The organism is Bradyrhizobium sp. in8p8 (assembly GCF_000426845.1).
Classification (GTDB): domain Bacteria; phylum Pseudomonadota; class Alphaproteobacteria; order Rhizobiales; family Xanthobacteraceae; genus Bradyrhizobium; species Bradyrhizobium japonicum_C.
In genome coordinates, this window is the sequence record NZ_AUGD01000019.1 from 1 (window position 1) to 94,549 (window position 94,549).

Below are 94,549 nucleotides of genomic sequence, written 5' to 3' on the forward strand. Positions count from 1 at the left end.
TAATGAGATGGACGGTCCCCGCCCTGATAAGCTGCGAAAGGGCACCCCAAGAAGGAGGACAAGCTATGGTGACAATCGGGCTTGATATCTCGAAGAGCTGGTTTCAAATCCACTGGATTACGGCGGATGGAGAAATTATCCGCAAGAAGCTCGCCCGCGGGAAGGTTCTCGATTTCTTTTCACGGCTTCCAAGTTGTCTCGTTGGTCTTGAGGCTTGCGGCAGCGCTCATCATTGGGCTCGTGAACTAATAAAGCTTGGACACAAAGCACGTCTTATGCCGGCCCGCTACGTCCGAGCCTACGTGAAGACAAACAAGCATGATGCTGCTGATGCGGAGGCGTGCTGGGAAGCCGTCCAACGGCCTGGCATGCGCTTTGTCCCTGTAAAAACCGTCGAACAGCAGGGAATTTTAATGCTACATCGCACGCGAGATTTGCTTATTCGACAGCGCACAGGCGCGATAAATGCTCTGCGTGGTCATTTGGGCGAGTTGGGAATCGTGACCGGGAAGGGAAAAGCAAACGCGAGAGAGCTCATGGCACTCGTGGACGTTGACGAGCGCATCCCACAGAGCGCGCGTAGCGCTCTTTCAATCCTTGTCGATCAGATCGAAGACCTTGAGCTACACATTGAAAGCCACGAGAAAATGATCCTTGCAACTGCCAAAGACAATGAAGTCTGTCGGCGTCTCATGAAGGTGGCGGGCATCGGCCCATTTGCCGCCACCGCCCTGGCGGCGTCTGTCGATCATCCACAACAGTTCGCTTCGGCAAGGCATTTCGCCGCCTGGCTTGGATTAGTACCGAAGCAGCATTCGACCGGGGGAAGGGAGCGTTTGGGCGGTATCAGCAAGCGCGGCGACGGCTACATTCGTAAGTTGCTAATACATGGCGCCCGAGCGGCCGTTCATCGCGTCCGTATCCATCAGGTCACCAATACCTGGATAACAGAGCTGCTCGGCAGGCGTCCCTTCAATGTCGTGACGGTGGCGCTCGCTCACAAAACTGCACGGATCGCTTGGGCGATCATGGCCAATGGTGAAGAATACCGCGCGCAAGTATAAATCGAGCGTGGCTCCGTTTGCGAGGGCAAAGCAGAGTGATGGCAACCGGTCGGACCGGGGTCGGCTAAGCCCGTTGGACCTATCGAGCTTCAGAGCTCGCCAACGTAATTGGGCGCCGATCCGCGGATCTCATCAAGGCTCGTGGCATGCCATAAAGCCGGATAGATAGCTGCAAACGATCGTTAGCCAAAACAAAGCAAATGGCCTTGCAAAGCGGGGACCGTCCATAGATAGGTCCAGATCCGACCGGTCACCGTCTTAAGCTCGGCCAGTACCGGCACCGTCGTATCGTCGGCATGGATGCGTTCCGCGCTCATGGCGTGGATCCGGATAGCCTCAATAATGGGATCCAGTGCTACCACGCAGGCGCCGACCCGATCCGCCAGGGTCGAGGCGTCGATCTCGATCCCTTCGCGGGCATAGGTCTTGCTCTGTCGGTTCAACGGCTGATGCAGCAGAAACTCGTTGACCAGCACCATCGCCAGCAGGCTCGGCCCGGCAAAGCCTCGCGGGATCGGATGGGAGGGCGCCGGAGCCTCTGTGATCGCTTCGCAATCCCGGCAGGAGAACTTTTCGCGGACATGCTCGATAATCTTTCAGCGCCGCGGCTCGCATTCCAGGGTCTTCGATATCACCTCGCCGAGCTTGTGCAGTCGCTCGCTGCCGCACTTGCCGCATACGCAAGGCGCGGGTTCGACGACGCTCTCGATGGGCAGATTGTCCGGCAGCGGACGTCGCGGCGGCCGCGGATTTTGCGCGCGCTGCTGTTGGACGGCTTCCGGCGCTGCGAACTCGGCTTTGGTTTCCTGCTCCGCCTGGGTCTCTTCAATATCCTCGATGGCAAGTTCAAGCTGCTCGACCAGCAGCTTGCCGCGTTCAGAAGATTGCCCGAACTGTTCTCGCCGTGCCTTGGCCAGCATCAGCTTCAGCCGCTCGATTTCCAGCCGGCCGACGGTCACTTCGCTCTTCGCCAGCGTCAGCTGTTCACGCTGCACAATGATCATCGCATGCGCAGCGGCAAGGTCGGCGGGAAGCGGAACGGCAGGCGTCGTCAAAGACGAATCAACCATACTCGTTGCAAGAAATCCCGCTCGATTTAACGGCTAGTCGAATTACAATGTTGAACTCACAATCAACCGACGCTTTTCCGAACAGTCTCGCTCAGCGTCGAGCCGGTCACGGGCCGATGGGTGCGGATCGGGCTTCATCGCCTCGGAGACCACAATGGTGTCGAGTAGGATCATTCGAAGCGCGTCGGCTCAGCGGAGTGGGCGTCGCGGCTCTGTTCAAGTGCCTCGACATCGGCATTGGTGAGGCCGATCTTTCGGCTCATCTCCGAAAGGGCGGTGCCGAGCCGCAGCCGGCCCTCGGGACGCACGGCGGCCTCCAGAATGGCGCGCATTTCCGCTTCCGCGCTGCGATTGTGCTGCGCCGCGCGGACTTTCAGGGCGCGGTACGCCTCCTCGGAGAGGTTGCGGATGGTGACAGCGGCCATGATGGCGTCCTCCGGTGACTGACTGCGATGCTAAGAACGCATGATAGCATAAGAATGATTGCGGCGCTCACGCGCCGCAGAACCTCAGCTCCCCAGCTAAAGATAATGCGAAGTTTTTTTGATCACCCCCACACCCTAATCCAGATAGCCGATTTAACCGGAAGCCTGTGGACGCCAAGTTGCCTGCGGCATTCGCCAATCAATTCCGGAGAGAAGATAGGATAGCTGTGCAACGCTGATCGTCACAACGCCGCCCGCCAACGATGGCCACAAAAAACGGCCGCGCTCCAGCCGCTTCGTGAACAAACACGCGCCTTGGCCATCATGCCAGATGATCTTGACTAGGTCGCCGCGGCGGCCCCTAAAAACGTAGAGATCACCAGCGTGCGGATCACGCTTCAAAGCTCCTGGGCCAACCGCGCAAGGCCTGGAAAGCCGCGGCGCATATCGGTGTGACCGGTTGCAAGCCACACCCGCACATTACCCGGAATGGCAATCATCGGCGCTCAAGCACCTCGAGGACCCGCGCCAGCGCTTCTGGATCGACGTGCGCGTCCACTCGGATACGTCGCCGGTTGCCAAGGTCGATCTCGATCAATCCAATACGCGCAGCCACTACAGACCGCGCTCGGCTATCACTCGCAGGTAAAAGCTTCGGAGCTTCCCCCGCTTCCGTGGCGGCGATCTGCACCGGCGCAAAAGATGGTACGACCTGCTCGGATGTCCGCGCTTGTCGACGCCAGGTAAACACCAGGCTGGCCGCTACTCCGTTGCGACGCGCAACCGCAGTCACCTTTGCGCCCGGCGCCAATGTCTCCTCGACAATCCGTGCCTTGTCATCCTGCGACCAGCGCCGACGACGCTCCAGCCCGCCCAAAACGTCGACCCGCATCGCCTGATAACCTCAAGGCTAGACTTAAGGTCACACGCTTGACGAATTTTAGCGTGCCAGAGAAGGCGGCGGCCGCCGGATGCGTACCCTGCCCGCGAATGCATCAAGAATGCTCAGCACTAAAGTGGTCCAATCTCGCGATCGACCGCAAGCCAATCTATTGGGTACCACATGCCGTGCAAACAGCGTCGCTCAACCTCCTAGGGAGAGTTGAAGAGGCGCGCACCGCGGCGCAGCTCCTGAAGCAGGTGTTTCCGAAGATCACGCTCACTGCGCTACCCTTAGAGCCAATTCGTCCGGCGGACCTTAAAAGGCTTTTCTATCAGGCTCGTTCTCGAGCTGGCATTCGGTAGCGGTGGCAAGCAATGTCTGCCTTTGGCCCGCCGCGACCCAGCCGAATGCTCGTTGGGGTGTCGGCTGTCGCGCGTGGAGCGGAAACTAATCGCAGCTGTCTAGACCGGCGCTTTTGACCCAAAGCTGGCCTCGTTGTTTGCAGGACGTTCGGTCGCGGCTTCGCAGGAGTGGTTCGATAACAGTTAGAGCGCGGGCAGCGTGAAATCGGGGCCCGCAAGTTCTTTCTGCCTATGGCAAGCAACGAAATGTTCCGGACCGACCGCATCGAGATGGGGCTGTTGCGCGCGGCACTGATCGATAGCGAACGGACACCGGCCTGCGAAGCGGCAGCCGGGCGGGGGATTGACCGGCGACGGCGGCTCGCCGTTGACCAGATATTTCGCCTTCAGCGCATCCCGCAGCGGTCCGGGTGGCGCCGCCGCGGACACCAGCGACCATGTATAGGGATGGCGCGGCTCGGTGAAGAGCGTCGAAGCGGGTGCCTGCTCCGCAATCTTGCCGAGATACATCACCGCGATCTCGTCACAGAATTGCTGGATCACTCCGAGGTCGTGCGAGATGAAGATGTAGGTCAGCCCGCGCTCGCGCTGCAGCTTCTTCAGCAGGTTGAGGATCTGTGCCTGGATCGCCACATCGAGCGCCGACACCGCCTCATCGCAGACGATCAGCTCGGGTTCTGGCGCGAGCGCGCGCGCGATGCACAATCGCTGGCGTTGACCTCCCGAGAACTGATGCGGGAACAGGTCGGCGGCCTCCGGAGGCAGCCCGACCTCGCCGAGCAGGTGCCGTACCCGTTCGTCGCGAGCGCTACGGGCGCCGATATGGAGCAGGTCGAGCGGCTCACGGATCTGATCTCCCGCGCGGCGGCGCGGGTCGAGTGCGGAGAAGGGGTCCTGGAATACGATCTGGAGGTGCTTTCGCGCCTGCCGCAGCGGCTCGCCGGTCAGCGGCATGATGTCTTCGCCGCGAAACACGATCTGGCCGGAGGTCGCGGGCACCAGCCGCATGATCGCTTGCGCCGTGGTCGATTTGCCCGAACCGCTCTCGCCGACGATGCCGAACGTCGTGCCGCGCCTGACGCGAAAGCTGACGCCGTCGACGGCATGGACAACGGCGTGCTTGGTCCACGGCCGCTGCCTGCCGGAGCGAAAATGCACCACCAGGTCGTTGACGTCGAGCAGATAGGGATTGCCGTCGGCCAGATGGGTGATCGCGTGAAAGTTCATGCCGCAATCTCCCGGGCAAGCCAGCACGACACAGCATGTCCCGTATCGATCGCCCCGAGCGGCGGCTGCGGTTGCGACCGACACACTTCGGACGCATAGCTGCAGCGCGCCAAAAATGCGCAATCCGGGCCGCGGTTGCCAAGCCCGGGGACCATGCCCGGGATCTCGCCGAGATCGACCCAGACAGACGGCTTGGGCTGGCCGATGGCGAGATGCGGCATGCAGGCTAGCAATCCGCGGGTATACGGATGACGCGGGCGAGCCGCAATCTCCTGCGATGGGCCAGTCTCGATGCAGCGGCCAGCGTAAAGCACCGCGATGTCGTCGGCAAGCTCGGCAACTGCGCCGAGATCGTGGGTGATCAGCACGATCGCTGTCTCGGTTTCCTCCTGCAGCTTCGCCAGGAGATCGAAGATCTGGGCCTGCACGGTCACGTCGAGCGCCGTGGTCGGCTCGTCGGCAATCAGCAGTTTCGGCTTGCATGCGATCGCCATGGCGATCATCACTCGCTGGCGCATGCCGCCGGACATCTGGTGCGGATAGGTTTTGGCCCGGTGCTCCGCCGCCGGGATCTGCACGGCCTTCAGAAATTCGACTGCCTGCTCGTTGGCCTCCCTGCGACTGAGATTGCGGTGGTGATACAGCGCTTCCGCGATTTGGTCGCCAACGGTGTAGAGCGGATTAAGCGCAGTCATCGGCTCCTGGAACACCATTGAGACAGTGTCGCCGCGCAAGGCCCGCATTCGCTGGTTTCGGGCGGTCAGGACGTCCTCGCCCTCGAGCAGGATGCGTCCGGACGTCACGACAAAACCCTCGGGCAGCAACCGCATGATCGCCAGCGCCGTCATGCTCTTGCCGCAGCCGGACTCCCCGACCAGTGCGATGGTACGGCCCCTGTCGACGCTGAACGACAGGTTCTCCAGCACCGGGACCAGCTTGCCGTCGCGGTCCGTCATGCTAACGCTGAGATCTTCGACCGATAGTACGGGCGCCATCACTACCTCCGCCGTAGCCGCGGATTGACCGCATCGTTGATCCCGTCGCCGACCAGGCTTACCGCCAGCACCGCAAGGAAGATTGCTGCACCGGGGAAGGTCACGGCCCACCAGGCGTCGAGGACGTAATTGCGATTCTGGCCGATCATGAGCCCCCAGCTCATGGTGTTGGGATCGCCGAGGCCGAGGAAGCTCAAACCGCCCTCGAATAGGATGGCGACGCCGATCGCCAGCGTTGCCGAAACGATGATCGGCGGTAGCGCGTTCGGGAGCACCACCCGCATGATGAGGTGCCAATTGCCGGCGCCCGCGGCGCGCGAGGCCTTGATGAAATCGAGGTCCCGCAGCCGCATGAACTCCGCCCGGGTCAGCCTCGCGGCCGGGGTCCAGCTCACGGCGCCGATGGCGATGGTGATGGTCGTCAGCTTCGGCCCGAATAGGGTCACGAGAACCATCGCGAACAATAGCGGTGGCAGGACCTGGAAGAACTCCGAGATCTTGACCAACAGCGAATCGATCCACCCGCCAAAGAAGCCACTGAGCGCACCGACGCTGACGCCGATTATGATTGTGATGAAGGCTGCGACTGCGCCGACGGTCATCGTGGCTCGCCCGCCATGGATCAATCCGGCGAGCACGTCGCGGCCGAGATAATCAGTGCCGAGCAGCGCGTCGGGGTCCGGCGGCGCGAACGGCAGTCCCACGATCTCCAATGGGTCAGTCGGCCAAAGGATCGGCCCCAAGATCGCGACCAGGATCAGCAGCAGGAGCATGATTGCACCGGCGACGCCCGAGGGGCTGCGCAGGAATTGGCGCAGCGCAGCGCGCGCCGGCGACGCCGCTTTGGCGACCGGCTGCGCGGGTGCCGAAGTCGTGCCCGGAGCAGCAGCGTTGGCAGTGATTCCGGCGTCGGAGGGTTCGGTAGGGGCCACGATCAGGGTTTGCTCCACCGTGCTCACCGCGCCCCTCCACGAATGCGTGGGTCGATCAGCCGGTACACGATATCGGTGACGATGTTCGCTGCGATGACGATCACTGCGGAGAAGAACAATACCGCCATGAGGGTCGGATAGTCGCGACGCAGGATCGAGTCGAACACGAGCCTGCCCATGCCAGGCCAGCTATAGACCGTTTCGACCAGGACGGCGCCGGCAAACAGATTGCCGAACTGCAGGCCGACCACGGTGACGATTGGGATCAGCGCGTTGCGCAGCGCGTGCTTGAAGATCACGACGCGTTCGGGAAGCCCTTTGGCCCGTGCGGTGCGGACGTAGTCGGCGGACAGCACGTCAATCATGTTGACGCGCGCCAGCCGCGAATATTGCGCGACGAACACCAGCGCCAGCGTCGTGGCCGGCAAGATCAGGTGCGTCATGACGTCGAGCACGTAGGCGAGACCTGCCTTCGGATGCACGACGTCGGCCATGCCGCTGACCGGAAGGACCGGCCATACCCGTCCGAACAGCAACAGCAGCAACAGCCCCGTCCAGAAGATCGGCGCTGCATAACCCGCGAGGGAGAGTACGGTGACGATGTGGCTGAGCAAACCGTTGGGGCGTCGCGCGCTGACCACACCGAGCAGCGTGCCGATCACGACCGCGACCACGACGGAGGCGAACGCCAGGTACAGGGTCGCCGGAAGCCGCTGCGCGATCAGTCCCAGCACGGGTTGGTTGAAATAATAGGAGTAGCCGAAATCGCCCAGCAGCACGTTGCGCAGATAGGTGACGAGCTGCTGGAGCACGCTGTGATCGAGCCCGTATTTGGCGCGCAACGCCGCGATCACCTCCGCCGATGCCCCGCCCATCTCGCCCGCGATTACCTGCACGGGGTCGCCTGGCGCAGCATGAATCAAACAGAAATTCAGCACCAGTACCGCAAGAAGCAACATGGCGGCGTTGGCGAGTCTTCCGAACAAGTGGGTGAGCAGGGTCATCGGCGGGGTCTGTCGGCCTTGATCAATCAGGTTTTCGGCGCAGTCGCCCAATAGAGTTCGTCGAGCGGCGAGGCGACGCCCCAGATTGTGGTGGGCAGGCCGCTCAGCCCCTTGGCGAACGCATTGTAGTAGGGTGTCGCGTTGATGAAAAAGATCGGCACGTCCTCGACGACGATCTTCTGGAACTCGGAGTAAAGCGCCTTGCGCTTCTCCGGTGCGGTCTCGACTGCTGCCTTGGCGAGGATATCGTCGACCTTCGGGTTGGAATATTGCTGGGTGTTCGACCAGATGATGCCCTTGCGGATGTTCGACGACAGGTAGGTGCGGTCGACCCCGATCACGGGGTCACCCCAGTTGTAGACGGTGTCCATGGTCATGTCGAAATCGTAGTTCGACACGCGCTGCGCCCAGGTTGGGAAATCGGGCGCAGCTCTGACCTCGAGATTGAGGCCGACGCGCTTGAGTGCCGAGCGCATATACTCCGCGACGTTTCGCTGCTGTTCGTCGCCGCCGGGAATGTAGTCGATCGTCATGGTGGCGCGCACGCCGTCGGCATTGGGCTTCAGCCCGGCCTCGTCGAGCAGTTTCTTGGATTTCTCGATGTCGAACTTGTACTGCTCGACGCGGGCCTCGTAGAGCGGCGATCCCGGCGCGATCGGCCCGGTCGAAGGCGGGGCCTTGCCGCCCATCAGCTTCTTGACGATGAAGTCCCGGTTGGCGGCATAGGCGATCGCCTGTCGCACGCGGACGTCATCGAGAGGCTTCTTCTTGGTGTTGAAGGCCAGCCAGTTCAGCGCGCCGATTCCGGCGAAACCCTTTTCGGTAACGACCAGGTCCTGCACCTTCTCGAGACGCTCGATGTCGCGCACGCCGGTGATGAAGGGAGCCGCGTGAATCTCGCCGCGCTCGGTCGAGACCAGCAGCGCGTTCGGATCGGCAATCAGCCGCACCACGATCTTGTCGAGCTTCGGCCGGCCCGGAATGAAGAACTTCTCGAACTTCTCGAGCGTGTAATAGTCGCCCTGCTTGTACTCCACGAACTTGTAGGGGCCCGAGCCGATCGGCTTGAGGTTCGCCGGATGGGTCTTGATATCCTGGCCGTCTCCGTAGACGTGCCTGGGCAGGATCGGCATCAATGCCGGCGACATCGCCAGCAGAAGGGCCGGGTGCGGATGGGCGAGCTTGATCACCGCGGTCTTCGGATCAGGCGTCTCCACCTTGTCGACCGCGGCCAGCATCGTCTTGAACGGGTGGTTCTCCTTGATTATCATCACCGAGAACGCGACGTCATCGGACGTCACCGGCTTGCCGTCATGGAATACGGCGTCGTCGACCAGCTTGAGGGTGACCGACAATCCGTCCGGCGCAACTTCCCAGGACTTCGCAAGATAGGGCTGGGGCTTCCAATTCTCGTCGAACCGCAGCGGTGAGGCGAATATCTGCGTGCTCGGCATCGCCGTAGCGATGCCGGACTGCACCGCGCCGTTGAAGTGGCGTGGTACCTGGCTGCTGCCGACCACCAGCGTGCCGCCACGGCCGCCGGCGGACTGTGCCCGCGTCTCGAACGGCATTCCGATCATGGCCATTCCACCGAGCGCGCCGGTCAGGAAAGATCGCTTTGACAACATCATAGATCAAGTCTCCGCTGGATAGGGTGTGAATGAGAGAACGGGTTCGACTACGAGCGCCCGGTCCAGGATGGCATCGAGCATTGCGGCCGCTGGCAGGTCGGCCGTGCCGACGCCGACCAGAACGATGTCGGAGCCATGATCGATGTCGTCGACCGTGTCCGGTGATACCGACCAGACCTTTTCGACCATCTGGAAGATCGTTCTCCCGTCCTGGCCCGAGAGCCGGCATGACCCTTTCAGGCGCAACAGTTGCGGCGGCATATCCGCGAGCGCGTCTGCCAGCGCAGCGCGGTCGAACGCGCCGTCGCGACGATAGCACCAGCTCGAGAACTGCGCGCCATGATCGGTCCCGTCGAGCGACGGCGAGTCGACGCGGAACCCGCTCAGCGACGGTCCCGTCTCGAGTTGAGCCAGCGCCGGCATCGCGCCGCGCGCGGTCTCGACGATGCGCAACTCGGGCCGCAGGCCTTGAACAGCGGCGCGGGCCGCTGCGAGACCGTCTGCGTCGACCAGATCGATCTTGTTCAACAGCACGATATCGCATCGGTCGAACTGGCTGCGCACGGTGTCGCCGACCCGGGCATCGCCGGCGAGTTGGACGATCCGGCTGCCATCCGCGATCACGATCACCTGGTCGAGTCGCAAGGCCGGCTCGATCAGCGCGATCTCCGCGATCTTCCAGGGATCACCGACACCGCTGGCCTCGATCACGATGCGCTCATACGGCACCGGAGCGTCGAGCACGCGGCACATCGTATCGATGAAGCTGGTGCCGATGCTGCAGCAGATACAGCCGTTGGTGAGCGTCATCGTGTCCCCGTCATGGCTCGCGATCAGCGACATGTCGACGTTGACTTCACCGAAATCGTTGACCAGAACCGCGGTGCGCGCGGTTCCGGTCGCAAGCAGGTGATTGACGAACGTGGTCTTGCCTGCGCCGAGGAAGCCGCCGATCACCGTGACGGGAATTTTGGCGGAGGCAGGCGTCATGCGCGCGGTGCCTTCCTGGCCTTGCCGCCAAGCACGGTGCCCCAGATTGCGATGTCCTTCAGCCGCCGGGGATCGGCGGTCAACGGATCCTCCTCCAACACGACGAAGTCGGCATATTTGCCAGCTTCGATGCTGCCCACCAGATGGTCGAGTTTCAGCGTGTAGGCGGCCCCGATCGTGATCGCGGCGAGCGCCTGCTCGACGGTGAGCGCCTCGGTGTCCCGGCCGAGCTCGCGGCCGCCGGATGTCACCCTGTTCACCGCGCACCAGGCGGTAAACAGCGGCGCCAACGGTGTTACCGGAGCGTCGGAGTGGATCGCAAACGGCACGCCGATACGCTGCGCGGTGCCGGTCGCGTCTAGCCGCGCGGCGCGTTCGGGACCCATGGTCAATGCATAATGCGAGTCGCCCCAGTAGTAGAGGTGATTGGCGAAAAGGTTGACGCAGACGCCAAGATTTTTCATGCGCCGGAACAGAGCCGCATCCGCCATCTGGCAATGCTGCAGCGTATGGCGGTGGTCCGGCCGCGGCAGCGCAGTCTGTGCCGCCTCGACCGCGTCGAGTGCCAACTCGGTCGCCTCGTCGCCATTGGTGTGGATATGGAGCTGGATGCCGGCGCGATGATAGGCGTCGACCAGCCGTGGCAGCTCCTCGGGCGCGATGTACCACAGTCCGTTGGCGGCGCCGTTGTGATAGCCCGGCCAGCGCAGCCGCGCGGTGAAGCCCTGGATCGACCCGTCGACCACCAGCTTGACGATGCCGTAGTGAAGCTTGTCGTTGCAGTGCTCGCGCACCATGTCGAGCTTGGCGATGGCCTGCTCCGGCTTGTGCGAAGCTGAAGCCAGTGCCGGAACGAGGCGCACGCCGAAATCAGGCGCAGTCGTCGCGCTGCGATACACTTCGACGGTCTGGTCGGTCAGATCGTTGTGCAGGTCGGTGATCGTTGTAACGCCCTGCACGCATGCGGACGCCGCGTACCGATTGACGTCCGCTTCGGTGATGTCGCCGCTCTGCGGATTGTTGCCGAGCGCGCGGAATAGACGCATCCGCGCCGGGATGCCCTGCAATTCGCCGCTTGCCAGTCCGTCGGGACCGGAAACGACGCCGGAGATGTTGGTGGCGTGCAGCAGCTCGGCGCGTTCGAGTGTGTGCGTGTTGACGTTGTTGATGTGAAACGAGGCATGCACCACGATGACCGGCCGTTTGGTCGAAACGCGGTCGAGATCGTGACGGCTCAGCATCCTGCCGCTGATATGCAGCGGATCGAAGCCCCAAGCGTACAGCGCCGCCCGATCGTCCGGCAACTGCGCCTCCGCCTCCTTGAGGCGCGCGACGATGGCATCGATGTCGCCGACTCCCGTGACCAGTCGACCTTCCGGCGAGCGGCGGTCGAACGCGCCGACATAAGGCATCAGCCACATCAGGCCTTCCATGATGTGGCTGTGACCTTCGACGAATCCGGGCATGAGCACCTTGTCGGCGAAGCCGGTATCGAGCTGCGCGTCGCCGACGCACAATTCCTCCGCCGTGCCGGTCGCCACAATGCGACCCTCCCGCACTGCAACGTGCGTTGCGAACGGCCGCGACGGATTCATCGTGATGATCTTGCGGGCTGCAAAGACGACGGTGCCTGATGCCACGATCCGCGGGTCTCCTAAACCTTTAACGAGATTGCGGGTGGTAACGTGAGGCGGTCGGCAGGATCGCACTAGCGCCAGATGGTCGGCTCAAATGGAGCCAGCGCCATTCGTCCAGCGCCGGGCTAGGTGGCAGAGTTCTTGCCTATCGCTTGCAGACCCGACATGTTCAGATCCGTTTGCTTTTTAGGTGTATCTCTTGGGAAGATTGCTGCATCTCGACCAGTCCCACGATGTGCCGCACGCAAACGCGGCAAATGCTCCCGGAACTGCCTCCCGATTGGGCAGCGACGAGCTGTTCTGGCGCGCATTGTTCCGCGGCATGGACCGTAGTGGCGCATTCCTGCAATTGCAGATCCGGCAGACCATCGTGACGGCAATCGAGGACGGCCGGCTCCCGCTCGGCATGCGGATGCCCTCGAGCCGGGACCTCGCGGCGGTACTCAAGGTCGCGCGGAATACGGTGGTGATTGCCTACGAGCAACTCGTCGATCAGAACTTCCTGGTCTCGCGCCAGCGCAGCGGTTATTTCGTCGCGGGCCTGTCCAAGAAGGTCGCCTCTGCCCGACCAAAGCCGGCTGAAGCGGTGAGCCGCGACGACCAGAGCTGGTCGGCGCGCTACGCGATCCGGCCGTCGGTGCAGCGCAACATCAGCAAGCCCGCCGATTGGCAAGCCCAGCCCTATCCCTTCATTTTCGGTCAGTTCGACCCAAGTCTGTTCCCGACTAATGACTGGCGGGAAAGCGCTCGTGCCGCACTCAGCGTCCCGGAAATCAACAACTGGGCCCGCGACCTGATCGACGGCGATGATCCTGCGCTTATCGAGCAGTTGCAGCTTCAGGTGCTGCCGCGGCGCGGCATCCATGCTCGATCCGACGAAATCATGACGACGATCGGCGCGCAGCACGCGCTCTATCTGATCGCGACGCTGTTCATCAGCGGGCAGACCCGGGTCGGCATCGAGGAGCCAGGTTATCCCGACGCGCGCAACATCTTTCGGATGCTGACGCCGGACGTGACGCCGCTGCGCTCGGACGTCCATGGCCTGTTGCCGGACGAGACCTTTGCGAGCTGCGCGCTGGCCTACGTCACCGCCAGCCACCAATGCCCGACCGCCGCGGTGATGCCGCTGCAGCGGCGGCTGGAACTGCTGCAGGCCGCAAAGGCCGGCGACGTGGTGCTGGTCGAGGACGACTACGAGGGCGAACTGATGCCGGAAGCGGCGGCGCTGCCGCCACTGAAGAGCCTCGACCGCGACAACAGCGTGCTGTACGTCGGCAGCCTGTCGAAGACGCTGGCGCCCGGCCTGCGGCTGGGTTACGTCGTCGCGCCCGCGCCAGTAATCCGGGAGTTGCGCGCGCTGCGGCGACTGATGCTGCGCCACCCGCCGCTGAATAATCAGCGCGTCGCTGCCCTGTTCATCGGCCTCGGCCATTATCGCTCGCACCTTGCCCAGGTTGGCCGGGTGCTGCTCGAGCGCGCCAAGATCCTGGACCGGTTGTTGCCTGTCCACTTGCCCGACTGCACGTTCTCGCGTGGACAGGGCTCGACCAACTACTGGATCGCGTGCCCCGAAGGCACCGATACGACCCAGCTGGCGCAGGCCGCGCTCGCGCAGGGCGTGGTGATCGAGCCGGGTGCAGTTTTCTCGATGGACGAGAACGTCAGCCGGCACTGCTTCCGGCTCGGCTTCTCCTCGATCCGCACCGACCGCATCGAGGTCGGGGTCGAGAAGCTCGGCGGTGTCATCGCCGACCATCTCGGTCGCCGGCCATGAGAGCAGCGCTCACGTCAGTTCGCTGATGCCCTTCAACGCGCTGAGCAGCGCGACACCTCCGAGGCTGGCGATCGAGACGCGGCGATGCAGCTTCTCGCTGCCGCGGCGAAAGCCGAGTTCGCCGATCCAGGTACCGACGAACATCACTGGGAGCGTCAGCAACGACAGCCACACGACGTTGGCGGTCGCAAGCCCCACCATGGCAATGCTGACGAAAGCGGCGACCGAGGTGGCGAGGAAGAAGATCATGAGCGAGGCTCGCGCCGCCACTGCGCGAAACGGCCCTGACATGTAGTACACCACCGCCGGCGGCCCCGGCATCGCCGCCAGCCCGTTGAAGACGCCGGCTAGGGCGCCGAACCCGGTCGTGACCAGTCGCGACGGTACTTCGTCGAGCGCAAAGCCGCGGCCCAGAACACAAACCGCACCCGCGCTGATCAAGGCGATGACGATCCGCGCAACGGGCGCAGGCGCAACGCTGAGCGCCATCGCGCCTAACGGCGAGCCGAGTACGGCACCGACGATCAGCCAGCGCAACGACCCCCAATGGCAGTCGCGATGATTTCGCCTGAGATCATTGAGACCGCCGAGAAACTGCAGCAGCACCGCGATCGGCACCGCCGTGGCGGGCGCCGAGAACAACCCCATCAACGGTACCGCCGCCAGCGCGAAGCCGAAGCCGGTGAAGCCGCGCAGCAGCGCCGCGATCATCACGGCCGTCATGGTGGCGGCGATGCTCGACGATGACGGCAGGCTTGCGAGGAAGCTTGCCTCGGTCGCGACGATCAGCGCGTGCATGGGCGGTCCTAGCGCATGTCGATAACGACGGTCTTCTTCCTGGTGAAGTGCTCCAGCATGGCTTCGAGGGAGGCCTCCTTGCCCAGACCGGACTTTTTGAAGCCGCCATAGCTGAGATTGGGCTGGATCGTCAGGCTCTGGTTGACCTGGACGTAGCCGGCATCGAGCCGCTGCACGGCACGCAGCGCCGTGCGCAGATCGTGCGTCCACACCGTAGCGGCCAGGCCGAAATCGCTGTCGTTGGCGCGGGCGATGACGTCATCTTCGTCGTCCCACGGCTGCACGCAGACGACGGGTCCGAAGATCTCCTCGCGCATCAGCGGGCTGTCCTCACCGAGACCAGTAACGATGGTCGGTTGCAGGTAAAGCCCGTCCGCAAGGTAGCTGGCTCGCGGCAGCTCGCCGCAACGTATCACCGTGGCTCCGGCCGTGCGTTCGCCGAGCGCGAGATAGGCTTCGATCCTGGCTTTCTGCCGCTGCGAGATCACAGTGCCGATGTCGGTGGCCTCGTCGAGCGGGTCGCCGATCACGAGCCTCGCCAACGCCTCGCGCAATGCGGCGACGAAGCCGTCGAACAAGGTCGTATGGACGTAGATGCGGCTCGCCGCCGTGCAGCTCTGGCCCTGCCGGGTGAAGCGCATGCCGGCAATCGCGCCGGCGACGACGCGGGACAGATCGGCGTCGCCATAGACGATCATCGGGCTCTTGCCGCCAAGCTCGAGGCTGACCGGAATGATCTTTCCCGCCGCGGTCTGGTAGATCAGTTCGCCGACGGCCTGCGATCCGGTAAACGTCACCTTTGCCACGGCGGGATGCTCGACCAGCGCCGCTCCGCAATCGCGCCCGGTGCCGGAGATCACGTTGAGCACGCCGGCCGGAAGCAACTCGGCCATTCGCCGCGCCATCTCGATCGTGGCATAGGGCGCCTCCTCCGAGGCCTTCACCACGACGGTGTTGCCCGCGACCAGCGCCGGCGCGATCTTCAGCATCATCAGCACCAGTGGCACGTTCCACGGCAGGATCGCGGCGACCACGCCCAGCGGCTCGCGGCTGGTATAGGTCAGGATCTGCGGATCGAACGGCAGCGTCTCGCCCTTCAGCTCCGAGGCCAGCCCCGCATACATCGCGACGATGTCGATCGCGGTCGCGACCTCGCCGCGGCATTCGGTGCGGATCGCCTTTCCGGTCTCCAGTGCCAGCACGGTGGCAATGGTATCGGCGCGCTCGGCCAGGCTCCGGACCGCCTCCGCGATCAGCTTTCCGCGATGCCTTGCCGGCGTCGCGGCCCAGCGCGGAAACGCCGCCGCTGCGGCCTCGACTGCGCGCGCGACGTCGGTTGATTGGGCTGCGGGCGCGACGCCGATGACTTGACCCGTGGCCGGATCGATCACCTCGAGCGTGCCGCCGGCAGTTGCGGGCACCAACGCGCTGGCAATGAGATGGCGATTCTGGAGCTGCGAGATCGTCTCCGCAACAGCGGGAGCGATGGAGGGGTTGATGCGTGTAGCGATGTTGATCATGGGGCCACGTTGGGCATTCCCGGGCAATCGCGAAGGTCCAGCGCGAGCCCAGCGATTGGGCCAGTTCCACGGAGCCGGTTCTGGTCCGTCGATCGCGCGTCATCTGGTTCTAAGGGGCGGCCAATCCGCATGCCAGTTTGGCTGGGAAACTGCGGCAGGTTTACTCCGCAGCGCGAAGCAGACTGGAATTGACATGTCCGAGCTTGACGACGACCGGCTGAGAACCATGGAACGGGTTTTCGACGCTTTCAACCGCCACGATGGCGCCGGCGTGATGGCGGCGATGACGGAGGATGTCGTATTCGATGCTGCCGCAGGCCCCGAGATCTGCGGCCGCCGCATCGTGGGTACCGCGGACGTCCGCGAGGTGTTCGAAACCACCTTCGCGATGTTTCCGGACGTGAGCTGGGAGTGCACGCGCCATGCCGTGTTCGGAGATCGCGGCATCTCCGAATGGATTTTTCGCGCGACGACGAAGGACGGCAGCAGGATCGAGGCCGAGGGGTGTGACCTGTTCGGCTTCCGGGGCGACAAGATCTGCAGCAAGAGTGCGTTCCGCAAGGATCGGCCGCAGCAGCCGGCAAAGGCGGACGAGGCCGCCGCATCATGAACAGGCCGCTCAAGACGCCGCCGCTCGCGGCCTACGATCCGCATTACGATCCGCTGGTGAGCGACGGACCGGGCTGCAATCGTGACTATGCGCCCACCTACTGGCTCGCCACCGCCGGCGCGCCCCCGGAGGACGATGGACCGATTACGCGTGACGTGGACACCGACGTTGCGATCGTCGGCTCAGGCTTCACGGGCCTCGCATGCGCAACATTCCTGGCGCGCGAGCATGGCGTCAAGCCGCTGGTGCTCGAGGCCAACCGCGTCGCCTGGGGATGCAGCACACGCAACGGCGGCCAGGGGCAGAACGCCTCCGGCCGCCTGACCCGATCGCAATGGATCGAGCGCTGGGGTCTCGATGTCGCAAAACGCCTGCACGCCGAAATCTGCGACGGTTTCGACACGTTCGAGGACATGATTCGGCAAAGCCCGGTTGATTGCGAACCGCAGCGCGGCGGCCATCTCTACATCGCCCACCGCAAGCGGAATTTCGAAAAGATAGCAGCCGAAGCTAACGTTCTGACCGACGTGTTTGGTGAACCGACCCGCGTCATCGGCGCCGATGAGCTTCGTCGCGACTATCTCAACGAGGCCGAAGCGGTCGGCGCTGTGCTGGAACCGCGCGGAACCGGCGTGCATCCAGCAAAACTCGCCTTTGGCTATCAACAGATGGCCCGCGCCGCCGGCGCAAAGATTCATCCGGGCAGCCCGGTGACCGAAATCGAACAGCACGGGAGCGTATTTCATCTGCACACGCCGGGCGGTACGGTGAAGGCGCGTGCTGTCGGTATCGCCACCGGGGCTTACACTGCGCCCGGGCTGACGCCGTTGCTGCGCGGGCGATGCATGCCCATCCTGTCGAACTCAATCGTCACGCGGCCGTTGACCCCCGCCGAATTGGATGCCACCGGGTTCAGGACCAAACTGGTGTTGACGGATACCAGGACGTTACGTTTCTACTACCGACTGCTACCCGACAATCGCGTGCAGATCGGCAGCCGCTCGTCGATCACAGGCGCCGATGCTGACCATCCAAGACATCTGCAACTGTTGATCGATGGCCTGCATCGCAAATTTCCGGCACTGCATGGAATCGAGATCGAATATTCTTGGTGGGGCTGGGTCGACGTCAGCCACGATATGATGCCGCGGATATTCCAGTCCGAGCGCGCCAATGGGCTGGTCTATGCGCTCGGTTACGGCGGCAATGGTGTCTCCTACTCGGCGCAGGCCGGCCGCCGTATGGCGCAAATGATCGTCGGACAGCAATTCAAGGGGCAGGATCTGCCGACTTTCACCTCGCCGTTGCCGACCCACGCCTTTTCGTCATTCCGCCGGATCGGCCAACGGCTGCTATATCGCTGGTATCAACTGCGCGACGAAGCGGCTTGAGGCACGCCTGCATTGCATGTGCGGGCGACGTTCGGCTATCGCTTTGCGCTGCCTAAGAGCTGCTATTATTAGCTCGGTGCTTCACGCCCCGCGATCGAGATATGGATGCGGGCCAACGCGGTCGCTAAGCAGCTCCGAAAGCAGGTTCGTCAAAGCTGCGGCCTCCGATGCGTCCAGCCTATCCAAAACGTCCTGCTGAACGGACTTGATGAGCGGGCCGATATTCCGGAACTGCGCTGCGCCCCGCTGCGAGAGGAAAATCAGGACCCTTCGCCGGTCATGGGAATCGGGAGCGCGATAGACCTGCGCCGACTCGACCATTCTATCGATGATCTTTGTGAGCGTTGGACCATCGACAAAGAGGCGGGTTGCCAGGTCGCCCATCGCCAGCCCGTCTGCTTCGGTCAGCGACTCGAGCACGCGGTACTGGAGAAGAGACATGCTTCGGGGCTTGAGCTCCGCTTCCAGCATCTGCTCAAGCCGGCGATTCACACCTCGGATGAGTTCAGGGAGGTCCACGTCACACCCACGGCGAATTATTTGATCTTTCAATATTTGCCGTGGAATGTAAAAGCGAGCAAGCGAAAAGCAGATTTGAGCGCGAATGCCTAGTGAAGCGGCGAGTGCATCAACTGCCGCCGCAGAAATGGGCAAGTTGCTTTCCAGATCGAGTGCTTTCGCAGTGAAACGGGCCCAAGCGGCACTGGATCGCGTTGGCACGATTCGTGAGTGTTCTGTGCACGAAAGTGCGGAGGCACCACCGTTGCGTAGCGTCCGGATATGTCTGCTTATCCCGCAGAGCGGCGCTGCGGGGCTTTGGGCCCCGTCAGCCGAGGCGTGCGGACGCTTGGCCGTCGACGAGATTAACGCCATGTCCGGTGTCCTGCGGCGTCCTGTCGAGTTGCATGTCGTGAATGCCGGAGAAACCGGCCCAAGTGCGGGATGGGCCGCGCGCGATGCAATCGACATCGATGGTGTCGACGGCATAGTCGGGATGTTACCGAGCTTCGCACGCGACTTCGTGGCGCGCGCGACCGGTGGTCGCGTTCCGTTCATATATACGCCGCAGTTCGAAGGCCGCTCATCGACGCTGGATATCATGGCGACCGGTGAGACCGCCGAAGAGCTGCTCTCTCCTGCGATTCAATGGCTTTCGGAGACGAGGCGGGCGCGCCGATATTTCCTTTGTGGCAACGATTACGTATGGCCTCGCTCATCCCTTCAGATTGCACGCAAGTTGATTGCCCGCTTCGGCGGTACGGTGACGGGTGAATACTATCTGCCGGTCGGCCAGCATGACTTCGACGAGATCCTGGACCGGATCAAGGCTACGCGCTCGGACGTCGTTCTTCCGTATTTCCTGGGCTCCGACTGCATCGCATTCAATCGCGCCTTCTGTGCGGCGGGGCTGAGTTCGCGCGCGCTGCGGTTTTCCTCGGCGATCGATGAAACCGTGGCGTACGGCCTCAATGTAGATGAAACCGAGAATCTCTACGCCGCTTCGAGCTACTACGGGTCGATCCGCTCACGCAACAATGGCGCGTTTCTGGAGCGCTATCATACGGCGTTCGGCGATAATCCGCCTCCGGTGAATGCCTTTGGCGAGTCCTGCTACGAAGGCATCTACTCGCTCGCGTCATTAATCGAGGAAGCCGCCAGTCTCGATGCGCGCAAGTTGACGCGCCTGTACGGAAGGACGTTCCAACGACGCACCGCACGAGGCGATCTAGCGCAATCGGTGGTCGGCGGCCGCCATCCGATCTATCTGGCGAAGCTCGACGGGTACGATTTCTCCATCATCGCGCGGCGATAAAAGAGCTTGCCTTTTCAAATATTGTATTATTAATATTTTCCATCTCAAAGATTGATGGGGCAATGTATGACTTTCTCCCGCCGTCGCTTCCTGCAGCGCTCAGCAATTGCATCGACGACGTTGATTGCTGCACCTGCAATTTTCCGCTCCGGCGCCTTCGGCGCTGAAAACCCGATCGTCATCGGCAGCCTTCATGACCAGTCTGGTCCGATCGCAGCGTCCGGCACGCCCATGGTCTACGCCCTTCAGCTTGCGGTGGATGAGATCAACGCAGGTGGCGGATTGCTGGGGCGGCCGCTGAAGGTGATCCACTACGACACGCAGTCGAACATTCAGATGTATTCGCAATTCGCCCAGCAGCTTGCCGTGAAGGACAAGGTCGATGTTGTCCACGGCGGCATTACCTCGGCCTCGCGCGAGGCGGTGCGTCCGACCTTCGATCGCTTCAAGGTGCTGTATTTCTACAATGTGCTCTACGAGGGCGGTGTTTGCGATCGCAATACGTTCTGCACGGGAACGACGCCTGCCCAGACCGTGGAAAAGCTCGTCCCGAGCGCAATGAAGAAAGCAGGCAAGAAGGCATACATCATCGCCGCCGACTACAATTACGGTCAGATCACCGCGAAGTGGATGACGAAATACGTGAAAGACAATGGCGGCGAGGTGCTGTCGACAGACTTCTTCCCGCTCGACGTCACCAATTTCGGTACGACCATCTCGAAGATCCAGGCGGCAAAGCCCGACCTCATCCTGTCAGCCCTGGTCGGAGGGAACCATACGGCGTTCTACCGGCAGTGGACCTCGGCCGGCATGAAGGGCAAGATTCCGATCGCGTCGACCACTTTCGGTCTCGTCAACGAGCCGACCACACTCGATGCCGCCGAAAGCGATTCCATTCTCGGCGCCTACGGTTACTTCGAGGAACTTACCACGCCGGCCTCGAAGAGCTTCGTCGAGAAGATCAAGAAGGCCCATCCCGACTCGCCTTATGTCAGCGAACTGGCTGCCTGCACCTATGAGGGTGTCATGCTTTGGGCCGCCGGCGTGAAAAAGGCCGCCAGCATCGACCGCATGAAGGTGATTGCAGCGCTTGAGGACGGTATCGCCTTCGATGGCCCGAGCGGCAAGGTCACGTTGGACAAGCCGACCCATCATACCACCCGCAACGCGTTCCTGGCTGAGGTGAAGGACCGCAAATGGTCAGTGTTGGAGAGCTACTCCGACGTTAAGCCGGCCGATACTGCGAGTGTTTGCGATCTCGTCAAGAACCCGAACGACACCAAGCAGTACATCATCAATCTCTGACGTGCGCCGGGTCTCGCCATCGGCGGGGCTCGCAATATAGAGGATGAAAGACTCCGGGAATGGCGATCTATCTCATTGTCGCGCTCGACGTCCTGAATGGTATATCGTCGCTATTCCTGTTGTGCCTCGGACTGGCGATCATCTTCGGCATGATGAAGATCATCAATCTCGCCCATGGCGAGTTCATCATGCTCGGCGCCTATGCGACTGTCATATCGGCCAATGCAGGCGTGAACATCTGGATCGCGATGCTGGTCGTTGCTCCGCTCTTCGTCGGTCTCGTCGGTCTCGTCATCGAGCGGTGCCTTATTCGCTTTCTTTATGGGCGCTTGGTCGACTCGATGCTCGCGACCTGGGGGCTCAGCCTTCTCATCATCGGGATCGTCACGACGATCTACGGCAACACGCAGCAGGGTGTGCCGACTCCTCTCGGCGGCTTTTCCATCGGTTCGTATCAATCGAGCTATTACACGCTGTTCCTGGCCGGAATGGCGGTGGTGATGATGGCCGTGGTCTACAGCGTGATGAGCTATACCCGCTTTGGCCTGATCGCCCGCGCGACCATGCAGAACCCGGCAATGGCGGCCACGCTGGGCGTCAATCCGGCGCGGGTCTACATGAGCACGTTCGCAGTCGGAGCGGCAATCACGGGTCTTGCCGGAGGCCTGCTGGCTCCAGTTTCGGGCATCACGCCCGGGATGGGCGGCGCTTACGTCGCCAAGGCCTTCATGACCGTCGTCGGGGGAGGCGCCGCCATTCTGTCAGGGACGATGTCGGCGGCGAGCCTGTTCGGTGCTGTCAATCAGGTCGGCGCTTTCTTCACCACGCCGGTCTATGGCGAAGTCCTGGTGTTCACGGCGGCGATCGTGCTGATCCGCCTGCTGCCGCGGGGAATTTCCGGCCGCTTCTTTAAGGGAAATCTGTGATGACCATCCGCTTTCGCCTTGTGGCTCAGGCGGCTGCCGTCCTCATCGCGATCGTCGCGATCGTGCTGATCCCGAGCGTCATCGAGCTGTTCGCAATGATGCAGTTGACGTTGTTCGCGGCAATGGCGGTGCTGGCGCTCAGCCTCGCCTTCATCTGGGGCTTTGGCGGCATCCTGTCTTTCGGACAGACGGCATTCTTCGGCCTCGGCGGCTATGCTTACGCGATATCAGCAATCAATTTCCAGGATTCCACGCCGTCGATCCTGCTTGCCATTATCGTTCCCGCGTTGTTCGCCGCGATCCTCGGCTACTTCATCTTCTTCGGCCGCATCTCCGACGTCTATCTCGGTGTGATTACGCTCACCGTGACTCTGATCCTGTTCAACTGCGTCAACTCGACCTCGGGCGACGAGTACAGGATTGGCAAGGCATTGCTCGGCGGCTTCAATGGCATACCGGCGGTGCCGACCTTCAATGTTCCGTTCCATCCGGACCAAGTTTTGTCGCCCGAACAATCCTGGTGGGTGACGGGTGGGGCCTTGCTCGGGATATTCCTGTTGTTGCGTCTGCTGCTGTCCCTTCCGGCCGGACGCGTTATCGTCGCAGTTCGTGAGAACGAGGTTCGTGCCTCGCTGCTCGGTTACGATCCGCGAAAGGTCAAGCTGCTCACTTTCATTCTGAGCGGTGCGATCGCGGGCTTCGCCGGTGCGCTCTACGTAAATTGGGGCGCGTTCGTCGGGCCGACCATCTTCAGTCTGTCATTGTCGGCGGAGATCATCATCTGGATCACGGTGGGCGGGCTCGGCACTTTGCTAGGTCCCATTATTGGTTGCGTGCTCATCGAATACATCGTCGCCTATATTGGCTCGCAACAGGCCCTGAACTCCAACCTTGTGCTTGGCGCCGTACTGGTAGTCTTTGTGCTGCTGCTTCCCAAGGGATTGGTACCGACGGCGCGCGACCTGCTGATGCGGCTCGTACCCGCCTCCAAACCGAAGGCACAACATGCAGATGATCATGCGCCGCCGCCGGTAGCCGCCTCCCGCATGGCCGGAGCCGAATGACCATGGCGGACCTGATACCCCTGCTCCAGGCCGAGCACCTCACGATGCGTTTTGGCGGCGTGGTCGCCAATGACGACATCAATTTCACCTTGGAAGAGATGGAACTGCGCTGCCTGATCGGGCCCAATGGCGCGGGCAAGAGCACTTTCTTCAAGACGCTGACTGGACAGCTTGTACCGACGTCGGGTGCGATTGCGTTTCGCGGCCAGCCAATCGCCGGCAAGCTGTCGCACGAGATCGCCCGCATGGGAATCGGCATCAAAACCCAGGTGCCGAACGTCTTCAACGGTCTCTCGGTGCGAGAGAACATCTGGCTCGCCGTTCGGCGGAAAGCGACGCCGCGCGCCCAGGGGCCTGCCGTCGATGCCGTATTGCAGATGATCCGTTTGACGGATCAGGGCGATCGCATCGTCGCGACGCTGTCACACGGGCAACGACAATGGGTCGAAATCGGCATGGTGCTTGCGGCTGAGCCGGAATTGATCCTGCTCGATGAGCCGGCCGCCGGGATGACGGACGAGGAGACACTGCACACAGCCGCCATCATCCGTGAGATCAACCAGACCCGCGCCATCATCGTCGTCGAGCACGACATGGAGTTCATCAAGCAGATCGCGAAGAAGGTGACGGTCTTCCATCAGGGCCGGGTGCTGGTCGAAGATACCGTGGACAAGGTCCTGGCCGATCAGCGCGTGCGCGACGTCTATCTTGGAAAGAAAGTGACGGCATGAGCGCGCTTCTCGAAGTCCGTGATTTGCGATCCGGCTACGGCCGCATTCCGATCCTGTTCGGTCTCGACATGTCGGTTCAGGATGGCGAGTATCTCGGCATTCTCGGCCACAATGGCATGGGCAAGACCACGACGCTGCGTGCGTTGATGGGGCATCTGCCGACGACAGGCGGCGCCGTCACGTTCGCCAGCAAGACGATCACTCATCTCAAGCCGCACGAACGGTCCAGGCTTGGGATTGGGCTTGTACCGCAAGGACGCGAGATCTTCCCCGACTTGAGCGTTCTCGAGAACCTGCGAATGGGACTGGCAGCGGCTCCGAAAGAGGACCGTTCGGTCATCGACACGGTGCTCCAGGACTTTCCGCGCCTGGTGCGCCTCCTCGACCGGCGTGGGGGAGCCCTGTCGGGCGGCGAGCAGCAATTGCTGGCGCTGGCGCGCTGTCTCTGCACGAAGCCTCGGCTGATCCTGCTGGACGAACCGACCGAGGGTATCCAACCGTCGATCATCGAAGAGATCGTCGAGACCTTGCTCACATTGAAGAGGAGGTGGAACATGTCGCTGATCGTCGTCGAGCAGAACCTCGAATTCATCACATCCCTGTCGGACCGGATCCTCAATATCCAGAAGGGGCGCATCACCGGAGAACTCGACGGGGAAAGTCTTCTGGCCCGGGACGGCGCCATGCACCCAATCTAGATCCGAATTCCGGCGCGTGGGCGCCGGCCGCTGCAATTGCTGACCTCATTCCTGCCAGCTTGTCCTCACAAGAAAGGATAACTCATGTCTATCAAACGCCCGACCGCCGAAGATGTCGCCGAGCTCGCCGCCAGCCTGCACATGAACATGACGGTCGAAGAAGCCGGAAGCTATCTTGCCCTCATGGGCGGGATGTTCGACGCCTACGACGTCATCGACGAGTTGCCGAACCCGCTGCCGCCGGTGAAGTATCCGCGCATGCCGGGCTCCAAGCCGACGCCGAAGGACAACAAGTACGGCGCGTGGGCGATCAAGACCGAAGTCAAGGGCGCGGCGAGCGGTAAGCTCGCTGGACGCACCATCGCGCTGAAGGACAACGTCGCCCTGGCCGGCGTCCCCATGATGAACGGCTCGACGACGCTCGAAGGCTTCATTCCCGCCGCCGATGCGACGATCGTGACCCGGATTCTCGATGCAGGCGGCACTATCGTCGGCAAGGCCGTTTGCGAGCACTTCTGCCTGTCAGGCGGCAGCCATACTTCCCATCCTGCACCGGTTCATAACCCGCTCAAAATGGGCTATTCGGCCGGTGGGTCGTCGTCGGGAAGCGCCGCGCTGGTCGCGGCCGGCGAGGTCGACATGTCGATCGGCGGCGACCAGGGCGGCTCGATCCGTATCCCTGCATCCTATTGCGGCATCTATGGCATGAAGGCGACGCATGGACTCGTGCCGTACACGGGTGTGATGCCGATCGAATCGACTATCGACCACACCGGCCCGATGACCGCAAACGTCGCCGACAACGCGTTGCTGCTGGAGGTGCTGGCCGGGCCTGACGGGCTTGATCCGCGCCAGTATGCGCCGAAGGTCACGAGCTACACGGAAATGCTCCGTAAGGGCGTGAAGGGCATGAAGATCGGCATCCTCAAGGAGGGATTTGCCGTTGCGAACATGCAGGAGGGCGTGGCATCCAAGGTGAAGGCCGGTGCGGAGCGGTTCGCAAAGCTCGGTGCCAGCGTGTCGGAGGTATCCATCCCCGAACACCTTCATGCGCTCGCGGCTTGGAACCCGATCACGCTGGAAGGATTCCTGGTCCAGATGATGATCGGCAACGGCATGGGCTTCAACTGGAAGGGCCTCTATGACGTGGGCCTGCTCGACGCCCATTCTGGTTGGCGCACGCGTGCCGACGATCTGTCGGAGACGCTCAAGCTCACCATGCTGGTCGGGCAGTGGGGTGTGAGCCATTATCGCGGTCGCTACTACGCCAAATCGCGCAACATCGCGATTGCCGCCAAGGCAGCCTATGACGCGGTGTTCGGTTCCTACGATCTGCTGCTGATGCCAACCTTGCCCTGTGTTGCGACGCCGATCCCCGCCAAGGATGCGCCGCTCTCCGAGATCGTTCAGCGCGCTTTCGAGATGACAGCCACGACCAGTCCGTTCGATGTCACCGGCCATCCCGCGATGACGATACCCTGCGGCCTCTCGGATGGCCTTCCGGTCGGGCTGATGCTGATCGGAAAGGACTACGATGAGGCGACGATCTATCAGGCGGCCAGCGCATTCGAAGCCGATGGCGATTGGAAGAAGTTCTGATGATCACCATCACAGCCATCATCACGGCAAAGTCGGGATACGAAGTGACGATGCGCGACGCGCTCTTGGCCGTCGCCGCGAATGTGGCGGCGAACGAGCCGGAGACCCTTGGGTTTTTTATCTCACAGAGCGAGGACGATCCCCGCGTGTTCACGACGTACGAGCGATTTGCCAACAGGGCCGCGATGGACCGCCACAACGGTTCAGCGGTGGTTGAGACCTTCTTCGGGATCGCCAAGCCCATTCTGGATGGCGAGGTCACATTGGTGACCTCGACGGAGCTGTCGGCGACGGTCCGGTAGACCGGCCGTCCAGCCGATTGCAGGAGAACATCGTGACGTTACGGCTTCACGGCATCATCGGACGATCCGACGACGCAGCCTATGCGGGTCGTCTTCACCATGTCGAGCATCATGGCGGGATCGAGCTGTTGTTTGTGCCGCCGTCCGAAGTCGGCCGCAAGCGTTTTCGCATGACGACCGATCGCGGAACCGAGTGCGCGGTCAGCCTGGGCCGCGACGAGGACCTTGTCGACGGTGCACTGCTGTTCCTCGCACACGACCGCGCTATCATCGTCCGCTTCGGCGAGCAGGAATGTTGGCGATTGAAGCCGGCCGACCCGGCGGCGGCGCTCAAGCTCGGCTGGAATGCCGGCAATCTCCATTGGCGGGTTCGCTTCGAGGGTGATCTTCTCGTCGTCCTGCTGGACGGGCCGCTAGACACCTACCGGGCGCGCATCAAGTCGCTGCTCGAAGCTGGCGAGGTGGTGGAAAGCGATGCTGTTTGACAGACTGCAGACCCTGGCTTTGCTGCAGCTCGGGGACAGTGCCTATCCGGCCGGCGGCTTTGCGTTCTCCTGGGGGCTGGAGGGACTTGCCGCAGACGGCATGCTCGCCAGTCGCGGCGAACTGGACCGGATCATCCTGGACCAGCTCGAGCGCCGCTGGGCGAGCATGGACCGCATTCTACTGCGCCAAGCCTTCCGGGCGGAGGATTGCCTTGGCATCGCGCGCGTGGATCGCCTGGCTGAGGCGGCGACCCCTTCGGCCGAGATGCGGGAGGGATCGCGGCGGGCGGGCCGAGCGCTGCTCGGGGTGTGGTTCAAGCTCGATGGGCCGCTATCTGTCGCTTATCGCGGCTTGGTGTCGTCCGACACCAGGCTCGGCCATCTTGCCATCGTGCAGGCCGTCGTGGGCCGGGACGCAGGACTCAGCCTGGAAGCAGCCGAATTGGTCTCAGGCTGGACGCTCGTGACTGGCCTCGTTAGTGCCGCGGTGCGGCTCGGGATCGTCGGCCACATCGAGGCGCAACGCAGCCAGGAAGCCGCACGCATGCTGCTGGCGGAATTGCTCGAGGAAACCCCGCCGCCCGATGCGTTGCCCGCGAGCTTCACGCCGTTCATCGACATCGCAGTCTCGCGCGGACCACTACGACACGTTCGCATGTTCACGACATGAGGGAGGATGCTTGCCCATGATGAATCTGTCGCCGACCGAGATGGATCGCCTCGTCATCTTCAATGCCGCGCAAATGGCGCGCCGCAATCGGTCGCTCGGAATTCGGCTAAGCCATCCGGAGGCGGTCGCTTATATCACGGACGAGGTGATGACCGCGGCGCGCCGTAACATGTCTTACGCAGAGATCCGCGACATGGCGGGCCGATTGTTGACGTGGGACGATGTCGAGCCCGGCGTCGGGCAGATGATTCCGCTGCTCTATATCGAATGCATGTTCGCGGAAGGAACCAAGGTAATGGCGCTTTTCGAACCGATCGGTCCAAGTGACGCATCCGTCGTGGACGATATCGTACCCGGTGAGATCGTCCCTGGCGTCGGAGACATTGAGAGTTTCGCAGGCCTGCCAGGTATCACCATAGATGTCACCAACACCGGCGACCGCGATGTTCAGGTTCGCAGCCACACCCACTTCTTCGAGGTAAATCGCGCCTTGCTCTTCGATCGCGCGGCGGCCTGGGGCATGAAGGTCGACCAGCCTGCCGGCGCCGGTACCCGGTTCGAGCCGGGGGTCACCAAGTCCCTACGGCTCGTTCCGATTTCAGGTGATCGCGTCGTGCACGGGCAGGCGGGCCTCGTCAACGGTCCACTAGATGCGCCGTCAGCGCGGGACGACGCGCTGAAGAAGGCTCGCGACCGCGGCTATCTGGGAGCCTGACATGGCCATTCTGTCCCGCCGGGCCTACAGCGAGCTCTACGGACCGACCAAGGGCGACCTGGTGCGATTGGCCGACACCAGTCTGCTGGCCGAGATCGAGCACGACTACACCACATACGGACACGAGCTGCTGGTTGGTGCCGGAAAGAACTTACGCGACGGCGAGGGCGTCAACGCCTACAGGACGGCCTCGCACAAGATTCTCGACGTCGTCATCAAGAATGCTACAATCGTTGACGCCGTCGCCGGCATCGTGAAGGCCGACATCGGCATCCGCGACGGGCGCATCGTCGGCGTAGGCAAGGCAGGCAATCCCGACGTGATGCCGGACGTGCATCCCGACATGGTTGTAGGGCACACTACGGCGCCGATCGCTGGCGGACCCTTCATCGTCACCGCCGGCGCAGTTGAGTCGCACGCTCATCTGATCTCGCCTGAACAATCCGACCACGCGCTCTCTGGCGGGACGACCACCCTTGTTGGGAACGGATCGGGGCCGGTCTTCGACGTCGGCAGCGGCGCTGCGTCGACGTTTGCGCGCTTTCTTCAGGCGATCGAGTTCTCGCCACTCAATTTTGCCCTGTTCGGGCGTGCAGGGTCCAATCCAGAAGCCGTCGAGGAAGCCGTCGCGGCCGGTGGTATGTCCGTGAAGATCCACGAGGATTTCGGCGCCGCCCCCGCGGTGATCGACCAGAGCCTCGTTGCGGCAGATCGTAATGATTTCGCGGTTCACCTCCATACCGACTCGATCAATGAGTATGGCTTCTGCGAGGATACGATGGCTGCTGTCGAGGGCCGCACCATCCATATGTATCACGTGGAGGGAGCCGGCGGCGGTCATGCACCGGATCTGCTGAAGGTTGTGTCGTGGGACAACGTCATTCCTTCATCCACTAATCCGACCAATCCGTACACGTCTTACGGAATGGAAGAGGGCGTGCCGATGACGATGATCTGCCATCAGCTCAACTACAATGCACCCGAGGACGTGATGTTCGGCGAGTCGCGTGTGCGTGCCCAGTCGATGGCGGCTGAAGATTTTCTCCATGACATGGGGGCGATATCGATATTCGGTACGGATACGCAAGGCATGGGACGCCTCGCCGAGAACGTGGCGAAGTGCTGGCAGCTGGCGAGCGTGATGAAGGATCGGGTCGGCCGCCTGCCCGAGGAAAAGACAGCACGTGCGGACAATGAGCGTATCAAGCGCTACATTGCCAAGCTCACCATAAATCCGGCAACCGCGGTTGGCATTGACCACATGGTCGGCTCGATTGAGCCTGGCAAAATGGCCGACCTGGTTCTCTGGCCGCGCGCCTCCTTCGGCATCAAGCCCTATATGGTGATCAAGAACGGCTTCGTCGTCTGGGCTGCCATGGGAGACGGCAACGGCAGCCTCGGGCTGTCAGAGCCGATGATCCAGAAGCGGATGTGGGGCGCACTCGGTGCCGCACCGCAAAGACTGGGCGTCAACTTCATGTCGAAGCTCGCGATGGAGGCCGACGTGACCCGTAAGCTCGGCCTTGGGCGCGATCCGGTCCAGATCAAGAATGTACGAAAATTACGGAAGGCAGACATGTTACGCAACGCCGCGACACCGCATGTTGAGGTTGACCCGCAAACGTTCGAGGTTCGTGCTGATGGAAAGCTTCTGATGTGCCTGCCCGCGACGAAGGTGCCGTTGACAAGACGGTACATGATCCGATGAGCCGGCTCTCGCTCAACAAGGGATTGGCACAACCACGGATCGCGGCCTCACGGGTTGGAATCGGAGGACCGGTCGGTTCAGGCAAGACTGCATTGGTGGAGTGCCTGATTCCTGCACTGACTGCGCGGGGCATCGATATCGCCGTCATCACCAACGATCTCGTCACGGCCGAGGACGCCGAACGGATCAGACGCTCCGGGCTGATCGATCCGGCACGGGTGTCGGCGGTTGAGGCGGGGGCATGTCCTCACACCGTCATTCGCGAGGACCCCACGCTGAACATCGAAGCCGCAGATGAGCTTGAACGCCGCTTCCCGGGAGTCGAGCTGATCCTGCTGGAAAGCGGCGGCGACAATCTCGCCTCGACGTTTTCGCGAGATCTGACTGATTTTTGGATGTTCGTGATCGACGTCGCCGGAGGCGACGATATTCCGCGCAAGCGCGGTCCGGGCGTCATTCGCGCCGACCTCCTTGTCATCAATAAGATCGATCTGGCGCCTTACGTCGGCGTGGATTTGGAACGCATGCACCGCGAGGCATCGAAAGTCCGAGGGGATCGTCCGGTGCTGCTTACCAATTGCCGTCGAGGCGAGGGTATCGAGTCAATCGTCGATCTCCTCGAGCGCGAAGTGTTGTTCAGGACATGAATCGCGCAACGGCGAGCGACGCAGCGCGGCTCGACCTTGGTTTCGTCCGGCGTGCCGGTCATACTGTGATCGACCGGCGGTTGTTCGCCTGGCCGTTCGTGCTCACGCGCAGCTTCCATCTTGATCCGGAACGACAGGATTTGTTGAGCGTGATCGTGCAGACGGCAAGCGGCGCTGTCCACGGTGAGGACAGTCTTGCGCAGCGCTTGTCGCTTGGTCCAGGAACGGCCGTCTGTTTGACCAATCAGGGGGCGACGTCGGTTCATCGCGCCGCGCCCGGGGCGCGCGCGGTAGAGACGGTGAAGCTTGGTGTCGCGAGCGGCGCCAGTCTGGAGTACCTGCCCGGGCCGCGCATCCTCTTTCCTGATGCCGCGCTGTCACAGACCATGGAACTTGACTGCGCGGCCGACGCTCACGCGTTGATCTTCGATGCGTTCACTATGCACGACCCCTTGGGCGACGGCCGCTACTTCCGGGAACTGGAATCGACCTTCTGTCTGAGAAGATCGGGTGGCGAGCCGCTGGTGATGGAGCGCACGCGGGCCTACCGTCCAGACCACAGCTTCTTTCATGGCTACGCCGCCTTTGGGTCAGCATTTATGGTGCTGCCCACCGGCCATGATCCGGCGGATCTCCAGGGTAAGTTGACAAGGATCCTGGAGCGGATCAGCGGGCTCTATGGTGCGGCAAGCGCCCTGCCTGCGAAAGCCGGGATTGGGGTCCGTCTGGCAGCCCTGGAGTTGAGATGCATTCGTCAAGCATTTGAGGCCGTGAAAGTGATCTATCGGACCCTCCCCGCCACCTCGTCCATGATGTGACGCGGCCTCGCCGCCGCAGCGCACTCGACTCGCGCCGATTTCCCGGGGCTCAAGCGAGCACTGCGCGTCGCTTTCGCGTTCTAAGCAGCGAAAAATGGATTGGCCGGCCTTGCGAGGCCGAGATGGTCGCGCAATGTCGTCCCCTCGTAGTCGCTGTGCTCGACACGCTCGGAATCGACAAGGCGCATATCGTCGGCCTTTCCATGGGCGGCTTCTGCACGGTGCATTTCGGCCTGCAAACGCCGGAGCGCGCGCTGTCGCTCACGGTGGCCGGCGCGGGTTACGGCTGCGAGAAGGAGTTCGAGGAGTATTTTCGCGGCGTCTCGCTCGAAGTAGCCGACAATTTCGAGAAGCAGGGCGCCAGGGAATTCGCCAAGATCTATGCTCTCGGCGCGAACCGCGTGCGGTTCCAGAACAAGGATCCGGTTGCTGGCGAGAGTTTGCAGACCGCCTCGCCACCCATTCCGATCGCGGCGCCGCCAACACCATGCGCGGCGTCAGGCCCGCCGGCCCTCCTTCTACGACCTCGAAGACGGCCTGAGGAAGATGATGGTGCCGACGCTGGTCGTCGTCAATGACGAGGACGATCACTGTCTCCAGCCCGGCATCCTCCTGAAGATGATGATTCCGGCCTGCGGCCTCTCGGTCTTCCCCAGGACGGGCCACACGCTCAATCTGGAAGAGCCCGCGGCGTTCAATGCTGCTTGCCGAGTTCATCGCCCAGGTCGAGGCGGGACAATGGCTATCGCGTGATCCGCATGCGCTGCCGGGCCAGATCATGCGTACGAAGTAGTCAATGACGAGCCAGCCCCTGATCGACGCCGACCGGCTCTGGAGCCGCCTGATGGCACTCGCGGAGATCGGTGCGACGCCGGCCGGCGGGGTCAACCGGCAAGCTCTGAGCGACGGCGAGATCGCCGCCTGGCGCCGCGTCATCGGCTGGGTCGGCGAGGCGGGCTTGACGCCGTCGACGGACGCTGCGGGAAACCTCTTCCTGACGCTGGCCGGCCGCGACCGCAAGGCGTCGCCGCTGCTGCTCGGCAGTCATCTCGACAGCCAGCCGACCGGCGGGAGGTTCGATGGTGCGGCCGGCGTGATGGCGGCACTCGAAGCGGTGGTCTCGCTCGCCGACCAAGGCGGAAAGCCTGCGCGCGACATCATCGTCGTCGCCTGGATGAACGTGGAGGGCTCGCGCTTCGCGCCGGGCATGATGGGCTCGGACGCCTTCACCGGCGAGCGCGACCTGGCCACGATCCGCGTCGCGCGCGATTCGAACGGCATCAGCGTCGGCGAGGCGCTCGATCGCCTGCACCAGGCGTTTCCTGATCTGCCGCATAGGCCGCTCGGCTTCGCAGTCGGCCCTATCTCGAATCTGCGCCATCCCGATAACGCGATGCTCGACGCGGCCGGTGTGCGAATCACAATTCTTTGCAAGGCGAACGCATCGCCTTGCGCGGTCACGGCGACGCCGCTCGTCGATGCGCCCTCGAACGCCTTCGATGCGCGTCTGCAGGCGGGCATCGCGAAGGCCGCGCATGAACAGGGGCATCCGGCCCTGACCATGCTCTCGGCGGCCGGTCATGATGCCCGCCATCTCGCAAAGGTCTCCACGGCCGCGATGATCTTCATCCCATGCCGCGACGGCGCGAGCCATGTCGAGCATGAATGGGCCGAGCCCGATCATGTCGCCGCGGGAGCGTCGGTGTTGGCCCAGGTGTTGCGCGAGCTTGCCTTCGCGCCTGCCATCGAGGGGTGAGGACATCGATGCAGGATGACTCCTCGGGACTACCGCTGGCGAGTTCTTGGTCGAGCAACAGATCGAACGAGCACTGCGGTTTGCCGATCGGGTCATGGTGGTTGAACGGGGCAAGGCGGTCTGGAGCGGGGAATGCTCGCAGCTAAGCGACGCCCCTGAGCCTTTTTCGAAGCGCTTGTCCTTGAATATACCCGCCTCGCGCTCGCAAGTTCGTGTGCACGGAGTCACCCACCGCTGCGCGCCGCGCGTTGGCGCAGCAGCTTGGCGAACGCCTCCGCGGGCGGTGAGAGCACGAGCCCGCGCCGTTGATATATATAGTAGCGGCGGCGGATTTCCGGAGCGCGCAGCTTGATGAAACGCACGTCGAAATTTGGCGCGAACAGCCGTCCGTAGTCGGGAACGGCCGCCAGGCCGGTACCGACGCCCACCAACGCCAAAGCGGTGGTCAGATATTTGACCTCGACTGCGGTCTGCATGGAGAGCGAGCTATCGTGCGCATGCAGCAGGCTCTCCAGGTGCCGGTTGAATTCACTGGAATAAATGACCCAGCTCTCGTCGCGCAGTTTTTTCCACGAGACGGCGCGTTGCTGCGCCAGCGGGTGCTGCGCTGAGCAGACCACTCGGATCGGTACATCCATCAGGAATGTGCTGGTGACATCCTCGCCGGTGGCTCGCTCCGGGCCAACGCCCAGTTCAGCCTCGCCACGGCGGACCGTGCCCACCACTTCGTCCGCCATCGCGTCGGTCACGCGCAGGCCGACATCCGGATGGGCTTGCTCGAACTCGCCCAGCACTGCCGCGACCCATGTGCATGCCAGCATCTGCGGCGCTACCACGCGCAACAAGCCGGTGCGAAGGGAGCGAAGATCCGAAGCGCCCTCTGCGATCTGCTGCACGTCATCCAGGATGCGGCGCGCCAGGGGGAGCAATTGCTGGCCGGCCGCCGTCAACAACACGACCGCGCCGCGGTCGAACAGTTTCAGCCCGAGGGTGTCCTCGAGTTGCTGAACCAGCATGCTGACTGCCGACTGCGTCAGGTTGATCTGTCGCGCCGCGGCCGTGAAGCTGCCCGCTCGAGCGACCGCGGCAAAGGCGCGCATCTGGCGCAAGCTAAGAGTGGAGAGAATGGTGGGCCGCATCACATATCCTCGTTCGAACGGATCGATATCAGGAAACCTGATGAAAGTATTAAAAGAATTGGCTTGTGTGATAGGGGAATTATTCTTCAGAATTCCAGCATGCACATTGTCGTCATAGGAACGGGGATCGTCGGCGCTTGCACTGCGGCGTGGCTGCAGCGCGACGGCCACGCGGTGACCTTCGTCGACCCGCTGGACGCGGGCGAGGCCTGCTCCTTCGGCAATGCCGGCTCGCTGTCGCCGAGCGCCTGCCTGCCGGTCGGCATGCCTGGCATGTGGAAGAAGGTCCCGCGCTGGCTGCTGGACCCACTGGGGCCGCTGACGGTGCGTTGGGCCTATGCTCCGCTCGTGGCGCCATGGCTGCTGCGCATGCTGCATCATTCATCACGCGAAGAGGTGACACGTATCGCCACCGCGTTACGTTCGCTGCTTGCGCCTATCTTCGACTGCTACGATCCGCTACTTGCGAATGCCGATGCCCGGGAGTTGGTGCGGCGTAGCGGTTGCCTGTACGTCTTTTCCTCTCGCGAGACAGCGGCGCAGTGGGCCTGGGGCATGAATCTGCGGCGATCGCTGGGCGTGCGGATGCAGGACGTGGAGCAGGACGAGCTGGAAAGTCTCGAGCCGGACCTCAAGGGACGTTTTCGGTTCGGCATTCTGGCGCCCGATAACGGTTCCACGTCCGATCCATCTGCCCTCGTCAAGGCGATCTACAATCGCTGCATCGGCGACGGCGCGCGTCACGTCCGTGACCGCGTCCGTGGTTTCGAACGGCAGGGCCGGCGCGTCACCGCCGTGCTGTTGGAGCAGGGCGAGCCGCTGGCGGCGGACGGCGTGGTGGTGGCAGCCGGGGCCTGGTCGGGCGCGTTGGCGACACAGCTCGACAGCCCGGTGATGCTGGAGACGCAGCGCGGTTACCACGTCACGGTGCACAGCTCGAACCTGGCCCTGCGCCACACCGTGATGGCGGTGGAGCACAATCTGATGGTCAACCCGATGGCCATGGGTCTGCGGCTGGCCGGTACGGTGGAATTCGCCGGCTTGAAAGCGCCACCCAACATGGCGCGTGCCGATGCGCTGCTTCGTCAGGGACAGCAATTATTCCCGCACCTGGACACATCGTCTTTCACGCGCTGGATGGGTCATCGTCCCTGTCTTCCCGACAGTCTTCCGGTGGTCGGTCCGGTCCGCGCGGCCGACAACGCCTGGCTCGCCTTCGGCCATGGCCATATGGGCATGTGCATGGGCGCGGCGACCGGCCGCGAGATTGCGCATTTGGTGGCTGGACGACCGACGCAAGTGGACCTGATGCCGTTTTCCCCGGAGCGCTTCCGTTGAGCGCGTCCTGGTCAATCGCCGTGGACATGGGTGGCACCTTCATCGATGCGGTGGCGTTGCGGAGCGACGGGCACGTTGCATCGCTCAAATATCCGCGCGTAGGGCGCCGGCTGGTCGAGCCGGTGGTCGAGACACTCGATCGGTTGTGTGCGCAGGCGGGGATCGGGGCAGTTGACGTCGCCCGCGTCGTGCACGGCTCCACCGTGATCACCAATCTGCTGTTGGAGCTGAACGAGCCGCCGGTGGCCCTTGTCCTGACGCGCGGCATGCGCGACGTACCGGTCCTGGCGCGCCAGGACCGCAAGGAACTCTATGAGCCGGTGATCATGCCGGCTGTGCCCGAAGCAAAGCTGTTTCCGGAGCCGCTGCGTTTCGAGCTCGGCGGGCGCATCGATGCCGAGGGGCGTGAGGTGGAGCCGCTCGACCTGTCGGCCGTTGACACCATCGCGGATGCAGTGAGCGCCGCCGGCGTGCGCGCGCTGGCGGTTGGTCTGTTGTTCTCGCACCGCAATCCGACCCATGAGCGCGCGCTGCGGGCTGCGCTGCATGCGCGCCTTCCCAGCTTGCACATTTCACTATCCAGCGAAGTCGACCCGCAAGTGCGGGAATTCGAGCGCTGGCTGACTACGGCACTGGACGCCTATGCCAAACCGCTGGCGGCGAATTATCTGCACGCGCTGGCCGACGCATTGAAGATACGTGGCTTGCCGCCGCTGCGCCTGATGCGATCGGCCGGCGGCACGGCGCCCTGGCGTGATCTCGCCGAGCAGCCGATCGGCCTTGCCATGTCCGGTCCCTGCGCGGCGCTGCAGGGCGTGGCCGCCGGCCTCGCAGCCTCCGCTAGCGCGATTGTTCTGGATATCGGAGGCACCAGCGCCGACATCAGCATTCTGCTCGACGGCAGGCCGACCTTTGCCGATGCGCTGGAATGCGGCGGCTTGCCGATCCGTCAGCGCTGCGCAGACATCGCCTCAATCGGCATCGGGGGTGGCAGCGTGGTGTCGGTGGTGCCGGGTGGCGCGCTTCGCCTGGGGCCGCGCTCGCAAGGAGCCTGGCCAGGACCGGCCGCCTTTGGTCTCGGCGGTGGCTTGCCGACGCTGAGCGATGCGCTGTGCGTACTGGACCGCTTGCCGCCCCGGCTGGCCGGCGGGATCGTGCTGGACCGCACCGCAGCTGAGGCCGCGCTTGGCGGCGTGGCCGGCGCGCTCGGCTTGTCGGTGCTTCGAACCGCTGAAGCCGTCGTGGGCGCGGCTGCCGCCGGGATGGCGGAGGCGCTCAAGACCCACGCTTTTCAGCGCAACCTGGATCCGGCGGATGCGGTGCTCGTCGCCATCGGCGGCGGCGGCGCGCAGCATGCGGCCGAGATTGCCGAACTTGTGGGCATCCGCCGCGTGCTGGTGATGCCGAACGCCAGCGTGATGTCGGCGCTGGGCATGCTCTGCGGTCCGGAAGACGGCGACGTCCGCCTGACGGTGAGCAATAGTCCGTGGGCTTCGCTGCCGCCGGAAGGCGCAGGGCCGCATTCGTTGTTCGCGCCGATGACCACTGCCTTTGTGCCGGCGGGCTGGTCCTGGCGGCTCGCGCCGGATCAGACGCTGGTGCTGGAGGTGAACGCATGATGCCGCGCGCGGGCGACGTCGCATCTGATCCGGTCATTGCCCTGCGCATGGAGCCGCTGCGTCTGGCGCTGCAAGGCACGGCCGACCGCATGCAGCATGGCATGATGCGTGCCGCGGTATCGTCCATCGCCCGCGAGAGCGGCGACTGTGCCGCGGCGCTGTTCCTGCCGGACGGACGCTTGCTCGCCCAGGCGCGCTCGCTGCCATTGTTGCTGGGATCGCTGATTCCGGCCGTTGCCGGTGTGCTCGCACGCTTTCCGCTCGCAACGATGTCCGAGGGCGACGCCTATCTGCTCAACGACCCCTGGTCCGGCGGCACGCATCTGCCGGACCTGGCTCTGGTCCATCCGGTCTTCCACGATGGCGAGGTGATCGCCTTCGCCGCCGCCAATCTGCACCATCAGGATGTCGGGGGCATAGCCGCCGGCTCCATTCCGCCCGACGCAACCGAAGTGTACCAGGAGGGCCTGCGCCTGCCGCCGGTACGCTGGCGCAGTGCCGAAGGCGTGCTGCCCGATATCGACGCCATCCTGGCCGCCAACTCACGCACGCCTGACAATCTGCGCGGCGACCTGGAGGCGCAATGGACCGCGCTGACGCAAGGCGCGCGCGAACTGAAGCAGATCGCACGTCACACCGGACCTCGTTTTGCCGAGGTTTGCGATGCCCTGATTGCGCAGACCGAATGCATGACTCGCGCCGCCCTTGCGGCCGCGCCTGACGGCGAATGGACCTGGCGCGATCAACTCGATGGCGACGGCATCGACACCGCCCCGGTTCCCATCGTGGTGAGCTTGCGAAAGCAGGACGACACACTGGTCATCGACTTCGAGGGGACCGCGCTGCAGGTGAGGGGTCCGCTCAATGCATCGCCGGCGGCGATGCTGTCGGCAGCTCTGTTCTTCATGCGCACGCTGGCGCCGGACGCACCTAACAATGCCGGCTGCCTTGCGCCACTGACGCTGAAGCTTCCACCCGGCAGCCTGGTCAATCCGGTGCTGCCGGCGGCGGTCAATGCGCGCACGGCGACCGTGAAGCTGGCGTGCAACGCGATCCTCGGAGCGTGGTCACAGTCGGTGAGTGGGGTGGGCGTGGCGCCGCACGCCGGGGTGGCCACGGTCCTCGCGCTCAGCGGCACGCGGATGGACGGGCGGCGCTGGATGTTCACCGAGATCATTGCCAGCGGCGCCGGCGCCAGCATCCACGCGCCCGGCCGCGCCGGCGTCTCCACCGACGTCGGCAATGCACGCAATACCCCCGTGGAGGTGATCGAGACCGAAGCGCCGCTGCGTGTGGAATGCTACGAGATTCGCCGCGGCAGCGGCGGCGCCGGTCTGCAATGTGGCGGCGACGGCGTGCGGCGCGCCTATCGGCTGCTCGAAGGCCAGGGGTGGATCGCCTATCGCGGCGAGCGCCATGTCGGCCGTGCGCGCGGTGCTCGAGGTGGCAGGGCCGGCGCAACGTCGATGGCCCGGGTCTTGCGTGTGGACGGAGCGATCGAGCTCCTGCCTGCGCGCGCCCGCATCGCGTGGTCCGCCGGCGACCTGCTGATTATCGAAACCGCGGGCGGCGGCGGCTGGGGATCCCTAGCTCCAGCCGAAGCCGCCAATCCACCCGTAAGGAGTTGCCCATGATCCGCTTCCTGATTTCGCGCCGCGCGATGCTGGCGTTGACCGGTCTCGCGATGCTGCTGCCCGCGCCGGGTCGTTCGCAGGCCAACTACCCGAACAAGGCGATCACATCGTCGTGCCCTTTGCACCGGGTGGCAGCACCGACGTGCTCGCGCGTCGTGTTGGCGACAAGCTCGCCGCGGCCTTGGGCCAGCCCGTCGTGGTCGACAATCGAGCGGGCGCCGGCGGCGTTCTCGGCGCCGACTTCGTGGCTAAATCCGCACCCGACGGCTACACCCTGCTGGCCGGCGTCACCGGCAGCAACGCCATCGCGCAGGCGCTGTACGCAAAATTGCCCTACGACGTGATCAAGGACTTCGCGCCGCTGTCGACGTTGGTGACTGCGCCGCTGGTGCTGGCCGTCAACCCCGACATGAAGGCGAACACGGCAACCGAGTTTCTCGCCCTCGCCAAGTCAAAGCCGGGCGAGTTGAGTTTCGGTTCGGCCGGCAATGGCACGTCGATGCATCTTACTGGCGAGATGTACAAGCAGGCGGCCGATGTGTCGATGGTGCACGTTCCCTACCGCGGCAGCGCCGCCATGCTCACCGACCTGATGAGCGGTCAGATCCAGGTCACGTTTGGCGACGTCCTGGTGCTGATGCCGCAGATTCAAGCCGGAAAGATTCGCGCGCTGGCCGTCACATCGAAAGTCAGGCACCCCTTGCTGCCGGACGTGCCGACGCTGGATGAAGCGGGATTGAAGGGTTTCGAGGCGCTGTCATGGCAAGGCTTGTTTGCGCCGGCCGGTACGCCGCCCGAGGTGATCGAAAAGCTGAGCGCGGAAGTGAACAAGGCGCTGCAATCCCCTGACATCAAGGATTACTTTGCGGCGCAGGGCTTCATCGTCCAGGGCTCGACCCCTGAGGCCTTCAAGGCCTTTGTCGCGAGCGAGGTGAAGAAGTGGACGCCGATTGTGAAGTATTCGGGTTCCCAGGTGGATTGAGCTGGCGCCGCCGCCGCTGTGCTAATTGGGCCTCCGGTTGCGATGGAAATACATCTAGTCAGTTCAATAGATCTATGGGCAGCCAATTTCACGGTCCAACGGTCTGATCTTTGGCTCGGACAGCCATACGCGGTAGGCCAGCCAAACTCGACTTGGATGAACGCGCACCTAACGGCGGATAGCCCTCGACGAGACCCGTGACGCTGCTGCTGCGAGCCGTCTCGCTTTCCTTGCTAGGGTGCGCGCGTTCCGAGCAGGGGGCGCTCTCAACACCGCTTAGTCTAAGCGCGTTTCCATAGCGACGATCCCGGCATTATGGATCGTCAGGTCGATCGGAACGCTACGATCCCCACCAGCGATAACGATCCTCCCGAGGATCTCGGCGGTTGCGGATGGTGGCTTCTGGCGGAGCCGGAAGAGCGACTGTGCAGGCCGCCCGCGTGGTTGGTCGCGATCGGCGGCAGGGTACGAAACTCGCGCGGCTCGGCCTCGCAAAGGATAGCGGCGATCGCTCTGCGGTTGAGAAATGGGGGCGAAAGTGCTCAGGGGGAGTTGTGCGCGTCCGGTGTACCGGCTCCGGCCGTCGAGTTTTTTTTCGCCGCCAGATCTGCCGTCTTGCAGGTCTGTGTAGTCCCCTCTCAGCTTTGGATGGGTGAGACGTCCAATACGCATGAAGGAACTGCAAAACACCCAGGCAGCACTCGCCCGCCTTCGCGGCCAGCGGGCAGAGATCGACGCCGAAATATCCCGCTTGGAAGCGGCCCAGGAGGCACAGGTCACTCAGGCGATGATCGAGAAGGTGAAAGCGCTTGGTATCGCACACCTGCCGATCGCGCAAATCCTGGCGGACCTAGACAAGATCGGTGAAAGCATGCCGCAGGTCTCGCCGACGCCGAAGGACGATGATCCGGAATGCGACGAACAGGCAAATAGCGCGACGTTTGTCCGGTTGAGCCGCAATGGGTCCCCGGCTAGACGCGCTACGCACCACCCGGCCCGAACCACGTCGTCAAGACGTCCTTGAGGCCATTCTGATTCTCGTCGCCCACCCAGGCCACATGCCCGTCCGGCCGCACCAGCACGGCGCCCGGCGCGGGCACCGCTCCGATGACCGGAAGTTGCCATGCGCCGTCGTGATCGGCATCGACCGCCACGATGCGATCCGCCCAGGGCGTGATGTCGATGCCGCCCGGCTTGCCGAAATCGAGCAGCAGGCCGCGCGCGCCGTGCAGAAGCGTGAACAGCCGCTGCTTGCGTCCATCCACCACGAGATCGAGATCGGGCATGCGGCGGCCGAGCAAAGCGTGACCTTCGCCGAGATCGTAGGCGATGTCGAGCCCGCTCATCATCGCGCCGAACCGTCGTCGCGGCTCGTCCATGGCGAGCAGCTCGGACACGATCTCGCGCGCGGCCTTGCGGCCGTCGTCGCCGCGGCGGAGCAGGGCGATCTGCGCCATGGTGTTCTTCAAGACGCGCGCGGCGACGGGTTGGCGCTCGGCATGGTAGCTCTCAAGCAGGCCGTCCGGCGAGATGCCCCTGACGACCTGCGCCAGCTTCCAGCCGAGATTGACCGCGTCCTGCACACCGAGGTTGAGGCCCTGGCCGCCGACGGAATGATGGATGTGCGCGGCATCGCCGGCGAGCAGCACGCGGCCCTTGCGATAGGACGCGGCCTGCCGCGCCGCATCGGTGAAGCGGGAGATCCAGGCGGGATTTCGCACGCCGAAGTCCGTGCCGTACACGGCGGCGAGGGCCTCGCCGAGATCGCGCAAGGTGGGCTCGCCCCCGCGCGCCAGCGTCGCTTCCGTGACGACGACGAGAATGCGTCCATGCTCCGTCCTGCTGAGGCCGTGGAAGCCGAGCGCGTCGTGGCGCAGGCCGAGGACTGGCTCATCGTGCATCTCGACCTCGGCCATCAGATTGCTGAGCGTCGGCGGGAAGCCTGCGAAGTCGATGCCGGCCGCCTTGCGCACCGCGCTGCGGCCGCCGTCGCAGCCGACGAGATAATCGGCGCGCAAGCGCTCGCCGCAGGACAGGGCGACGTCGATGCCGGTCTCGTCCTGCGCGAAGCCCGTCACCTCTCGGCTCCGATAGACCGGCACCGCGAGCTCCGCGACCCAGCCGGCGAGGATGCGCTCGATGTGGCTCTGCCGCAGCGCAAGCCCGTAAGGATGGCGGGTGGGGAGGTCGCCGATGTCGAGCCTGGTCCAGGCGAAGCCGGCGAGCTGGGTGATCTTCCCTTCGCGCAGGAAACGCTCGGCGACGCCGCGCTGATCGAGGATCTCGATCGTGCGGGCGTGCAGTCCGCCGGCGCGCGTCTCGACGATCGCCTGATCGGGGCGCCGTTCGACGATCGCGACGTCGACATGCGCGAGGGCGAGCTCGGCCGCCAGCATCAGGCCGGCCGGGCCGCCGCCGGCGATGACGACCTCATGGCCGGTGATCGCGCGTTCTGCACGCGGTCGGCGGCGCGATTGGGACGTCGGAAGCAAGACAGGCATGGCGTGACCCCTCGACTGGTTGTTCGGGTCGAGGGGTCTTACGCGATCGCCGGGGGCTTGAAGCAAGTCCCTCGCGCACCACATATCGAGCTGGGAGGAGGGGCTTTCGGCTTCCGTGCCGGCCGCGTTGACACGTCGGGCAAAACACCGGCAGAATGGCATCATCGAAAGAGTTCGGCCGAGCCCGCGCGGAAGTGATCCGCTGCGGGTTTTCTTTTTGGCGCGATGTCTCAGCAGATGCCGGTGGTTCGCTGCATCACGTCGGCGAGCTCCTCGAAGGAGAAGGGCTTGCGGATCATCGGCAGGCCGCCGCGCCGCGGCTCGCGCCCGGACAATTGCAGCATCTTCAGCTCCGGACGCGCCCGCCTCGCCAGCTCGGCGAGCTCGTGGCCGTCCATGCCTGGCATGTTGATGTCGGTGATGAGGATGGAGATGTCCGGATTCTGCTCGAGCCGCTCGAGCGCATGCGCGCCGTCGTGGGCGCTGATCACCTCGCAGCCGAGATCCTCCAGCATGTCCACGATCACGCCGAGGACAGCGGGATCGTCGTCGACAACCAGGACGGTGTGGCTCATGTCACGAATGTTCCTTCCGCAAGAGAGATAAACGCGCCGCTCGCCGGGGAAGTTCCTGCAAGCCTAGTCGTCCTTCGACAAATCGCCGGGCTTGGCGGGGAGGTCCATGGCGCCGCCCTCGCCATGCGCGAGGTCGCGGCCCGTATCTTCGTTCTCGCCGCTATCTTTGACGATACCTCGCTCGTCGCGCGCCTCCTCGCCGCGTGGCTTCTGTTCGCTGCGCGGGCCGGCTCCGGCCAGGTTGCGCGATGTCTCTTGTGGAATCGAGTTGGATGTCATGGGCCGATCCTCCTGATCGGTTAACTTTCGCGCAGCCTGCAAGTTCGTTTGACACGTCGGGCAAAACACCGGCAGAATGACATCATCGAGACGAGTTTGGTTGACCCGCGCGGAGAGATCCGCCGCGGGTTTTTTCGTTCTCGATTGCGGAATCGGACGGCGGCGGCGCATTGCGGCCACGCACTCGTCAGACCTGGGGCGCCAATCGGCGCGCCGTCGTCCGAACCATTGCTGGCCGGCACGCGCTAACGTGCCGGTCCGCGGCGCCGGGCCATTCGCCCGCGCCGCTGCGGTCTCCGGGATGGAGAGAGGGTTCGCGCCCGAAACGATCGCGCCGCGATGCTGCGATCCGCCGCGCATTTTCTTCACGGGAGAGATGATGACCGCTTATCTGATAACACTCGCCGTTACGAGCCGGACAAGCTGATGGGTTATTGCGTCGCGCTCTATTTCGCAAAGCTCCTGGTCTGGGACAAGGTTCTCGGATTGGGCTCGACCGATGCCCTGGCCGGATTTGCGGCGATCACGGCCAATCTTGTGGTCTCGTTCTACTTCGCCAAGCGCGGTTTCGAGAACGTCGCGAGGATAATCAAGCGATGAAGATGCCGGAAAACGAGATCAAGGCCATTGTGGCCGAAGCGCTGGCTGAACATCACAGGCTCCAGCAAGAAAACATCAACGCGATCGTGTTGAAGGCGGTGGCTTCGGTGCTGGCCTCATTCGGCATCGAAGATGACGATCGAAGGGAGCTGAGGGCCGATCTCCAACATTTGCGAAGGTGGCGGAGGAGCGTGGAGCAGGCCCAGAGCTACACTCTCAAGGCCGTGATCACGATGATCGCCACCGGCCTGATGGGGGCCGTCTGGCTTGGCGTCAAGGTCGTGCTCGGCAAGTGAGCCTTCACGACGACGGCGATGCTGCACTTGCGGTTACGTCAATCCTAGCGGACGGTTTCGATCCATCTACAGGATTCGTATTGTCGATGCGTCCGATGACGACATCGTCGATTCGTTGTGTGAACTGCATCGGTTGACGTTCCTCAATTCAGCCACCATGCCTCAATTCGAGATTGGAGCGTGGTGGCTGGCCTATCATGGGGATGTTGCAGTCGCTTTCGCCGGCATCGTTCCATCGACGCACGTGAGCAATGGTGGTTATTTCTCCAGGGTCGGCGTGCTGCAACGGCATTGGGGGACGCGGCCTTCAGCGCAGATGATGCGTGCGGTCGAGGCAAGGGGAAGCCGCATGGGTTGGGACAGCATCGTCTCCGACACAACGGACAAACCGGTATCTGCCAACAACTTCATCCAGGCTGGTTATCGGCTCTTCGCGCCGAAGACGCCATGGGCCTGAGCGCACACCCTCTACTGGAGAAAGCGCATCCGCTGAGCAGGTTTACATCGCAGGGAGCGTGCCTGCAACAGCCCCGGGATGCGGGCGAGATGCCGCGCCGGCTTCATGCGCATGGGCATGTCCAGGGCCTGGCAGCTCGAGCGCTGCCGGGCCCCTTTTGCGTATTGAAGCGATGCAGGCGAGGCACTTGCGAAGTCGGCGGCGCCGGGCTTTAAGCTTTGCTCTTGCTGCAAATCGGCGGCCATAAGCCGATGTAAGGGAGCGCTCTATCGATGCCCACCAAGCCCCAATTGCCGGAACGTTCACCGCGAGGGACGGCAGGTCCGGCTGCGCTCGATGGTCTGTTGGTCGTCGATTTTACGCGGGTGGTCGCCGGACCGGCCTGCACACAGACGCTCGCCGATTTCGGTGCACACGTCATCAAGATCGAGAATCCCGATGGAGGCGACGACACGCGTGCCTATGAGCACGCCGAAATCGGTGGTGAAAGCGCCGCCTATCTCAGCCTGAACCGCAACAAGCGCGGTATTGCGCTCGACCTTGCCATTCCGGAGGCTCGAGAGATCGCGCTGGATTTGATCCGCAAGGCAGATGTGGTCGTGGAGAACTTTTCGAGCGGGGTCATGAAGAAGTTCGGACTCGACTATCAGTCGGTCGCGCCGCTGAACCCACGGCTGGTCTATTGCTCGATCTCCGCCTACGGACGCACCGGACCGTTTGCCTCGCGGCCCGGCTTCGATCCCATCACCCAGGCGGAAAGCGGCTTCATGTCGCTCAACGGATTTGCCGACGGCCCTGCGGTTCGTACCGGTCCGCCCATCGTTGACATGGCGACGGGCATGTCTGCCTGCAATGCGATCCTGCTCGCGCTGCTGGCGCGCGACCGGCTCGGGCGGGGCCAGCATGTCGAAGTCGCCCTGTTCGACGTTGCGATGGGCATGACAGGCTTCTACGGCATGGCCTATCTCATCAACGGCGAAAACCCCGGCCGGTTCGGCAATTCGCCCAGTGGGTCTCCCACGGTCGGCGTCTACGAAGCCTCCGACGGGCCGCTCTACATGGCCTGCGCCAACGACCGGCTCTACCGTCGGCTCGTGGTCGACGTGCTGAATCGGCCTGATCTCATCACCGACCCGCAATTTGCGACGCGCAAAGCGCGTTCGGAGAACAAGGAGCTGTTGCGCGCGGCCATCGCGGAGGTCTTCGCAAGCGATACTCTGGAGAACTGGATGGCCAAGATGAAGCGGGCCAATATTCCGGTCGGTTATCTTCGGACGGTCGAGGAGGGGTTCAATGCGCCCGAGGCTCGCGAGCGCCATCGCCTGAATCGGATTCCGCACCCGACGGCGGAATGGGTGCCGAATATCGAGCCGCCAATCACAATGAGCCTGACCGGCGCGATCGATCCCGTTGCGGCACCTCTGTTGGGCGAGCATACCGGGCAAGTCCTGCATGATACGCTCGGCTACGACGAAAGCCGGATCGCGGAATTTGCCGAGAGGGGCGCGTTTGGCGCGGTCAAGCCTCCAACCTCGGCGTGAGTCGCTTCCTCGGCTTGATTTGGCGAAGGTCCCGCCGCATAAATGCGTAACAGCGAGGGACACCAATGGCGCCTGGCAAGGAGCCGAGCATGATCCAACCCACCGGTTCGCAAGCCGGTGGAGGGGCCTATGCATCACTGATCGCGAAGGCCCGGGCGCTTCTGCCGCAGCTGCGCGAGCGAGCGGCGCAGACGGAGGAACTGCGGCGTCTCCCGCCGGAAACCGAAAGAGATCTCCACGATTCCGGCTTGTTCCGGATGCTCCAGCCATCACGGGTCGGCGGCGCCGAGCTTGACTATGTCGCCCTCGTCGATTGCGCTGAGCTGCTCGGAAAGGCAGATGCGTCGGTTGCCTGGAATCTCGCCAACCTGGCGAGCCATCACTGGATGCTCGGCATGTTCGAGCAGAAGGCACAGGATCTCATTTGGGGCCGTGATCCGGATACGCTGATCGCATCCTCCTTCATTTTTCCGGCCGGACGCGCCACGCGGGTCGAGGGCGGATACCGGCTGCACGGCAGCTGGCCGTTCTCGTCCGGCGTTGCCTCTTGCGAATGGAACATGCTGGCAAGCGTGGTCTACTCCGACGACGAGGCGGATGGTATCGAATATCGAATCTTCCTGCTGCCGAAGGGCGATTACAAGGTGCTGGACACCTGGAATGTCGCCGGACTGCGCGGGACGGGGTCTTGCGACGTGGAGGTGAGGGAGGCCTTCGTGGCCGACCACATGACCGTCGGGGTCGGGGATCTCTCAGGTGGCCCGACGCCGGGAAGCTCCGTCAATCCGAATCCGCTTTACGCACTGCCCGTGTTCTCGCTCTTCCCATACGTCCTCTCCGGCGTGGCGCTGGGGAATGCACAGGCGTGTCTCGACGATTATACTGAGGTCGCGCGGCATCGCATTTCGACTTACAACCACGCCAAGCTTAGCGATTTTCAGAGCACGCAGATCAAGATCGCGGAGGCTTCCGCCAAAATCGATGCCGCACGCCTGATCATGCGTTCGGCCTGCCTGGATGCCATGGATGACGCGCGGCGCGGCCATATCCCTGACATGGCGACCAAGACCAGATATCGGCGCGACGGATCGTATTCAGTGAACTTGTGCACGGATGCGGTCTCGATGCTGTTCGCAGCCAGTGGTGCGCGCGGTCTGTTCACGAGCGGTGTGTTGCAGCGACAGTTCCGCGATGCGCACGCGATCAATTCGCATCTGGCATTCAATTTCGACGCGGCCGGAACCAACTACGGACGGGTGGCGCTGGGCCTGCCCTCCGAAAATCTCACGCTGTGAGGTCGGTCGATGAATGATCTGCCGAAGCAGCCCCGCGCGCCCGATCCCGCCAACGAGTTCGCGAGCGACAGCTCGCAGATCGATCCGCGCGACTTTCGGAACGCGCTCGGGACCTATGCAACCGGCGTGACGATCATCACCGCGGCAGCGCCCGACGGCAAGCCCTACGGGCTGACTTGCAATTCGTTCGCCTCTGTCTCGCTGAATCCGCCGCTGGTGCTGTGGAGCCTCGTCGTCTATTCCTCCAGCCTGACCATTTTCCAGAACGCCAGCCATTTTACCGTCAACGTTCTAGGCGCCTCGCAACAAGCGCTTGCGAACAAGTTCGCGAAATCGTCGGACGACAAGTTCACCGGCGTCGCCTGGACACCTGGCCTCGGCAATGCACCCGTGCTTGCCGAGAGCGTCGCCAATTTTCAATGTCGCTCCGTGAACCGCTACTATGGCGGCGACCACGTGATCTTTCTCGGTGCAGTCGAGGCCTACACATACAATGCGAAGGAGCCGCTGCTTTTCGCGCGGGGAGCGTTCGGTCGCTTCATGGCTGACGATGAGCGGAAGAAGTCGTCATGAAGCGCTTCAGCTTGCCTTGGACGGGTGCTCTGTCGCTGAAAGCTTGTAGATCTCCAGCGCATCCGCCTCTGCGCCGCGCGCCGCCTTCGCCATCCTGAAAAGCTGTCCCGCGAGCGAGGCCATCGGCACCGGCGTCGAGGTCGCCTGTGCGACATCGGCGACCGTATCGAGGTCCTTGAGCATCGTGGCGATGTGGCCGAGCGGAGGGCTGTGAATGCCCTGCACCATCCGCGGCACGAACAGCTGGAGCGGAATGGAATCCGCAAAGCCGCCGGCGAGCGCTTCGGGCAATCGGTTGGCGTCGATACCCGCGTTCACGGCCAATCGCGCTGCTTCCGCGAGGACGGCCATCGCGCATCCCACGATTACCTGGTTGCAGAGTTTGGTGGTCTGTCCGGCGCCAATCGGACCCATATGAGTGAACCTGCGCGCCATGGCCAGCACATAGGGTCGCACCCTCTCGATATCACCAGCTTCCCCGCCGGCCATGATCGCCAGCGTGCCGTCTTCCGCGCCCTTCGTGCCCCCGGATACCGGCGCATCGATCCAACTCGTACCATTCGCGTCTTTCAGTCGCGCTGCGAGATCGCGCGCCGCGTCAGGATGGATGGACGAGAAGTCGACCACAAGCTTGCCTGCGCCGGGCCCTTCCGCCAGACCCTCGGGTCCGAAAATCACCTCCTCGACCGCTCTCGCATCCGTCACGCACATGAAGACGATGTCCGAGTTCACCAGGAGATCACGCGGCGTGCCCGCGCGCTTGGCCCCCGCCGCGGCGAGCGGAGCGACTTTGCCCTCCGATCGGTTCCAGACAGCGACCTGATAGCCGGCGTTGAGGAGGCGTCGGGTCATCGGCGCGCCCATCAGTCCGAGGCCGAGATAGCCGAGCCTGTCGGTACCCCGCGGGCTTGCGTTGCTCTCTTCAGCCATAGGTTGCCTCCTTCTGCCGCAATGTGGCGCCGCCTTACCATACATTGCGGACGGGAAGGCGAAACCGCCCCGGTCCGCATGGCTTGCCTGATTGTTTGAACCATGAAACATTTGATGCAGTCGGGTTGGGGGCGCCGGTCGGCGCCGTAGCAGCGGAGTGGCACGATGCGAACCGTTTCGAAATGGATCCTGGCTTTGGGAGCGGCAGCAGCCGTGAGCGCGGGCGCAAGCCCGTCATGGGGACAGCAGACGATCCGCGTCGGCTGGACCATCCCGGCCGAGGAATCCAAGTACTGGATGATGCGCAGGCCGACCGAATTCCCCAGCATCGGCAAGACCTACAACATCGAATGGACCCAATTCCAGGGCACGGCGCCGATGACGCAGGCCTTGGCGGCCGGTGCGTTGGATTGCGCGACGCAGGCGCCTCTCTCGCTCTCCAACGGTGTCGTTGGCGGCAATCTCAAGGCCTACATCGTCGCGCAGCATGTTTTCGAGAAGCCCGGCGGCTTCTCGGTGTACTGGGCCGTCAAGGATGACTCGCCCATCAAGACAATTGCCGACCTCAAGGGTAAGACGGTCGGCATCTCCGTGATCGGCGGAGGTACGCAAGGTCCATTCAACCTGCTGCTGAAGCAGAATGGCGTCGATCCGGCCAAGGACATCAAGCTGGTCGAGGTCGGCTTTGCCGTCTCCGAGGACGCGCTGCGCCAGGGGCGCGTCGATGCAGTGAACATGAACCAGCCCTTTGCCGCGCGCGCGGAGGCAAAGGGCGGGACAAGGAAGCTGTTCTCGCTGTCCGAGGCCATGCCGAACATCGTGCACATCCTGGAAGCTTGCCGTGCCGATTTCGTCGACAAGAACCCGGAACTGGTCAAAGCCTATGTCCGCGACATCACGTCCGGCATGAAGAAGGCGCTGGCGAACCGCGAGGAAACCTTGAAAGTCGTGTCCGAAGTGCTGAAGGCGCCCGTTCCGGTGCTCGAGACCTATTTGCTCAAGGACAACGATTTCGGCCGCGACCCGGGCGCGGCGCCGAACTTTCCGGCGATCCAGAAGATGCTGGACATCTATGCGGAGACAGGAATGCTGCCGAAGCTGGATGTCGCACAGTTCAAGCATCCGTCGATCGTCGCTCCGTTGCAATAATGGGGCAGACGATATCCGACCACAAGATCGCGGCGTTCCGGATTATCCGGGACGCTGTCTGAAGAAGATGCTGATATGAAGAAACTGCGATCACGCGTTACCACGGATGGGCTCGACCGGGCCCCGCATCGTGCATTCATGCGTGCCATGGGGCTCGACGACGCTGCGATCGCCAGGCCGATGGTGGGCATCGTCAGCATGAAGGGCGAGCAGACGCCCTGCAACATGACCCACGACTTCCAGGTGGCTGCAGCCAAGACCGGAATCGAGGAAGCCGGCGGCACACCACGGGAATTTTCGACAGTCTCGGTTTCCGACGGCATCAGCATGAATCATGAGGGCATGAAGTTCTCGCTGTTCTCGCGGGAGCTGATTGCCGACTCGATCGAGGCCGTGGTTCATGGCCTGGCCTACGATGCGTTGATCGGATACGGCGGATGCGACAAGACGCTTCCCGGAGTGATGATGGGCATGGTTCGCTGCAACGTGCCGTCCATTTTCATCTACGGCGGCAGCTCGCTGCCGGGGCGCATTGACGGACGAACGTTGACGGTGCTCGACTCTTATGAAGCTGTCGGGAGCTTCATGACGGGCGAGATCGACGGCGCCACGCTCGAGCGGATCGAGCGCGCCTGCCTGCCGACGATCGGCGCGTGTGCCGGCCAGTTCACGGCGAATACCATGGGCATGGTGTCGGAGGCGATGGGGCTGACCATTCCCAACGTCTCGATGGTGCCGGGCGTCTATTCCGAGCGTGCACAGATCTCGCGACGTGCGGGGCGCCTGATCATGGAGATGCTGGAGCGCGGCGGGCCGTTGCCACGCGACATGGTGACGCGGAAATCTCTGGAGAACGGCGCGGCGATCGTCGCCGCGACGGGCGGCTCCACCAATGCTGCCCTGCATCTGCCGGCGATCGCGAACGAGGCCGGAATTGCGTTCACGATCGATGATGTGGGTGAGGTCTTCGCCAGGACGCCCTTGATCGGGAATTTTCGGCCCGGAGGCAAATATACGGCGAAGGATGTCTACGATATCGGCGGCGCTGCGGTCATAATCCGTGAGCTGATCCAGAGCGGGCATATCGACGGCAACTGCTTGTCCATTACTGGCCGCACACTTGCCGAAGAGTATGGTGCGGCGAATGCGCCCGACGGAGAGGTCGTGCACGCGGCTGGCGCGCCGATCATGGCTGACGGCGGCGTCGCGGTGCTGAAAGGCAACCTCTGTCCCGACGGCGCGGTGATCAAGGTTGCAGGTTTGAAGAGCCTGTTCTTCGAAGGCGTGGCGCGGGTTTTTGAGGATGAAGAAGCCTGCGTCGCCGCCGTTCGCGACCGCAGCTACAAGGCGGGCGAGGTTCTCGTGATCCGCAATGAGGGGCCGGTCGGCGGACCCGGCATGCGCGAGATGCTCGGCGTCACGGCGCTGATCTACGGGCAGGGCATGGGCGAAAAAGTGGCGCTGATCACCGATGGCCGGTTCTCTGGCGCGACCCGTGGCATGTGCATCGGCTACGTATCGCCCGAGGCTTTTGTCGGCGGTCCGCTGGCGCTTGTTCGCGACGGCGACAGCATCAGGATCGATGCGGCGAACCGACGGATGGATGTCCTGCTCGAGGAGCAGGAACTCGCCGCGCGGCGACGCGAATGGAAGCAACGACCGCCCCGTCACCGCGCAGGTGCGCTTGCCAAATACGCGCGCCTGGTCGGGCAGGCGCCGGGCGGAGCCGTTACGCATGAAGGCCCGGCGGAATGGCCGTGGTTCGAATGACGCGCCGCGCTTGTGCGAAAATGACGACCTGTCTGGCAGGCTTCTTGCTAAGCTCGTCCCGTGAAGGGTCGTGCGAGTGAGGCGGAAGACGGGATGACGATAGTGCCTGCGAGATCGAGCGAATGGGTGAGACCGGTGGCGCAACAGGAGCCGGCTTCTGCAATCATCGAGATCGATCGCGTCTCGCAGGTCTTCCAGACCTCGGCGCGCAAAGATCATGTGGCGCTTTCAGACATCTCGCTCACGATCGAGGAGGGAGCCTTCGTCTCCATCCTTGGCCCGTCCGGCTGCGGCAAGTCGACACTGCTCTACATTGTCGGCGGATTCGTCAGTCCGACCAGCGGTGCGGCGAAGATGAAGGGGCAGGCGATCACGGCGCCCGGTCCGGATCGCGGACCGGTGTTCCAGGAATTTGCGCTGTTTCCCTGGAAGACCGTGCTCGGCAACGTGATGTACGGGCCACGTCAGCAAGGCGTTCGCGCCACCGAGGCCGAAGCGCAGAGCCGGGCCTTGATCGAGATGGTCGGCCTCAAGGGCTACGAGAACTTCTACCCCAAGGAATTGTCCGGCGGCATGAAGCAACGCGTGGCATTGGCGCGGACGCTTGCTTATCATCCCGAAGTGCTGCTGATGGACGAGCCGTTCGGCGCCCTCGACGCGCACACGAGGACACGCCTGCAGAACGATCTTCTGAACATCTGGGAGCGTGACCGCAAGACGGTGCTGTTCGTCACGCATTCCGTCGACGAAGCGGTCTTCCTCTCCGACAAGGTCGTCATGATGTCGAAATCGCCCGGACGGATCCGGCAAGTCATCGACATCGACCTGCCGCGGCCGCGGCGCCGCAATGAGCTGTTGCTCGACCCGCGTTACCAGAAGTACGTCGTCGATATCGAGCGGATGTTCGATGAGAGCGACGAAGGCGGCGTGTCCGCATGATGTCGCCGGCTGCCGTGACCAAATACGCTGCCCCGGTGCTCGCCTGCATTGGACTGCTGGCGGTGTGGCAAGTCGCGTCACTGGCGCTGAAGAACGACAGCTTTCCGACGGCGATCGAAGCGATCAGTGCGATTCCCAGCATCCTTGGCGACAAGGAATCCTTGATCAACATCCTGGCCTCGCTCCGGCGCATGGCGATGGGATTTGGCGCGGCCGTGCTCGTGTCGATTCCGCTTGGTCTTTTGATGGGACGTAGTGCTGCGATCGCGGCCTTTTTCAATCCGCTCCTGATGGTGATCTATCCGGTGCCGAAGGCTGCCTTGATGCCGATCATCATGCTGTGGCTGGGTGTCGGCGACATCACGAAGACGCTCGTGATCTTCCTCGGGGTCAGTCTGCCCGTGATCTATCACAGCTTCGAAGGCGCCAAAGCGATAGAGGAGAAGATGCTCTGGTCAGGCGCCGCGATGGGGCTCTCACCGCTGCAACGCCTGGTGCGCATCGTGCTGCCGGCGGCGCTCCCGGAAATTCTGACGGGGTGTCGTACGGGATTGGTGCTGGCGCTGATCACGATGATCACCAGCGAGATGATCGCCCGTCAGTCGGGCGCTGGAAACATCCTGTTCAATGCGCTCGATATGGGCCAATACGACACCGTATTTGCGATGATTATCATCGTGGGAGCGATGGGAATCTGCCTCGATGCAATCTTCGAACGAGTCCGCGCAAGATTGGTGCGCTGGTCCGAACCTCAGTTCGACATGCCGCTGAGTTTCTCATGATGTCGCGGTTTCTCTCACCAAATGTCGCTCTTGGGATCGCCCCGATCGTCATGGTGATCGCGCTGTGGCAGGGCCTGGTGTCTTTCGGCTTCGCGCCAGCAGTTCTGCTGCCGCCGCCAGGCTTCGTCTTTGGCCGGTTATTGCAGCAGCTTGTGACTTCAACATTCCAGCAGGAGATCGCGGCGACGCTGATCAGGCTGTTTGCCGGTTTCGCGATTGCTGTCGTGGTCGGTGTCAGCGTCGGCATCGCCGCTGCAGCAAGTCCGGCGATCAACGCCGTGGTCCGGCCGATCGTGCGTGTCTTGGCTCCTCTGCCCAAGGTCGCGCTCTATCCGGCGTTGCTGCTGCTGCTCGGATTTGGCCACGGATCGAAGATTACTTTGGTGGCTGCCGATGCTCTTTTCCCGATCCTGCTGTCCACCTATTACGGTGCATCGACGGTCGAGCAGAAGCTGATCTGGTCGGCCATGGCGGCGGGAACGCCGCGCCGCGAAATCCTCTTCAAAGTGGTGCTGCCGGCGGCGATGCCGTCGATCCTGACCGGGTGCCGGATTGGCCTTGTCATTTCCTGCATCGTGGTGTTTCTGGCCGAAATGATCACGTCGACGGACGGATTGGGACACGCCCTCGTGACGGCGGCCCGAACCTTCCAGGCGGTGGACATGTTCGTGCCGCTGATCACGATCTCGCTGCTGGGATTGATCCTGAACGGGCTGCTGGGAGTCCTGCGCTCTTACCTGCTCCGGGGCTTCCCCGAAGCGTAACAAACAAGAATTCAGAAGACCGGGAGTGGACCATGCTGGCTGACCGCATCGAAGCAAAATGGATCGACGCGTTTTGCGAGATTTTCGAACGTTGCGCCGTCAAGGCGGGCGATACGGCTGCGATCCTCTCGGAAACCCAGTCGCGCGCCTTGAACGTGCATCTGGCGGAATTGGCCCTGCTGCGCATGGGGGCCCGGCCGTTTCACGTGGTGATGCCAACACCGCGCAACCGGAATATCGTTCCGGTTCGCTCCACCGGCGCGAGCGAGGCGATTCAGCGGCTCGGCCCGGTCATCACCGCGCTTCAGCAGGCGGGTTTTGTGGTGGATTGTACCATCGAAGGCCTCATGCACGCGGTGGAGACGCCGGAGATCCTCAAAGCCGGCGCGCGCATCCTGGTGATCTCGAACGAGCATCCCGAGGCCCTGGAGCGCATGGTGCCGGATTCCGCGCTCGAGAAGCGCGTTCGTGCAGCGGCCAAGATGCTGCGTGGAACGAAGCGCATGCGGGTCACCTCGAAGGCAGGCACGGCGCTCGATGTCGACATGGTCGGGGCGTCCACGGTGGGCGTATGGGGCTGGACCGACAAGCCCGGCACGCTGGCGCATTGGCCGGGCGGCATCGTCGTCAGCTTTCCGAAGAGCGGGACCATCAACGGCACGCTGGTGATGGCGCCCGGCGACATCAATCTGACCTTCAAGCGTTACCTGACCTCGCCGGTGAAGATGACGCTGAAGGACGATTATGTCGTCGAACTGGAAGGCGACGGCACGGACGCGGCGATGATGCGCGCCTATCTCGCCGCCTGGGGCGATCGTGAGGCCTATGCGGTTTCGCATGTCGGCTTCGGCATGAACCCCGGCGCTCGCTACGAGGCGCTGTCCATGTACGACCAGCGCGACACCAACGGCACCGAAATTCGGGCCGTCTCCGGCAACTTCCTGTTCTCGACCGGCGCGAATGAGTTCGCAGCGCGCTATACGGCAGGGCATTTCGACCTGCCGATGATGGGAACGACGATCGAACTCGACGGCGTTGCCGTGGTCCGGGAGGGGATGCTCCAGGACGTCTTCGGCTAATTGTTGCCGAGCACCGGGGGGCGCGCCAGCCCGAAGTGGCGGAGCAGATCGACCATGGCCTGGAGCCGTTTCGCGCGGTACGCGTCGACGTCGAGGCCTGAGTAGTCGAGAAAGCCTGCTCCTGTGCGCAGGCCGATCCGGCCTTCATGCATGTTGCGTGATATGACGTCCGGCGCCCGGTACCGGTCGCTGCCGAGCGCGCCTTCCAGATACCTGCTCGCGTAGTAGAGGATGTCGCCGCCGCCCCAGTCGATGAATTCGAGCAGGCCGAGCACGGCATAGCGGAAGCCGAAGCCGTAGCGGATCGCCTTGTCGATCTCCTCCGCGCTGGCCACGCCCTCTTCGACCATGCGCGCGGCTTCGTTCATCGCCAGCGCCTGGATGCGCGGGACGATGAAGCCGGGTGTGGCGGCGCAGACCACCGGTACCTTGCCGATGCCTTCGAGCAATGCCTTGACCTCGTCGATGACAGCCGGGTCGGTGGCCTTGCCTGGCGAAATCTCGACGAGCGGGATCAGATAGGCCGGGTTGAGCCAATGCACATTGAGGAAGCGGCGGGGATTCACGATCGCGCCGGAGAGATCATCGACGAGGATCGTCGATGTCGTCGATGCAATGATGGTGTCCGGGCCGACTTGTCGCGACGCTGCCGCCAGCACCTCGCGCTTGAGCTCGACCACCTCGGGAACGCCCTCGAAGACCATGCCGGCCTCGGACAGAGCTGCAGCGCTTCCGCCGGCCGCGACAACCGAGACGCGCGCGATCAGCAGATCGACATCCGCCTCGGCCAAGAGCCCCAGCTTCGACAGACTGGCGAAGGTCTTCCTGACTTCACCAAGCGCGTCCGCTTCGAGCTTGGCGAACTCCTCGGCCGAGCGCGCCTTGATATCGATCATCGTGACCCTGTGCCCCGCATAAGCGAAGGCGACGGCGATGCCCCGGCCCATGCGGCCAGCGCCGAGACAGGCGATATTGATGCGATTGGTCATCGATCAGAATCCATTGCGGAGCAGCGTCTGTAGTTCAGCCTTGCTGAGATTCCCGAGCCCGAGCGTCTCGAGCGTTCGGCCACCTCGGGCAAAATCTTCGCCGCAGATCGCGCCGCCGATCGACAGGAACGCGTTGGCCAGCGGCGTTGCAACGCCGGCCAACCCGGCGACGGACACCAGCAGCGATAGCCCAAGCCGCAGGTCTTCCCGCATGTAGCGGTGCTCGGTCAGCACGATCCGCTCGCGCCAGTCGCCGGAATCGGTCAGCCGGTCGTGCGAGCCGCGGCCGTACATCCAGATCTCGCCTTTCTTCGCGTAGTGATGCGCGAGCGGGAAATGCGGCGCGCCGTAGCCAAGCGCCTCGCGCACCGCGATGCGCTCGTCATCGAGCGCGTCGGTGACCCGGCGGATCGCCGCTTGCGTGCCTTCCTTGTGAATGTCCCAGCGCTCGAAATGTTCGATCGGCCCTGCGTTCATCACGATCAGCGGCGGATGGATGATCGGACCTGCGTTCATCAGCGCCCCGGACAGCGCGTCTCCGCAGGGCTCAATAACGCCCGGGAATGCACGTCCGATCACGTCGAGGGCATGCGGCGCCTGATCAAGCGGGAACACCCCGACCGGAAGTCGCTTGGCGCGGATGGTGATCGCCACCTCGAACGGTCCATGCTTGCGCGTCAACCAGGGCAATGTGCCGGTTTCCGCAAAGCTCGCCTTGGCCCGGTTTCCAGCATCCTGTGCGGCCTTGGCGAAGATCATCGAGCCGAATGTCGCCGGCGGCAGAAACACGACCTGGCCGTCCCGCAGATGCGGGGCAAGCAGCCGAGCGATATCTGCTTGCGCGAAAGCAGGTGCAGGGCACAGGATCAGCTCCGTGCCATCGACGGCTTCGGCCATGTCGGTCGTGACCAGGGCGACCTCCACGTCGTGACGGCCGTTGTGATCCTTGACCAGGATGCGCGTCCCGGCGGCGCGCTGCGCCGCGACCTGATCGGCATCGCGGCGCCAAAGCCGAACCTCGTGCCCCGATAGCGCAAAATCGCCCGCGGCCGCGAAAGAGCCGTTTCCCCCACCCAGAACTGCGATCTTCAAGATGCTTCTCCTTGCCCGCGGGATTGCGCATCAAGCTGTTTCAGCAGGAAATGCTGAACCTTGCCCAGCGCCGTCCGCGGCATGTCGGTGACGAAGACGATGTCGCGCGGAACCTTGTAGCGCGCGAGCTGCGCCTGAAGATGGGCCCTCAAATCGTCCGCTTCGAGCCGGCAGCCGGATCTCGCAATCACATAGGCGATCGGCACCTCGTCCCAGCGCGGGTCTGGCCGGCCGATCACCGCGCATTCGCTTACATCAGGGTGTTCGAGCAGGACGCGTTCGACCTCGGCCGGGTAGACATTCTCGCCGCCGGAAATGATCATGTTCTTCTTGCGGTCGCGAACCCAGAAATAGCCATCGGCATCGCACAGGCCGATGTCGCCGGTGCGATACCAGCCGTCGTGCAATGCGTCGCGCGTCGCGGCCTCGTTGCCCCAGTATTCGAAGAACACATTGGGCCCGCGCACCGCGATCTCGCCCGGTGTGCCCGCCGGCAGTTCGTTGCCGGCCTGGTCGATCACTTTCGCCTCACAGCACAAGCCGGCAAGGCCGGTCGATCCGGCGCGCGACAGATCGCCGCCAAGCCGCGTGTAGACGGCGATCGGGCAGGTTTCCGTCGAACCATAGACCTGAAGCACGGGGACATTGCGCGCGACGAAGCGCTCGATCAGGTGCGGCGGCACGATCGTCGAGCCGGTGGCGACGGCCTTGAGTGACGAGAGATCGGTGGTCGCCCAGGCGGGATGTTCGCTCACGGCCTGGATGACCGCGGGCACCATGACTGTGAGTGTCGGCCGCTCCTGCTCGATGGCGGCGAGTGCTGCGTCCGGCGTGAAGCGAGCGTGCACCGTGACAGTGGCGCCCAATTGGAGCGCGGGCGTGGTCTGGATGTTGAGGCCGCCGACATGGAAGAACGGCAATACGGTGAGTACGTGGTCATCGGACGTCATGTTGTGCATGTGCTGGCTCATGACGCCATTCCAGAACAGCGCCTCCTGGCGCAACACCGCACCTTTCGGCCGTCCGGTCGTTCCCGACGTGTAGACGATCAGCAACGGGCAGGAGAGGTCGGTGTGTGGATTTCGACCGGTGCCGCCGCTCCCAGCCAGCAGATCCTCGAATGTCATGCCGCCGGGCGGCGCGAAGTCGAGGCCGACGACGGATTTTCCCGGGGCGGTCTGCCCCAGCTCGGCGAGCACTCCGGAAAACGCCTGCTCGAGCACCAGGACCTTGGCGCCGGCATCGCTCAGAATGAACAGTTGCTCCGCCACCGCAAGCCGCCAGTTCAGTGGCACCAGCATCGCGCCGAGCCGCGCGCAGGCGTAGAGCAGAACCAGGTAATCCGGCCTGTTCAGGCTCAAGATCGCGATGCGGTCACCGCGGCCGACGCCGAACTCCTGTTTCAAAGCCGTTGCGGTCCGTTCGATGCGTGCGGCGAATGCGGCATAGCTCAGCCGTTCGCCTTCGAAGGCAATGGCCGTCTTGTCTGGCGCGAACGCCGCGTTGCGGTCGATCAGGCTGCAGAGGTCCACGGTCAGTCGTCCGTTTCGCCGGCCTCGTACAGCGCCTCGCGCCCGATCCGGTCGAGGCAAAGCTCGGCGGTCCAGGGCAGCATCAGCGAGCCGCAACGGCTGTCGCGATAGATCCGCTCCAGCGGCAGCGAGCGCAGCATCGCCTGGCCGCCACAGGTGCGGATCGCGAGCGCGGCGAGCTCATTGGCTCCTTCCATCACCGAATATTGCGCGGCATAGGCCCGCAACACCTGCTCCTTGCTCGGATTGGCGCAGGCTTCGGTGACAGCCTGGAACCAGATCCCCTTGATCTGCTCCAGCTTGATCTGCATCTGCGCGACGGCGATCTGCTTGGTCGGGTACATCCTGCGCTTGACCGGCGGCATGCCCGGGACCTCGCCGCGCAAGTAGTGCACCGTGAAGTCGTAGGCGGCCTGCGCGAGGCCCATATAAGTCGGCGACAGCGTCAGGAACATGTGCGGCCAGCGCATCGCAGCCTGGAAATAGACGCCGCGCGGCATCAGCGCGGAATCCTCCGGCACGAACACGTCCTTGAACAGGAGGGTCCGAGAGACCGTGCCCCGCATGCCGAGTGGATCCCAGTCGCCGACAACCGAGACGCCGTCTGATTTGGCCGATATCGCGAGGTATAGCGTGTTGCGGCGCGACGCCTTCTCGCCTTCCTCGATCTCGGTACAGAGCACGCCGTAATAGTCGGCGTGGCCTGAGAGCGATGCAAAGATCTTCTTGCCGTTGACGATCCAGCCGCCCGCGACCGGCCTTGCTTCGGTGCCGAAAGCGACGCCGCCTGCAGCGGCAGCGCCACCTTCGGAGAACGGTTGCGAGTAAATCGCACCGTCCGCGACGATGCGCTTGTAATGGACCGCACGCCGCCGCTCGTGCTCGGCACGGGTCTCCGCATCCATGTCGAGATCGTCGGCGAGTGGCCCCGACCACAGGGTCGAGCAGACATGCATGTTCCAGGTCAGCGCGGTGGCGCCGCAATAGCGGCCGATCTCGGCCGCCGCCAAGGCATAGGTCTGGTAGTTCGCGCCGAGGCCGCCGTGTTTTTTCGGCACGGCAATGCCGAGCAGGCCGACGCGATGCAGATCGCGATAGTTTTCGGTCGGGAAGGTCGCCTCGCGATCGTAAGTGGCGGCGCGGCCGGCAAACACGGTCTGGCCGATCTCCCTTGCGCGGGCAATGATGCCGGCCTGCTCGTCGCTCAGACGGAATGCGATGGGATCGAAGATCGGCGCATCCAGCGCGACCTTGTTGGTCGTGTCGAGGGTCTTACTGACTTGCATGGTCATTGCGCAGTCACCTTACGCTTTGCTCGCGAGAGAGTTCAGAAACCCGCCTAGGGCATCGTCGAAGGCATCAGGGCGCTCGAGATTGGCGAGATGGCCCACACCGGCGAGCTCGACATACTTAGCCCCGGGGATATAGGTCGCCGTCTTTGCCATCATGGGCGCAGGTGCGTTGTTGTCCTTCGAGCCGGACAGCAGCAGCGTCGGCACGGAGATGTTCCCAAGCGTGCTGCGTTGATCGAAGCCGATCAGAGCCAGCATCATGGCGCGATAGCTTGCTTCGGGCACGCTTCCCATGCATTCGCGCGCCAGCTCCATGCCGTCCGGATCGGGATCGTCGCCGACAAGCTCTTTCACCAGTGATGGCGCCAGAGACTTCATTGTCTCGCCGCGATCGAGCGGCCCTAGCCGTGCAGCGATGAATGATTTCTGCCAGTCGCCATCTGCCTTGCCGAAGGCAGGGCTGGTCTGCGCCAGCACAACCGCACGTGCCAGTTTGGGAGATTCCACCAGCCACCTCTGGACGATCATGCCGCCGATGGAATGGCCGACCAGAACAGGCCTGCTGACATCGAGCTGTTCGATGAATCGTTGGAGTGCCTCCGCCAGGGCAGCGATGCTGACGCTGGCGAGCGGTTCCGATCCGCCGTACCCCGGCATATCCCATGCGATAGCGCGGAAGCGGTCGCTGAATGTGGCAAGCTGCCGCCGCCAAGCCCGTGCGGCACCGCCGATACCATGCAGGAATATCAAAGGTATCGCAGCCGGATCGCCCGCGGCTTCATAGGCGAAGCGTCCGTCTTTTGTTATCATTGGCACAGGCTGCGACACGCGACATCCTTTTGCTGGGGCCCTTTGATGCTAACAGGCCTGCTGGCATTGGAAAGCGATAATTTTATACTTAAAGCAATTTTCGGGCCGCTCTCCTGTTCTACATTCGCGGGGTGCGAGCGGCGGTTCGTTGCAAAAATTTGAAGGTTAAAATATATCGGCAGAACGATCACGAGATCGAGGGAGCCTGCGCATGTCCGGATTGCCGCATTTGCCGCACGCGCTGGTGACCGGTGGCGGTCGCGGCATCGGCCGCGCAATCGCTGCTTCTCTCGTCGGCGCTGGCGCAACCGTAACTGTGCTTGGCCGCAACGCGGCGGTTCTCGAAGAGGCAGTCAATGCAGGTGCCGCGCACTTTGCCGCCGTCGCTGACGTCTCGAACGAAACGTCAATGAACGCCGCCATCGCCGCAGCGAGTGCGCACAAGCCGATCGATATCCTGATAGCCAACGCCGGCAGCGCTGAATCGGCGCCATTTTCGAAGTCGGACTCGGCCCTTTTTGCGCGCATGATGGATGTCAATTTCATGGGCGTGGTTCACGCCGTCCGTGCCGTGCTGCCGGGCATGAAGGATCGTCCGTACGGCCGCATCGTCGCGGTTGCGTCCACCGCCGGGCTCAAAGGTTACGCCTATGTCAGCGCGTATGCTGCCGCCAAGCACGCCGTCGTCGGTCTGGTGCGCTCCCTTGCTCTCGAAATGGCCGGAAGCAAGGTGACCGTGAATGCGGTGTGTCCCGGTTTCACCGACACCGACCTGGTCGCCGGCAGCATCGAAAACATCATGAAGAAGACCGGCAGGACCCGCGAGCAGGCGATCGCCGAGCTTGCGAAGCACAATCCGCAGGGGCGTCTGATCACTCCCCAGGAGGTGGCCGATGCGGTGCTCTGGCTTTGCGGCGAGGGCGCCGGCGCGATCACCGGACAGGCGATTGCGGTTGCCGGCGGTGAAATTTAGCATTTGTGTGCAATGCGGAACAGGGAATCCAAGGAGATCGCATGAGCAGGCCAGCCAATCCCGTCACCCTCCCGCTTGCAGATTATTCGCCTCAGCATTTTTTGCTGGCTGTGGTCGACGGCGTCGCGACGGTCACGCTCAATCGGCCCGAGCGGAAGAATCCCCTGACATTCGAGAGCTATCGGGAATTGACCGATTTCTTCCGCGCCTGCGCCTTCGACGACGCGGTCAAGTGCATCGTCGTCACCGGTGCCGGCGGTAATTTCTCGTCGGGCGGTGACGTGTTCGAGATCATCGGTCCGCTCGTGAAGATGGACACCAAGGGGCTGACTGCCTTCACGCGCATGACCGGCGACCTCGTCAAGGCGATGCGGGCATGTCCTCAGCCGATCGTGGCCGCGGTCGAGGGCATCTGTGCCGGGGCCGGGGCCATTATCGCCATGGCATCCGACATGCGCCTTGCGGCGAGCGGCGCCAAGGTGGCATTCCTGTTCAACAAGGTGGGCCTCGCCGGCTGCGACATGGGCGCCTGCGCAATCCTGCCGCGGATCATCGGGCAGTCCCGCGCCTCCGAGCTGCTCTACACAGGCCGGTTCATGACCGCGGACGAGGGCGAGCGCTGGGGCTTCTTCAGCCGCATCGTCACGCCGGAGCAGGTGTTGTCCCAGGCGCAAGTTCTGGCGAAACAGATTGCGGAGGGGCCGACCTTCGCCAACACCATGACCAAGCGAATGCTGGCGATGGAATGGGCGATGTCGGTGGAGGAGGCGATCGAAGCGGAGGCGGTTGCCCAAGCGCTGTGCATGACCACGGCGGATTTCGAGCGCGCCTTCGAGGCTTTCGCCAACAAGGTCAAGCCGGTCTTCAGGGGCGACTAGTCTGGTCGCCCTTATGGCGGCGCACCAACAACGGGGACTTGCGCGAAATTATTTTAGGCTTAAAATAGTTTCATGGCCGGGTGAATTGGCGAGGCTCCCATGAAAGTCGCGATCATCGGTGGCGGACCTGCGGGTCTCTATGCTGCAATCCTGCTCAAGAAGCAGCGCCCGAGCGCCGACATCACGGTCTACGAACGCAACCGGCCCGACGACACCTTCGGTTTCGGCGTGGTGTTCTCGGACGCGACACTCGACAATTTCGAGAAGCACGATCTCCCGAGCTATCGCCGTATTACTCAGGAATTCGCCTATTGGGACGATATCGCCGTGCATTTCCGCGGCACGGTGCATCGCGTCGGCGGCAACGGCTTCTGCGGCTGCTCGCGGCAGAAGTTGCTCCTGATCCTCCAGGAACGTGCACGCGAGCTGGGCGTCGCGCTGCATTTCGAAGTGGACATCGACGACGAGACCCGATTCGCCGACGCCGATCTCATCCTGCTCGCGGACGGCATCAACAGCCGCTTCCGCGAGAAATATATCGAGCATTTCCAGCCTGAGGTCGACGTCCGTGCCAACAAATTCGCCTGGATGGGCTCTACCAGACCGCTTGATGCTTTCACCTTCATCTTCCAGGAGACAGAGTGGGGGCCGTTCATTGCCCATGCGTATCAGTATGAGGCCGGGCACTCGACCTGGATCTTCGAGACCGATCCTGAAACGTTCGGGCGCGCGGGGCTGACGGGCCTCGACGAGGCTCAGTCCGCCGCGCGGATGGCGGATATCTTCGGCTGGTTTCTGGGTGGGCACAAGCTGCTGACCAACCGCTCGATGTGGCGCAACTTCCCGATGATCCGCAGCAAGCGCTGGGTCAAGGACAACATGGTCCTGCTCGGTGACGCCAAGGCCAGCGCGCATTTTTCGATTGGATCTGGCACCAAGCTCGCGATGGAAGACGCGATTGCGCTGGCCGAAGCCATGGAGAAGGCGCCCAGCATCGAGGCGGCGCTGGAGGTCTATGAGCACGGCCGCCGCGAGGAGGTCGAAAAGACGCAGCATGCCGCCGACGTCTCCCTGGTCTGGTTCGAGCATGTCGACCGCTTCTGGGATTTTGACCCGGTGCAGTTCGCCTTCGGCGTCATGACGCGCTCGAAGGCGATCACCTATGACAATCTCAAGCTCCGCGCGCCGGATTTCGTGGCCGAGGTCGACAAGTCGTTTGCCAGACAGGTCCGGAGCAGCGGCTTCGATGTCGACACCGAGCGGCCCTTGGTGCCGCTGTTCCAGCCGTTCCGCTTGCGTGAGATGGAGCTCGCCAATCGCGCGGTTATGTCGCCGATGTGCATGTATTCGGCCAAGGAGGGGGTGCCGACGGATTTCCACCTCGTGCACTACGGCTCGCGCGCGATTGGCGGCGCCGGGCTGATCTTCACCGAGATGACTTGTGTCAGCCGCGACGCCCGGATCACGCCCGGCTGCGCCGGTCTCTGGAACGACGAGCAGGAAGCCGCATGGCGACGCATCGTGGACTTCGTCCACGACAACTCGGCCGCAAAGATCTGCCTGCAACTGGGGCACGCCGGCCGCAAGGGCGCAACCAAATTGATGTGGGACGGCATGGACCGGCCGCTCGAGCAGGGCGGCTGGGACATTTTCTCGGCATCGCCGTTGCCCTATTTCCCCGATAGCCAGGTGCCGCGCGAGCTCGATCGCGCCGGCATGGACGCGGTGAGGGATACTTTCGTTGCGGCGGCCGAGCGCGGCGAGCGCTGCGGCTTCGACATGTTGGAGCTACACTGTGCCCATGGCTATCTGCTCGCGAGCTTCATCTCGCCGCTGACCAATACCCGCACGGACCAGTATGGCGGTTCGCTCGAAAACCGGCTGCGGTTCCCGCTCGAGGTGTTCGAAGCGCTGCGCGCGGCATGGCCCTCGCACAAGCCGATGTCTGTGCGCATCTCTGCAACCGACTGGGCCGACGGCGGCATCACCGGCGATGATGCCGTCACCATCGCGCGCGCCTTTGCCGAGGCCGGGGTCGATCTCATCGACGTTTCGACCGGCCAGACCGTGCGTGACGCGCAGCCGATCTACGGGCGCATGTTCCAGACACCGTTCTCGGATCAGGTCCGCAACGAGGCGCGCGTCGCCACCATGTGCGTCGGCAACATCACCACGGCGGACCAGGCCAACACGATCCTGGCCGCGGGCCGGTCGGATCTCGTTGCGCTGGGCCGTCCGCATCTCGTCGACCCCTTCTTTACCATGAAGGCGGCGGCCTGGTACGGCGCAAACGACGCCTTCTGTCCTCCGCAATATCTGCCCGGAAAAGACCAGATTTTCCGCAACAGCGTCCGCGACCGGCAGGACCTCGAAGAGCTGAGGATTAAGGCTAAGCCCAAGACCCGGGCCGAGCTCAAGACCGAGGCGACAAAGCCGCTTGCGGCGGAGTGACCGCCCGTGCGACGTTAACCCGTTGCCTGTGTTTCGAGTGGAGTTAGGGCGATGAAGGCGATTATCGTCGGCGGCGGTATCGGTGGTCTCACCACGGCATTGATGTTCCGCTCGCGCGGCCTTGACTGCGAGATCTACGAGCAGGCCGACACCATTCGCGAGCTCGGGGTCGGCATCAACACGCTGCCGCATGCCATGCGCGAGCTCGCCGGCCTTGGCCTGCTCCAGAAGCTCGACGATGTCGCGATCCGCACCGATCAGCTTTATTACCTCAATCGCCACGGCCAGGAGGTCTGGCGCGAAGCTCGCGGCATCGAGGCCGGCCACGACGTGCCGCAATTCTCGATCCATCGCGGCCGCCTTCAGGGCGTGATCCATCGCGCGGTCGAGGAGCGGCTCGGGCGAGAGGCGATTCACACCGGTTGCCGGCTCGGTGCGTTCACGCAGGACGAGGGCGGCGTCACCGCTTACTTTTTCGATCGCGCCGGCGCCCATGTCCACACCGCGCGCGGCGATATCCTGATCGGCGCCGACGGCATCCACTCACGCGTCCGAGAGACGCTGTTTCCGAACGAGGGCCCGCCGTGCTGGAACGGCCTCATGCTGTGGCGCGGTGCCCGGGACTGGCCGCTGTTTCTGACCGGCAAATCCATGATCGTGGCCGGCGGTCTCAATGCCAAGGTGGTGATCTACCCGATCGCGGAAGGATCGAGCTCCGCAAGCCGCCTCACCAATTGGGCGGTGCTGGTGAAGGTGGGTGAGGGCAACGTGCCCCCGCCCCGGAAAGAAGATTGGTCGCGGCCGGGCCGCCGCGAGGAACTGATGCCGCACGTCGCCCGCTTCTCGGTTCCCTATATCGACGTGAAGAGCCTGATCTCGGCGACGCCCGAGTTCTACGAATATCCAACCTGCGATCGCGATCCCTTGCCCTATTGGTCATCGGGGCGCGTCACGTTGCTCGGCGATGCCGCGCATCCCATGTATCCGGTCGGCTCCAACGGCGCCTCCCAGGCCATCCTCGACGCGCGCTGCCTTGCGGATGCGCTGGTGCGTGCCGAACATCCGCGCCAGGCCTTGCTCGAATACGAGAAGAAGCGCCTGCCGATGACGGCCGAGATCGTCCGCTCCAACCGGCGCGGCGGGCCTGAAGGCGTCATCGACGCCGTCGAGCAGCTCGCGCCCGACGGCTTCGACAACGTCGACAACGTCCTGAGCTATTCCCAGCGCGAGGCCATCGTGCGCGGCTATGCCACCAAGGCCGGCTTCGCCGCCGTGCCGGGACTTGCTGCGGTGCGCGCCTGACGCGTGCCGCTAGCCGCCCGGAGGCGGCGGCAGGAAGTGGATGTTGAACTCGGCGGCCAGCGCAACGACGTCCTCGGGCTTCTGCTCCTTCATGTTGTGAAGGCCCCAGAACAGGTCGAACAGCTTGCGGCTCGGGGAGACCCAGAACAGCACCTTTGCGGTCTGCTCCGACTTGTTGAAGATGCCGTGAGGCACGCCCATGCCGAGGCGCATCAGGTCGCCGGCGCTGGCCTGCGACTCAGAATCGCCGAGCATGAAATCGAGCTTGCCCTCCAGCATGTAGAGATACTCATCCTGGTCGGGATGAATGTGCGGCGGCACGAACGTGCCTGGCGGCAGTGTCGCATGCCAGGAGAAGCTGTGTTCGGCGTAGCTCTTCGGCACATAGGTCTGGCCGAGGATGTTCCAGGAAATGCCCTGGATGCCCTCATTGGCCCGCGTGATGCCGGTGATTTCGCTCTTCATTGCAGTCCTCCCTTAACGCGACGCTCGGCTTAATTCGTCGCCTTGCAATCCTTGGCATAGCGGTCGCCGTAATTCTCGAAGACCTTCTGCACGATCTCGGTCTGGAATTTGCCGTCGGGACGCTTGGCGACCTTGGTCAGGTAGAAATCCTGGATCGGATAGCCGTTGGTGTTGAACTTGAACGCGCCGCGCAGCGAGGTGAAGTCGGCTTTCTTGATCGCTGCCCGGACGGCGTCCTTGTTCGACAGATCGCCCTTCACCGCCCTGACGGCACTGTCGATCAGCATCGCGGTGTCATAGGCCTGGAAAGCGTAGGTTCCAGGCACGCTGTTGTAGGCGGCCTCATAGGCGGCGACGAACTTCTTGTTCTGGGGATTGTCGAGATTGGGGGCCCAGTTCGCGCCGCCGAACATGCCGACGGCTGCATCCTGCTGCGCGGGCAGCGTCGATTCATCCACGGTGAAGGCCGAGAGAACCGGAATGCTGTCGGCGAGCCCTGCCTGCCGATACTGCTTGACGAGGTTGACGCCGAGGCCGCCCGGCATGAACGTGAACAGCGCATCCGGCTTCTGCGAGGAGATCTTGGAGAGTTCCGGCTGGAAATCCAGCGTGTTGAGCGGCATGTAGGACTCTTCGACGATCTCGCCCTTGTAGTCGAGCTTGAAGCCGGCCACCGAATCCTTACCGGCCTGATAGTTCGGCACCATCAGGTACATGCGCTTGTAGCCGCGATCCTGCGCGACCTTGCCGAGGATCTCGTGAACCTGATCGTTCTGATAGGACGTCACATAGAAGAACGGGTTGCAGTCCTTGCCGGCAAAGGTCGACGGGCCGGCGTTGGGGCTGATCAGGAACGTCTTCGATTCCGTAATGGGCCGGTGGATCGCCTGCAGAATGTTGGAGAAGATCGGTCCGACCACGAAGTCGACCTTCTCGCGCTCGAGGAGACCCTTGACCTTGGTGACCGCCGCATCCGGCTTGAGTTCATCATCGACCACGACGACCTCGACATCGCGGCCTCCCATCTTGTTGCCGAGATCCTTGACTGCGAGCGCGAACCCGTCCCGTACCTGTTGGCCGAGCGCAGCCGCTGGCCCGGACAGGGTCACGATCACGCCCAGCTTGATCTTCTCCTGGGCGAGGGCAGGGGTCATCGCGGTGCCAAGCAGCAGGGTGGCTGCGGCCAACGTCATTTTCATCTTCATGATCTGTCCCTCGTGACTATCGGCAAGCGCTGCGAGCCGCATACTCAATCCAAGCTTATGCTGACGATGGCTGCCGCGGCAAGCAAGCTCAAGGCATCGTCATCTCGGCAGGCGGTCTGCATGCAAGCAGCGCGCCAATCATTTGAAGCCTAAAGGAACTGGCGTGCGGTCGATTGTTGCAGCTTTGGACTTGCGGCCGGCGCCGATTTACTTGAAGCTCAAAACGTTGGGGAATCCGTGCCGACGCCAATGTCGGCCGTGAGTGACTGCATCAACATGCTCGATTCCGAGACCAAGGCCGTCGAAACACCGGAGGACCACGCCGAAGAACTTCGGCTGTGGTTGCGGCTCTTGACCTGCACGACGCTGATCGAGGGCGAGGTGCGCGGCCGGCTGCGGCAGCGGTTCGACGTCACGCTGCCCCGTTTCGACCTGATGGCGCAGCTCGACAAGGCGCCCGACGGTATGACGCTGTCCGATGTCTCCAAGCGCATGATGGTGTCGAACGGCAACGTGACCGGCCTGGTGGAACGGCTGGTCGAATCCGGCCATCTCGACCGGCGGACGTCGGAGACCGACCGCCGCGTCCAGGTGATCCGCCTCACAAAGCTCGGTCGCTCCGAGTTCCGCCGGATGGCTGCAGAGCACGAGACCTGGATCGCCGATCTCTTCGCCGATCTCACGCCGAAGGATGTGCGCGAATTGATGCGGCTCTTGGCCAAGACCAAGGCGTCGGCGCAGAAATCGGCCGCGCGGCGTCGGCCGTAGGCGCAAGCCGGCAGGCGCGCCCAGTCCCTTCTGCCGCAGGAAAAAGCACGGCATGCCCAAAATCCGCTATTGCGCCGAATTGTTTTAAGCCTAAAATGTTTCCAGATCGTGCTGCCGGGTGCAATCCATGCTGAAAGGAGCGTGCGATGGCCAACGCCGCCAAGGTTCAAGTGACGGGCTCGCATGACGGCAACGCCGCGTCGGCCCATGTCGATACGTTCGCGCGGCAGCATCTGCCGCCCCGCGAACTGTGGCCCGAGTTCATCTTCACACGGCCGGAACTGCGCTATCCCCCGCGACTGAACTGCGTCAGCTATTTCCTCGATCGCTGGGTCGAGCAGGGCCATGGCGACGCGCCTTGCGTCATCAGCCCCGCCGTCAGCTACACCTATCGCGAGCTGCAGGCGCTGGTGAACCGCATTGCCAACGTGCTGGTCGGCAAGCTGGGCCTCGTCACCGGCGAGCGCGTCCTGCTGCGCTCGGCCAACAGTCCCATGATGGTTGCGACGTATCTGGCGGTGATCAAGGCCGGCGGGATTTGCGTGGCGACCATGCCGCTCTTACGCGCCAAGGAGCTGTCCTATCCGATCCAGAAGGCGGAGATCACGCTGGCGCTGTGCGATGGAAAGCTCGCCGACGAGATGGAGAAGGCGAAAGCGACGGCGCCCGATCTCAAGCGGGTCGTTTATTGGGGGAACGGCGCGGCAGACTCGCTCGAGGCGCTGATCGCGGATGCCGGCGCCGAGTTCGCGGCCGTCGATACCGCATCCGACGATATCTGCCTGATCGCCTTCACCTCGGGCACGACCGGTGATCCCAAGGGGACCATGCATTTCCATCGCGACATGCTCGCGGTCTGCGACGGCTATGCGCGCAACATACTGCGTGCGGAGCAGAGCGATCGCTTCATCGGCTCGGCGCCGCTCGCGTTCACCTTCGGCTTCGGCGGCGTGCTGTTTCCGATGCATATCGGCGCCTCCTTTGTCGTGCTGGAAAAGACGACGCCGGACGACATTCTGAACGCGATCGAGCAGCACAAGACGACGGTCTGCTTTACGGCGCCGACTGCATACCGGGCGATGCTGGGTAAGCTTTCGGGCCGCGATATCTCTTCGCTTCGCAAATGCGTCTCCGCGGGCGAGACCCTGCCCAAGCCGACGTTCGATGCGTGGCTCAAGGCGACCGGGATCAAGCTGATGGACGGCATCGGCTCGACCGAGATGCTGCACATCTTCATCAGCGCGACCGAGGACGAGATTCGTCCGGGCGCAACCGGAAAGCCCGTGCCGGGGTATGAAGCCAAGATCGTCGACGATGAGGGCCGCGACGTTCCGCCCGGGACGATGGGCCGTCTTGCCGTGCGCGGGCCGACCGGCTGCCGCTATCTGGCAGACGAGCGGCAGCGGAAGTACGTCCAGAATGGCTGGAACATCACCGGCGATACCTACGTGATGGATAGCGACGGCTATTTCTGGTATCAGTCGCGCTCCGACGACATGATCGTGTCGGCCGGCTACAACATCGCGGGCACGGATGTCGAGGCGGCGCTGCTGACGCATCCGGCGGTTGCCGAGTGCGGCGTGGTCGGCGCCCCAGACGAGGCGCGCGGCATGATCGTGAAGGCCTATGTCATCGCCGCGCCCGGCGTGACGCCCGATGCTCAGCTCACGGCCGAGTTGCAGGAGCATGTCAAACGCGAGATCGCACCATACAAATATCCACGCGCGATCGAGTTCGTGACGCAATTGCCGAAGACCGAGACCGGCAAGCTGAAACGCTTTGCCCTGCGCCAGTTGGCGCAAGCCGCGGCGACGTCCTCGGGCGTTGCGGCGGAATGAGAGAAGGATAGAGAATTGTCCGTGACGACGCCGAAAGGCCCGCAACTCGCGGTGCTGCCGACAGCAGCCGAGGACGGAACGCGCAAAGCGCAAATCCTCCAGCCGTCAGGCTGGCCGATGCCGAAAGGCTATGCCAACGGCATGGCTGCCGAAGGGCGTATCGTCGTCACCGGCGGGGTGATCGGCTGGGATGCCCAAGAGCATCTCGCCGACGGCTTCGTCGCGCAGGTGCGCCAAACCCTGGACAACATCTCCGCGATCCTGGCCGAGGCTGGTGCCCGGCCCGAGCACCTCGTACGTCTGACCTGGTACGTCGTCGACATGGACGAGTACCTCGCCAATCTGAAGGAGCTGGGCAGGATCTACCGCGACGTCTTCGGCGCGCACTATCCTGCGATGGCTCTGGTTCAGGTCGGCCGTCTCGTGGAGAGGGCGGCGCGCGTCGAAATCGAGGCCACCGCCGTCATCCCTCGCTGAACTCCTCTGCGATTGGCTTGCCTTGATCAGCTCGCCTTGGCGAGCTCGTCGTCCTCGGGCGAGTTGAAATAGACGCCGGATATGGTGTCGACCCAGCACAGATGATCGTGCACCTTCTTCACGCCCTCGACGTTCTCCGCGGCGACGATCGCGGCCTGCCGTGCAGCCTCTTCGGTGATGACGCCGCTGAGGTGAACGATGCCGTCGCGCACGATGACGTTCAGCCCGAACGGGCACCAGTCGCTCTTCTCGATGGTGTCGATGATGCGGCTGCGGATGTGATCATCGTCCGCGGTCGGATCGGGCACCTCGCGGGCGAGCCCCGCCACTGCCTGCAGCAGATTGGCTCGGGATACGATCCCGACGACTTTGTCGCCGCGCACGACCGGCAGCCGCTTGATGTTGTTCCGCTCCATGAGCTCGACGATCTCTGCGAGCGCGGTATCCTCCGTGATGGTTACCGGCGAGTCGGTCATCACTTCCGAGACTTTGCGGCCATGCTCGTGAACGAACTCGCTGGCGGACTTGCCCGGACCAAGGATGAACCGCAGCCACCGCCCGCGCTTGCGCCCGGTGCCGATTTCGCTGCGGCGGATGAAGTCTCCTTCCGAGACCACACCGACCAGCTTGCCCGTCTCATCGACCACCGTGAGACCGCTGACATGCCGCTGCAGCATGATGTTTGCCGCTTCGACGATGCTGGTGTCGGGGGTTACCGAGATGACCGACCGGGTCATGATCTGGTGGGCGCGCATGGACAACTCCGCTTGGCTTGTTGAATTCGATGCGCGAAAACTAGCTCGGGTATCAAGGTGCGGTTTGACTCAGGTCAAGTGACGACACGTTCGATGCCAATTCGGCAGCTGTGACGATCCGCACCCGGATTTGATGCAGCTCAAGACGTATTCGAGGTCGCGCCTTATCCTGCTGCCGACGTCGAACCGAAGCCCGCAGGAACTAGAGCTATGAGCGTCGTCCAGATATTTCCACGGGCCGAAGAGCAAGTCACGCAGGTTGCTCCCGCCCATCCCCTTGCTCGTTCTGAAGCCTCGACGGTGAGCCTCGAACGGCACGAGCGTATGCCAGTCTCCGCCGATCCTCCGCCTGGATCTGAGCCGTATCCTTTTGACCGTGCCTTTCACGCGATGCTGGCGCGGTTCACGGGCGGGATTTCACCGCTGGCTTTGTCGCTCGCCTGGCTCGATTGGAGTTCGCATCTCGCCGCGGCGCCCCAGCGCCAGATGGAAACTTATCGTAACATCGTTCGCGACACCGGCCGGCTCGTGGATGCTGCTGCACACGCGATGTCGCCCGAGCAAAAGCCGTGGGCTGTGATCGCGCCGCAGCAGCGGGATCGCCGCTTCAGCGGACCGCAATGGGAGACCCCGTCGTTCAATCTGCTGGCGCAGGCGTTTCTGCTCGCAGAGCGCTGGTGGCGCGATGCCGCGACGGGCGTGCGCGGCGTGTCGCACGCAAACGAGGCCATCGTCGAGTTCTCGATGCGCCAGATGCTTGACATGCTAGCGCCGTCGAATTTCGCGGCGACCAATCCGAAAGTGCTGGAGAAGGCATTCCAGAGTGGCGGGGAGAATTTCGTCTTTGGCTGGCAGAATTGGTGCAGCGACCTGTTGCGCCTGCTCTCCGGCTCGAAGTTGACCGACGACGGAAAGTTTGTCATCGGCAAGACGGTGGCGGTTTCGCCTGGCAAGGTCGTCTACCGCAACGAGTTGATTGAGCTGATTCAGTACCAGCCAACCACCGCGCAGGTGCGACCCGAACCCATCCTGATCGTGCCGGCCTGGATCATGAAGTACTACATTCTCGACCTGTCGCCACAGAACTCGCTGGTCAAATATCTGACAGGCCAAGGATTCACCGTGTTCGCGATCTCTTGGCGCAACCCGGATGCCAGGGATCGGGACCTCGCCTTCGACGATTATCGCAAGCTGGGCGTCATGGCCGCGCTGGACGTGATCGGCCTGATCATGCCGGGTCGGAAGACTCATGCGCTGGGCTATTGCCTGGGAGGTACATTGCTGTCGATCGCCGCCGCCGCGATGGAGCGTGACGCCGACAACCGCCTCGGCACCATCACTCTCCTTGCCGCCCAGACCGACTTCACCGAGGCCGGCGAGCTGACGCTCTTCATCAGCGAGAGCCAGGTAGCCTTTCTCGAGGACATGATGTGGCAGCGCGGCTATCTCGATACGACGCAGATGGCCGGCGCCTTCCAGCTGCTGCGCTCCAACGAACTGATCTGGTCGCGGCTGTCACATGATTATCTGATGGGCGAGAGCGCGCCGCCGAGCGATCTGATGGCCTGGAACGCCGACGCCACGCGGCTGCCTTATCGCATGCACTCCGAGTATTTGCGCAAGCTGTTTCTCGACAATGATCTGGCGGGCGGGCGCTATCTCGTCGAAGGCAGGAGTATTTCGCTCTCCGACATTCACGCACCGATGTTCGTGGTCGGCACGGTTGCCGATCATGTGGCGCCATGGCGATCTGTCTACAAGATCCACTATCAGGTCGATGCAGACGTGACGTTCCTGTTGACCAGCGGCGGCCACAACGCCGGTATCGTCGCGCCTCCGGAGGACCCCGACCACTTCTATCAGGTGCTGACCAAGGCTGCCGACGCGCCCTATGTCGGTGCGGATGAGTGGCTCAAGCTGGCGCCGCGAGTTGAAGGGTCATGGTGGCCGGAATGGACCAGATGGCTGGCGGCACGCTCAGGCCCGCCCTGCGACCCGCCGCCGATCGGGCTTGGTGACGCGCCCGACCTGCCGGATGCTCCGGGAGATTACGTCCACACCTAAACCTCCGGCTCCGAGCTTGGCGCGAGATCCGAGGAGCGGAAGGGCGTGGCCTCGTCGAGTTTCCGGTAGGCGACAGACGCCGCCCGCAACAGCTTCTTTTCCCGCTTGCGGTTGTGGAAGCGCTGGCCTGCATTGGGGCCGGCGCCATGCAACGATGCTGCCAGAGCTTGTCCGCGTGCATCGTCGTTCAGCTGCCCCAGCGACCGCTGCGCCTTGCGCAATTGCTTGAGAATGGACTTCTGCTTCGTCGCTGCCCCATCGGCGAACAGATCCGCAAGCGACTCGATCGAATAGGTCATCCGCTTGTTGAGGAGCCGCAGCTTGTGACGTTTCCCGACATCGATCCTCTTCAGCTTCCGGGCCTTCTTGAGCAGCGTCGTTTCCCACTCCGCCAGCCGCTCTGTCGCGTGGTCGGCGAGCGTGCGGCGGCGCAATCGAATGGCTTCCTTGCTTCGGCGGGTCGCCCAGGGCCCGCTATCGATCCAGGTCGAGACCTGCTCGACCAGACGGCGGTACCGCGCGGATTGCAGCGCGCGCGCCAGCAGCCGGTGGCTCTCGGCCCGTTTTTCGTTCCAGTGCTGAAGCTCGGCGACCACCGCGAGTTCGTCGCCACTCTCAGCGACGATCCGCTCGATTGCGACGTCGAGGTCCCGCACCATGCCGAGCTGACCGTTCAGCCATTTCAGTTCGGCCCAGACATTCGGCCGCTGGGTATCGTCAACCATCGGCGAGAAGAAGCGGATGGCAGTCCGCAGATGGGTCAGTGCGATGCGGATCTGGTGCAGCGCGTCAGGATCGCCGCGGCAGGTGCCGTCGTGCTGGGCGAGCACGGCGTCGAGGTGACGACGGGCGATGATCCGGAAGGCGGTGTCGCAGGCCATGCCGGGGCTGAGGCGAGCGGGCAGGGCCTTGCGCCGCGCCGACGGCTTGCCCTGCGTGGTCGCCGCCGCCTTTGTGGTGGGTCGCGACATCCTTGCCCGCATCAATCAGATTGCCTCGTTGCTCACAGCGATCGCGTGGCGGCAGTTTTGGAGCGTTTGTTCTTGCGTTCCCGATGCATCTATCGTCGCCCAGCCGAGATGGCCGATATTATAGTGCTCTTGCAGCGCGGCAACCTCTTGGGTGGCGTCCGATGCGTCTCCTCGTCGGCTGCCGATGCGTGCCTGCCGGGTCGCGAGGTCTGCGACCAGGAATAGACCGTTCAGCGGCACGTTGCACTCGCGTGCCAGCGCGGCGATCGCGTCACGTTCGTCCTCGCGGGCGAATACGCCGTCGATGATCGCCGAATGGCCCTGGGTCAGCACCTGCCGGGCGCGTCGAGCCAGCGTGTCGTAGACGCGGGTCGTGATCTCCGCCGTATAGGCAGATGATGGCAGGCGGTGGGTGTCCTCGACCCCGAACATCTGCTTGCGCACGAGATCGCTGCGCAGCACCACGGCGCCCGGCTCCGGCGGGATGACCGGCGCGAGCGCGTGCGCCAAAACCGTCTTTCCGGTGCCGGATAGTCCTCCAACCGCGATCAGGCGCGGACCGGGAGGACGGATCAGCTTCCCGGCGAGATCTAGGTATTTTTGCGCCTCGTCGAGAATGCCGCGACGGTCGGAATGCGGCCGGTTGAGCCGAGCCAGCGTAACCTGGGCGCGGATCGCCGCCCGGACGGACATGAACAGCGGCAGGGCCGAAAGCGCTTCGAGATTGTCGGCCGGCGTCGTGGCGAGATAGCGATTCAGGACGATGTTGGCCGCGCCGGGTTGGGCGTGCTGCAACAGGTCCATCAGCGTGAACGCAAGGTCGTAGAGCACGTCTACGGTCGCGATCTGCGCATCGAACTCGATGGCGTCGAAAAGCACGGGCCGATCATCGATCAGAACGATGTTTGCGAGATGCAGATCGCCGTGACAACGGCGCACGAAGCCGCGGCGGCCGCGTTCGGCGAGCAGGGGGCGAATACGCAGAAATGCCTCATGCGAGGTCTCGCCGAGCTCTTGGATCTCTTCGGTGTTGAAATGGCCTCCGGCCCGCAGACCGTCGCTGTTGCCGTCGATCAGCGCAGGGATGGCGGAGAGCCATGCTTGTCCGTCCGCGGGTGTCGCCGCCGAATGCGAAGCCACGATTGCGTCGGCGGCAGCCGAGGCGAGTTTCGCGTCCAGCGGCCCGGCCTTTGCCAGATGATCCAGCGTCCTGCTTTCGTCGAAACGCGACATGTCGACCGCATACTCGATCGGCCGGCCTGGACCGCCGACCTGCAAAGACCCATCCGGGTCTTCCGTGATCGCAACGACGCCCTGATAGATCTGCGGCGCCAGCGGCCGGTTGATCCTGATCTCCTCCTCGCAGGCCGCCTTGCGCTTCTCGAGTGTCGAATAGTCGAGAAACGGAAACCGAACGGCACGCTTGATCTTCAGCGCGCGCTTTCCATCCAGGAACACGGAAGCTCCATGCGTGTCGATCCGCGTCACGCCGGGATGGTCGGTCAGCATCTGGAAGATGCGCTCCTGGGCCGCCGTTTCATCCTTCATCGACACGGACATCCGGAGCACCATCAGGGCGTCAGCACGGCGGCGCCGAGAATCTGGCCGTTCCGCAGCATGCTCAGAACCTCGTTGGCCTGGTCTAGCGGAAATGCCGTCGTCTCGGTGCGTACGCCCGCTTGCGGAGCGACCTTCAGAAAATCGAGGCCGTCCTGCCGGGTCAGATTGGCGACGGAGACGAGCTGCCGCTCTTGCCAGAGCAAGTCATACGGAAAGCTTGGAATATCGGTCATATGAATGCCGGCGCATACGACGCGACCGCCCTTGCGGACGGCACGCAAGGCGGCGGGTACAAGCTCGCCGGCTGGTGCGTAGATGATCGCCGCGTCGAGCGGCTCGTCGGGCATCTCGTCAGATGCCCCCGCCCAGACCGCGCCGAGACGACGTGCAAGGTCTTGTGCGGCGACGTCGCCGCGCCGGGTGAAGGCATGGACGGCTCGTCCTTGCCAAACCGCGACTTGCGCAATGATGTGGCCGGCCGCGCCAAAGCCATAGATGCCGAGCCGCTCGGCAGGGCCGGCCAGGACCAGCGAGCGCCAGCCGATCAGCCCTGCGCAGAGCAGAGGCGCAATCTCCACGTCGCCGGCGGTTTCGCCGAGCGGAAATGCGTAGCGTGCGTCGGCGATGGTATGCGTCGCGTAGCCGCCGTCGCGCGTGTAGCCGGTGAACAACGGTGCGTCACACAGGTTTTCCATGCCGTGCCGGCAGAAGCGACACTTTCCGCAGGTGAAGCCGAGCCATGGAATGCCGACCCGATCGCCCAGCGCATGTGTGGAAACATTCGGGCCTACTTGGTCGACCCGGCCGACGATTTCGTGGCCGGGCACGATCGGATAGCGGATGTCGGGCAGCTCGGCATCGACGAGATGAAGATCGGTGCGGCACACGCCGCAGGCGCTGATCTTCACGCGGACTTGACCCTCACCGGGCAGCGGGTCGGGCCGCTCCTCCATCTGGAGCCGCGCTCGTGGGGCGGGCAACACCATGGCGTGCATGAGTCTCTCCGGGGCGAACCGCTCCGATTGAATTATTCATAGAATGACCGAGTGACCAGTCCTTGACGTCAGTCAACGCCCGTCCCGGGTGACCAGAACCGAGTTCCATGGCTTGACGAGGATCAAGTATCTCGATGAAGCGCTGGCCTATTTTTGAAGTCGAGGAGCTTTCCAATTCCCGCCGGGCTCGTCTTCGAATTTCCATGGCGTCGACAATGTGACAAAGGCCGTCATTGGCCAGCCACCGTGCTGGATTATGATCTCGCACCAGGCTCCTTGTTTCGGCCGCATCGCAATCATCGGAACCGCCGCTGACCCGGCGCATTTGCTTTCATGTCAGTCTATCGCCTGAAAAACCTGCTATCGCCGCGCTCGGTCGCGCTCGTCGGGGCGAGCGCCCGTCCAGCCTCGGTGGGACGTGCCGTCCTGGAGAATATTCATAAGGCCGAATTCAAGGGACAGTTTGGCCTCGTCAATCCGCGCCATGCCGAGATCGGCGGCATCGCGGCGGTGAAGAGCCTTGACCGCCTGGATTTCGTGCCCGAACTCGTGGTCATCACCGCCCCGGCGGGAGAGATTCCGGGTATTGTCGAACAAGCCGGGCGTCGCGGGTCTGCGGGCGCGCTGATCGTGTCGGCCGGGCTCGGTCAGGGACCGGGATCGCTGCACGAGGCTGCGAGCGCTGCTGCCCGCAAACACGGCATGCGGCTGATCGGGCCGAACTGCCTCGGCATCATGATGCCCGGCGTCAGCCTGAATGCCAGTTTTGCCGCACATATGCCGGGGGCAGGCAACCTCGCACTGGTCTCGCAATCGGGCGCAATTGCCGCCGGCATGGTCGATTGGGCCGCGCAGCGCGGCGTCGGCTTCTCCGGCATCGTCTCGATCGGCGACCAGATCGACGTCGATATCGCCGATATGCTTGACTATTTCGCAATGGATCACAAGACTCGCGCGATCCTGCTCTACATCGAGGCTATCAAAGACGCGCGGAAGTTCATGTCGGCTGCGCGCGCCGCCGCGCGCGTGAAACCCGTCGTCGTGGTGAAATCCGGCCGCATGGCGCAGGGCGCGAAGGCGGCTGCCACGCATACCGGCGCGCTCGCCGGTGCCGACGCCGTCTACGACGCGGCTTTCCGCCGCGCGGGTGTCCTGCGAGTTTCCGATCTGCGTGAGCTGTTCGATTGTGCCGAGACGCTTGGGCGCGTCGAGTCCCCGACGGGCAAGCGTCTTGCCATCCTGACCAATGGCGGCGGCATCGGCGTCCTCGCGATCGATCGATTGGTCGAACTCGATGGAATTCCGGCAACCATTTCGGCAGAGGCGCGCAGGAAGCTGGATGCGGCGCTGCCGCCGACCTGGTCCGGCGCAAATCCCGTCGACATCGTGGGCGATGCTGACGCCTCGCGCTACGCGGCAGCGCTGGAGGTACTGCTCGGCGATCCCGACAACGACGCCGTCCTCGTCCTCAACGTGCAAACGGCGATCGCCTCGGCCGCCGAGATCGCCACGACCGTGACGGAGCTCGTCGGCAAATATCGCCAGCAGCACCGCAGCTGGGCGAAGCCTGTATTGGCGGCCTGGGTTGGAGCCGATCAGCATATCATTCAGACGCTGTCAGACGCCGGGGTGCCGAACTATCCGACCGAGGACGACGCCGTGCGCGGCTTCATGCATCTGGTCCGGCACCGCGAAGTGGTGGAGGAACTGAGCCAGGTTCCTCCTGCAATGCCCGATACGTTCGTTCCGGACGCCCAAGGCGCGCGGGAGATCGTCACCGCTGCGATTGCGGACGGTCGCGAATGGCTCGAGCCTGTCGAAATCAAGCACCTGCTCGAAGCCTACGATATCGCCATGGTGCCGACCTACGCGGCAACCGATGTCGAGCAGGCGGTGGCCTATGCGGAGGATATCTTCGCACAGGGCGGCACCGTCGTGCTGAAAATCATGTCGCGGGACATCATCCACAAATCCGATGTCGGCGGCGTCGTGCTCAACCTGACCACGCCCGAGGCCGTCCGAGGGGCCGCTACCGACATTCTCGCGCGGGCGAAGAAGCTGCGTCCCGAGGCCCGCATCGGCGGCGTCATCGTCCAGGCGATGGTCGTCAAGGCAAAAGCGCGGGAGCTGATCCTGGGTCTCGCCGACGATCCGACCTTCGGCACGGTGGTCGTTTTCGGCCGGGGCGGCACGGCGGTGGAGATCATCAACGATAAGGCTCTTGCACTGCCGCCGCTCGATCTGCAGCTGGCCCGCGACCTGATCGAACGCACGCGCGTGTCGCGGCTGCTCAAGGCCTATCGTGATGTGCCGGCGGTCAAGCCGGACGCAGTCGCCTTGGTACTGGTCAAGCTCGCGCAGATGGCTGCCGATATTCCCGAGATCCGCGAATTCGACATCAACCCGCTGCTGGCGGACGAGACGGGCGTGACCGCGGTCGATGCCCGCGTCGCGGTCGGGCCGCCGCAGCGGAAGTTTGTCGGCTCCGGTCCGGCCAATTTTGCCGTTCGCGCCTATCCCTCGCAGTGGGAGCGCCGCCTCAAGCTCAAGGACGACTGGCGAATCTTCGTGCGGCCCATGCGCCCCGAGGACGAGCCGACGATCCACGAGTTCCTGCGTCATGTGACGCCGCACGATCTGCGCCTGCGTTTCTTCGCACCGATGAAGGAGTTTACCCACGAGTTCATCGCGCGCCTGACCCAGCTCGACTATGCGCGTGCGATGGCCTTCATCGCATTCGACGAGGCCACCGGCGAAATGGTCGGTGCGGTCCGGCTCCATTCGGATTCGATCTACGAGAGTGGCGAGTACGCGATCCTGTTGCGGTCCGACCTCAAGGGCAGGGGGCTCGGCTGGGCGCTCATGCAGCTGATCATCGACTACGCGCGCTCGGAAAGCCTGAAAGCCATTTCGGGCGACGTGCTCCAGGAGAATACCGTCATGCTCGAGATGTGCCGGCAGCTCGGCTTCGAGGTCAAGCCGGATCCGGCAGAGCCCGACATTTGCGACGTCAAGCTGAAGCTCTGAGCGCGCGCTGGACCGTGTCGGGGTCCCAAGGCCTGCGTCAGGTAAGTGTGCGACGACGATTCATCCGATCTCATCGCGCTTCTGGAGCGCGGTGACTTCGGATATCACCGCGCCCCAGCCGATGGCGCGTCGGCAGACGCCTTGGTCGTCGTCCGCAAATTCTTGATGATGGTCGCGATCAGCGGCATCAGCAGCGGTGCGACCGTGCTGAGCGGATGATGCATTGCGCCCGACACTTGAGCCTGGAGCGCGCGGGCTTCGAGCTGTAGGGCCTCGATGGAGGTGTCGTGAATCTCGTTGGCGAGTTCGATGTCGCGACCCGACGGGGCACGGCCGGCGATCACGAAGAGCACTGCCGCGATGGCGAAATTGACGGCGCCGAGGATCGCGGCCGCGGCAATTGCGCTCCAGATCTGCACCAGCGCGAAATAGGCAGACAGCTCCAGCATCAGGAGCCCGAAGGCTGCGATCAGCGCCGCGAAGGCGCGCAGGCCGAGGCCGACAAGCAAATGACGCAGCCTGATGTCCGCGATGATCCTGTCGGTGCGCCACAGCACGCGCAGATGTCTGACGACGTTCTCCGTATTCACCTAATGTCTCCTCAGCATGAAGCCGACGACCACGCCCAGCGCGAAGGCGGAGGCGAGCGACGTGATTGGACGCTGCGCAACGAGGCCCTGGAGCTGTTCATGCTCCTGCTCGACGGTCTCGCCGAGTTCGGTGAGCGCAGCCTTGATCTGATCGGCGAGTGCCTCGGCACGCTCTTTCGAACTCTCGAACATCTCCTCGCCGGCGGAACTCAGCAAGCGCGTGACGTCGAGCTTCAGAGCCCGCAATTCTTCGCCCATCCTGTCACTGTCGAACATGGATTTGGTATCCTCACTGATTTGAAGTAAGCCTAGGACCCATTGGCGCGGTCCCGCTTGATTTGCGTCAAGCGGCAGGGCCTGTTCGGGCTTGAGACAGGTCAAGCCGGCCGCCACATGCCGGCCTAGAAATGCCGGCTGAATGGAGACCGATTGTCCCGTTGAGGTGGAAGCGTGAACCACGAACCGATGTTGCTCGCAGCGCCGTCCGGCGATGTGCTGAACTTGCGACCCGAGGGGCCCTGGACTGCCGCAAATGTGGTGACGCTCGAGACCTTGTCCCGGTCGGTCGGAGCCGATGTCGATCGCTCGCGCGTTGTAACACTGGACATGTCGGGCGTCAGTGCGCTCGACACGCTCGGCGCCTGGGTTCTGGAGAAGCTGTCGCGCAGGGCGACATCTTCAGGCAGATCGGCCGAATTCGTCGGCGTCGCCGACCATTTCAGCGGGCTGATGGACGAGGTCCGGCAGGTCAACCGCCATACGCCGGCCCCGACGGCTGCGCCCAATCCGGTTCTGGCGAGGCTGGGCGATCTCGGCAAGTCGACGGTCGGCGCGCGGGAAGACATCACGATCTTCCTCCAGATGCTCGGTGCCTTGTTCATGGCCATCATAGGCGTGCTGCGCCGGCCGCGTTCTCTGCGGCTGACGTCGCTCGTCTATCAGCTCTACCGCATCGGATGGCAGGCGATCCCGATCGTCGCGCTGATCACCTTCCTGATCGGCGCCATCATCGCGCAACAGGGTTTCTTCCACTTCCGCAGATTCGGCGCCGAGTCCTACACGGTCGACATGGTCGGGATCCTGGTGCTGCGCGAGCTCGGCGTGCTGATCGTCGCCATCATGGTCGCGGGGCGCTCGGGAAGCGCCTACACCGCCGAGCTCGGCTCGATGAAGATGCGTGAGGAGATCGACGCGCTCTCGACCATGGGGCTCGATCCCGTCGACGTCCTGATCCTGCCGCGCGTTGCAGCCCTGGTCATCGCGCTCCCGATCCTCACCTTCATCGGATCGATCGCCGCGCTCTACGGCGGCGGCCTTGTCGCCCAGTTCTACGGCGACATGGGACCGGCTATCTATATCGCCCGGCTGCACGAGGCCATTTCGGTCACCCACTTCAAGGTGGGCATCCTGAAGGCACCGTTCATGGCGCTGGTGATCGGGATCGTCGCCTGCAGCGAGGGGTTGCGCGTCAAGGGCAGCGCTGAGTCGCTGGGGCGGCAGACCACGACTTCGGTCGTGAAGTCGATCTTCCTGGTGATCGTGCTGGACGGCCTGTTCGCCGTGTTCTTTGCCTCGATCGGAATGTGACGATGGACGCGGCGCAAGACGAGTTCGCGATCCGCGTCCGTGACCTCGTGGTCGGCTTCGGTCGCCAGACCGTGCTCGACCGTCTGTCGCTCGACGTCCGCCGGGGCGAGATTCTCGGCCTGGTGGGGGCATCCGGCGGCGGCAAGTCGGTCTTGATGCGGACCATCATCGGTCTCATCCCGCGCCGGAGCGGGACCATCGAGGTCATGGGGCAGCCCGCCGGCGGCCATGGTCGAGCTGCAGCCACGGCATGGGGCATCCTGTTCCAGCAGGGCGCGCTGTTCTCCTCGCTGACGGTCCGCCAGAATGTCCAGTTTCCGCTCCGTGAAAATCTCGTCCTGTCGCAGGAGCTGATGGACGAGATCGCGATCGCCAAGCTCGAAATGGTCGGCCTGCGCCCCGAGGACGCCGACAAGTATCCGGCGGAGCTCTCGGGCGGCATGACCAAGCGCGTGGCGCTGGCGCGCGCGCTCGCGCTCGATCCTCCGATCCTGTTCCTGGACGAGCCGACCTCCGGCCTCGATCCGATCGCCGCCGGCGATTTCGACGCGCTGATCAAGACACTGCAAAGGACCCTGGGGCTCACGGTTTTCATGGTGACCCACGACCTTGCGAGCCTGACCACGGTCTGCGACCGCGTTGCCGCGCTCGCGGATGGCAAGATCGTGGCGATCGGTCCGATGCGCGAACTGCTGCAATCCGAGCATCCCTGGGTGCGCGCCTATTTCCACGGCAAGCGCTCGCAGATGCTGCAACACGAGATGAGATGAGAGATGGAAACCCGCGCTCCCTATGTGCTGATCGGTAGTTTCGTGCTGGCCGCGATCCTCGCGGTGTTCGGCTTCGTCTATTGGCTGAACAACACCGGTGGCATCGGCCCGCGTACGAATTATCACGTGCAGTTCCAGGGACCGGTGCCGGGCCTGCTGGTCGGCGCAGGCGTGCTGTTCAACGGCATTCGCGTTGGAGAGGTGACCCAGCTCGGGCTCGCGCCGGACAACCCGCGCTTCGTCAATGCGACGATCGCGGTCGCCACTGCCACGCCGGTCCGTGCCGACACCAAGGTTGGACTCGAATTCCAGGGCCTGACCGGCGTTCCGGTCGTGACGTTGGAGGGCGGCGTGATCGTCGCCAAATCCGGCGAGCCTCTGACCTTGATCGCGGACGCCGGTGCCGGCCAGAGCATGACACAGGCGGCGCGCGACGCGCTGCGGCGCGTCGACACGGTCCTCCAAGACAATTCCGGCCCGCTGAAGGACACTATCGCGAATTTCAAGACGTTCTCTGAGGGGCTCGCGCGCAACACCGGCAAGATCGACGGCATTCTGGCGGGGCTCGAGAAGATGACCGGCGGCGGCGCGCCCGCGCAGAAGATCACCTACGACCTGCGTACGCCGCAGAACATCGGGCCTGCCGACAAGACGCTGTCCGCGTCGCTGGCGATCCCCGAGCCGACCGCGGTTGCGATGCTGCAGACCCAGCGCATGCTGTTCGCCCCTAGCGGGGACAGGCCGGACTTTGCCGATTTCCTCTGGGCCGACAGCATTCCGAAATTGGTGCAGGCCCGCCTGATCGACAGCTTCGAGAACTACGACATCGCCCACGCCCCGCTCCGCACGAGCGACCTCGGACAGGCGGACTACCAGCTCCTGATCGACATCAGGCGCTTTCGGATCGCTACGGAGGGTGATGCACGGGTCGAGATCGCCCTGTCGGCGCGGATCGTCGACAAGGGCGGCAAGGTGGTGGCCTCGCGCCTCGTCGAGGCCAGCGAAAAGCTCGACAAGGTCGAACCGGCCGCTTCAGTCGCGGCCTTCGATGCAGCCTTCGCGCGCGTCGTGAAGGAGCTGATCGGGTGGACCGTGCAGGCGGTGTGAGGCCGGCTATTCCAGCGTCTTCAGGTAGGACAGCAGGTCGTGGATCTGGCCCGGGCTGAGCTCGAAGGCGGGCATATCGTCATGCCCGGTATAGATTCCCTCCGCCAGCGCCTCACCAAGGCTGTCGATCGGATAGCGCCGGTGCAGGCTGCGTAGCGGAGGCGCGGTCCCGAGCGGACTCTTGGAGACGCGGTCGATCGCGTGACAGCGTGCGCAATTGGCCCGAGCAAAGGCCTTGCCGCGTTGCTCGGCGGTCGGGGCCGCCAGCGCAGGCGTGATCAGAAGCAGCCCAATCAGGCCGTGACGCAGTGCGCTTTGCAGCATAAGGAGTGATCCCGTCGAACTCTGGAGGCAGAATAAGACGGGGATGCCACCCAAATTTGATCTGAGTCAATCGGCTTGGGCGCGGTGCAGTAAAATGCAAACCGCGCGGTGGACTCGGCTTGGTGTCGGGGGGCAGCTGGTGCGAGGAGCGGTGGATGAAGCCTTCCGTGGTCATGATTGAGCCGAACGGGCATTTTTGCGACGATTGCGCCGTACGCGGAGCGGCGGTCTGTTCGTCGCTGAATGCGGCCGAGCTCAGGGAATTCGAGCATCTCGGCCGCCGCGTTCATTTCGGGGCAGGCGACACCGTGTTCTCCGAAGAGGACATCACTACCTCGTTCTACAACGTCCTCGAAGGCGTCATGCGGCTGTACAAGCTGCTGCCCGATGGCCGGCGGCAGATCGTGGGTTTTGCCTTGCCCGGCGACTTCCTTGGGATGAATCTATCCGGCCGGCACAATTTTTCGGCCGATGCAATCGGCGTGGTGACCGTGTGCCAGTTCGCAAAGGCGCTCTTCACGCGTTTCATCGAGGACCGGCCGCAACTGCTCAGGCGCATCAATGAGCTGGCCATTCGGGAGCTAAGCCAGGCTCGCGACCACATGGTCCTGCTCGGTCGACGCTCGGCCGATGAGAAGGTTGCAACCTTTCTGCTCGGCTGGCGCGAGCGGCAGGTCGCAATCAAGGGATTGTCGGACACGGTACCCCTCCCGATGAGCCGTCAGGATATAGCCGACTACCTCGGTCTGACCATTGAAACGGTGAGCCGCACCTTCACCAAACTGGAGCGGCAGGGCGTGATCGAGATCATTCACGGCGGCATCAGCCTGCTCGATCCGGCTCGCGTCGAAGCAATGGCGGCCGCCTGAGATCCTGTACGGCACGGCGTCGGGCATTTGATCTCGATCAATGACGCGTGCCGCGCACCGCCAATAATGCTCCAAACAAATGGGGGGGGAGCATGATGCCTGCTGACGCGCTACTGGTGACCTTTGTCGTCGTCTCGATCTTCGTCGCATTCGCCGCAGTTCTGGCTTGGGCAGACCGGCAAACCAGCTCAGGCCGGCTCGATTCGAATTCCAAGAGCTGAATTTCCGTCAGGATTAGTCCGCCTCCAGCACGCTCATGGCCGACGCTCGCCGGCCCTCGCTGACGCTTGGTGGCATCTCAGCGCAATCGTGGCTTGCGCAACCTGCAACTCTGCATCGACGCAGACGCATCGGCGCATCCTTCGGATGCGAACTTCGGGCTCTCGCACGGCCTTTGATGACATTTGCCTCAAATCGCGCCCGTTGCTTTCCGGTTGAAAAGCTTGGCAACGTTGACTACGCAGGAACCCAGTACCTCGTAGCCTTGGGAGCCCCGCGGCGTGCCTCAGGACAAGACCGGCGACCCCCGACAGCCGGCGGGTAACAAACTAGCGGTCCTGCGCAAGCACCCGATCTTCGCGGATCTGGAGCCGGAGGCGCTGGATCAGCTCTGCCGTTACGCCAAGCACACGACGGTCAAGCGCGGCGCAACGATCGCCGCCAAGGGCGATCCCGGCAACAGCCTGTTCGCGGTGATCGCGGGGACGGTGAAGATCTCGTCGTCGTCGCCCGATGGTCGGAATGCCATCCTCAACCTGATCGGTCCGGGTGAAATCTTTGGCGAGATCGCAGTGCTCGACGGCGCGCCCAGGTCGGCGGATGCGACCGCCAACACAAATTGCGAGCTCTACGTCATCGATCGCCGGGACTTCCTTCCGTTCGTGAAGAGCCAGCCGGCGCTGGCGATGAAGTTCATCGAGCTGCTTTGCGCGCGTCTGCGCTGGACCAGTCAGCAGGTCGAGCAGGTGATCCTGCAGAATCTGCCGGGCCGGCTTGCGAGCGCGCTGCTCGGTCTCACCGAAGAGCGCAAGCTCGATTCCGGCAGTGGCACGCTCTCCATCACGCAGCAGGAGATCAGCGAGATGGTGGGGATGACGCGAGAGAGCATCAACAAGCAGTTGCGCGCCTGGGCCGGCCGTAACTGGGTTCGCCTCGAGCACGGCGCCATCGTCGTGCTGGATACGGATGCGCTACGCGCACTTGCGGAGAGCGGCGTCGACGGTACGTGATCCCCTGACCTAGTTGTCGAGGATGGCGACCGCGCGGGTCCAGCCCGCGGACGCCCTCTCGATCTTCACAGGAAAGCAGGCGATCGTGAAGCCGGTCGAAGGCAGCTGGTCGAGATTGTGCAGCTTCTCGAGATGGCAATAGCCGATGTGCCGTCCCGCCTTGTGGCCCTCCCAGATCAGGCCGGCATCTCTTGTTTCGGCATACTTCTTCGCAGTGTAGACGAACGGCGCGTCCCAGCTCCAGCCGTCGGTGCCCGTCAGCCGCACGCCGCGTTGGAGCAGATACATGGTTGCTTCATAGCCCATGCCGCAGCCGGAACTGACGTAGTCGGCTTGCCCGAACTTTGCGCCGGCACTGGTGTTGACGACGACGATCTCCAGCGGTGACAGTGTGTGCCCGATGCGCTTCAGTTCGTTCTCGACATCCTCGGCATTCACCACGTAGCCATCGGGCAGATGCCGGAAGTCGAGCTTCACGCCGGGCTGGAAGCACCATTCGAGCGGCACTTCGTCGATGGTCCACGACCGCTCGCCGCGGTTCATGGTGGGATGGAAGTGCCAGGGCGCGTCGAGATGCGTCCCGTTGTGCGTCGAGAGTGAGACCTGCTCGACGGCCCAGCCCTGGCCATCCGGAAGGTCTTCCGCCTTGAGGCCGTCGAAGAACTGCAGCATGCGCGGCAGGCCCTGCTGATGATCGATATACTGGATGGTCGGGTGATTGCCTGGGGGATCGGCGGTCACGTCGTTCGCGAGCGCCACCGAAATATCGATCAGCTTGCGCGGCATCGGCATTCCCTCAACCTGGTTCCGGCGTTCCGGCATCTTGAGCGGGCTTCATCGGCAGCGTCAAGTCACGTCGCCTTCATGGATGCGCCGGATCGTTCGATGCAACTCCTGCATTGATCGATGCCGATCTGCTCGCATTCTCGCTGTGGCTGCCACGCCTCTTGATGGGCTACAAGGGCTGGCAACATCAGGGAGACGCTATCAGTGACGGACTATCGCAAGCTCTTCGATCTCACCGGCAAGACCGCAGTCGTTCTCGGCGCCGCGTCCGGCATCGGCAAGTCATCGGCCGAGGCGCTGGCCGGGCTGGGCGCCCGTGTCATCTGCGCCGATCGCGCGTTCGACGCGGCGGAAGCGACCGCCGCCGGCATTCGCGACAAGGGCGGCTGGGCGGAGGCAGCGGCGTGCGACGCCGCGAGCGCGATGGACGTCAATGCGCTGGCGAAGACCGTGATGCAAAAATTCTCGCGGCTCGACATCGCCGTGACGACGCCCGGACTCAACATCCGCAAGACCATCCTCGACTATACCGAGGAGGATCTCGACCGCGTCCTCAATCTCAATGTGAAGGGCACGGTCTGGTTCTTCCAGGCCTTTGGCAGGATAATGGTCGAGCAGAAGGGCGGCAGCATCATCGCCTGCTCCTCGGTGCGCGCGGTCACCATTGAGCCTGGCCTCGGAGTCTACGGTTCGACCAAAGCGGCGATCGGTCTTCTGGTGAAGGGCTTTGCATCCGAAGTCGGGCACGCAGGCGTTCGCGTCAACGCGGTCGCGCCAAGCATTGCCGAGACCGCACTGACCGGCCCGTTCAAGCAGCGGCCTGACATCTACAATCTCTACGCCGGTCACACCGTCTTCAACCGCTGGAGCAGTGCCGACGAGGTCGCCGCCGCGGTGGCCTATCTCGCTTCGGATGCCGCAAGCTATGTCAGCGGCAGCACGCTGTTCGTCGACGGCGGCTGGACCGCGGTCGACGGCCCCCCGACCGGTCTTACCCAATTGCACAAATAGCGCAGGGCGCAGCTCGTTAGGGGGGAGAGTGCTGCGCGCGAGGCTGCGCTTCAGGCAGAGCGAGCCGTCTTCGCGGTTGCAGCAAAAACTCGCGGCGCGTCCGCTTTGAGCAAATCACAGGGGGCTTGCCGGATAAATGCGCTCGGCTGGCCGGTATTTTAGTGTTACGAACTGGGGCATGAACCAGCACGCCAAGATCGAAATCCGCCATTCGACCTGCCCGCATGATTGCCCCTCGGCCTGCGCCCTCGATGTCGAGGTGATCGAAGGTCGCAGCATTGGCCGCGTCCGAGGTTCGAAAAAGCAGACATATACGGCCGGCGTTGTCTGCGCCAAGGTTGCACGCTACGCCGAGCGCATCCATCACCCCGAGCGGGTCACCTTTCCCATGCGCCGCACAGGCGCGAAGGGCTCCGGGCAATTTGCGCGGATTTCCTGGGACGAGGCTTTGGACGAGATCGCTGCTCGGTTCAATGCGGCCGAGCGCGAATTCGGCGCGGAATCGATCTGGCCTTATTACTACGCCGGCACGATGGGCCTCGTGATGCGCGATGGCCTCAATCGCCTCACCCATGTGAAGAAATACTCGCGCTTCTATCAGACCATCTGCGCCAACGTCGCGCGGATCGGCTTTGCGATCGGCACCGGCAAGATCGCCGGCGTCGATCCGCGCGAGATGGCGATGTCCGACCTCGTGGTGATCTGGGGCACCAATCCCGTCAACACCCAGGTCAACGTGATGACGCACGCCTCTCGCGCCCGCAAGGAGCGAGGCGCGAAGATCGCCGCCGTCGACATCTACGACAACGAGACCATGAAGCAGGCGGACATCAAGATCATCCTGCGTCCCGGCACCGACGGCGCCTTCGCCTGCGGCGTGATGCATGTCCTGTTCCGCGACGGCTATGCCGACCGCGCCTACATGGACAAGTACACGGACTGTCCCGCCGAGCTCGAGGCGCATCTGGAGACGCGCACGCCGGAATGGGCGTCCGCCATCTGCGGCGTGCCTGTTTCGGAGATCGAAGCCTTTGCCAAGGCGGTGGGCGAGACCAGGCGGGCGTTCTTCCGCTTTGGCTACGGCTTCACCCGCTCGCGCAACGGCGCGACGCAGATGCATGCGGCGCTTTGCATTCCTGCGGTGACGGGCGCCTGGCAATATGAAGGCGGCGGCGCCTTCTTCAACAACTTCGCGCTTTGGCATTTCAACGAATCCATCATCGAAGGCCACGACGCGATCGACAAGACGACACGTGCACTCGACCAGTCGCAGATCGGACGCATCCTCACCGGTGATGCCGAGGCCCTGCACGGCAGGGGCCCGGTCAAGGCCATGCTGATCCAGAATACCAATCCGATGACCGTGGCGCCGGAGCAGGCGCTGGTCCGCCAGGGCTTTGCGCGAGAGGATCTGTTCGTCGCGGTGCACGAGCAGTTCATGACCGAGACGGCGCAAATGGCGGATATCGTGCTGCCGGCGACCATGTTCATGGAGCATGATGATCTCTATTACGGCGGCGGCCACCAGCACATCTCGGTCGGGCCGAAGCTGATCGATCCGCCCGGCGAATGCCGTTCCAATCATGAGGTGTTGCAGGCGCTGGCGCCGCGGCTTGGCGCAAAGCATCCGGGCTTTGAGATGAGCCCGCGCGAATTGATCGACGCCACGCTGAAGCTGAGCAATCACGGCGACATCGCGGGTCTCGAAGCCGACATCTGGCGCGATCTGCAGCCGGATTTCCGCACCTCGCATTATCTCGACGGCTTTGCCCATGCCGATGGGAAGTTCCATTTCAAAGCCGACTGGGCACATCCGCCTTTCGGCCAGACCATGGGCGACTACGACAAGATGCCCGCGCTGCCGGACCATTGGGCCGTGATCGAGCACGCCGATCAGGCCCATCCGTTCCGGCTTGCCACCAGCCCGTCGCGCAGCTTTCTCAACACGACGTTCAACGAGACGCCATCCTCCCAGGCGCGCGAGGGCAGGGCCAGCGTGATGATCCATCCGCTGGACGCAGCGCCGCTCGACATTGCCGATGGCGATGCGGTGACGCTCGGCAACAGCCGTGGCGAGACCACGCTGATTGCGACGCTGTTCGAGGGCGTACGGCGCGGCGTGCTGATCGCCGAATCCGTTCACCCCAACAAGAACCACATCGGCGGCCGCGGCATCAACATGCTGACCGGCGCGGACACGATCGCGCCGATCGGCGGAGCTGCATTCCACGACAACAAGGTCTGGCTCAGGAAAGCCGTCGCGGCCTGACGCGCGCCGCGCTTCGACCGCTGCAAATTGCGTCGAGGCGCTAAAGCGGCAGCCTTGCTGCAGATTGCCCTTGCACCTCGTGCCCGAGCTGCCGCAAATGGCCGCAAACGGAGCCAAGGAAGCGAGCGTGCCATGAGCGACACCACAGCCGTCATTACCGAGAAGCGCGGCCAGGCATTCTGGATCACCATCAACCGGCCGGAGAAGCGCAATGCGCTGAACGGCGACGTGATCGCCGGCATCAGCAAGGGCTATCGCGACGCGCATGACGACAAGGACGTCCGCGTGATCGTGCTGACGGGCGCGGGCGACAAGGCGTTCTGCGCCGGCGCCGACCTGCAGAATTCAGGCGCGGCTTTCGCGATGGATTACTCCAAGCCGAATGTCGACTATGCGGATCTGCTGCGGCTGTCGCAGAACGCCACCAAGCCGGCGATCGCGCGGGTGGGCGGCGTCTGCATGGCCGGCGGCATGGGCCTCCTCTGCATGACCGACATGGCGGTCGCGGCCGATCACGTCGTCTTCGGTCTTCCGGAGGTCAAGGTGGGCGTGTTCCCAATGCAGGTGCTGAGCCTGTTGCAGTCGATCGCGCCGCCGCGGCTCATTAACGAATGGGCGCTCACCGGCGAGCCGTTCGACGCCAAGGCCGCGCAGGCCGCGGGCCTCCTCAACTACGTCGTGCCCGCAGCCGAACTCGACGCCAAGGTCGACTGGCTGATCGGTCGCATCGTCGACAAGTCCCCGACGGCGATCCGTCGCGGCAAATATGCGATGCGCGCGATTGCCTCGATGTCGTTCGACGAGAGCATCGCCTACACCGAGAGCCAGATCGCGCTGCTCGCAATGACCGAGGACGCCAAGGAAGGTTTGAAAGCCTTCAGCGAGAAGCGCAAACCGTCCTGGTCGGGAAGATAAATGCGAACCCTTCAACTTCCGTCTCGCCTGGCGAGTGTCCGGACCGCGTATTCTGCCTATTGGCGCTAGCTGAACATGGGACTTGGGCGATGAAGCTGAAGTAGTCTCGGGAGACTCAGAAGTTCGGATCGACCTCCAAGGGAATCCATCGGCCCGCGGGAGGTTGTCTGCACCATTGATGCCTAAGGCCAGCAAGTTGCGCGCCTCGGAAGATCAGGCGAAGTGGTCAAAACCAGCGTCAGTGGCCACGCCGATGCTAGATGGTAGTCGATGCGCGCCTGATGCGACTTGCTCAAGCAGTAGAACGCGAGAGAGGCGCTCGCGCGCCTTGACGGATATATGAAAAAAAAGAGCGCCTCCGGAGAGACGCTCTTTTGCCACCCCATCGAGGGGTCAAGACATCCGATTGGACAGAAAGCACTACGCTATCGCACTTTCAACCGCCCCACGCCTTACTTGGCACAAGGGTTTCTACAATCGAGGGTTTAGGTAGCACACGAGATTAGCTCGAACAACAAGATCTCACTGCAAATGGTTAACAACGCCGGAAAGTCTCGAGACGCCCACGAAGGCGGGGCACGCTTCCGGACGAGAGGCGGGGCGACCTTCCCAGGCTCAAGCTGGGTGCTCCTGAACTAGGAAGTCCGATCTGATGGGCAGCATTTTATGATTCACTGCCCTTTGCGGCGAAATTTCTAACGACCGAAGTGGCGGATGCGAGATCACGGTCGATGCGCGCCTGACACTATTACTCGCGCTGGAAGGCAGCCTTGCGATGCGTTAGACGAAAGCAAAAAAGAGCGCCTCCGGAGAGACGCTCTTTTGCCACCCCATTGAGGGGTCAAGACATCCGATTGCACAGAAAGCACACGCTATCGCACTTTCAACCGCCCCCACGCCTCACATGGCATAAGGGTTCCTACAATCGAGGGCTTGGGTAGCACGCGAGATTAGCTCGAACAACGAGACCTCAATCCCAATGGTTAACAACGCCGGAAAATCTGGGAGACACGCGAGCTGAGAGAACACTTCCGATGTGAAAGGCGGGCGCTACGTTCCAAGGCTCGAGCGGTCACTGTAAGGAGCTCCGATCTGATGGGCAGCGTTTCACGATTAACTGCCCTATGCGGATCATCGACACAGGCGAAGAGCAGACGGTGGTGGCGCGAACCAGGATAACTGGTGAGATCAAATCCCGGTGGAGTATCGCCAGATTTTGTTATGATATTACTAGTTGGGTAGCCGGTAAGCGCTTGTCTTGATCCAAGAAGCGGTCGTCGCACAGTACCGGGCGGGTGCCCACGTCAGAGCTGTGCAATGTTCAGGCTGACTCGTTCTGATCCGGAGCGAAATGCCCAGCCCGTATTCGCGCCTCGCACGCCGGCTGTTCACGTGCCATCTTGGGCGGCGACATTTAGCGCGGGGATTTTTCTGTAGCGAGCGAATTATTTGGAGCCGTCATGATCGTTGCTCGATCCTGATTTACAATCATGCTGGCAGCTTGAGGGCGATTGACCTGCCCCTGAGTTTTCATCCAGAGGCAATTAGAGTCTCGGGGGTTTGTACGCCGATTGGCGCAGGTGGAGCAACGGGCGATCGGCGGAGCTGGTCGGGGTTGCGCAGCCGATCGCCCGTTGCGGTGAATGTGGCAGCATAGGCCGCCGGGGTGAGGTATTTCAGCGATGAGTGCGGGCGGTCGCCGTTGTAGTCGGCAACCCACGCCGCGATCTTTGCCCTGGCGTCGTCGAGGTCGAAGAACAGGGTCTCGTTGAGTAGTTCATCACGCATACGCCCGTTGAAGCTCTCGACGAAGGCATTCTGGATCGGCTTGCCCGGCGCGATGAAGTGCCAGT

At 63.4% G+C, this 94,549-nt stretch carries 86 protein-coding genes and 4 pseudogenes; 55 read left to right on the forward strand and 35 right to left on the reverse strand.

Features of this window, described 5'->3' with window-relative positions; genetic code table 11:
- The first annotated feature begins 65 nt into the window (after positions 1–65).
- A complete protein-coding gene (locus K408_RS0131055) occupies positions 66–1,064 on the forward strand; it encodes an IS110 family RNA-guided transposase (RefSeq protein ID WP_028146080.1) in 999 nt (332 codons plus the stop codon).
- A gap of 227 nt (positions 1,065–1,291) precedes the next feature.
- Here the strand turns inward: K408_RS0131055 and K408_RS44440 are convergent.
- From K408_RS44440 to K408_RS0131110, 11 genes and pseudogenes are all read right to left on the reverse strand, one after another.
- A pseudogene (locus K408_RS44440) lies at positions 1,292–2,134 on the reverse strand (IS66 family transposase); the annotation flags it as partial.
- A gap of 170 nt (positions 2,135–2,304) precedes the next feature.
- The gene (locus K408_RS0131070) at positions 2,305–2,559 is read right to left on the reverse strand and encodes a FitA-like ribbon-helix-helix domain-containing protein (RefSeq protein WP_024342431.1); all 255 of its coding nucleotides are present in this window, start codon (positions 2,557–2,559) and stop codon (positions 2,305–2,307) included.
- A 153-nt stretch (positions 2,560–2,712) separates the two neighbouring features.
- Positions 2,713–3,030 (reverse strand): IS66 family insertion sequence element accessory protein TnpB, encoded by a 318-nt coding sequence (tnpB, locus tag K408_RS41430; protein ID WP_349509775.1) that lies wholly within the window; start codon positions 3,028–3,030, stop codon positions 2,713–2,715.
- Positions 3,031–3,055: 25 nt separating this feature from the next.
- Positions 3,056–3,451 (reverse strand): IS66-like element accessory protein TnpA, encoded by a 396-nt coding sequence (gene tnpA / locus K408_RS41435; RefSeq protein ID WP_080654962.1) that lies wholly within the window; start codon positions 3,449–3,451, stop codon positions 3,056–3,058.
- A 536-nt stretch (positions 3,452–3,987) separates the two neighbouring features.
- The gene (locus K408_RS0131080; protein ID WP_024342429.1) at positions 3,988–5,031 is read right to left on the reverse strand and encodes an ABC transporter ATP-binding protein; all 1,044 of its coding nucleotides are present in this window, start codon (positions 5,029–5,031) and stop codon (positions 3,988–3,990) included.
- Positions 5,028–6,026: an ABC transporter ATP-binding protein gene (locus K408_RS0131085; protein WP_024342428.1), complete on the reverse strand. Its 999-nt coding sequence runs from the start codon at positions 6,024–6,026 to the stop codon at positions 5,028–5,030. Before K408_RS0131085 ends, K408_RS0131080 begins: the two co-directional genes overlap by 4 nt.
- 2 nt (positions 6,027–6,028) lie before the next feature.
- Positions 6,029–6,928 (reverse strand): ABC transporter permease, encoded by a 900-nt coding sequence (locus K408_RS0131090; RefSeq protein ID WP_024342427.1) that lies wholly within the window; start codon positions 6,926–6,928, stop codon positions 6,029–6,031.
- A gap of 53 nt (positions 6,929–6,981) precedes the next feature.
- Positions 6,982–7,962, reverse strand: coding sequence for an ABC transporter permease (locus tag K408_RS0131095; protein ID WP_024342426.1), 981 nt, complete (start codon positions 7,960–7,962; stop codon positions 6,982–6,984).
- Between the two features lie 26 nt (positions 7,963–7,988).
- The gene (locus K408_RS0131100) at positions 7,989–9,593 is read right to left on the reverse strand and encodes an ABC transporter substrate-binding protein (protein ID WP_024342425.1); all 1,605 of its coding nucleotides are present in this window, start codon (positions 9,591–9,593) and stop codon (positions 7,989–7,991) included.
- 3 nt (positions 9,594–9,596) lie between these two features.
- On the reverse strand, positions 9,597–10,583 hold the full coding sequence (locus K408_RS39320; RefSeq protein WP_024342424.1) for a CobW family GTP-binding protein: 987 nt from the start codon (positions 10,581–10,583) through the stop codon (positions 9,597–9,599).
- Positions 10,580–12,223, reverse strand: coding sequence for an amidohydrolase (locus K408_RS0131110; RefSeq protein WP_024342423.1), 1,644 nt, complete (start codon positions 12,221–12,223; stop codon positions 10,580–10,582). Before K408_RS0131110 ends, K408_RS39320 begins: the two co-directional genes overlap by 4 nt.
- Before the next feature lie 319 nt (positions 12,224–12,542).
- Here K408_RS0131110 and pdxR point away from each other — a divergent pair, with 319 nt between their 5' ends.
- Positions 12,543–13,997 carry a MocR-like pyridoxine biosynthesis transcription factor PdxR gene (pdxR, locus tag K408_RS0131115; RefSeq protein ID WP_080654963.1) on the forward strand — a complete coding sequence of 485 codons (1,455 nt, stop codon included), beginning with the start codon at positions 12,543–12,545 and terminating at the stop codon, positions 13,995–13,997.
- 9 nt (positions 13,998–14,006) lie between these two features.
- Here the strand turns inward: pdxR and K408_RS0131120 are convergent, their stop codons facing one another.
- Positions 14,007–14,795, reverse strand: coding sequence for a sulfite exporter TauE/SafE family protein (locus K408_RS0131120; protein ID WP_024342421.1), 789 nt, complete (start codon positions 14,793–14,795; stop codon positions 14,007–14,009).
- A gap of 8 nt (positions 14,796–14,803) precedes the next feature.
- Positions 14,804–16,315 (reverse strand): aldehyde dehydrogenase family protein, encoded by a 1,512-nt coding sequence (locus K408_RS0131125; RefSeq protein WP_024342420.1) that lies wholly within the window; start codon positions 16,313–16,315, stop codon positions 14,804–14,806.
- A gap of 193 nt (positions 16,316–16,508) precedes the next feature.
- Here K408_RS0131125 and K408_RS0131130 point away from each other — a divergent pair, with 193 nt between their 5' ends.
- The gene (locus tag K408_RS0131130; protein WP_024342419.1) at positions 16,509–16,925 is read left to right on the forward strand and encodes a nuclear transport factor 2 family protein; all 417 of its coding nucleotides are present in this window, start codon (positions 16,509–16,511) and stop codon (positions 16,923–16,925) included.
- Positions 16,922–18,316, forward strand: a complete 1,395-nt coding sequence (locus K408_RS0131135; RefSeq protein WP_024342418.1) for an NAD(P)/FAD-dependent oxidoreductase — start codon at positions 16,922–16,924, stop codon at positions 18,314–18,316. The genes K408_RS0131130 and K408_RS0131135 overlap by 4 nt, the downstream gene beginning before the upstream one ends.
- Positions 18,317–18,397: 81 nt before the next feature.
- Here the strand turns inward: K408_RS0131135 and K408_RS0131140 are convergent, their stop codons facing one another.
- Positions 18,398–18,970, reverse strand: a complete 573-nt coding sequence (locus K408_RS0131140; protein WP_245265945.1) for a MarR family winged helix-turn-helix transcriptional regulator — start codon at positions 18,968–18,970, stop codon at positions 18,398–18,400.
- Between the two features lie 109 nt (positions 18,971–19,079).
- On the opposite strand from K408_RS0131140, the gene K408_RS0131145 reads away from it, so the two are divergent.
- The 17 genes and pseudogenes from K408_RS0131145 (at position 19,080) to K408_RS0131225 (ending at position 33,553) form a co-directional block, all read left to right on the forward strand.
- Entirely contained in the window at positions 19,080–20,129 is a 1,050-nt protein-coding gene (locus K408_RS0131145; protein WP_024342416.1) for a substrate-binding domain-containing protein, read from the forward strand.
- Between the two features lie 66 nt (positions 20,130–20,195).
- Entirely contained in the window at positions 20,196–21,434 is a 1,239-nt protein-coding gene (locus K408_RS0131150) for an urea ABC transporter substrate-binding protein (RefSeq protein ID WP_024342415.1), read from the forward strand.
- A gap of 59 nt (positions 21,435–21,493) precedes the next feature.
- On the forward strand, positions 21,494–22,360 hold the full coding sequence (locus tag K408_RS0131155) for a branched-chain amino acid ABC transporter permease (protein WP_024342414.1): 867 nt from the start codon (positions 21,494–21,496) through the stop codon (positions 22,358–22,360).
- Complete coding sequence (locus K408_RS0131160; protein WP_024342413.1) at positions 22,360–23,424, forward strand: branched-chain amino acid ABC transporter permease; 1,065 nt, start codon at positions 22,360–22,362, stop codon at positions 23,422–23,424. The genes K408_RS0131155 and K408_RS0131160 overlap by 1 nt, the downstream gene beginning before the upstream one ends.
- Positions 23,425–23,426: 2 nt before the next feature.
- Positions 23,427–24,155: an ATP-binding cassette domain-containing protein gene (locus K408_RS0131165; protein ID WP_024342412.1), complete on the forward strand. Its 729-nt coding sequence runs from the start codon at positions 23,427–23,429 to the stop codon at positions 24,153–24,155.
- Positions 24,152–24,853: an ABC transporter ATP-binding protein gene (locus K408_RS0131170; RefSeq protein ID WP_024342411.1), complete on the forward strand. Its 702-nt coding sequence runs from the start codon at positions 24,152–24,154 to the stop codon at positions 24,851–24,853. The genes K408_RS0131165 and K408_RS0131170 overlap by 4 nt, the downstream gene beginning before the upstream one ends.
- 84 nt (positions 24,854–24,937) lie before the next feature.
- Positions 24,938–26,452 carry an amidase gene (locus K408_RS0131175; RefSeq protein WP_024342410.1) on the forward strand — a complete coding sequence of 505 codons (1,515 nt, stop codon included), beginning with the start codon at positions 24,938–24,940 and terminating at the stop codon, positions 26,450–26,452.
- Positions 26,452–26,754 (forward strand): putative quinol monooxygenase, encoded by a 303-nt coding sequence (locus K408_RS0131180; protein ID WP_024342409.1) that lies wholly within the window; start codon positions 26,452–26,454, stop codon positions 26,752–26,754. Before K408_RS0131175 ends, K408_RS0131180 begins: the two co-directional genes overlap by 1 nt.
- A gap of 32 nt (positions 26,755–26,786) precedes the next feature.
- A complete protein-coding gene (ureE, locus tag K408_RS0131185; RefSeq protein WP_024342408.1) occupies positions 26,787–27,239 on the forward strand; it encodes an urease accessory protein UreE in 453 nt (150 codons plus the stop codon).
- A complete protein-coding gene (locus K408_RS0131190; protein WP_245265944.1) occupies positions 27,229–27,909 on the forward strand; it encodes an urease accessory protein UreF in 681 nt (226 codons plus the stop codon). Before ureE ends, K408_RS0131190 begins: the two co-directional genes overlap by 11 nt.
- A 16-nt stretch (positions 27,910–27,925) precedes the next feature.
- Complete coding sequence (gene ureB / locus K408_RS0131195; protein ID WP_051160751.1) at positions 27,926–28,624, forward strand: urease subunit beta; 699 nt, start codon at positions 27,926–27,928, stop codon at positions 28,622–28,624.
- A 1-nt stretch (position 28,625) separates the two neighbouring features.
- Positions 28,626–30,332, forward strand: coding sequence for an urease subunit alpha (gene ureC / locus K408_RS0131200; RefSeq protein ID WP_024342405.1), 1,707 nt, complete (start codon positions 28,626–28,628; stop codon positions 30,330–30,332).
- Positions 30,329–30,979 (forward strand): urease accessory protein UreG, encoded by a 651-nt coding sequence (ureG, locus tag K408_RS0131205; RefSeq protein WP_024342404.1) that lies wholly within the window; start codon positions 30,329–30,331, stop codon positions 30,977–30,979. Before ureC ends, ureG begins: the two co-directional genes overlap by 4 nt.
- Positions 30,976–31,797 (forward strand): urease accessory protein UreD, encoded by an 822-nt coding sequence (locus K408_RS39325; protein WP_051160750.1) that lies wholly within the window; start codon positions 30,976–30,978, stop codon positions 31,795–31,797. Before ureG ends, K408_RS39325 begins: the two co-directional genes overlap by 4 nt.
- Positions 31,798–31,919: 122 nt before the next feature.
- Positions 31,920–32,150: pseudogene (locus tag K408_RS44550) on the forward strand (alpha/beta fold hydrolase); the annotation flags it as partial.
- Between the two features lie 28 nt (positions 32,151–32,178).
- A pseudogene (locus K408_RS44555) lies at positions 32,179–32,442 on the forward strand (hypothetical protein); the annotation flags it as partial.
- Positions 32,443–32,593: 151 nt separating this feature from the next.
- The gene (locus K408_RS0131225; protein ID WP_024342402.1) at positions 32,594–33,553 is read left to right on the forward strand and encodes a M20/M25/M40 family metallo-hydrolase; all 960 of its coding nucleotides are present in this window, start codon (positions 32,594–32,596) and stop codon (positions 33,551–33,553) included.
- 224 nt (positions 33,554–33,777) lie between these two features.
- Here the strand turns inward: K408_RS0131225 and K408_RS0131230 are convergent, their stop codons facing one another.
- The gene (locus tag K408_RS0131230) at positions 33,778–34,863 is read right to left on the reverse strand and encodes a LysR family transcriptional regulator (RefSeq protein WP_245269086.1); all 1,086 of its coding nucleotides are present in this window, start codon (positions 34,861–34,863) and stop codon (positions 33,778–33,780) included.
- Here K408_RS0131230 and K408_RS0131235 point away from each other — a divergent pair.
- The 5 genes from K408_RS0131235 (at position 34,792) to K408_RS0131255 (ending at position 41,289) form a co-directional block, all read left to right on the forward strand.
- On the forward strand, positions 34,792–36,030 hold the full coding sequence (locus K408_RS0131235) for an NAD(P)/FAD-dependent oxidoreductase (RefSeq protein WP_024342400.1): 1,239 nt from the start codon (positions 34,792–34,794) through the stop codon (positions 36,028–36,030). The two genes, K408_RS0131230 and K408_RS0131235, sit on opposite strands and share 72 nt — an antisense overlap.
- Positions 36,027–37,649 carry a hydantoinase/oxoprolinase family protein gene (locus K408_RS0131240; RefSeq protein WP_024342399.1) on the forward strand — a complete coding sequence of 541 codons (1,623 nt, stop codon included), beginning with the start codon at positions 36,027–36,029 and terminating at the stop codon, positions 37,647–37,649. The genes K408_RS0131235 and K408_RS0131240 overlap by 4 nt, the downstream gene beginning before the upstream one ends.
- Entirely contained in the window at positions 37,646–39,283 is a 1,638-nt protein-coding gene (locus tag K408_RS0131245) for a hydantoinase B/oxoprolinase family protein (RefSeq protein WP_024342398.1), read from the forward strand. The genes K408_RS0131240 and K408_RS0131245 overlap by 4 nt, the downstream gene beginning before the upstream one ends.
- Positions 39,284–39,464: 181 nt before the next feature.
- On the forward strand, positions 39,465–40,265 hold the full coding sequence (locus tag K408_RS39335; protein WP_210163718.1) for a tripartite tricarboxylate transporter substrate binding protein: 801 nt from the start codon (positions 39,465–39,467) through the stop codon (positions 40,263–40,265).
- 670 nt (positions 40,266–40,935) lie between these two features.
- Positions 40,936–41,289, forward strand: coding sequence for a hypothetical protein (locus K408_RS0131255; protein ID WP_024342396.1), 354 nt, complete (start codon positions 40,936–40,938; stop codon positions 41,287–41,289).
- Here the strand turns inward: K408_RS0131255 and K408_RS0131260 are convergent.
- From K408_RS0131260 to K408_RS43695, 3 genes are all read right to left on the reverse strand, one after another.
- A complete protein-coding gene (locus tag K408_RS0131260) occupies positions 41,246–42,766 on the reverse strand; it encodes an FAD-dependent monooxygenase (protein ID WP_024342395.1) in 1,521 nt (506 codons plus the stop codon). The genes K408_RS0131255 and K408_RS0131260 overlap by 44 nt on opposite strands.
- A gap of 230 nt (positions 42,767–42,996) precedes the next feature.
- Entirely contained in the window at positions 42,997–43,341 is a 345-nt protein-coding gene (locus K408_RS0131265; protein WP_024342394.1) for a response regulator, read from the reverse strand.
- Positions 43,342–43,404: 63 nt separating this feature from the next.
- Positions 43,405–43,989: a hypothetical protein gene (locus K408_RS43695; protein ID WP_245265942.1), complete on the reverse strand. Its 585-nt coding sequence runs from the start codon at positions 43,987–43,989 to the stop codon at positions 43,405–43,407.
- A gap of 39 nt (positions 43,990–44,028) precedes the next feature.
- On the opposite strand from K408_RS43695, the pseudogene K408_RS43700 reads away from it, so the two are divergent.
- From K408_RS43700 to K408_RS0131300, 6 genes and pseudogenes are all read left to right on the forward strand, one after another.
- Positions 44,029–44,220 (forward strand): annotated as a pseudogene (locus K408_RS43700) (hypothetical protein); the annotation flags it as partial.
- Positions 44,217–44,516, forward strand: coding sequence for a hypothetical protein (locus K408_RS0131280; protein WP_024342392.1), 300 nt, complete (start codon positions 44,217–44,219; stop codon positions 44,514–44,516). The pseudogene K408_RS43700 and the gene K408_RS0131280, both read left to right, overlap by 4 nt.
- Before the next feature lie 133 nt (positions 44,517–44,649).
- A complete protein-coding gene (locus K408_RS39340; RefSeq protein WP_433994157.1) occupies positions 44,650–44,973 on the forward strand; it encodes a GNAT family N-acetyltransferase in 324 nt (107 codons plus the stop codon).
- A gap of 272 nt (positions 44,974–45,245) precedes the next feature.
- Positions 45,246–46,514, forward strand: coding sequence for a CaiB/BaiF CoA transferase family protein (locus K408_RS0131290; RefSeq protein WP_024342390.1), 1,269 nt, complete (start codon positions 45,246–45,248; stop codon positions 46,512–46,514).
- A gap of 89 nt (positions 46,515–46,603) precedes the next feature.
- On the forward strand, positions 46,604–47,809 hold the full coding sequence (locus tag K408_RS0131295; RefSeq protein WP_245265941.1) for an acyl-CoA dehydrogenase family protein: 1,206 nt from the start codon (positions 46,604–46,606) through the stop codon (positions 47,807–47,809).
- Between the two features lie 9 nt (positions 47,810–47,818).
- A complete protein-coding gene (locus K408_RS0131300; RefSeq protein ID WP_024342388.1) occupies positions 47,819–48,382 on the forward strand; it encodes a flavin reductase family protein in 564 nt (187 codons plus the stop codon).
- A 6-nt stretch (positions 48,383–48,388) separates the two neighbouring features.
- On the opposite strand, the gene K408_RS0131305 is transcribed toward K408_RS0131300, so the two are convergent.
- Positions 48,389–49,312 carry an NAD(P)-dependent oxidoreductase gene (locus tag K408_RS0131305; protein ID WP_024342387.1) on the reverse strand — a complete coding sequence of 308 codons (924 nt, stop codon included), beginning with the start codon at positions 49,310–49,312 and terminating at the stop codon, positions 48,389–48,391.
- Between the two features lie 165 nt (positions 49,313–49,477).
- On the opposite strand from K408_RS0131305, the gene K408_RS0131310 reads away from it, so the two are divergent.
- From K408_RS0131310 to K408_RS0131335, 6 genes are all read left to right on the forward strand, one after another.
- Entirely contained in the window at positions 49,478–50,461 is a 984-nt protein-coding gene (locus K408_RS0131310; RefSeq protein WP_024342386.1) for an ABC transporter substrate-binding protein, read from the forward strand.
- Positions 50,462–50,536: 75 nt separating this feature from the next.
- Entirely contained in the window at positions 50,537–52,231 is a 1,695-nt protein-coding gene (gene ilvD / locus K408_RS0131315) for a dihydroxy-acid dehydratase (RefSeq protein WP_024342385.1), read from the forward strand.
- Between the two features lie 93 nt (positions 52,232–52,324).
- Complete coding sequence (locus K408_RS0131320; RefSeq protein WP_024342384.1) at positions 52,325–53,170, forward strand: ABC transporter ATP-binding protein; 846 nt, start codon at positions 52,325–52,327, stop codon at positions 53,168–53,170.
- Positions 53,167–53,952, forward strand: a complete 786-nt coding sequence (locus K408_RS0131325) for an ABC transporter permease (protein WP_024342383.1) — start codon at positions 53,167–53,169, stop codon at positions 53,950–53,952. Before K408_RS0131320 ends, K408_RS0131325 begins: the two co-directional genes overlap by 4 nt.
- Positions 53,949–54,716 carry an ABC transporter permease gene (locus K408_RS0131330; protein WP_024342382.1) on the forward strand — a complete coding sequence of 256 codons (768 nt, stop codon included), beginning with the start codon at positions 53,949–53,951 and terminating at the stop codon, positions 54,714–54,716. The genes K408_RS0131325 and K408_RS0131330 overlap by 4 nt, the downstream gene beginning before the upstream one ends.
- A gap of 32 nt (positions 54,717–54,748) precedes the next feature.
- Positions 54,749–55,795: a 2,5-dihydroxypyridine 5,6-dioxygenase NicX family protein gene (locus tag K408_RS0131335; protein WP_024342381.1), complete on the forward strand. Its 1,047-nt coding sequence runs from the start codon at positions 54,749–54,751 to the stop codon at positions 55,793–55,795.
- Here K408_RS0131335 and K408_RS0131340 read toward each other — a convergent pair.
- Genes K408_RS0131340 through K408_RS0131360 form a run of 5 tightly spaced genes read right to left on the reverse strand, consistent with a single transcriptional unit; the run spans position 55,792 to position 61,510 of the window.
- Positions 55,792–56,784, reverse strand: coding sequence for a 3-hydroxybutyryl-CoA dehydrogenase (locus K408_RS0131340; RefSeq protein WP_024342380.1), 993 nt, complete (start codon positions 56,782–56,784; stop codon positions 55,792–55,794). The two genes, K408_RS0131335 and K408_RS0131340, sit on opposite strands and share 4 nt — an antisense overlap.
- 3 nt (positions 56,785–56,787) lie before the next feature.
- The gene (locus tag K408_RS0131345; protein WP_024342379.1) at positions 56,788–57,876 is read right to left on the reverse strand and encodes an NAD/NADP-dependent octopine/nopaline dehydrogenase family protein; all 1,089 of its coding nucleotides are present in this window, start codon (positions 57,874–57,876) and stop codon (positions 56,788–56,790) included.
- Entirely contained in the window at positions 57,873–59,408 is a 1,536-nt protein-coding gene (locus K408_RS0131350) for a class I adenylate-forming enzyme family protein (RefSeq protein WP_024342378.1), read from the reverse strand. The genes K408_RS0131345 and K408_RS0131350 overlap by 4 nt, the downstream gene beginning before the upstream one ends.
- Before the next feature lie 2 nt (positions 59,409–59,410).
- Complete coding sequence (locus tag K408_RS0131355) at positions 59,411–60,700, reverse strand: acyl-CoA dehydrogenase family protein (RefSeq protein WP_024342377.1); 1,290 nt, start codon at positions 60,698–60,700, stop codon at positions 59,411–59,413.
- Positions 60,701–60,712: 12 nt separating this feature from the next.
- A complete protein-coding gene (locus tag K408_RS0131360; RefSeq protein ID WP_051160748.1) occupies positions 60,713–61,510 on the reverse strand; it encodes an alpha/beta fold hydrolase in 798 nt (265 codons plus the stop codon).
- A 211-nt stretch (positions 61,511–61,721) separates the two neighbouring features.
- Here K408_RS0131360 and K408_RS0131365 point away from each other — a divergent pair, with 211 nt between their 5' ends.
- From K408_RS0131365 to K408_RS0131380, 4 genes are all read left to right on the forward strand, one after another.
- Positions 61,722–62,483 carry an SDR family NAD(P)-dependent oxidoreductase gene (locus K408_RS0131365; RefSeq protein WP_024342375.1) on the forward strand — a complete coding sequence of 254 codons (762 nt, stop codon included), beginning with the start codon at positions 61,722–61,724 and terminating at the stop codon, positions 62,481–62,483.
- A gap of 41 nt (positions 62,484–62,524) precedes the next feature.
- On the forward strand, positions 62,525–63,361 hold the full coding sequence (locus K408_RS0131370; RefSeq protein WP_024342374.1) for an enoyl-CoA hydratase family protein: 837 nt from the start codon (positions 62,525–62,527) through the stop codon (positions 63,359–63,361).
- 99 nt (positions 63,362–63,460) lie between these two features.
- Entirely contained in the window at positions 63,461–65,812 is a 2,352-nt protein-coding gene (locus K408_RS0131375; RefSeq protein ID WP_024342373.1) for a bifunctional salicylyl-CoA 5-hydroxylase/oxidoreductase, read from the forward strand.
- A 51-nt stretch (positions 65,813–65,863) separates the two neighbouring features.
- Positions 65,864–67,114 carry a flavin-dependent oxidoreductase gene (locus K408_RS0131380; RefSeq protein WP_024342372.1) on the forward strand — a complete coding sequence of 417 codons (1,251 nt, stop codon included), beginning with the start codon at positions 65,864–65,866 and terminating at the stop codon, positions 67,112–67,114.
- A 9-nt stretch (positions 67,115–67,123) separates the two neighbouring features.
- Here the strand turns inward: K408_RS0131380 and K408_RS0131385 are convergent, their stop codons facing one another.
- Together K408_RS0131385 and K408_RS0131390 are read right to left on the reverse strand one after the other, a co-directional pair.
- Positions 67,124–67,579: a cupin domain-containing protein gene (locus tag K408_RS0131385; RefSeq protein WP_024342371.1), complete on the reverse strand. Its 456-nt coding sequence runs from the start codon at positions 67,577–67,579 to the stop codon at positions 67,124–67,126.
- A gap of 29 nt (positions 67,580–67,608) precedes the next feature.
- Entirely contained in the window at positions 67,609–68,784 is a 1,176-nt protein-coding gene (locus K408_RS0131390) for an ABC transporter substrate-binding protein (protein WP_024342370.1), read from the reverse strand.
- Positions 68,785–69,033: 249 nt separating this feature from the next.
- On the opposite strand from K408_RS0131390, the gene K408_RS0131395 reads away from it, so the two are divergent.
- The 3 genes from K408_RS0131395 to K408_RS0131405 all read left to right on the forward strand — a co-directional run bounded on the left by K408_RS0131395 (position 69,034) and on the right by K408_RS0131405 (position 71,867).
- A complete protein-coding gene (locus tag K408_RS0131395; RefSeq protein WP_024342369.1) occupies positions 69,034–69,552 on the forward strand; it encodes a MarR family winged helix-turn-helix transcriptional regulator in 519 nt (172 codons plus the stop codon).
- A 146-nt stretch (positions 69,553–69,698) separates the two neighbouring features.
- Positions 69,699–71,390: a benzoate-CoA ligase family protein gene (locus tag K408_RS0131400; protein WP_024342368.1), complete on the forward strand. Its 1,692-nt coding sequence runs from the start codon at positions 69,699–69,701 to the stop codon at positions 71,388–71,390.
- 21 nt (positions 71,391–71,411) lie between these two features.
- Positions 71,412–71,867: a RidA family protein gene (locus K408_RS0131405; RefSeq protein ID WP_024342367.1), complete on the forward strand. Its 456-nt coding sequence runs from the start codon at positions 71,412–71,414 to the stop codon at positions 71,865–71,867.
- Between the two features lie 26 nt (positions 71,868–71,893).
- Here K408_RS0131405 and K408_RS0131410 read toward each other — a convergent pair whose 3' ends face one another.
- Complete coding sequence (locus tag K408_RS0131410; protein ID WP_024342366.1) at positions 71,894–72,622, reverse strand: CBS domain-containing protein; 729 nt, start codon at positions 72,620–72,622, stop codon at positions 71,894–71,896.
- Positions 72,623–72,832: 210 nt separating this feature from the next.
- Here K408_RS0131410 and K408_RS0131415 point away from each other — a divergent pair, with 210 nt between their 5' ends.
- Positions 72,833–74,686, forward strand: a complete 1,854-nt coding sequence (locus tag K408_RS0131415) for a PHA/PHB synthase family protein (protein ID WP_024342365.1) — start codon at positions 72,833–72,835, stop codon at positions 74,684–74,686.
- Here the strand turns inward: K408_RS0131415 and K408_RS0131420 are convergent.
- The 3 genes from K408_RS0131420 to K408_RS0131430 are packed head-to-tail and all read right to left on the reverse strand — an operon-like array spanning position 74,683 to position 78,212.
- Entirely contained in the window at positions 74,683–75,657 is a 975-nt protein-coding gene (locus tag K408_RS0131420) for a CHAD domain-containing protein (RefSeq protein WP_024342364.1), read from the reverse strand. The two genes, K408_RS0131415 and K408_RS0131420, sit on opposite strands and share 4 nt — an antisense overlap.
- A gap of 15 nt (positions 75,658–75,672) precedes the next feature.
- Positions 75,673–77,205 (reverse strand): bifunctional aminoglycoside phosphotransferase/ATP-binding protein, encoded by a 1,533-nt coding sequence (locus tag K408_RS0131425; protein WP_024342363.1) that lies wholly within the window; start codon positions 77,203–77,205, stop codon positions 75,673–75,675.
- A gap of 23 nt (positions 77,206–77,228) precedes the next feature.
- Entirely contained in the window at positions 77,229–78,212 is a 984-nt protein-coding gene (locus K408_RS0131430) for a zinc-dependent alcohol dehydrogenase family protein (RefSeq protein ID WP_024342362.1), read from the reverse strand.
- A 333-nt stretch (positions 78,213–78,545) separates the two neighbouring features.
- Here K408_RS0131430 and K408_RS0131435 point away from each other — a divergent pair, with 333 nt between their 5' ends.
- Positions 78,546–81,239, forward strand: a complete 2,694-nt coding sequence (locus K408_RS0131435; protein ID WP_024342361.1) for a bifunctional acetate--CoA ligase family protein/GNAT family N-acetyltransferase — start codon at positions 78,546–78,548, stop codon at positions 81,237–81,239.
- A 104-nt stretch (positions 81,240–81,343) separates the two neighbouring features.
- Here K408_RS0131435 and K408_RS0131440 read toward each other — a convergent pair whose 3' ends face one another.
- A complete protein-coding gene (locus tag K408_RS0131440) occupies positions 81,344–81,829 on the reverse strand; it encodes a phage holin family protein (RefSeq protein ID WP_024342360.1) in 486 nt (161 codons plus the stop codon).
- Positions 81,830–82,105: a hypothetical protein gene (locus K408_RS0131445; RefSeq protein WP_024342359.1), complete on the reverse strand. Its 276-nt coding sequence runs from the start codon at positions 82,103–82,105 to the stop codon at positions 81,830–81,832.
- Between the two features lie 174 nt (positions 82,106–82,279).
- On the opposite strand from K408_RS0131445, the gene K408_RS0131450 reads away from it, so the two are divergent.
- The 3 genes from K408_RS0131450 to K408_RS0131460 are packed head-to-tail and all read left to right on the forward strand — an operon-like array spanning position 82,280 to position 85,293.
- Positions 82,280–83,416, forward strand: a complete 1,137-nt coding sequence (locus K408_RS0131450) for an ABC transporter permease (protein ID WP_024342358.1) — start codon at positions 82,280–82,282, stop codon at positions 83,414–83,416.
- Positions 83,417–83,418: 2 nt separating this feature from the next.
- A complete protein-coding gene (locus tag K408_RS0131455) occupies positions 83,419–84,186 on the forward strand; it encodes an ABC transporter ATP-binding protein (protein WP_024342357.1) in 768 nt (255 codons plus the stop codon).
- Between the two features lie 3 nt (positions 84,187–84,189).
- Positions 84,190–85,293 carry an ABC-type transport auxiliary lipoprotein family protein gene (locus K408_RS0131460; RefSeq protein WP_024342356.1) on the forward strand — a complete coding sequence of 368 codons (1,104 nt, stop codon included), beginning with the start codon at positions 84,190–84,192 and terminating at the stop codon, positions 85,291–85,293.
- A 6-nt stretch (positions 85,294–85,299) separates the two neighbouring features.
- Here K408_RS0131460 and K408_RS0131465 read toward each other — a convergent pair whose 3' ends face one another.
- Positions 85,300–85,617 carry a c-type cytochrome gene (locus tag K408_RS0131465; RefSeq protein WP_024342355.1) on the reverse strand — a complete coding sequence of 106 codons (318 nt, stop codon included), beginning with the start codon at positions 85,615–85,617 and terminating at the stop codon, positions 85,300–85,302.
- 155 nt (positions 85,618–85,772) lie between these two features.
- On the opposite strand from K408_RS0131465, the gene K408_RS0131470 reads away from it, so the two are divergent.
- Both K408_RS0131470 and K408_RS0131480 read left to right on the forward strand, forming a co-directional pair.
- A complete protein-coding gene (locus tag K408_RS0131470) occupies positions 85,773–86,486 on the forward strand; it encodes a helix-turn-helix domain-containing protein (protein ID WP_024342354.1) in 714 nt (237 codons plus the stop codon).
- Positions 86,487–86,986: 500 nt separating this feature from the next.
- The gene (locus K408_RS0131480) at positions 86,987–87,715 is read left to right on the forward strand and encodes a Crp/Fnr family transcriptional regulator (protein ID WP_024342353.1); all 729 of its coding nucleotides are present in this window, start codon (positions 86,987–86,989) and stop codon (positions 87,713–87,715) included.
- A 9-nt stretch (positions 87,716–87,724) separates the two neighbouring features.
- On the opposite strand, the gene K408_RS0131485 is transcribed toward K408_RS0131480, so the two are convergent.
- Positions 87,725–88,501 carry a cyclase family protein gene (locus tag K408_RS0131485; protein ID WP_024342352.1) on the reverse strand — a complete coding sequence of 259 codons (777 nt, stop codon included), beginning with the start codon at positions 88,499–88,501 and terminating at the stop codon, positions 87,725–87,727.
- Between the two features lie 204 nt (positions 88,502–88,705).
- On the opposite strand from K408_RS0131485, the gene K408_RS0131490 reads away from it, so the two are divergent.
- The 3 genes from K408_RS0131490 (at position 88,706) to K408_RS0131500 (ending at position 92,696) form a co-directional block, all read left to right on the forward strand.
- The gene (locus tag K408_RS0131490; RefSeq protein ID WP_024342351.1) at positions 88,706–89,512 is read left to right on the forward strand and encodes an SDR family NAD(P)-dependent oxidoreductase; all 807 of its coding nucleotides are present in this window, start codon (positions 88,706–88,708) and stop codon (positions 89,510–89,512) included.
- A gap of 178 nt (positions 89,513–89,690) precedes the next feature.
- Positions 89,691–91,781: a molybdopterin-dependent oxidoreductase gene (locus K408_RS0131495; RefSeq protein ID WP_024342350.1), complete on the forward strand. Its 2,091-nt coding sequence runs from the start codon at positions 89,691–89,693 to the stop codon at positions 91,779–91,781.
- A 132-nt stretch (positions 91,782–91,913) separates the two neighbouring features.
- Positions 91,914–92,696, forward strand: coding sequence for an enoyl-CoA hydratase/isomerase family protein (locus tag K408_RS0131500; protein WP_024342349.1), 783 nt, complete (start codon positions 91,914–91,916; stop codon positions 92,694–92,696).
- A gap of 1,530 nt (positions 92,697–94,226) precedes the next feature.
- Here K408_RS0131500 and K408_RS0131505 read toward each other — a convergent pair.
- On the reverse strand, positions 94,227–94,549 hold a 323-nt coding region (locus K408_RS0131505; protein WP_155251395.1), incomplete at its 5' end, for an integrase core domain-containing protein.

Coding starts and splice junctions, on each gene's coding strand:
- K408_RS0131310 (WP_024342386.1), top strand. CDS start 49,478: ATGCGAACCGTTTCGAAATGGATCCTGGCTTTGGGAGCGGCAGCAGCC.
- K408_RS0131245 (WP_024342398.1), top strand. CDS start 37,646: ATGATGCCGCGCGCGGGCGACGTCGCATCTGATCCGGTCATTGCCCTG.
- K408_RS0131495 (WP_024342350.1), top strand. CDS start 89,691: ATGAACCAGCACGCCAAGATCGAAATCCGCCATTCGACCTGCCCGCAT.
- K408_RS0131125 (WP_024342420.1), bottom strand. CDS start 16,315: ATGATCAACATCGCTACACGCATCAACCCCTCCATCGCTCCCGCTGTT.
- K408_RS0131300 (WP_024342388.1), top strand. CDS start 47,819: ATGAATGATCTGCCGAAGCAGCCCCGCGCGCCCGATCCCGCCAACGAG.
- K408_RS39325 (WP_051160750.1), top strand. CDS start 30,976: ATGAATCGCGCAACGGCGAGCGACGCAGCGCGGCTCGACCTTGGTTTC.
- tnpA (WP_080654962.1), bottom strand. CDS start 3,451: ATGCGGGTCGACGTTTTGGGCGGGCTGGAGCGTCGTCGGCGCTGGTCG.
- K408_RS0131160 (WP_024342413.1), top strand. CDS start 22,360: ATGACCATCCGCTTTCGCCTTGTGGCTCAGGCGGCTGCCGTCCTCATC.
- K408_RS0131360 (WP_051160748.1), bottom strand. CDS start 61,510: ATGATAACAAAAGACGGACGCTTCGCCTATGAAGCCGCGGGCGATCCG.
- K408_RS0131410 (WP_024342366.1), bottom strand. CDS start 72,622: ATGCGCGCCCACCAGATCATGACCCGGTCGGTCATCTCGGTAACCCCC.
- K408_RS0131330 (WP_024342382.1), top strand. CDS start 53,949: ATGATGTCGCGGTTTCTCTCACCAAATGTCGCTCTTGGGATCGCCCCG.
- K408_RS0131170 (WP_024342411.1), top strand. CDS start 24,152: ATGAGCGCGCTTCTCGAAGTCCGTGATTTGCGATCCGGCTACGGCCGC.
- K408_RS0131080 (WP_024342429.1), bottom strand. CDS start 5,031: ATGAACTTTCACGCGATCACCCATCTGGCCGACGGCAATCCCTATCTG.
- K408_RS0131290 (WP_024342390.1), top strand. CDS start 45,246: ATGCCCACCAAGCCCCAATTGCCGGAACGTTCACCGCGAGGGACGGCA.
- K408_RS0131320 (WP_024342384.1), top strand. CDS start 52,325: ATGACGATAGTGCCTGCGAGATCGAGCGAATGGGTGAGACCGGTGGCG.
- K408_RS0131055 (WP_028146080.1), top strand. CDS start 66: ATGGTGACAATCGGGCTTGATATCTCGAAGAGCTGGTTTCAAATCCAC.
- K408_RS0131070 (WP_024342431.1), bottom strand. CDS start 2,559: ATGGCCGCTGTCACCATCCGCAACCTCTCCGAGGAGGCGTACCGCGCC.
- K408_RS0131465 (WP_024342355.1), bottom strand. CDS start 85,617: ATGCTGCAAAGCGCACTGCGTCACGGCCTGATTGGGCTGCTTCTGATC.
- K408_RS0131235 (WP_024342400.1), top strand. CDS start 34,792: ATGCACATTGTCGTCATAGGAACGGGGATCGTCGGCGCTTGCACTGCG.
- K408_RS0131190 (WP_245265944.1), top strand. CDS start 27,229: ATGCTGTTTGACAGACTGCAGACCCTGGCTTTGCTGCAGCTCGGGGAC.
- K408_RS0131135 (WP_024342418.1), top strand. CDS start 16,922: ATGAACAGGCCGCTCAAGACGCCGCCGCTCGCGGCCTACGATCCGCAT.
- K408_RS0131370 (WP_024342374.1), top strand. CDS start 62,525: ATGAGCAGGCCAGCCAATCCCGTCACCCTCCCGCTTGCAGATTATTCG.
- K408_RS0131420 (WP_024342364.1), bottom strand. CDS start 75,657: ATGTCGCGACCCACCACAAAGGCGGCGGCGACCACGCAGGGCAAGCCG.
- K408_RS0131355 (WP_024342377.1), bottom strand. CDS start 60,700: ATGACCATGCAAGTCAGTAAGACCCTCGACACGACCAACAAGGTCGCG.
- K408_RS0131325 (WP_024342383.1), top strand. CDS start 53,167: ATGATGTCGCCGGCTGCCGTGACCAAATACGCTGCCCCGGTGCTCGCC.
- K408_RS0131265 (WP_024342394.1), bottom strand. CDS start 43,341: ATGAGCCACACCGTCCTGGTTGTCGACGACGATCCCGCTGTCCTCGGC.
- K408_RS0131095 (WP_024342426.1), bottom strand. CDS start 7,962: ATGACCCTGCTCACCCACTTGTTCGGAAGACTCGCCAACGCCGCCATG.
- K408_RS0131415 (WP_024342365.1), top strand. CDS start 72,833: ATGAGCGTCGTCCAGATATTTCCACGGGCCGAAGAGCAAGTCACGCAG.
- K408_RS0131430 (WP_024342362.1), bottom strand. CDS start 78,212: ATGCACGCCATGGTGTTGCCCGCCCCACGAGCGCGGCTCCAGATGGAG.
- K408_RS0131445 (WP_024342359.1), bottom strand. CDS start 82,105: ATGTTCGACAGTGACAGGATGGGCGAAGAATTGCGGGCTCTGAAGCTC.
- K408_RS0131335 (WP_024342381.1), top strand. CDS start 54,749: ATGCTGGCTGACCGCATCGAAGCAAAATGGATCGACGCGTTTTGCGAG.
- K408_RS0131295 (WP_245265941.1), top strand. CDS start 46,604: ATGATCCAACCCACCGGTTCGCAAGCCGGTGGAGGGGCCTATGCATCA.
- K408_RS0131460 (WP_024342356.1), top strand. CDS start 84,190: ATGGAAACCCGCGCTCCCTATGTGCTGATCGGTAGTTTCGTGCTGGCC.
- K408_RS0131225 (WP_024342402.1), top strand. CDS start 32,594: ATGACGAGCCAGCCCCTGATCGACGCCGACCGGCTCTGGAGCCGCCTG.
- K408_RS0131260 (WP_024342395.1), bottom strand. CDS start 42,766: ATGCCTGTCTTGCTTCCGACGTCCCAATCGCGCCGCCGACCGCGTGCA.
- K408_RS0131280 (WP_024342392.1), top strand. CDS start 44,217: ATGAAGATGCCGGAAAACGAGATCAAGGCCATTGTGGCCGAAGCGCTG.
- K408_RS0131500 (WP_024342349.1), top strand. CDS start 91,914: ATGAGCGACACCACAGCCGTCATTACCGAGAAGCGCGGCCAGGCATTC.
- K408_RS0131120 (WP_024342421.1), bottom strand. CDS start 14,795: ATGCACGCGCTGATCGTCGCGACCGAGGCAAGCTTCCTCGCAAGCCTG.
- K408_RS0131435 (WP_024342361.1), top strand. CDS start 78,546: ATGTCAGTCTATCGCCTGAAAAACCTGCTATCGCCGCGCTCGGTCGCG.
- ureC (WP_024342405.1), top strand. CDS start 28,626: ATGGCCATTCTGTCCCGCCGGGCCTACAGCGAGCTCTACGGACCGACC.
- K408_RS0131130 (WP_024342419.1), top strand. CDS start 16,509: ATGTCCGAGCTTGACGACGACCGGCTGAGAACCATGGAACGGGTTTTC.
- K408_RS0131375 (WP_024342373.1), top strand. CDS start 63,461: ATGAAAGTCGCGATCATCGGTGGCGGACCTGCGGGTCTCTATGCTGCA.
- K408_RS0131305 (WP_024342387.1), bottom strand. CDS start 49,312: ATGGCTGAAGAGAGCAACGCAAGCCCGCGGGGTACCGACAGGCTCGGC.
- ilvD (WP_024342385.1), top strand. CDS start 50,537: ATGAAGAAACTGCGATCACGCGTTACCACGGATGGGCTCGACCGGGCC.
- ureB (WP_051160751.1), top strand. CDS start 27,926: ATGATGAATCTGTCGCCGACCGAGATGGATCGCCTCGTCATCTTCAAT.
- K408_RS0131425 (WP_024342363.1), bottom strand. CDS start 77,205: ATGAAGGATGAAACGGCGGCCCAGGAGCGCATCTTCCAGATGCTGACC.
- ureG (WP_024342404.1), top strand. CDS start 30,329: ATGAGCCGGCTCTCGCTCAACAAGGGATTGGCACAACCACGGATCGCG.
- K408_RS0131155 (WP_024342414.1), top strand. CDS start 21,494: ATGGCGATCTATCTCATTGTCGCGCTCGACGTCCTGAATGGTATATCG.
- K408_RS0131100 (WP_024342425.1), bottom strand. CDS start 9,593: ATGATGTTGTCAAAGCGATCTTTCCTGACCGGCGCGCTCGGTGGAATG.
- K408_RS0131180 (WP_024342409.1), top strand. CDS start 26,452: ATGATCACCATCACAGCCATCATCACGGCAAAGTCGGGATACGAAGTG.
- K408_RS0131395 (WP_024342369.1), top strand. CDS start 69,034: ATGTCGGCCGTGAGTGACTGCATCAACATGCTCGATTCCGAGACCAAG.
- K408_RS0131085 (WP_024342428.1), bottom strand. CDS start 6,026: ATGGCGCCCGTACTATCGGTCGAAGATCTCAGCGTTAGCATGACGGAC.
- K408_RS0131150 (WP_024342415.1), top strand. CDS start 20,196: ATGACTTTCTCCCGCCGTCGCTTCCTGCAGCGCTCAGCAATTGCATCG.
- K408_RS0131255 (WP_024342396.1), top strand. CDS start 40,936: ATGAAGGAACTGCAAAACACCCAGGCAGCACTCGCCCGCCTTCGCGGC.
- K408_RS0131455 (WP_024342357.1), top strand. CDS start 83,419: ATGGACGCGGCGCAAGACGAGTTCGCGATCCGCGTCCGTGACCTCGTG.
- K408_RS0131380 (WP_024342372.1), top strand. CDS start 65,864: ATGAAGGCGATTATCGTCGGCGGCGGTATCGGTGGTCTCACCACGGCA.
- K408_RS0131485 (WP_024342352.1), bottom strand. CDS start 88,501: ATGCCGCGCAAGCTGATCGATATTTCGGTGGCGCTCGCGAACGACGTG.
- K408_RS0131175 (WP_024342410.1), top strand. CDS start 24,938: ATGTCTATCAAACGCCCGACCGCCGAAGATGTCGCCGAGCTCGCCGCC.
- pdxR (WP_080654963.1), top strand. CDS start 12,543: ATGGACCGTAGTGGCGCATTCCTGCAATTGCAGATCCGGCAGACCATC.
- K408_RS0131165 (WP_024342412.1), top strand. CDS start 23,427: ATGGCGGACCTGATACCCCTGCTCCAGGCCGAGCACCTCACGATGCGT.
- K408_RS0131470 (WP_024342354.1), top strand. CDS start 85,773: ATGAAGCCTTCCGTGGTCATGATTGAGCCGAACGGGCATTTTTGCGAC.
- K408_RS0131400 (WP_024342368.1), top strand. CDS start 69,699: ATGGCCAACGCCGCCAAGGTTCAAGTGACGGGCTCGCATGACGGCAAC.
- K408_RS0131340 (WP_024342380.1), bottom strand. CDS start 56,784: ATGACCAATCGCATCAATATCGCCTGTCTCGGCGCTGGCCGCATGGGC.
- K408_RS39320 (WP_024342424.1), bottom strand. CDS start 10,583: ATGACGCCTGCCTCCGCCAAAATTCCCGTCACGGTGATCGGCGGCTTC.
- K408_RS0131385 (WP_024342371.1), bottom strand. CDS start 67,579: ATGAAGAGCGAAATCACCGGCATCACGCGGGCCAATGAGGGCATCCAG.
- K408_RS0131365 (WP_024342375.1), top strand. CDS start 61,722: ATGTCCGGATTGCCGCATTTGCCGCACGCGCTGGTGACCGGTGGCGGT.
- K408_RS0131390 (WP_024342370.1), bottom strand. CDS start 68,784: ATGAAGATGAAAATGACGTTGGCCGCAGCCACCCTGCTGCTTGGCACC.